Raw genomic sequence first — 113,524 nt, forward strand, 5'->3', positions numbered from 1 at the left:
TGAACATTTAGGGCACGACCTGTCGGCACAGAAACACCGCTTCAGACTTTTGCCCTCAACCGCTACAATAGCCCGCGATCCTTTATCACCACTCATTGCGCAGGGCAAAACTATGGCAGACGACAAAACCACCCACTTTGGCTTTCGCAATGTTAATGCCGCTGAAAAGGCCGGTATGGTCGCCGGGGTTTTTCATTCTGTGGCAGCAAAATACGATGTCATGAACGACCTGATGTCGGGTGGCGTTCACCGTATCTGGAAGCGCTTCACCATCGAGCTATCCGGCGTGCGCAGCGGCAACCGCGTATTGGATATTGCCGGCGGTACTGGCGATTTGGCCGCCAAGTTCTGTCGTCTTGTCGGTGACGAAGGCAAGGTCGTGCTGGCCGATATCAACGAGTCCATGCTCAAGGTCGGCCGCGAAAAACTGACCAATAACGGCGTGGTTGGCAATATCGAATACGTACAGGCCAATGCCGAGACACTCCCCTTTCCAGACAACTATTTTGACTGCATCACCATCGCCTTTGGATTGCGCAACGTCACCGATAAAGATGCCGCCCTGCGCTCCATGCTCAGGGTGTTAAAACCCGGCGGTCGACTCCTGGTGCTGGAATTCTCCAAACCTGTAAACCCGGTGGTAGAAAAAATTTACGACCGTTACTCCTTCGACATTCTGCCTAAAATGGGTCAGCTAGTCGCCAATGACGCCGAGAGCTATCGCTACTTGGCGGAGAGCATTCGCATGCACCCAGACCAAGAAACCTTAAAAGGCATGATGGAAGACGCTGGCTTCACTCCGGTTCGTTACCACAATATGACCGCCGGGGTTGTCGCCCTGCACCGGGGCGTCAAGCCGTGAAGCACTTGTTCCAGGGACTGGCAATGTCCAGCCTCGAAAACCTGGTCAACCGGGCACTTAACCTGGACCCCGCCACCGCCAACAAGTTAAGCGCCTTGGAAGGCAATCGCTTTGCGCTCTCACTAAAAGAACCAAACCTGGACTTGGTGCTCGGTATTGCTGGCCAACGAGTGCAAATTCTGCACGGTGAGGCCGAAGATGCGACCAGCCGACTAAGCGGACGCTGGCAGGAATTTGCCGCCATTGCCACCGCGGAAGACCCTGGCGCGGCCCTCATTAATGGCGATGTCACATTAACGGGCGATACCGGCGCATTGCTGGAATTTCGTAAAATTCTTGCCGAACTGGACCTGGACTGGGAGCGCCCTTTGGCCGACGCATTTGGAGATGTCGCTGGGCATCAAATGGCAAGAGGCATTCGCTCAGGACGATCGTGGTTGGCCAGCAGCAGTCACAAACTGAACCGCCAGCTGGAAGAATTTGTCCGAGAAGAAAGCCAACTCATTCCTCACCCGGTAGAAACTCAGCAATATTTTGACGATATCGATGCAGTACGCAGCCACAGCGAACGCCTTGAGGCAAAAATTCGCCGCTTGCAACAACGCGCTAACGCATTAAAAAACCAATAAGGACCCGACTCGATGGGCCTGCGACGCCTTTTTATTATTTGCTGGATTCTCTGTCGATACCGACTCGATCTATTGATTCCGCTAGATCGACTGCCACTCCACTTACGGTTGTTTTTCCGTTTTGGCCCTTGGCGATTACTCCCCGCCAACAATCGAAGTCGAGGCGAACGACTGCGCCTGGCGCTGGAAGCACTCGGGCCCGTCTTTATCAAATTCGGCCAATTACTATCCACCCGCCGGGATCTACTCCCAGATGATGTCGCACTGGAACTAGCGCACCTGCAAGACCGCGTACCGCCCTTTCCCAGTAAACAAGCTGTCGACGTTATCGAGAAAGGCCTGGGCGACTCAGTCGCCGTTCTATTTGCCGAATTTGACGACCAACCCCTTGCCTCGGCCTCTATTGCCCAAGTCCACGCGGCCACCCTGAAAAATGGCAAACAGGTCGTAGTTAAAGTGACCCGCCCCGGCATAGAACGGGTGATCGCCAAAGACGTTAACCTGCTACAGACCATCGCCAAGCTCATGCAGCGTTACTTGCCAGATGGTCGTCGCCTCCGCCCATTAGAAGTGGTTGAAGACTACCGTCTCACCATTTTTGATGAGCTTGATTTACAACGCGAAGGCGCTAACACCTCTCAACTGCGGCGCAATTTTCAAGATTCCGACTTGCTTTATGTACCCGAGGTTCATTGGGATTACACCCGTCGCAACATTTTGGTGATTGAGCGCATTCACGGCATTCCGGTTACAGACCTGGATCAGCTCAAAACCCAAGGCACCGACATGAAAAAGCTCGCCGAAAGAGGCGTAGAAATCTTTTTTACTCAGGTGTTTCGAGACAGCTTCTTTCACGCCGACATGCACCCCGGCAATATTTTTGTGGCCGAAGGTCGCCCCCAGTCACCGCAATATATCGCCATTGATTGCGCCATTATTGGCAGCCTCAGCGACTTCGACCAGTACTACTTAGCGCGCAATTTACTGGCCATATTCCAACGCAATTACCGCGAGGTCGCCGAGCTGTATGTCGAGTGCGGCTGGGTGCCACCCGAGACCCGAGTTCATGAATTTGAAGCGGCCATTCGCAGTGTTAGCGAACCCATCTTTGAAAAACCACTGGCAGAAATCTCCTTCGGCCAGCTGCTGGTGTATCTTTTTCAAACCGCTCGACGCTTCGATATGGAAGTACAGCCGTCGCTAGTGTTGCTACAAAAAACCTTGCTCAATATAGAAGGGCTGGGCCGTCAGCTCTACCCCCAGCTAGACCTCTGGTCTACAGCAATGCCATTTCTTGAGCGCTGGGTACGCGACCGCTATTCACCCCAAAGCATGCTTCGCAAAGTCAGCCACCGTTTACCCGGCTGGCTGGAACAGCTGCCGCAATTGCCCGAAGCGCTTATGCAAAATACCCAGTACCAAGGCGGGGGCGATAACGCAGAACTAAAAAGGCAAATCCAATTACTGGAAGATGATTCCGCAAGGCAAAAGCGCGCCCACCGCCGCCGTGTGCTGGGCATTATCAGCGGCCTCGCCGCCTTGTTGGTCGCCAAGCCCGAAGTAAGCCAAGGACTTGAGAATCTGCCCACCATCAGCCTCGGCCTATTAGTCCTGTGCGTTTATTTCTTTCTCAGTGCCCGCTGAGGTAAAGTAGGCCGCTCAGCGATGATTCACCATTTCGTAATAAATGCAGGCTAGTATGACAGCGGATTTTCTAGAGCAGATTAAGTGGAATAGCGATGGCCTTATAGCCGCTATCGCCCAAGACGTTGACAGCGGCCGAGTGCTGATGATGGCATGGATGAACGCTGAATCCTTGCAGCTCAGTATCGCGGAGCAACGCGCAGTGTATTGGTCCAGATCTCGTCAACAGCTTTGGCGCAAAGGTGAAAGCTCTGGCAATGTGCAGCTTTTAAAGAGCGTGTCACTCGATTGCGACGGTGATGCCTTGCTACTGCAAGTTGAGCAGCTGGGCGGCATCGCCTGTCACACTGGCAGACAAAGTTGTTTTTACCGCGAGCTTATCGACGGGCAATGGCAAAACACCGAAGCGGTTCTAAAAGATCCCGGAGAGATGTATGACAAATAACACCGCCATGTCGGACAGTGCTGCCGTATTGGACCAGCTCAGCGACGTGCTCGACCAACGCCGCCAAGCCAGTCCAGACAGCTCTTATGTCGCCAGCCTCCACCATAAAGGTCTGAATAAAATATTGGAAAAGCTCGGCGAAGAAGCCGTAGAAACCGTGCTTGCCGCTAAAGATGCACAACAAAGCGGCAACACAAGCGACTTGGTATACGAAACCGCAGACTTGTGGTTTCACAGCTTGGTTATGCTCTCCCATCTGGGGGAAGATCATCACGCCGTATTAAGCGAATTGGCCAGACGATTTGGTCTTTCAGGTTTAGACGAAAAAGCCGCACGCGGCAAAAACTAATAGAGAGGGTTTAGCAAATGGGAATCGGTGGCATCAGTATTTGGCAATTGTTAATCATTTTGGCCATTGTGGTACTGCTCTTTGGCACCAAGCGATTGAAGTCGCTGGGTACCGATTTGGGCAGCGCGATTAAAGGCTTCAAAAACAGTATTCAGGACGAAGACGAGGATAAGAAAAACCTCGAAAAAAATGAATCGGCAGACATGAAAGCAGAACAAGCTGAAACAGAAGAGACCAAGAAGTAAGCTATGTTTGATATTGGCTTCGCAGAGTTACTGATTATCGCTGTGCTTGGCCTATTGGTATTGGGCCCCGAACGCCTGCCCGGCGCTATTAGAACCGTGTCGCTATGGATTGGACGTTTAAAACGCAGCTTCGCTGACATCCGCAGAGAAATAGAACGAGAAGTAGGCGCTGACGAAATTCGGCAGCAGTTGCACAATGAGTCGGTCATGTCCTCACTGAAAGAAAGCGAGCAAAAATTGCGCAGCTCCGTCGACAATGCCAAGCAAGAATTCAAAACATTGGAACACAAGGCCAACGACAGCCTAAAAGAAAATACCGTCGCGCCACCTCAGTACGACCCACTAGAAGAAAACACCGTTGCACCGCCCCCCAAACCCGCTTCAAAAGACGAGACTCCATGAGCGCCGCCCAGCACCACCAACCAGAAGATAACGGCCAACCCCTCGTCGCCCACCTGACCGAGCTTCGCAACTGCATACTGTACTGTGTGCTGGCCGTGTTGATCTGCGCCCTCGCGCTAATGCCGTTCTCGGCCGAGATTTATACCTTTGTCGCCGAGCCACTGCGCCGCTACTTACCGGAAGGCAGCAGCATGATTGCCACCGAAGTGGCATCGACCTTTCTTACGCCTTTCAAGCTCGTTTTAGTCGCCGCGTTTTGTCTGGCGATTCCGGTAGTCCTGCATCAGGCATGGCGCTTCGTGGGCCCGGGCATGTACCGCCATGAAAAAAAACTCGCGGCACCACTGCTTATCTCCAGCGTATTGCTGTTCTACGCAGGCATGGCCTTCGCCTACTACGTGGTATTTCCGTTGGTGTTCGGATTTTTTAGTGGCATTACCCCAGAAGGCGTGGCGTATACACCCGATATCGCCCGCTTTCTAGACACCGCACTCAAGCTGTTTTTAGCTTTTGGGGTCGCCTTTGAGATCCCCATTGCGACGGTGCTACTGATTAGCGCTGGCGTTATCAGCGCCAAAGATCTTGCCGCCAAACGGCCTTACGTGATTGTAGGGTGTTTTGTATTTGGCATGCTGCTGACCCCGCCGGATGTAATCTCGCAAGCGCTACTGGCCGTACCGATGTGGTTATTATTTGAAACGGGCATTATCTTTGGCCGCTTTATCAAACCCCGGGTCGCGGCCGCCGAAGAACAGGATGATTAATCGTCGTCAGGGCCGCCAAAGCCAAACGCAAGATTTTCGAAGCGGGTATACTTGCCAATAAAGCTTAATCGCGCCGTACCAATAGGGCCGTTACGCTGTTTGCCGATAATAATCTCGGCCGTGCCTTTATCCGCAGATTCTTCGTTGTAGACCTCATCGCGATAAATAAACATGATCACATCGGCGTCCTGCTCGATGGCACCCGACTCCCTAAGGTCAGAGTTAACCGGCCGTTTATTGGGTCGCTGCTCCAAGGCTCGGTTTAGCTGAGACAGCGCCACCACTGGACAATTAAACTCTTTCGCGATCCCCTTCAAGGAGCGAGATATTTCTGAAATTTCTGCGGTACGTCCCTCTCCACCTCGGCCCGCTACCTGCATCAACTGCAAATAGTCGATCATCATCATGCCGATGCTGCCATGCTCCCTCAAAATTTTGCGGGCACGTGAGCGTAGTTCCGTGGGCGTGAGTGCTGGCGTATCATCAATATACAGCGGCCGGTCTTTGAGCTTGGATACCGCCCCGGTCAACTTCGGCCAATCATCTTCTTCCAAGCGCCCGGTTCGCACCCGGCCTTGATCAATTCGTCCCACCGACGACAGCATCCGCATCATCAGCTGATTGGCGGGCATTTCCATGCTGAAGACCAACATTGGTTTTTCTGATTTAAGCAGAGCATTTTCCACCAAGTTCATCGCAAAGGTGGTTTTACCCATAGAGGGCCGGGCAGCCACAATAACCAAATCAGAATTTTGCAGCCCCGAAGTCATTTCATCGAGCTTTTCAAACCCCGTGGTCAGACCGGTGATGGCGTCTTCGTTATTAAACAGCTCATCAATTTTTTCTACTGCATCTTTTAGCAGCGGATTAATGGGCTCCAAGCCACCCATTTTCGGACGGTCTTCAGCGATCTGCATGATCCGCCGCTCGGCCTCGTCCAAGACCTCTTCGCTACTGCGCCCCTCAGGGTTAAAGCTGCTGTCCGCAATCTCGTTGGCAACACTGATCAAGGAGCGAAACGTTGCCCGCTCCCTCACTGCCTGAGCATAGGCGCGAATATTGGCGACAGAGGGTGTGTTACTGGCAATTTCGGCCAGATATGCCGCGCCACCCACTTCATCCAAATGTCCCGCGCCAGCGAGTGCTTCGGCCAGGGTCACCACATCAATAGGCTGCTGCAGCTCTACCAAGCGGGCCATTTGCGCAAATAGTTTGCGATGTTCAGGCCGAAAAAAGTCGCCCTCGCCAAGCACATCCGCAACGGCATCCCACGACTCATTGGCAATCATCAGGCCGCCCAGCACCGACTGCTCTGCCTCTAATGAATACGGGGGCAGCTTCAGATTAGCGAAAGCCTCATCTTCATCGGCAAAAGGGGGTTGCTCTGGGTAGGACTCAGTTTGCACAAGTATTCTTCATTATTGGAACGGGTATCGGCCGATCATTGTGTCAAAAAAGCAAAAAAAAACACAGAGGTTAATCCCCTGTGTTTTTTGATCTTCACTTAGCGTTGTGCCACGCGCAAACAAGCACCGAAGTTAGCCGACACGCGCTTAACCAGCAAGCCCGCCGTCGTCACACTCTCCCGCTAAGGAAAAATTTACTCAGCAACAATCTCAACAGCAACGTCTTGCATCACGTCGCTGTGAACTTGAACAGCGATAGTGAAGCTACCCGTTTCACGAATCGGACCTTCAGGCATCCGGATTTCGCTTTTGTCGACAGCTTGGCCAGCGGCAGTAATTGCCTCAGCAATATCGCGAGTACCGATAGAGCCAAACAACTTGCCACCTTCGCCAGAGTTCGCGGCGATAGTCACACTGACCTCAGCCAGTTTAGCTGCACGCGCATCGGCTTCAGCACGTTTAGCAGCAGCGGCTGCTTCCAGCTCAGCACGACGCGCCTCAAAGTTAGCGACGTTGTCATCATTGGCAGGTACTGCTTTGCCAAAAGGAATCAAAAAGTTACGGCCATAGCCGGACTTAACAGTGACTTGGTCACCCAAATTACCCAGCTTGCCAATTTTTTCAAGCAGAATCACTTGCATGGTTCTAACCCTCTTAAACGCGTTGTCAGCTACCCGTTGGTGGCGACATCCGCTTTCTAAAATCAATCCAACTATCCAGAATTGCGACTATTACCAGCAGCGCCCACAAGGGACTGAGCAACAACAGCGCAACATAAAATCCTACCAACCAGAAGCGTCCCATTTGGCGCTTCCCAATCACCCCATGAATCAGGGCTAAACCGGAAATAACGAAGGGCAGCAAACAAATCACCCCCCAAAACCGATAATCTTCACCGCTGTAGCGCAATAACAGCATCACGGCAACAAGCACCAAACTGATACTGGATGGCAGCCGTAAACTCCACATTTCCTCCTGAAAACCACCAGGATTGTAGAGCATTGCCTGCCACCAACGCGCCAACATTACTGCCAGCACACTCCAAAGCATAGTACTACCGCCAATCGCAGCAGCGACATCGCCGCGCTGCATCGCAGGTAACTGCCCCTGAGACTGCTGCGTCAACTGGTCCATCATCGGCTTTAGCAAATCAACAATTTCTTGCAGATATGCACTGCCAAAATGAAGCAGCATCAACGCGGTTACCAAACCCATTGCCACCGCAGCTGCGATGGCCGTAGACCAAGTGCCACTTTGACGTAACAAGTGTGCGGTAACAGCCGTGCCCAGTAACATTGTTAACGGGCCAACATCATTGCCAATATAGGCTACAGCGATAGCTGGCAGCAGTGCCCAAAAAACAACATAGGCGCCTTCTGCCAGCCCTTTTCTTAACATGACCAGCGCCGCAGCTGCGGCACCAATCCAGGCAAAAAACAGGGTTCCAATTCCCAGGCCCGCTACTGCGACAGCCTGGAAGCGCCCTTTCATAATAAACTCTGCTAAGGCGCGCATAAAAAACCTGTTCGATTTATTACTGGTGGCTGTCCGTGAAGGGCAGCAACGCCAAGAAGCGAGCGCGTTTGATAGCGGTCGACAACTGACGCTGATAACGGGCATTAGTACCGGTGATACGACTAGGTACGATTTTGCCAGTTTCAGAAACATAGGCTTTCAGCGTGTCCAGATCTTTATAATCGATCTGCTTTACACCTTCAGCGGTGAAACGACAAAACTTACGACGACGGAAAAAACGTGCCATTTTTAAATCTCCTCACTAGTTCGCTGAATTAAGCGTTTTCTGCTTCTGGGGCCGAAGGCTTCTCGGACTCTTCGGTTTTTTCAGCGCTGCTGTTGTCTTCGCTGTCACGGCTTGGGCGCTCTGTGCGCTCAGGACGATCGCTGCGGCTACGGCGCTCACGGCTCTCTTTCTCAGCTTTCATGATGGGAGATTCTTCGGTCACAGCTTCGTCGCAACGAATTACCAGATTACGCAGAACCGCATCGTTATAGCGGAAGTTAGTGGTCAGCTCGTCAACCGCTTCAGCAGAAGCTTCAACGTTCATCAGCACGTAGTGGGCTTTATGAATTTTGTCGATAGGGTAAGCCAGTTGACGGCGACCCCAATCTTCTAGGCGGTGTACTTTACCGCCGTCTTTTTCGATGGTCTGGGTATAACGTTCAACCATACCCTGAACTTGCTCGCTCTGGTCTGGATGGACCAAGAACACGATCTCGTAGTGACGCATTTATATGCTCCTTACGGGTTTAGCCACCCTTTTGGTGTGGCAAGGAGAACAGGCCTCGGCACGGGCAGAGGTCTGTCATGAAATCAAGAGCGCGGATTTTAGGCAAGGGCCGCCCAGGATGCAAGCAATTTGGGTGTTTTTCAGCCAATTAGCGCAGATTGACGTTGACGCACCGCTTCAAACAGACAAATACCGCTCGCGACAGATACATTTAAGCTACTCACCGAACCCGCCATGGGCAGCTTGGCAAGATAGTCGCAACGCTCCCGCGTCAGGCGTCGAAGACCATCGCCCTCCGCACCCATCACTAACGCAATAGGACCGCGCAAATCCCGCTCATACAAGGATTCGTCGGCCTCCCCCGCCAGCCCCACAATCCACAAGCCATTATCTTGGAGCTGCTTCATGCAGCGGGCCAAATTGGTGACTGCAATAAACGGCACCACTTCAGCAGCGCCACAGGCCACTTTCATGACGGTGGCATTCAGGCCAACCGACTTATCCTTTGGTGCGACAACCGCCGTCACCCCAGCGGCATCAGCACTGCGTAAACAAGCACCGAGATTATGAGGATCTGTCACCCCATCCAGAATCAAAACCAGCGCCTGGCTCCCTGCCGCATCAATCAATGCGGACAAATCCTTCTCGCTATACTGGCTGGAAGTGTCGGCTTCGGCGATCACCCCTTGGTGACGACCCTCCGCCATTTCATCCAGTTTTTTTCTGGCGATTTCGGCAACCGATATTCCCTGCGCCGCAGCTAAGGCCAACACCTCTTGTAAGCGTTGATCGTCTCGACCGCTTTGCACATACAAGGCTTTAACCCGCTGCGGACTGCGCTGCAAAAGACTTTGCACAGCGTGCAAGCCAAATATTTTTTCCATACAACTTCCCTAACGACGCCGACGCTTTTTGTTGGCACCTTGGCGCTTTGCGCCGCTGTTTTTATCACTATCCCCAGCGCCCTTTTTACCACCGCTGGCTTTTTTCTTATTGCGCCCACCGCTGGGAATCTCTCCCCGCGCCAATGCATCTCGCACTGACGGTTTCTTTTTGCGGCCAGGACCGGCATCAACCATACCCAGGTCAATTTTGCGTTCATCCATATCCACAGCCAAAATTTGCACGCGGACAGTATCGCCCAACTGAAAGCTGCGACGAGTACGCTCACCAATTAAGCGCTGATGAGCCGGGTCAAACTGATAATAATCCTGGGGTAGCGCAGAGATATGCACCAAGCCTTCTATATAAAAGTCCTGCAGCTCGACGAACATACCAAAGCCCGTTACCGCCGCGATCACCCCGTCGTATTCGCCGCCAACATGCTCCTGCAAAAACTCGCATTTGAGAAACGCCATCACATCACGGCTGGCATCATCTGCTCGTCGCTCAGCCATCGAGCAATGCTCGCCGAGCCCGATCAAGCGCTCCATATCATAGGGGTAGATTTTTTGGCGACCGAGTTTAGCGGCATCCGGCTCGCAGTGGAAACAGTTCTTCGCCTCTCCGCCACCATTGCGGACCAGATAGCGTAATGCCCGGTGGACGAGCAAATCCGGGTAGCGGCGTATCGGCGACGTAAAATGCGTATAACCTTTATAGTGCAGACCAAAGTGGCCTTGATTTTCGGGTTGATACACCGCCTGGCTTAACGACCGCAGCAGCATGGTCTGAATCATCTGCGCATCGGGCCGCTCGCCCAGAGCACCCAACAACGTCTGATAATCCTTGGGCGTAGGTGTTTCACCACCCCGTAAACCCAAACCAATTTCACCAAGAAAAGTCCGCAAGCTTTCCAGTTTCTTTTCAGAGGGGCCATTATGCACACGGTACAGTGCTTCTAAGCCTGAACGTTCAAGCGCTTTGGCAGTGGCGACGTTAGCGCAAAGCATGCACTCTTCAATCAGTTTATGAGCATCATGACGATGCACCGGCACAATGGCCTCAATGCGCTTATCCTTATCAAAGACCACGCGGGTTTCAACGGTTTCAAAATCAATCGCCCCCCGCTCAGAGCGCGCCGCCCGCAGAGCCTTGTATAAATCGTGCAAACATTGCAATTGCGGCACTAAGTGACCATGACGGCCAGAATCGTAGCTGGAATCCACTTCTGGCAGCCCCAGCAACGCGCCAACTTCGTTATAGGTCAAACGGCCATGGGAGCGAATAACCCCTTCGTAAAACTGAAAGCCGCTTAAATTACCCCTAGCGCTAATGGTCATTTCACAGACCATGGTCAGCCTATCGACATCTGGCTTTAATGAGCACAAACCGTTGGACAGCGCCTCGGGCAACATGGGCACAACGCGATCGGGAAAGTAGACCGACGTTGAGCGTTTTTGTGCCTCTTGGTCTAGCGGTGAACCAACTTGTACATAATGGGAAACATCGGCGATAGCGACCCATAAGCGCCAGCCGCCGCCTTTTTTGACCTCGCAATACACCGCGTCATCAAAATCTCTTGCATCCTCGCCATCAATGGTGACTAACGGCAGCTCTCGCAAATCGACTCGCGCCTTTTTGTCCTTTTCATGGGGTTCAGTACCAAAACCTCGCGCCTCTTCCTCAACCTCATCGGGCCATTCAAACGGGATCTCATGGCTACGAATGGCCAGCTCAGTGGCAACACCCGCTGTTTTCCGGTCGCCCAACACATCCACAATACGGCCCCGTGGCTGCCGTCTTGGCCCCGGCTGCTGACTGATATCAACCATGACGTAGTCACCTTCAACGGCACCCGCACAGTCATCATCCTCCAGACCAATCCAGTTTTGAATCCGACTGTTATCCGGTACAACCTGGGGCTTACCCCGGTGGTCAATCAACTTACCCACCAACTGCTTGGTGCGCCGTTCCAGCACCTCAACAATTACCCCCTCTCGGCGGCCGCGCTGGTCCAGGCCGGTGACTTGCACGCTGACCAAATCGCCATCAAAGATTTGCTGCATCTGGCGATTGGCCAAATAAACATCGTCTTCTTCATCTACCAGCAAAAATCCAAAGCCATCGCGATGCCCCTGAACCCGGCCCGTGACCAGATCACTGGCATCTAAGGCACTATAGCGGCCACGTCGACCTTCATTAATTTGCCCGTCTCGCAACATCGCTTTAACACGACGGCGCAAACCTTCCTCTTGGTCTTCGCCCTCAATACTGAGGGCAGCCTTAAGCTGGCCCATATTAAGACCGCGCTCAGAGCCCTGAAGCTTGTCAAGAATAAACTCCCGACTGGGAATGGGGTTGTCGTAGCGTTCAGCCTCTCGGGCTGCGTGGGGGTCTGCTTGGATGCGGCGTTTTGCCATGCAGTAGAACGTCCTCTTTTAATAAATGTTAAAACTCTGACAACAGTGTAACGCAAGCGTTGACAAAATAGCTTTCAATAAGTAAATTGCGCGCCTCAGTATTATGCTGACGCTCATCTCCTTGCCCAGGTGGTGAAATTGGTAGACACGCTAGCTTCAGGTGCTAGTCCTCGCAAGGGGGTGGAGGTTCAAGTCCTCTCCTGGGCACCATTTTGAATTCCAGAGACTTCCAACAAAATCTCTAAGTCATTGAAAAAGCCCGCGAAAGCGGGCTTTTTCGTTCCAGCATGCGCTACCGGGTTCCACTGAAAGCCATGTGCAAATGAGTACATTTTTGAGTACACTAAAAGTTCGAGAGAAAAAGTGTACTCACCATGCCCCTTACCGCACGAGAAGTCCAGGCTGCCAAGCCTAAAGACAAGCCTTATGGCCTCGCCGATGGCGGAGGCCTCTCCCTGTGGGTGACCCCCGTGGGGCAGAGGTACTGGCACTTCCGCTATCGCATCGACGGCAAACAACCTCGTATTTCCTTGGGTGTCTACCCCACTATTTCACTCCAACTTGCTCGCGAGAAGGCGGCTGAAATGCGTGCACTTGTGGCACGCGGTATCGACCCGAGCCAGAAACGCAAAGTTGATAAACAAGCATCTACCGAATCAAAGACCAATCTGTTCAGGGTAGCCGCAGAGGACTGGTACCAAAGCAAGGTCAAAGCTGGTCGCTCGGCGTCAACCTTGGATAAAATGCGGACCTACCTCGACAAGGACATTCTCCCCGTACTGGGGGACAAACACCTTCCCAGCGTATCGAGGGCAGACTGTGCTTCCGTACAAACCCGCATCGAGAAACGTGGCGCACTGAACGTCTCCAAGAAAGTCCGCGGCTGGCTGCGCGAAATCTTCAGCCGGGCGATCGCCAAAGGGCTATGCGACAACAACCCGGCATCGGAGCTGCGCTATATCGCCAAGGAAGCCCCGAGAGCCGAGCACTACCCACATTTACTCGAACCTGAGTTACCGGATTTTCTCCGCAAGCTGGACAACTCGACCAGTCGCCTCATCAACCGCACCGCAGCCTGGATGGCAATCCTCACCGCCTCCCGCCCTGGTATGGTTCGCTTCGCCCAATGGCACGAAGTCGACCTGGATGATGCGATCTGGCGTATCGACGCGGAGAAGATGAAGATGCGCCGTATGCACGTAACGCCGCTTCCGACCCAACTCGTTGCAATGCTCAAAGAGCTCCGGGAAATTACCGGAAGGCAACAGTATCTTTTCCCCGGCATCGGCACCAAAAACGCCATGATCAGCGAAAACACGGTCAACAAGGTATTTCGCCTCATAGGCTACAAGGGTCGCATGGTGAGCCACGGCACTCGACACACCGCCAGCACGCTGCTCCGGGAACATGGCTGGCCCAAGCAGTTCGTGGATGCGCAACTGTCCCACAAGGAAACCGGAATTGCCGGCGACTACAACCACGCCATCTATCTTCCCCAGCGCCGACTGATGATGCAGTGGTATGCAGACTATCTGGATGCGTTAAGGGTGGGTTTGACTTCGAAACAGTCGCAAGCATTTGCAAGACGAGTGAATACTAATGCACGTCTTGAAACAGCGTCAGCCGAGAGTTGACCGGAATAGTCAGTGAGCACGGCCCAGCTCCACAAGCTTAACATCGCTGTCGTCGAGTGAGTTTGTAAATATCCACCCGCCAATCAGCATCATCGATTTCTTCAAACTTTTCGATTTCCTCCGCAATCAGCGTCAGAAAATCATTCAGATACAACTTCCTGTCCGGTTCAATTTCGTATTCATCCACCAGACCAGAATCGGCTTCCACACGGACACGTCCCAGCCAACGCAAACGGGCATTTTCGTATTCCTTGGGTAGAGGCTGCTTGGCACGACAACCACTTCCGTAGGATCGGACCAGTTTCCGTTTTACCGCCATGTTTAGGCCAATACTTCTTGGTTTCGCATTGGATTGATCAACGCAATGACACTGTTTCTATTTTGATCTGCTGTGAGACCTGTTGCGCAACTATTCGAACTGCAAATATGAACAAAGTATGACAAGACTCTCACTGCAACCCTATTTACCTGTGACCTAATCAGCAACAGCTGAAGCCCGCAAAGACACAGAAATCCACACTGACCCAATCGGTCTTGGCTTTCCCGAATTCAGTCACAACACTTCTATGCCCGATGTATCCACCGCCAGTAGAAAATCAATTGCAATCCAGCGGGGATAAAAGATTCAGGTTTTCGGCGTTTGCGCCTCTAAGGAGTGTACGTGTTAAGCAATCTATAGCCCAAACGCCGCAAAACCATCACAACCGGTTCGCGGCCGACTCCATCGTGTATACACCTCGAAAACCGTCATAGGTAACACCCCTCCAGGGTGAATAACAATCGATGAGGGTATCGGTATGCCCGGCAGCGCGCCTGAAAAAATCTTCTATCGCCCCATTGAGGCGGCCATCCGTTGGAGCGATCTGTTCGACCACGAGCATCATATCATTCAGGTGCTCGGGGCTCATCAAGTCCCCGCTCCAACCGATTTCCCGCAATGGCCCAGGCTCCATTTGAACACCGCACGAATACTGGATGCCCTGACCAACAGAGATCTTCCCTATGGAAAGAATGGTGTCACCTGTGAAGACCCGCTGCTCCTGGATGATCCTGACCTGACGGTCCGCCATGTGGATCTGAAAGCCTGGATGGCCTCTACCTACCCGGAAGAAAAACCCGGATTCCTGTTCGGAGCAATCGAACAACACCTATTCACTGGTCTCAGTACTGAAGCTATTCAAATCTTACTGGCCGACCGGGAAGCCCTGAAAATACAGCTTGCAGACCAAGAACACATCTGCCAGGCACTCCAGATCAAATACGACGCACTCAGAGAGGATTATGAGCATCAACAGCTGAGCATACGCCGGGGAAAGTCACCCGGCGCTCGTAGCGAATCAACCTACCTCAACATTGTCGCCGGGCTGTTGAGTCTGTTACTGGGACACTCACCGTCGGGCCAGCCTTATTCGTCCTTCAAATCCCAAGACGCTGTTATCAGCGCCATGATTGCCCATTCCCCCAACACCATGGGTATCACTGAGCGTACCCTCCAGGCCAAGTTCGCCGAAGCCAAACGCCACTTGGCATCGAACTGAGGCATCAAGTCTATAACAGCGGTCCGGGATGCCGCATTTGCGGTGTCGTTTTCCGGCGAGCTGTATTTAATACCGACCATGTCCCAACAAACGCCAAGGAGCGTCCAGGAGTGGTCCCTATGTCTCAGCAACCTTTAGCAGCGATGAATCCCAGTGAACGCCGCATCCTCCGCCGCGCCGAGGTGGAAGCCAAGACGGGCTTCAAACGCGCCCACATCTACAATCTGATGAAAGCGGGCAAGTTTCCCAAAGCCATTCGCCTGGGTGTCCGTGCCGTGGGCTGGGATTCGGTCGAAATCGACCAGTGGATCGCCGAACGCCGCAAAGACCGCACCCTCTGACACCGGGATTTGGAGGGTCAGCACTATGCAAGTGATCTCCGTGATATCAACCAAAGGCGGTATGGGGAAAACCACCATCGCGGCCAACCTTGGCGGCTTCGCCGCCGACGCCGGGCTGCGGGTGCTACTGGTAGACCTCGACGTTCAACCAACCCTGTCCAGCTACTTTTCTCTGAATCAACAGGCCGTCGGCGGGATCTACGAACTGCTGGCATTCAATGAACAAGTGCCAGAACAGGTTATCTCCCGCACGGCGGTTCACGGACTTGACCTCATCCTATCCAATGACGACAAGGGGCAGTTGAACACGCTATTGCTGCATGCGCCGGATGGCCGCCTTCGCTTACGCCATCTCCTGCCGTCCTTCGCTCCCCACTACGATCTGATGCTGATCGATACCCAGGGCGCGCGCAGTGTGATGCTGGAGATGGCAGTGCTCGCCTCGGACTTGGCGTTGTCCCCGGTTACCCCAGAAATCTTGGCGGCGCGGGAGTTGCGGCGGGGAACCCTGCAGTTACTCGATGACATCACGCCCTATCGCCATCTTGGTATTGCGCCACCGCCGCTGCATTTGCTGATCAACCGTGTGCACTCTGTTTCCTCTAATGCGCGCGCTATTCAGCAGGCGTTGCATCAGCTGTTCCGCAGACAAGTGGGAGTTTCACTACTGGCGACCAGTATCCCGGCTATCGAAGCCTATCCCCGGGCGGCCACCCTGAGCCAACCGGTCCACCGGGTTGAGCATCGCCGCCCCCATGGGCGCGTGGCACCAGCGGCCCTGGAAACGATCAAGACATTGGCGCGGGAACTGCTGCCGCAATGGGAAGACCGCTTTGATGGCGTAACGCCCGCAACCTGTCGGAGGGCGGCCCATGTCGAATATCGTTGAACCGGCGAACCGGACATGCCCGAAACGGCGCAGGCTGATGACCTTCGCACAAGCACACGGGTGGCATGTCGCCTACCGCGCTGCCAATCAGTTCGTACTCACCAAGCCGGACATGCCGGCCATCGGCACCGCAGCGTTGCTCCTGCCCACTCGGCGTCCCGCGACCAGGAATCCCCGCCATGGCTGAGCAGGATCCCAACGCCATCGCCGGCAAGTTACTGGCCGAGGGGTTTGCCCGCTCCGGCCCGAAGGCCGAGCAGTTGAGCGACCCCATCGAGGACACCCCCATGGTGGTCACATTGGACCAGTTGCGTCCCTACGACCTGAACCCGCGCGTGACCCGCAATCCCCGCTATGATGACCTCAAAGCCTCAATTCGCGAGCGGGGGCTCGACGCTCCTCCGGCTATCACCCGGCGGCCGGGTGAGTCCACCTATACCATCCGCAATGGCGGCAACACCCGTTTGGCCATACTCAATGAACTTTGGCGTGACACCAAAGAAGAGCGCTATTTTCGTATCACCTGCCTGTTTCGCCCATGGTCGGCGCGCGGTGAGATCATCGCGCTGACCGGCCACCTGACCGAGAATGAACTGCACGGCGGGCTTTCATTTATCGAACGCGCGCTGGGCATCGAAAAGGCGCGGGAACTGTATGAAGCCGAAGGCGGGCAGTCACTGTCACAATCCGAACTCTCCCGTCGCCTCACCGCGGATGGCTACCCCGTTTCTCAGTCCCATATCAGCCGGATGCAGGACACCATCCGCTATCTGCTGCCCGCGATTCCCACCCTCCTGTACGCTGGCCTTGGGCGTCCACAGACCGAGCGGCTCACCACCTTGCGCAAAGCCGGGGAGCGAGTTTGGAGCACCTACACCGCCAAGGACACTGGCGTGGACTTCACCACACTGTTCCAGGAAGTCCTCACCCTCTTCGATCATGCCGGCGATGAATTTCCTCTGCAACGCATCCAGGATGAATTGATCGGGCAAATGGGGCACGTCCTCAATGTGGACTACGATACTCTGGCGTTGGCGATTGACAGTTCCGCACATCGGCAACGGACGCTCGAAGCGCCGCCACCCGATACGTCCGGATTACCTCATAATTCGGATCAACCCGTAGTCCCAAAAACGCCGGTATCGCCGGATATCAATCACCTATCTCAGCCGGTGGCCAACCCGCACATTGACGAAGATGATCCCCGTTCGACCAAGCCATCCGGGCAATCGAAGGCGGCGGATACTCCGGCTGCCAGTGCGAACCCCGCTGAATACACACCCGACGAAGCACGGGCTGCCGACAACGAAATTCCCGAGGAATCCCTACCCTCGACAACAGACCGCTTACAATCGATTCAACGCCTGGTGGCCGAACAAACCGGTGAGAGGCTGCCCGAACCAATCAACGCTGGGGCAGACACGTATTCTCCCCTGACGGAAACAGGGGCTACTGAATCCTCACTGGGTTCACCGGACCAGCTTCGCATCACCATCGGCGAGCTGGCCGCCACCATCGCCAACGAGATTGGCGAAAGCGGCCGGGTGAATCCCGTCAGTACGGGCATCGGTTTCACCTGTCGGCGCGACGGTACGGCTCCGGATGATGTACTGCCGGATACCCCCTCACATCCGTTGTTTTCCTTGTTGTCGGCGATGGAAACCTGTGCCTGCGCAGATAGCCCGACAGTACAGCCTGCGTCTATCGCCGATATCGTGCGATCACTGGTTGGGGATTGGTTCCATACCGACCAGGAATCTATCCCCCATCTCAGCGATAGCGGCCTGGACCGTTTATTCCAGCTGTTCCGTCTGGCGCGCCAGCTGCGGGAATGGCAGTGGAGCGACGCACCCGAGCCCGTCGGCAAACCCGATCGTCGGTGAGGATTAAACTGTGTCAGGTCCCCACCCACTCAACCAGGCCGTTATCGCACAAGCGCTGCATGATTTGCGCAACGGTCAGCTGCGACGCTGCAAGGCCATGGGATTTGGGGAAGAGGAACTCGATGCCCTCAAACACCCCGCACTGGTGAGTGTCCTGATCAATGCCTCGGTCTCCTGGTGCAAGGTACAGGTCAATCGCGAGGTACTGAAGCATCTGCTCCGCCAGGTCGAGGATGTCGAGCAGGAAATCCTGACGATAGACCGAATGCTCCGGCTGGGGGCCAGTACCGATATGATCAGTAGATTTTACGGACTGACTCACCAGGAAGTGGCGCTTCGCCGCGATGTACTGGGCCTGCCAAAACGCAAGGGGCGACACCCGGTATTGAGCGAAGAGCAGGAAATGGCGCTGTGGCAACGATGGCAACCCGCCATCAAGGCGAGAGAAATCGATTTCGATGACGACGCGGCCATGCTGGATCTCGCCATGGAGTTGGCCGAGGCGTTGAGCCTGCCCATGTCGGTGATCTGGGCCACTATCCGGAGCTGGATTGACCAGGGACTGGCGTAGTCATGGCTGCCGATGACCCGAAGGGTTCCCTGGATGCCCTGAGCGCAATATTGGAAGCCGCCTCCCGACAGAGCGGCAAGACCGCAGCTCAGGACGCGATTCTGTTCAGCGGCAACCGCCACGAGAGCGTCCCCCGCACGCTCTTCTTCGACCGACGCCTTACACCGCTGGAGCGCAATGCCTGGCAAGTACTCCGTCTCCTGCTGAACCCCGACGAGATCACGGTCTTTCCCACCTACGAACGGTTGCGCCCCTTTCTCGCCGCCATGCCCTGTACCGGCAAAGCCTCTCACGAAACCGTCGCCCGGGCACTGACACTGTTGCGGCTCACCCGCTGGCTGAGCCTGGTCAGGCGTCGGCGCAACGCCCGAACCGGTCGTATCGAAGGGAACCTGTACGTGCTTCATGACACGTCACTCACCCCGTTTGAAGCCATACACCTGGATACCGACTATCTACACCTGATCAGCCAGTCACTCACCCATGCCAGCAAGGCGATACAACGCGTTGCCTCGGAAACCCTGCGGGAACTGGCGGACGATCCGCAGGTGAGCCAACGCGCACTGCCGACACGTCTGCAGGCCATCACCGAGCAGTTACTTACCCCTTCATCGGAAAAAGCGGCAGGTTATCCACAGCCCGGCACTGGCCACCAATCCGAAGAAGGGAATATGGCCCCGCTTCGGAATGACGAGGAACAGCCTTCGGATTCCGAATCGGGTCGGCAAGCCAGTGGTAACAACGGTCTTCGGAATCCGAAGGCAGACCGTACAGTAAGTAGTAGTAATCAAAGTATTCATAAAGTACTTACTGGACGCGAGCTCGCCAAAAATCTGCATTTGCCGGACTATTTTTTCAAGCTGCGGGAAGAACAACAGAAAGGCGCACTGGCCGCGTTGCGCCAGGTGGATGAAAAGCTGCAACAGGCTGTGCTGGATGAATGGACCGTGCGCTGCCTGTCCGGCGATGTACGCAATCCCGCCGGCTACCTGTTCGGCATTATCCAGAAAGCCATCCGCGGTGAATTCAATACCTGGGTCGGGGATCTGCTGGCCGACGCGCGTCCATCATCCGGGCACATCCCCGATGACGAGCGAACGGTGCATGAACATATGGCGCAGCTGCGGTCGCTATTCAAACCCTGAACGGTGTTTGCAGCGGAACCCATTTCCGGCGCTATGCGAGTCGCATAGCTCATCCTGCCAACGATCCGCCCCTTAAGGTTATGCCACTCGCATAGCGCCATCTGTTGCAGCACCCTCACCCTGACAATCCGGCTCCCACCGGCTTCGACTTGTTGACTGACAGCCTTCCGCTGGCGCAGGACACTCATCCCCAAACTGACGACGAGAGTGATCCTATGGCCAATGACATGAAGATGAACCTCGGCTCCCTGCGCAGCACCATGACGCTGACGCTGCACACCCATCACGCCTCGCGAATCTGGCATGGCCGGGCCCCCGCGGAAGGCCGCCCAGGCATCATCGGTCTTAACGGTTTTCTGGCCATCATGAATAAAATGAAACGCGGGTCAGAGCAGGATGACCCCTACTCCGACTGGTGGATGCTCCGCGTCGAGGAGAAGTTGGCCGACACCAAGGACCGGTTACAGGCGCTACGGGAGCAGGTTGATCAGGCACTCGCCGATGTCCCCTCCGCCCTCAGCCTGGGGGACAACCTCAATGTCCAGCCGGTGACGCTGCCGCTGTTTGTGAACGCCCAACTGGGATTTATGGCCGTGTACCTGCTCGCGGATTTTGACGCACTGGCACGGCATCTCATTCTCGCCCATCACACTGCCCTGATTGATCGCAGCACCCTGGAACGGTGGCTGAACGACGGCGCCCACGCCCTGCGCAGCCTATTCTCACTGGCCCAGCAGTACAAATATTCCGGGACAAAACGGGACGACTATGCCGCCAGAAATGCCGCCGCCCGTGCAGCACTTGAAAAGTACGGCCCGCTGCCGCAAGACGTGCTCGAAGGCACCCGCCGGTCCCGCTTCGCACCACCACTGGCACGCGACTCATCTACAGCCGATAGCGATGACGTCGACAGTACCGAATCGACCCTGGCAGCGGACAAACCCACGCCGGTGGATACGACGGCTCCTCAATCCGCCGAGAGCGATTCGTTATGAGTGACCCTCACCCACAAGGCAATCGCTATTTCGTGCCTCTGGTACAGACTGACTTCCAACGCCTGGAACACGCCGCCTACCTAAAAGGCCTTTTAAAACCTTTTAAAGGTAAGGGGGAACTGGAGGACTGGGCCGACCAATGCCGAGCGCTCCGGGATGACCTGATCGAACTCGCTGAGCGGCGGGTGCTCGGGCAGGTGCGTGGGTACCCCTTCACCCTGCTGGGGGTACATCTGGCCCAGCAAGCCACCAGCGCGGGCACCACTTTTCTGCGCTGGCGCAATCTCGATCGCTCCAGTATGGGAGTCCCGCTCTGGGAACAGGCAATGCTCAGTTCAGCAACTCCCGACACACTCGTCGACGACCTTTACGCTCAGGAGCTACAGCGCATCGCCCTGAATATGCAGATCAGCCTGACTCACAGCATCGCCCGCCAGGCTTTTGAATGCGCCGAGAAGATGGCCCGGGCCGAGATGATTTACCTGCAACGTGCCGATCGGCAACGTTTAACCACCGAGGAGGAATCCCCATGAGCACACATTTTTTTGGCGAAGGCAACATCGGCTCGAAGCCCGAGTACCGCGAATTTGCCAATGGCAACGACGAACCCCGGCGACTGCTGCGGCTGAATGTCTACTTCGACAATCCGGTACCGGTGCAGGAAGGGTACGAAGATCGCGGGGGCTTCTGGGCTCCGGTGGAGCTGTGGCATCGCGACGCCGAACGCTGGCACCTGCTGTATCAAAAAGGGATGCGGGTTCTGGTGGACGGGCGCACAGTGCGTGACGAGTGGGAGGACGCAGAGGAAAACGAACGCGTCACCTTCAAGATCGAGGCACGACGTGTGGGTATCTTGCCGTACCGGCTTGACGATGTGGTACTCAGCGCCAAATCCACCAGCGAAGAGTCACCTGCGGACGACAGGTGAATTGATCGGAACGCTGGCCGGCCATGAGCGGCTGTAGCAACCTTTGGCCGCTCATCCTGCGCCAGCCACTACCTGCCCGCCAATACCCTGCACCGGGATGCAGATCCGACGCTGGCAACCCGGTAAAGCGGAACGTGATGGAGCCTCCTGTTCTTCCACTGTGTTCCATTCGCGCCACAGTGCGAAGCTTTGGTAGCGCTATCTCTCGCCACACTAATGCAAATGTTCGGATGAAAGCCGGAACACCCGGTGCCGGTTTCATCGCGGTGGCCGGCGCTGCCGGAGGCGACAATAACCGGGTGTTCTGTCACCACCTTGCCGGAGTCATCACATGCGCCTGTTCCTGTGCGAAAAACCCTCCCAGGGAAAAGACATCGCACGGGTATTGGGTGCAACACGGCAAGGAACCGGCTGCTACAGCGGTACCGGCATTACCGTAACCTGGTGCATCGGTCACCTGATCGAAGCGGCAGCCCCGGAAGTTTATGGTGACGAGTACAAACGCTGGTCCCTCGATCAGCTCCCAATTATTCCCAAGGTCTGGCGCAGCGACATCAAAGCATCGACCGCAGCCCAGTACAAGATTGTCAAACAATTGCTCAAGCAAGCCACTGAGCTGGTTATCGCCACCGACGCAGACCGTGAAGGTGAAATGATTGCCAGGGAGGTGATCGAACTGTGCGGCTACAACGGTCCCATTCAGCGATTGTGGCTTTCCGCACTCAACGACGCCTCTATTCGCAAAGCGCTGGGCGCTCTGAAACCCGGGAGCGAGACCCTGCCGCTGTACTACTCTGCGTTGGCGCGGTCGCGGGCGGACTGGTTGATCGGTATGAACCTGAGCCGGTTGTTTACCCTGCTCGGTCGCCGCAGTGGTTTCGAGGGCGTGTTATCCGTTGGACGTGTGCAAACCCCTACCTTGCGTCTGGTGGTAGACCGCGACAGGGAAATCTTTGCGTTCACCCCAACCCCCTACTGGTCAATTGCGGTCAGGCTCATCTCGTCCGAAAGTCACTTTCTTGCGGAGTGGATACCACCAACGGACACCGCCGACGAGGCGGGACGCTGCGTACAGGAGCAGGTGGCGCAGCACGCCGTTCAATCCATCCGGACCGCCCGAACGGCGCGAGTCTTGTCAGCCGATACAGAGCGTGTCCGGGAGGCGCCGCCACTGCCTTTTGATCTGGGAACCCTGCAGGAGGTCTGCTCACGACAGCTGGGGCTGGATGTCGCGGAAACCCTTCGGATTGCCCAGTCCCTGTATGAAACCCACAAGGCGACGACGTATCCCCGTTCAGACACCGGGTACTTGCCGGAAAACATGCGGCGTGAGGCTCCCGTAGTGATCAAAGCCTTGCTTGCGGCGGACCCCGCGTTGGCCTCTCTTATTGAGACACTGGATCTCAATCTACAGTCCCGCGCGTGGAACGATGCCAAGGTCACGGCGCACCACGGCATTATCCCGACACAGGCGCCCTGCCAGCTGTCCGCCCTATCGGATAAAGAGCAGGCGGTCTACGCCATCATCCGTGCCCACTATCTGTGTCAGTTTCTCCCCCACCATACGTTTGATCGAACGACGGTGCTGCTGGAAGCCGGGGAACAGCCGTTGAAGGCCACCGGCAAGCGGGTCATCGATCCCGGTTGGCACCGGGCACTGAGAAGTGATGCACAGGACAATCAGGAGGAACCGGGAGCGCAGCCTAGCCAGCAACTGCCCTCCCTCGCCACCGGCACAGACTGCAGCATTACCGGCACCGAACTAAAGGCACTGCACACCAAGCCGCCCAAACCCTATACACAGGGCGAATTGATCAAGGCCATGAAAACCGTCGCCCGCCTGGTAAATGACCCGCGCCTGAAGCAGATTCTCAAGGAGACAACCGGTATCGGCACCGAAGCGACACGCGCCGGCATCATCAGTGGTTTGCTTGATCGCGGTTATCTGCAAAAACGTGGTCGAGCCCTTCGTGCCACGGAGGCAGCCTATACCTTGATCGACGTGGTCCCGGAGGCCATCGCCGATCCGGGCACGACGGCGATCTGGGAACAAACCCTGGATTTGATCGAAGCGGGAGACATGACCCTCGGCGCCTTCCTCGACAAGCAAAGCGCCTGGGTGACACAACTGGTCCAGCAGTACGGCACCCTCTCCCTGGACATCAAACTGCCACCCTCACCCACCTGCCCGGATTGCAGCTCACCCATGCAACGGAAAGGCGGTCACAAAGGCGCGTTTTGGTCCTGCGTACGCTATCCGGACTGTAAAGGGACGCGCCCCATCGCGAAGCCTCTGCGTGGGAAAACACCCAGGCAGCGGCGACGGTCCACACCTCACAGCTAAGGCGTCATACGACCCCCGGCAATTGAGGCGCACTGGCCCGAAATCGGGCAGCCCAGGCACGCGACCCCTTCTGTCACGGCGTGCGCACCCTGTCGGTTTTCACTCACCACGGGTGAGAAGGTTTCTCCTCCGACAACTATTGAGAGTAGTTGCCAGTCATCAGCCTGCTTCCGTTGCTCCCGAAGGGTCTCCTGGGCGCTTGCCGCGCGAGCGCCCAGGAGACCCTTCGGGGTTGACGGTACTCATTCCCGGTGCCCGCCGGTGAAACACTGGGCTCCCTTTGTGCGCGGATGTGTGCCACAACATTCCGGCTCCAACCACGACACGGGTCGGGTGAATCGCCAAGAGAAACGGCTTTGATGACGGCCAGATTATCATGTGATTCACGGGTGGTGATTTCTCGTTGCCGAAGGTAATCGCCTTCGGCTGCCTTCTCTTTCTTCGCTTTGTCTCAGCGCCTCTGCCCCCACAGCGTGCCAATCCGGTCGCCGCGGAAACCCCATAGACCCTCGCTCACACACCACCCTCTCGACACGATACCCCCACATATTGCTGACCCGGTCAGCACTGTGCCCCGGCAGCAGCGGTCTTCAATGCTGCATCGCGGATATTCCGCGCCGACCGCGCCAGCCCGTTCCGCATCGTATCGCGGGCGTCCGCCTTCACCGGTGGCGATGCCTTGTTGTTCCAAGAGCCCTTTTCACTCTGTAGCAAACCGCAGGAGATCAAACCATGTCTACCCGTAATCATCCTCCACCCGGCACAACGTGTCAGGAAACACCGATAACCACCGGTCGATTGGCCAAGACGTTCGCCGACCGGAGTCTGCCTCTGCAAGTTCTGCGCAGTGGCCGCGGCTACTACCTCGGCACCTCAGATCAGGACGGCCCGGTTTCCCGGGAATCTGTCGAATATTTTTCCCAACTCCCCGACGCACAACACGCACTGGATACCGGCAACTGGACCCAGCGCGAAGCGCCATAACACGTTTCATAACTTCAGGAGATTTTTTATGACCTTATCCACCCACCAGGAAGCGTTTGCCTGGATTGCCCGGGAGCAGGATCATTTTGAGCAGGCCCCCAACGCATTTCTAAACGCATGGCGACAAGGTGTTGCCCTCGCCGGCATTGAGCTTTTTGGCGATGGCACGCAAGACACCTGGGAACAGGCGACCGACAAATGGGACTTGCGCCCCAACCTGTTGCTGATCAACGACACCGTCGATGTCATGAGTTCCGGCCAGAAAAGGTTCCTTGCCGCATTGGTGAGTTTTTATAACTCCCAGGAAGGCGGCGCACTGTTTCGCCGTGTTGGCATTGAAGGCCTGGCCGATCTCAGCGGCCTGGACCTGACACGTCGCGAAGTGATCGCAGCGCTGATTCTGAACTACTGCGGCTGGTAGTCGCGACCACATTGATCCACTTGAAATCATTCACCCACCGGGGCTCACTTCCCGGTAGGGGTGGGCTCTGCCCTACCTCTACAGGAGATCCACCATGAGCGCTATCATCAACCCCTTTATCCGTGGCTTTAACCATCTCACCACGCAACGGCAGTTAGTCATTACCTACGAGGATGATTGTCCGCCGGCCTTTCGTCCCCTGCATGAATCTCAAGCCCATTTACGGGACGACGAGATTCGGCAGCATCCCTGCATCTTTTGCGACAGCTTTGCACTGATCACCGAGGGACAAACCGTTCCGGATGTCATTGAGGCCCAATGCACTGGCATTGGAATCGTACGCACAGTGGTCTATGCCGTGATGGCCAACGATACTGGGCATCCCATGCATGTTGGCGACACCTATTCAGCGGAGTCCGCCGCGACGCTCATTCACCGTCTGCATTTTATGACGGGGCACTACAGCCGGTGTTGGGAGATCAGTTCGGCCCACATCAGTCGGCAGGCATTGGCTGGATTGGGTGCAATGGCTGATATCGCAACGCCGAGTGGCTTGCTGTTTGAAGCGTTCAGGCTGCCGTACAGCCACGCTGTCGGAGTCAAGCTTATCGCCACACCCTGGACCAGTGAGAACCTTCGGCACATCACCGACCAAAACGCGACACAACTGCGCCAGGAGCATATGGCGGCAGGACTGCCCGGATCGCTGGTGAATGTGTTGCACCTGGCCGCGCTTGCCGATACGCGGATTCTGATATTTGATCCCGATGCGCCAGCGCTGGAAGGTTTACCACTTCACGACCATGGGTAGTATACAAGAGCCCCACCACGGGGCTCATTTTTTAGCTCAGCTTATGTTTACCCATTAATGTTGAAGGTGTTCATCAAAGCTGTGATACCGCTTTTGCCCCGCGCTTTTTCGGATACGTCCCACCTTCGAATTATCAATCTTTCCCTGCAGGAATTGAACGAGCTCATCGAAGCGCGCCGAGGGGATCAATTGCCACTTGCAACCAAACTGGCGTTTCACCGCATTATAGATCGCCATGTACTTGTATTTGTCCTGCTTGGATGTGTCCTGCTTTTGGTAATCTTTATATTTCCCAATCAAATACTCGATGTAGGCGCACTGATTCAAGTCACTGGACACACTTCCCTCCGGGGGCGCTATGGTGACTTTCTGCTTGGTTGATTTCAGATTTAAGGTACCGGCCTGAATGGCTCCGGGGCTATTGATGGCGACCTGTCCCGAGTTGTTTTCCACCCTTATATTTTGGTAATTATTGATGAGCACTTCGGCCACGGAAGTGGTACGAGGTGTTATTTCGACCAGGCCTTTTTGCCCCCAACGACTCTTGTAACTGATCAACAACTCAACGGGATGGTTCTCCACCTCCGAGTCAATAATTCTGTGGTGACGACCACAAAAAAGCAGCAGGTTCTCAAACCCATGCCGTTCGTCGTCGGATTGGCTGGGATCATACCTCGGCCCCCCTTTGCTTGCTGCCCTGATATGGGCAATTTCACCCGTCACCGTGCCAGAGGATTCTACCAGTGGCACTTGGCACGTCGGGTATGCGCACTGATTGTCGGACATCGCGAACAGTCACTTTATCGTCGGTAGCTTTGGCGATCCCACTCTCCCTCCCTATCACTCAACGTTACTGATGATCCCTCGTGGATTATATGACAGCGAGACATCCATCCCCACCGATACCCTCTGTTTCCAGCCCCCAAATCCAAGCACCGACGATCAATGGGGTTCAACACGTAACCCATTGCAGATGGCAACGCTGCCCGACAAGCGACATCGTCGTGCCATGTTCCGCTGCTTCGCCAGCGACATGCCCAGGTAGCCTCGACCTTCAAGGCTACGATGCGATCCGTCGCATTGGTTGTTTTTGTACCTGATGCCATCGCGCGTCTTTTACCTCAACCCTCAAGGGACATCCCTCCCTTGCAGGGCGGAAGTCCCTTGGCTTTCCCACAAGGAGTCTTTCATGGACATTCAAGTCATCCGTGCACAGCTGCCGACGCTGGTCAGCGGCCATATGCCGCGCAACGCCCGCAAATTCAAGTTCAACATCTTCGACGGACAACCCAAGGTTTCGACGCTGGGCTTCCACATCGATCCCCAACCGTTCGAAGGCAAGGTGATCGCGAAGACCGATGAGGCCATCGTCGTCAAGACCGGTCGCACCGAGTTCGCGGTGCTCGATCGCACACTGATCACCGACGTGCCCGACGAGGGCGTCAAAGTGCAGGTTACACCTTATGCTCGACGCCGCTTCGACAGGCTGCGCGCGGACACCCCGGAACAGCGAACCGAGTACGCCGATGGGGTTCCGTACACGGTGAACACCCTGGTGCTCGGCTCGGCACCGGCCAGATTGCCGATTCCGCTACCGCGTTGCCAGGAATTGCAGGATCTCGTCGATCAACTGGAGCAGTTGCCCGCGCCCGATGGCTTTCGGCGCATTACCCACCTGCTGGTGGACGCCGGGGCACGGGACTTCACCTGTGTCAATCCGCTACCCGGCGACATTCTCAGGACGCCACCGGCGATCGGTTTCACCGTTGCCACGGCAAAGTTCCAGGGCCAGGTCACCGTTCTCTACGAGCGTGGCCTTGATCTCTACGCGGTGGAACTGCGCCGTGAGGGGGATCTGGTCGAGCGGGTCGATACCCTGTGCTTCGATTCGCTCGGCGACACACTGGAACGCCTGATCGATGATGGCAGTTGGCGGCGCATCCAGGTGGTGACTCTGTCGGGACGCAGACCGACCCGCCACTGATCCGGCCACCTGCCGTTTTCCTCTCAATCCACGGTGCCGCTGCTCGGCACCGTGCCCTGGCATCCGCATTGATGCCTCTTTTCTTTCGTTCTTTGGAGATTACAACCATGTTGCGATTCAAAGGCGCTGAACTGCGCCCCGTACTGACCGAAGCGATAACCAACCAATGCCGCATCATCCTAGCCAAGGATCAGGGCGTCTATTTCCTGCCCGAACAAGGCGAGCGAACGCCGGAAGGACGCTACCAGCGGCTGGCCTACGCCGTCGGCTGCAACCCCGACATCGATCCGTTCGATGACTGGTGGACGCTGGCTTACACCGAGCTGGGCGGTGACGATTTCGGCGAATTTTTCGATCCCCTGGAGGCCGTGTTCGCACACATTCTGAACAGCGAGGACGATCTCGAACTCTCCGCCACCCCGACGCACCTGTCGTTTCAAGCCGTGCCGCCCAAACCGGGCAACGGCTGAAAAGCGGCCTATCCTCAGCCCCCATCGGGGGCTTTTTTCAGGGATCCGGAACGCGTGGTTACTGGATCTTCTTAGCCTCATCAATCTGATATCATTTCCTGATTGATTATAAATCGACTCCGTAGTTGAGTTCGTCTGCAAAGTTCGACGAGTGTGATCCGCTTGCCGTGGGTAGGCAGATTGCGATAGGGAACATTAAGTTCGCCGAACCGCACCAATTCACTCTGCACGCCGCATTACTCGCAGGCAACGAGATCGGTCGCATTCACTTGGAAGTGGAGCCAGCCGTCCATCTCCTTAACATGTTTTACGCGATATACGGGAAGATGAAAAATATTGTCGGGTAGCGTCGGCATTCGGAGATCGACGTTATGTCCTGTTAATGTTTAGTACCGGATTTTTTCTGGCCATTCAATGCGGAACGAATCCCCCGTGCCAGTACTTCAGGATCGCCATTGCCCCAGTAGTGCAGGAAATAATAGGGTGGCGTCTCGCCCACCATGTGGTTATGCAGGGCGACGATATGGATGCCGGCACGGCGCAGGGCATGCATCACCGGCTGAACCTCTTCAGCGGTCATGGCGAAATCCCCGTCGACGACCGCATGGTCCTCATTCCCGGAGAAGGCTGCCCAGGTCGATAGCCCCATTGATGCGCCAAATTCAGTGTCGTGCATGGTGGCGCTGCGTCCAAAAGTAAATTTCAGTACCTGACCATTAAGACTGCCTTCAGCACCTAAAATGGTTTCCAGTGACTCCGTGTCATACTTCCCCATGATTTGGGGCGCACTTCCGGGAAAACGCTTCGCCGGGGTAGGGTGCTCCTTGCGCACCGCCTTGATGGCGTCCCACATGGCTTTGACGCCTTGAGCAAGCTTTTCGGTACTCTGCCCGTGGCCACCGATGTGCATAAAATAAACGGGCGGGCGGTCGAACACGAAATGGTTGTGCAGGGCGGTGATTTCGAGGCCGTGGGCGAAAGCAGCATCCATCGCCGGGGTAATTTCATCCTCAAACACCACCGTGTCTCCCATCAGCATCACGCCGCCGTCCGGCATTGCCTTGAAGGCGGCCCAACTGCCCAAACCTGCTGGCGTCGGGAGCCTCACCCCGTCTACCATGACCGGCACATCGTCGCGTTGCCAACCGACGCGTACGACACCGTCCGGTTTAACCGTCGCCGGTGTATCCATAGCCTTACCAATAACATCAGAATTGAGACCGCTGGGCGCATCTGCGATGACCATTGGCGTCTGCACGAGTAGGGCGTATGCGATGATGAGTATCTTAAATGGTTGGGTTTTCATGGCTATCCTCCATTGTTGAATTTCAATTTGGCGGGCGTCCAAATTGTTCGTGGTTCATAGTGACGAGCCGGATACTGACCTCCTCGACTAGCCTCTCACAGTACCGGAGCTCCTCCGAATAGCAGGTAGTAAGCAATACCCAGCAGTGCGCTGACGAAAATCACCGGCAACATGCCCACCTTGAAACGCAGTATGGCGATAAAGGCGCCCAGCGCCAACACGACACTGGCAATCTGAATGCTGCCCCAAGTCGGCACCAGCCACTGCATGCCAAAGGCCCGGATAGTGTCCACCTCGCCAAAGGCGACGTGCACTGCGAACCAGATGGCGAGATTCAACATGGCGCCCACGACGGCGGCAGTCACCGCAGACAAGGCCGCGCTTACCGCCTGATTCCCGCGCAGCGTTTCCACGTAAGGCGCCCCCAGGAAGATCCATAAAAAGCAGGGAACGAAAGTGACCCAGGTCGCCAGAACCGATGCAAGAATACCCGCCGTGAAGGGATCAAGCGATCCGGAATCCCGGAAGGCGCCCATAAAACCCACGTATTGCACCACCTGGATCAGCGGGCCGGGCGTGGTTTCCGCCATGCCCAGGCCATCCAGCATTTCGCCTGGCGCCAGCCAGCCGTAATTCTGCACTGCCTCCTGAGCCATGTAAGCCAATACTGAGTAAGCACCACCGAAGGTGACGACCGCCAGCTTGCTGAAGAAAAGCCCGATTTGGGTGAAGACATTGTCATAGCCCAGCGCCATAGCCAGAACGACGAGTGGTGTGAACCACAGCGGCAGCCAGATGGCGAGTACCTTGAATGCCCGTTTGCGTGTTGCTTGGGTATGGTGTGCCGCGCCGCCATTCATCATGGCGTCGATTGCCCGTCCGGCGTCCTCGGGCGTATCGTGCCCCTTGATGACCACGAAACGATCCGGGTCCAGATGCCGTCCCAGCAGACCGATGAGCCCTGCAGTCAGGATCACCACCGGAAACGGTACGGCAAAAAAGAAGATCGCGATAAAAGCGGTGGCGGCCAGTGCGTACATATAGGCATTTTTGAGGGCGCGTTTGCCGATACGGATGACCGCCTGAATCACGATCGCCAGCACAGCCGCCTTGATCCCAAAAAACAGCGCCTGCACCAGGGTCGCGTCCTGGAAGCCGGCATAGAGCACACTCAACACCAGGATGCTCAAAAAGCCCGGCAGCACAAATAGACCGCCCGCCACGAGTCCACCCTTGACGCCATGCAGCAGCCAGCCGATGTAGGTGGCCAGTTGCTGGGCTTCCGGACCGGGCAGCACCATGCAGTAATTCAGAGCGTGCAGGAACCGGTTTTCACTGACCCAGCGCTTTTCGTCCACCAGGATGCGGTGCATCACCGCGATCTGACCGGCGGGACCGCCGAAACTCAGGATCGCGATCCGCAGCCAGACGCGCACGGCCTCCCCGAACGAAATATGGTGGCCGAATTCGTTGATTGTTCCGCCTGCCGTTTGCTCGTTGATTTGGTGGGTTCCATTGCCCGGAGGCGATTTCGGGTATGAAGGCTCCTGCATGCTTTATTTCCCCTTTGTGTACGTTGCGTGCAGGCTGTCGAAAACCTGATTGGCGGCCAGCAATAGTTGGTCATCATCGGTGTGGGTTTCACGCAGGCCCATCAAGACGCACTCAACCCCGGAGGCCTCCGGTGGCTGATGGCCGCCCACATCAAGGTAGTGCACCATTTCTCCTATCCGTTGCAGAGCAGGTTGGTGTAGATCGAAGCTTGCCAGCAGGGTCTCGAAGGTGACTTTTTCAGCCACGTGGGTGAAGGTTGCCCCATCGAAATCGAATCCCAGCGCCTCATCGGGGCAGTCGTCCGGCGAAGCCAGCCACAGAAAGCGCGCGGACAAATCGATAAAACGGCCAATCAGCCAGGCGCTGGCCAGGCGATCCACCCAGGGACGGCGACGGGTCGCCCAAACCCGGCCCTGATAATCGGTACGCTTGAGGCGACGGATAATGCCTGGGGCAGGTAGCGGCTCATCGGGCGATAGGGCTCGGTTGGCGTCGGTTTCCAGCTGCTGCAGGGCCGTATCGGTCCGATCAACTGCAGCTCCGGGAAAAAAGTCTATCTGTGACAATCGTGTAAAGCGTTTGCGCAGTTTGCGCGTCTCCTTCATGACCTCCAATGCGGATTCTGGCGAAAGCCTGCCCCGTAGTTCTGTAATTGCCGAGAGCAACACCTCATAGTCTTCCGAACGATCGAACAGTGCAGAGAACTCACCGGCTTCCGGGCAGTCAGTGGGCAGCACGTGTGCGACTCCCCCGGCCTCACGGACATCGCTGGCAATTACCCCCAACTTCTCGAAATGATCAGGTTGGGCAGGCAGCAGATAGACGCCATCGCGGAGCGAAGCCGCCCCCAACGCCTTGATGGAGCGCCAAGCCCGCATGCGCACCGTTGCGTTTTCGGTAGGGAGAGAAAGAATCAATAGCAACCACAACATTATGTAGATATTACTACTATATTGTAGGTATAACTACTAATTTATTAGCACTGTCCAGATCCATCGGCGAGAGCTTTATCTTGTCGCTTAACCCCCTTGATAAAATCAACCCGTAACTCCAGATCCCCTTTTGCTTTCTCCACAACCCCAGCCACGGAAACCATCTACCCCCTCAAACACCGCCAACCATAATGGGGCTCGGGCAATGTCCCTTAGATACGCGCGCGCCACACACACTGACGTAACACTATCAGCATGTTCCGCTGCTCCGCCAGCGACATGCCCAGGTAGCCACGATCCTTAAGGCTACGGCGCGGTTCCGACCGCGTTGATCGTCCCAGTTCGCCCAGGCATCCCGCGCGCGAACGCTCATCGTTTCGATGATGGATGCACCCTTCTCTTCCCGGATCTTTCGATCCGTCATCCCGTGCGGGGGTATTCCTCCCGCCAGGGCAGGTTTATCTCCGTTATTTTCTATTCTTATTGTGGAGATTAACCATGCCTACATCGTCTGAAAAAACTTTCTTCAACCTGCATATCACCGGCTTGGGGTATCTGAATCGTGTTCGCGAGGTCACCCCCCGCAAAGGCGAGTCTTTCCTGGCCTGCGATATCGCAGCTCTCAATGGTCCCAGCGATGCGCCTGAGTATCGCCGTTTCGATGTCCGGGTTTCCGGCACTGAAGCGCAACACCTGATTCGCCGTTGTTCCGAAGCCGTTGAAGCGGACAAAAAGGTGCTGATCGGCTTTCGCCTTGGCGACCTGTGGACCGACACCTTTACCTACACCAAAGGCGAGCGGGCCGGGCAACAGGGCATCAGCCTGAAAGCACGTCTGCTCTTTGTCCAGTGGATCAAGGTTGATGGAGAAATGGTCTACAAGGCCGAACCAAAATCAACCGAGAGTTCTGGCGAGGCGGCATCACCCGACGCTTCGGATGCTTCCGCTGAACCAGCGCCTGACATCCCTGACGACGCTGAAACAACCGTATCAGCCTAGTCATCCTCCCAAGGCCCCCACCGGGGCCTTGTTGTCATTTTCTTCCGATCCTTCAGGCGCTTCGCCGTGCCTTTCCGATCACGTCCCATTCAAGGAGACCTTCCATGATTAATCTTTCCGGCCAATTGGCCATACGCACCATCCACGGTCGCAACGGTGATTTCAATGTCGGCCGATTAACCACTTCCATCGGTGAGTTCGTTATCAAGAACGCCGAGCTGGACCAGTACAACGAAGGCAAATACGACGGTGATTTCATCATCACCGAGATTCGACCTTCCACGTACAACACCAGCGGACGCATGGTCATTGAGATTCGCGCCCATTTGGGCGGCATGACCTTATCCAGTATTGATCCTCTCAGCAGTGACGAAGCCAACCGGCTAAGCCCGCAGGAAGTCGATCCTATTGATGAAGAAGCTCAGGCACCGGTACCCATCGCCGCGGCTCCGATCGAGGCAACGGAACAAGTGTCCGGTGATCCGCTGGTCGATACCACGCCATTCGGCGCCTCTGCTTCGACCATGACAGACACACCGATACCGGAGGACACGGATGCCACGCTGTTCGGCACCCTCTGGCCTTTGGGCGAGAGCATCAAACTCGACGCCACTGTCGATCGCCGGGTGTTGCGTCAGCAGCGCGACCGTCTCGGTGTTCTGGGTTACGAGTTCGCACCTCTGACCCAGGACTGGCACCGGGTTTCCGCCTGATCCTCATCGCATCCCGCGATTTTCATCCACCCCAAAGGGGCACCTGTCGCCCCTGAGGCATGGGCGCCCCTCTTTTCTCAAGAGGACATCACTATGCCCACACCTTTATCCCCACAACCGCTGTACCGCCTTGATGAATGCCCGGACCTGATGGCCGATAGCTGCATCACTGACGAGAGCGGCAATCTGGTCTTTCTGTCCGTCTGGGCGCGGGATACCGCTGTCCAGGAATTTTTGGCTCGGCTGACCCTCGGTCGCGCCGAAGACGGACTGGATCAATTCCATCTTATCCCCGAACAGGGATCGTCCATCCCGGTGTTTATCGGCAATGCTGATCTGCTGGAAAAGCGCATCACGCGCGCCTTCAGGCGCACGCTGTTTGGATCCATGGTCCATCTGTGGCTGTTCGACAGGCACTGCATTACCCCGGACAAGGCGAACACCCGTGCACTGGCGGTATTGCCCAAGGGCAACTGCCAATACGAGCGCCTCTGGGTGCTGGTACGAGAGACCTGCCCGCTGCCGCTGCTGGATCACTGGCGCGAGCCGGTACTGGCCTTGCTGCAATCACGAAACATGCTGATCCAACTTCCCGTCGCTCTCGGGCCTCTGGAAGGTCATCGCTTGGTTCTGGATGTACCGGCCCTGACTGACGCATTGGGCGACATGATTCGCAACGGTGTCTTGACGGTCTCACCGACCGAGTCGGTCCCGAACAAATCCGTTCAACGGGTCGCCTGACGCTTTACCACCGAGCCCGTTCTTCCGGGCTCTTTTCTTACCACTGCTACCAGGAGAGAGTTATGGCTCTTATGTTTCCGCGGCTGGCCCGCAACTTTATCAAAAACGGTTACTTCCCCACGGATGAATCGACGCTGGAGCGGACACTGTCCGCACTGGCCCCATCGTCGGGCACCATGTGCATTCTCGACCCTTGTGCTGGCGAAGGCGTAGCGATTGCCGAAGCCGCTCATGCCCTTGGGCGGGAGCAGGTCAAGGTCTACGCCGTCGAGTACGACACCGAGCGTGCCACCCATGCGCGCAATCTCGTTGACCACTGTCTGCAGGGTGACCTGATGGACACACTGATCTCCCGCCAGTCCTTCGGACTGCTGTGGCTCAATCCGCCCTACGGCGATCTGAACCGCGGTGCCGATGGCAATATCGGTTATCCAGGTAAAGGCCGTCCACGGCTGGAGAAGCTGTTTTACCAGCGCACCCTGCCACTGTTGCAGTACGACGGCGTGCTGGTGCTGATCATCCCGATCTACGTCCTCGACGCCGAATTCGTAGGCTGGCTGACACGTCACTTTGCCGACCTGCGACTCTACCGTGCGGTGGACACCCAGTTCAAACAGGTGGTGATCTTCGGTCGACGGGTACGTCAGCGGGAGCTGGCTGGAAGCGACACCAAGGCTGTTCGACAGCAATTGCTCCAAGCCGGTCAGGACGACATTGATGTAGACGTGTTGCCGGATGACGGATCTTGCCCGACATATACGGTGCCCTCGTCCCAAGCGAACCCGGAGCATTTTTATCGCATCACGCTCGAACCGGAGCAATTCGCTGCCGAAGTACACCGCCTGCAAGGCATGTGGCCGGCCATCGAAACCTACCTGGGCGCCGCACAGCGAATACCGCGGCCTCCGGCACGTGCCCTTTCCCACTGGCATCTCGCTTTGGCCCTGGCGGCTGGCGCGATCTCAGGGGTTGTCACTGCCAAAACCGGCAAGGTCTTGGTCGTCAAGGGCGATACCCACAAGGAGAAATCCTTGACCACGGAGTACCGGGAACGGGATGACGGCTCGGTTGCCGAGACCCGCATCCTGACCGATCGCTTCGTACCGATCATCCGCGCGTGGGATATGACACCCGACTCCCCCACCCGGGGGCAGGTGTTGACCATTCGCTGATCGTCCCCGACGGCACGCCGTCATTGCTTCACTTTGTTTCATCCACCCACCGGGGTCCAGTCGCCCTGTGGGGTGCCGTGGCCCCCTTATCAACCTGAGAGGTTAATACCATGGCACTCGTAACACTGTCTCAACCGCGCTTCCAAGCCGGCAAAGTACTCATGACCCAAGGCGTGAACGATCTTATTCAACGGGGAGTTATCAATCCCGTGCCTTATCTCCAGCGCCATCTCAATGGCGACTGGGGCGATTTGTGCGGCGACGACAAGCAGCTCAATGATGAGGCGCTGACATCGGAAGGACGATTGATGTCGTCCTACGACGTCGGGCCGGATCTCAAGCTTTGGATCATCACTGAATGGGATCGTAGCGTCACGACGTTGCTGTTGCCCAGCGAGTACTGATTCCTTTATTACCGCGACGCCAGCCGTCGTTTCATTTCCCAACCCTGGGGCATGCCTTCGCCCTGCTGGGGGGGAGATGCATGCCCCGTTTTTTTATGGAGCATCATCATGTCCCTCAATACCTTTACTGGTAACACTGCTGATAACACCTGTTCTGAATCCGTCGGCCAATGCGACTTGCTCGAACAAGATTCTTCCTCCCTCGACATCAGTCTGCCGGACTTTGTGTCCGAATTCGGTGACGAACTGCTGGATTCACTCAACCGCGCCAATCCCCCGGTGTATACCGGACAGGCACGGGCATACCGTGAAACCATTCTTGGCGGCCTGAAGCGGCAACTGTTTCCCGCTCAGGCCGACGTGGTTCATGCCGTCACCGAGTTGCTGATCAATCGTGGTGAACGGGCCGCCATCGTCAATGGCGAAATGGGCTGTGGCAAGACGACCGTTGGCATTGCCACGGCCGCCGTCCTCAATGCCGAAGGCTACCGCCGCACCCTGGTGCTCTCACCTCCCCACCTGGTCTACAAGTGGCGACGGGAAATCCAGGAGACGGTCGCCGACGCCAAGGTCTGGGTTCTCAACGGCCCGGACACTCTGGTCAAACTTCTCAAGCTGCGCGAGCGGTTGGGCGTGCCCTCCCAGGGACTAGAATTCTTTGTCCTGGGCCGTGTGCGCATGCGCATGGGTTTTCACTGGAAGCCGGTGTTTGTACGACGGCGTACCCACCATGGCGAAGTGGGTACCTGTCCCGATTGTGGTCAGGTCATCACCGATCTGGACGGCGAGCCCATCAATCCAGTTGAGCTGGAAGCGGAGGACTCCCGTCGTAGCTGTGGCCACTGTGCCTCGGCGCTGTGGACCCTGATGCGGCCCCGGCGGCTGTCGGTCAACGACCAGTCTCAGGCTGTGCTGAAGGCATTGAAACGTATTCCCACCATCGGCGAGGTCACGGCCCAGAAACTGATGAAAACCTTCGGTGAGTCGTTCCTGGCCTCCATGCTGGGCGACAATCTGTACGAGTTCATCAACTTGATGGACAGTGATGGTGAACTGGTATTTTCTGATCGACAGGCCCAGCGGATGGAGCGGGCCATGGCCAACATGGAGTTCGGCTTTGGTGAAGGGGGCTATCAACCCTCGGAATTCGTCAAACGCTACCTACCGCAGGGCACGTTCGATCTGCTCATCGCCGACGAGGCGCACGAGTACAAGAACGCTGGCTCCGCACAGGGGCAGGCCATGGGCGTACTGGCGGCCAAGGCGCGCAAGACACTATTGCTCACCGGTACCCTGATGGGCGGCTACGGCGATGATATCTTTTATCTGCTGTTCCGCGCCTTGCCCGGACGAATGATCGAAGACGGCTACCGGCCCAGTAAACAAGGTAGTCTGACGCCAGCCGCGATGGCGTTTATGCGCGATCACGGTGTGCTTAAGGATATTTATTCTGAGAGCAACGGCTCAGCCCACAAGACCGCCAAGGGCAGCAAGATCACGGTGCGAACCGTGAAGGCCCCCGGATTTGGTCCCAAGGGTGTGTTGCGCTGTGTACTGCCGTTCACGGTATTCCTCAAGTTGAAGGACATTGGTGGCAATGTGCTACCGCCCTATGACGAGGAATTTCGCGAGGTAGCTATGGATAATGAGCAAGCACAGGCCTACTCCCGCCTGGCGGGGCAATTGACCGCTGAGTTGAAGCAGGCCCTGGCGCGCCGCGACACGACGCTGCTGGGCGTGGTGCTCAATGTTCTCCTGGCCTGGCCAGACACCTGCTTTCGGGCAGAGACGGTCAAACATCCTCGCACCCGTGATTTGCTGGCGTTTACGCCGTCGTTGTTCACCGAGCTGGATGTCATGCCCAAGGAACGGGAGCTGATTGACATCTGCCGGGAAGAGAAAGCTGCCGATCGCAAGGTGCTGGTCTACAGCGTCTATACCGGGACACGGGACACCACGTCTCGGCTGAAGGTGCTGCTCGAGCAGGAAGGCTTCAAGGTGGCGGTACTGCGCGCCAGCGTGGATGCCTCCAGCCGGGAAGACTGGATCGCCGACAAGCTCGACCGCAGTATCGATGTGCTCATCACCAACCCGGAACTGGTCAAGACCGGGCTGGATCTGCTGGAGTTCCCGACCATTGCATTCATGCAATCCGGGTACAACGTCTACAGTCTGCAGCAGGCCGCCCGGCGCTCTTGGCGCATCGGCCAGAAGCAACCGGTCAAAGTGATCTACCTCGGCTACGCAGCCACCTCGCAGATGACTTGCCTGGGACTGATGGCGAAAAAAATCGCTGTCTCCCAAAGCACCTCAGGCGATGTGCCGGAATCCGGGCTTGATGCCCTTAATCAGGACGGTGATTCGGTGGAAGTGGCGCTGGCGCGGCAGTTGGTGAATTGATCTGAGTTAAATCTTTTGCGGCCCCTTCGGGGGCCTTTGTTTACGATATAGCTCGGATGGTGACTACGCCGGAAACGGCTGGAGCTTTTAGCTATACTATGGTATCGCTGCTGCAAGGATAGGACGGACTTACCGTCTGAGTCAGATTGGCCGCCAATTCAATGGAGACCCATGCGAAGGGCATCATCGCTGGGCCACTACCATGCACAGGCTGGGTCACGAAGTGTAACACTTAACTTAAGTTTCAGCTTAATTCCTATTGAGATATGCTGCGGTACCATTTTCAAGTTGAAGCACAGAAATCGTAAAATCATAAAACTCTGAGAACACAACCATTTCATCACAGCTTTCTTCAAACCATACATTAGGTGGCAGTTTTATTCCCTGCCTTTGATTTTCAGGAGTGATTAACCCTGAAGCCAATGCACCTTGGGGAATCGGAATTGGTGGACGGTTTGACGTCTTAAAATATATTCCAGAGCGAAATGCGGCTTTACTGGATCTTGCCCATAATATGAAACCATCACGAGATACCACTAATACAGCTCTACGTTCAGTGTATTCTATCCAACGCAAGATCGCTGCCACTAGTGAAACTTCATATCTATCGGCACAGTGTCCAATCATATCCAAATCAATAATGGCCTTTGGATCAATTTGTTGGCGGTAATCGTCTAGTGGCATTAACAAATTTGCAGCAAAGACGTTAGCCTCATGTTCTATCCGCCCATACGCAGAATCCCATCGAACCATATCTTGCTCACCACATTCGATACCATTTGGATAATCCAGTCTATGTAGCAGATAGTGTCCAAACTCATGGGCTAAAGTGTAATTAATCCGACCCTTTGATCTCATTGAATCGTTGTAAATGATTCCCCATTCGCTTCTGCCACCCGGAGCCTTAAAAAGTCCGCCATCGAAGCGAGGAAGTGATGCGCCTTTTATTTTAGTAATTGGATCGTCTGGATATTTATGGTGGGAAAAATCTTTCGCTAAGGAAGGTCTGCACAACCTCCCTCGTTCATAAAAATACCGCTAAAAATACGCGTTAGTTTCTTGGGCCGCGGTGATTCTCAGCTTTTCCCGGCCTGTAACCAGCCATTTGGCTGATTACAGGCGCACCTTCCCTACGAAGGCAGATATTTCTCCGCTCTCAGCAGGTTGGTAAACGCCGAGAGGACATACAGGCGATTGGTGTTTTTCGCCAGTCCACGGTAGCGAACCTTCCCATAACCAAACTGCTGTTTGATCGTCCGGAACGGATGCTCGACTTTCGCACGCACGCTGGCCTTTATTCCCTCCAGCATTTCCTGTAGCTGGTCAGCCAGCTTGCGCCGGGTGCCGGGGCGTAGCGCGATACGCCAATCGACATCCCGATCTTTAAACTCATCTCGCTTATGGATGCCGGTATAACCCGCATCACCCCAGACCCGCTGCTCTTCTCCGTGAAGAAGCTGATCTGCCGCAGTGAGATCATGCACATTCGCGGCTGTGGTCTCGATGCTGTGAATCAAGCCGTCCCGGTCATCCACGCCAATATGCATCTTCATGCCAAAGTGCCATTCATTGCCTTTCTTTGTCTGGTGCATCTCCGGATCCCGCTCCCCGTCCTGATTCTTGGTTGAGCTGGGCGCGGCGATAATCGTGGCATCAACAATGGTGCCTTCACGCATCATCAGACCCTGCTGGCGCAGCTGGGCGCTCACGGTATCGAAGATCACTTTGCCCAATTTGTAGCGTTCTAAAAAATGACGGAAGCGGAGAATGGTGCTTTCATCCGGTAGCCGATCAGACAAACGGAGCCCGGCAAAGCGGCGCATCGACTCGATCTCGTACAGGGCATCCTCCATCGCCGGATCACTGAGGTTGTAGAACAGCTGCAGGCAGTGAACCCGAAGCATTATCGCCAGCGGGTACGGCGGATTCCCGTTCTCACCCTTGGGATAGTGCTTGCGGAGCTTCTTCTCCAGCTTGGCCCAGGGAATCAAGCCATCCATTTTCTCGAGGAACAGCTCCCGCCGCGTCTTGCGCTTCTTGTTTTGGTATTCGGCTTCGGCGAAAGTCAGTTGGCTCATGCTATATTCCGGTTGAAATGGGTCATCACGAAATTATCTCAAATTTTCGAGGTTGTGCAGAGGTTCCCTAAAGCCTTCACATCAACGGGGAAACGTTCTTGATCTGTTGTATAAGCATTCAAGATGTGGGTCAGCTGGAACGCCCATTTTTGAGGAGTCATCCTAGCCGTCGTCATCATCATCCCATAAGTCTACAAATGATCGAATCTTGGCTTTTGTCTTGTCATCCATTTGCTGATACTTCCGGTAAAAGCGGGCATCAGCGGCATTTTCAACGGTTATGCTTGCTTGGTCATCCAATAAGTATTCAATTGTAACGCCTAATTGCTCGGCGATTTTGGATATCTTCTCGGCAGATGGGCGAGGAGGTGCTTTATTCTCCAGCTCCCAGATATAGCTTTTACTAGATCCGGTCAAATCCGCAAGTTTTTCAAGGGTATATTCCTTCTTATCTCTAAGCTCTCTTATCTTCGCCCCTAAAGCGGTCTTTGTCATACAGCCTCCAACTGACAATAAAAGTTCAGAGTTGACTTACATAATAGCCTTGACTTCTGGAAACGTCCATGTTTTTATGTTGTTCAGAGTTCCGAACTTTACGTATTTCTATAGGGGTATATTAATGTCGCGCACCCATGTTGACCACAGAGACATAGCGAGCTTCGCCCAGAACAAGGTGAATTTACCGCAAGATAAAGCGAACAAATACCGTGCTCAAGCTCGCCAATTACGTGAAAAACTCGAAAATTACCTCAACGATCACCCAGATTTCACCCTAAAGAAAATGATGGTTTCTGGTAGTCTGGCAAAGGGTACTGCTCTCCGTACACTCAATGATATTGATGTAGCCTGTTACGTAAGCGGAGCAGATGCACCTTCTGATATCCCGAAACTACTGGATTACATTGCCGAAAAGCTACGAAAAGCGTTCCCGAATTTTACACCCGATCAAGTTAAACCTCAGACTTATTGCATAACTGTTTCATTTAAGGGAACAGGTCTGGACGTTGATATTGTTCCAATACTCTATTACGGAGACGATAACTGGTACGGAAACCTTGTAAGTCAGGACGACGGCTCGCTTTTAAAGACCAGCATACCGTTACACCTAGATTTTATAAAAAAAAGGAAACAAAAACACGATCAGCATTACAGTCAAGTTGTAAGGCTTATTAAATTCTGGGCACGAAAAGAAAAACGTGAGCGAGATGGTTTCAGATTCAAGTCTTTCATGATCGAATTGATTCTTGCAAAACTGAGCGACAACGGCACTAATTTTTCTGATTACCCGGAAGCTCTACAGAGTTTTTTCACCTATATAGCTACAACTGATATGCGCGAATTAATAGTGTTCGATGATTATTACTCGAAAGACAAAGTAGGCCCAGTGACTACACCAGTAAAAATCATTGATCCTGTGAATGAAGTGAACAATGTTAGTGAGCTATATACTGCAGCTCAGGCAGATATGATAGTGGATGCAGCTCTAGAAGCTGGTGACGCAATCGACTCAGCACTTTCGGCCACAACAAAACAAGATACTGTTTATTACTGGCAAAAGATATTCGGACCATCCTTTCAGGCGTGAGGTGAAAAATGAGTTATAGCTATACAACAACAGAAACAAAGACATTTACTCTTACCCATGCCAATTATTTAGCATCAAAACTGGCAACTGACCTAAAACGAATACAGCGCTTTTACAACAGCCCCAGTGATCTTATGATTGAAAAGTACGAAAAGGAAATTGCACAGTACTTAAAAAACGGCTATTTAAAAAGAGTGACCTATGGGTTTGAAAAGGATGGAAACTGGATAGAGCCAACTCTGATATATACCGCCAGCGATATCGAAACAGAAACTAATGACGACCCGGGAAAAGTAAAGCCGGGAAAAGATGTTAACGGTGCTTCATTTTATAGTTTTCTTGAATACTCGGAAAAATGGTATTCCCTCTCAGAATCTGAAAAAGAAAAATTCAATGAAGCACTCCCAATTCAACGAACGACAGCAAGCACCCCCGGAATAAATGGATATCTTGAAGATGACCGCATGTATTCTTCTGGTGGTAAAGCATTGTCACGAGCAAGCGTAAGGAGTTATGGATGAATACATCACCTGCTATGAATGGTCTTTTTGAAACGGCGATTTCATACCCTGATTTCGATGCCCAAGATCGCTTAAATCGGCTGGTAGGATTAGACGATCACAAAAGACGATTAACTAAAATGCTGTCTTTACTGGTTAACCCACAAGGGATAAAACGATGGGCAGAGACACATCATTCTGGTGCCGATCAATTGGTCAACATGATTCTCCGACGACCACCACTGATTGTTCTTGAAGGTGATGTAGGTTCAGGAAAATCAGAGCTGGCAGAAACCATTGGTGATGCAGTAGCTCGCCAGGCAGATGTAGATATAACCTTACTGTCTTTAAGTTTATCTAGTCGTGGGCAAGGACGAGTTGGAGAAATGACGCAACTTATTTCCAGCGCGTTTGAATATACGGTTAGTGAAGCGAAGAAACTCAAATCGGAAAGTGGTATAGCTCGTGGCGGTATAATCTTACTCGTTGATGAAGCTGACGCTCTAGCCCAATCCAGAGAAGCTGCACAAATGCACCATGAGGATAAAGCTGGCGTAAACGCATTTATACGTGGCATTGATCGAATTTCGAACGGACAACTTCCAGCTGCAGTAATCATGTGTACTAACCGTATTAACGCCCTTGATCCAGCGATTAAAAGACGTGCGGCCGATATACTAAAATTTACACGACCAAATACAGAACAACGATTTTTCGTTCTGAATAATACTTTGTCTCAGCTTGGTTTCAATCAGCCACAAATTGATTCTCTCGTAGAGGTAACGGGAGAAATCTCTGACAGACCATACGGTTTTACCTTTTCAGACCTAACTCAGAGACTAATTCCTGCAATTGTATTAGATGCCTACCCTAATCAGGCTATAACTCCTGATCAAGCATTGCGAGTAGCACAAACAATTGAGCCTACACCGCCTTTTAAGGAGCAGCAATGATGAGCGAATGGTCTCTCCCCGAACTGCTTAAAAACCTACACAAAGATATTGAGGGTAAATTATCAATTGTCCGCACCTCATTTGCTCACCCTGGAGCAAAAGGTGATGGCAGTGAAAATGTATGGTTAGAACTGCTAAATACCTATCTTCCGAAAAGATACCAAGCTGCTAACGCTTTTGTTGTAGATAGCAATGGTATCTTTAGCGATCAGATTGATGTGGTGGTCTTTGACCGCCAATACTCTCCTTTTGTCTTCCATTATCAAGATCAAACTATCATTCCGGCTGAAAGTGTCTATGCCGTTTTCGAAGCTAAACAAGCGCTAAACATTAGTATGGTTAAATATGCACAAGAAAAAGTAGCAAGCGTACGAAGACTTCACCGAACCTCTTTGCCTATACCTCATGCTGGAGGCGTCTACCCACCGAAGCCATTAATACCAATAATGGGCGGAGTTCTGACTCTTGAGAGCGAATGGAAACCGGCATTAGGTGAATCTTTGCTAAAGCAGCTTGAAGCTGAAAAGGGTAATTCCAAATTAGATATTGGATGTGTTGCTAGTCATGGGTACTTTTTTTATGCCAACGAGAATGCAAAGTATGACTTGAAACCAGAAGCTAAAGCGGCAACAGCGTTTTTATTTAAATTGATTTCTGAATTGCAGTTTAGTGGAACAGTTCCGATGATTAATATACAAGCATACGGTGATTGGTTGCTTGAAGAAGAGTAATCTGAATCTAAATTATCAAAACTGAGCTGTAGTAATCCAAACCTGATCTGAACAGATATTTTCTGTGTTACGGGTTCACAGGCTCAACCGCTAGCAGATGGTTGGAAAACGAGCTCTTGGTTTCACACCGCCAAGTTGCCCAAAGCTTTGAACCACCTTGGTTAGGCGTCCCTATATCGAGCTCGACTGCCAACCAGTTTCTTGACGCCATAACGTAGCGATTTGAACCTGGAAAAAGCATCATTTCTGCTTCCAGATTAACGTCCATTACCTGTTTTTTCTTCGCCACCGAATTAAGCACATGGAAGAACAGCCTCTCCATTACGGAAACCAATGAAGGATGGACAACAGCTGTTGAGGTTAGTTGCTGTATCTGAGCCCAATTAGCCTTCGGTTCAACATCCTTTCTAGAGGTGACCCCCCAAGCCGCAACATGAACATCGCCCGAAATGATCGTCACCTTGAGCGCCTTGTCCTCAGCCACATTCAACAGAGTTTCAATTAGCCTCTTTCGCTCACCTTCATGATCGTCATTAGTCCAATGATCCTTCAGGTCGTCAGCACTACTATCCAGTACATGATCCGAACCAAAGCTGTCCATAAAAGCTTCTGCCAATGAGAGCTTAGGATGTACGACCGGGACAGACGACATGAAAAGAAGATGCTGACAACCAGCACCAGGATGCTTTCTCTCGTTAGCAGGCACCTGCTTAAGCCAATACTTTAATGCATCCCAAGTATCTGGACCCAATACTTGCTCATGGGAGCGTTCGGTCCGCAAATCCGCAACAACTAACTGAGTTGGACCAACGGAATGAACAAAGGTAAATCCAGGTTGCTTATCCAAGAGCGGCAATGCCAACCTGTCCGTCTTGAGAATTTGTTTCCAATGCAACGGCTCAAATATGGGATCATCGGTTCTTACATCCAGATTGCTTCGGGTGGTTAGCTCTGGCAACTTATCAATCGCATGCTGCATCTGGAAAACCCAAAATGCTCGGCGCGCATGATAGAACAACCTTTGAAACAATGGACTGCGTTGCATCTCAGTGCTGTACGAACCCCAGCCATCAAATATATCGTGGTCGTCCCACATCATTACAGTTGGCATTCTAGACATTGCCTGTGCAGCATCGAGAGTTTTCTGCTGGCGCCCCCACGACAATCGCTCATTTGGCAACCAACGGATGCTGTACTGCTTAAAATAGTAGTCTTCAATCTTTCTATCTAAAGCCGCATTAACTGTGTATTTCAACTGTTCTTCGCGAGACAGCCCTATCCACTCTTTCAGGGGCTTTATATCTTCCCAGATTGAATCAAAGTAGATCTGGTCTCCCCCCATCAGCAACAAATGAAACCTCTGATTGCCCTTATCATGGCATCGGCTCTCATGCCATAACTGCTCCTTATCTAGACGGTACTCATCGGGACGAACTTCCTTGTCATGACTACAGAGTAAATCTTCCCATACCGCGTTTTCAGATTTAATAAGTTTACGGATACCATTTGGGTCAGAGAATCCATTACACGAAACGTACGCGGTTCGAGGCGCGTACCCTTTACCAGGAACAGTAAAACTCCAAGCCTCATCTACACCTGCTATTCGATATTCAACTCGGCGCTCATTGACTTTTTGCTTGCAAGACAGATCGTAACGCAAATACCTACAGCGACCATGTTCTAGCAAGGTTGTTGGCGTTTTCGCCTTTTTACCCTCAATGGTGATCTGTGGTTCGGCGTCTTTCTCATGGGTTCCAATTAAAACACTAACCTTCCAATCACCGCCTTCAGAACAACCTCGAAACGATAATACTGGCCCAATCACGAGTTTAGTCATATTTATCTCCCCACTACCCTGCCCCTAGTTTTGCTCTTTAGCTATAATTTTTACAATCCTAGACCGAGCTGATGCTCGTTCTGCGAGCAAATCACTCTCGCCCGACTGCTCCAACCAGTCCCAAAAACGCTGAACAGCTAGCCTTGTTTGCACTGGATCGCGACAATTAGCCAAGAAAACAAATTGCATTTTTTGTACGTTATCCGCGACATACACTCCGAAAGGACTATTGATTATCGTTGCATCGGGAAAGCCCAGCAGATTGGTTGCTTGATTCTCTGTGACGGTACGGTGACAGGCGATGATATGTAGAGGCCCGCACACGACCCCCAACTCAGATACCAATAAATGATCCTGAAGATGAGGCCTACCAACTGGTTCCCTGGCTGCAGCCACGCTAAAAGCAGCGGGAACAGCATGCACCTTTACCAGGACCTTCTTATCGCCAATTCGAATTGTGGCGGAATTTATCGTCTTGTTTTTCTTAGCGTCCGGCCTTGCGGAAAGGGCCTCAAGTAGCTCCTTCTCCATAACTGCCCTGCGACCGGCGAAATCGAGCCGACTCCATTCAAGCGCGGCCCCTAGATCGTACCTACCTGCCTTAGCCCCTTCGCCGCCTCGCCTGGTCTGAGTAAGAACAGCATCGAAAATGGCTTTGTTAACCTCTTTATTAAGATCTGCGACGGTTTTAATTTGACCACCCCGAAATGCAGACATAGAATTCTTGTACGCTGCGAATCGCTGATCTCGTTTCTTCTGATCCGTATCTGTTGAGGCCTCGAATCGAGGAAGCTCTACGAAGCGCACCTTGCCAGGAGAGGTTTTTAGAGCTTCGGCATACTCAGCATGACATATACCAACATCCTCCCCAGTCTTTGCCCAACCGGCATTACCGTTATACAGAACAATGAGAATGTCGCAGTCGCGAACTTGCTGTAGGCACGAATCCCAGCTATCTGCCGAATGATCCAATGCTTCTGAATCTTCATTGATCCACACTTTGAACGGCTGGAAGCCAAACAGTATTTGACTTTCTATCTCTCTCTTTAGGTCTCGACGAATATCCGTCAATGATACTTTCTCATCGGAAGAGAAAATATCATTGCATCGACTTGACAACATGATCTTGATCTTTCTACTCGTCGCCATAAAATCTTCCGTTATGATTTTCTAAAAAAGCTCATCAGTAGTGATCCAATGGCTTAATGAGTTTTCCACTCCATTCGATCAGTTTATGAGGAACACCGGAAGTGACCTCTTTAAAGACGGTTTCCATTTCATCAAATGACGCGGCGACGATGCTCTGAAGTGAAGATTCGCTCGCCAGTTGTTGCAAAAGCGCGCGCTGACTCTCAGCTCTCATTGAGTGCTGCCCTGGTTCATCAAACAAGATCATGCCAGGGTGATTACCAGGGATCGACGGCTGCGCCGAAGTTTGGTAAAGCGCGAGCAGGTAGCTCCAGATGAGGCGCACGAAGTCACTCGCACTAGAATCCGCTTTAATATCTGTTCGCCGGATTTCTCGAAGCTCCAATTGGGACAAGCAAGGTACTAGATTGTCTCGACTGATCTCAATATCTCGAACGGGTGCACTTTCGTATCCGAATGAGCCCGCATTTGCACGAAACTGCTTTTCAAAAATGGAAATTCGTTCCTCATCTTTACTGGAATAAGCTTTATCCGGCAAATTCCTTCTCTTCTTTTGATTCTCTAAAAGTCTGAGCGCAAGCCCCGTGAATTTATCAACAGCAGAAAGAGTGGAGCTTGCAAGTTTCTCCAGGGACTCCATCTCAACTTCGATCTTCACTTGCCTTCGATACACAGCTTTAGATTCAGTCTCTCCAGAGCTCATATCTTTCCTCAATGAAGTAAGGTAATCGTACTTAGCCGCGACTTGAGCTGACAGATCACTTTTACGAGCGTTCGAATCTCTAAGCGCCTCTTTTAGCCCAGTGATTTGTCTACTCAACATTCTTACCTGACTCTTCAGATACTGAATGTTTACTTCCAAGTCCATTTGAGGCCCAGCAATAGCTTCAGCCAGAAGGCTATCTTCTACCGACTGATGACACGTTGGGCACTGACCAGAAGCCAGCGCTACATCTAGTGAAGCACCCAATGTCTGTAATTTAGATGCAGCCTTGTTCCGCTCAAGGTCTTCTTGCGCCTCTTCAAGTAACTTCTCATATTCCGCCAAAGAGCTTTGGTGTAACGTATGTGATGCTGTCGATCGCTCATAAAAAACATTCAGCCTCTGTAGTTCAGCAGTGACACTATCGATTTCTGATATCGCATCATCACCTGTGGCTCTGCTGGTTTCTCTATCTTTATCAGACAGGGCTTGGTATTCCTCTCGAAGCTGGACCATATAGTCATCTAAAGAGGGGGCCGGAGAACCACCTGCTCGCACTACGGCAATTTCTTCGCCACTGAAGTTAACAGTTGGACCGGCTGGACACCCAACAATACTCATCCCTCTGTTCTGCGCCTGAACACGTAGATCTTTCAGAGTACTTCGCCATTCCGCATCAATTTCGACAGATTCTGCATTGAGCTTATTGCGCTCAGTGTTTGTCTCAAATACGTCTAAGTTGAGAAGAAACTCGATGACTCTTGTTCTAGCATCGCGTATACCAAAGAACGGGATTGTCGCAATATAATCAGTCCATCCCCGCTTTTGCTCAACTGCAAGAGCCGCGAACACAGTCTGAAGATAAAGCTTGGTCTCGCCTGATCCAGTAGTCGGCACTTGGGGTAACGATAAACCCAGAAAATCCTCAAGATATTTATGAAATCCTTCCTGCCGCTTAGCACTACCTGCATCGTGAATATAGGTTGAAACCGCTTCGCCCAGCTCTTCCTCATCAGTAATATGAGCAGCGGTAAACACTTCAATTAACTTTTCGGACCGACGCTCATCCCGAATTGACCTTCGAAAAGTGACTACTTCCCCGGCACCATTCTCGACCTCGACCCAGACGGCCGATGCGGAGATAGATATTTTACTACCTTCGTGTTCTATATAATCTTTGACAGCATATGGCAGAGATTTTGTGCCCTTCCCTCCAAGAAGCTCTTCCATCCCAATACCATATAGGAGCGTATTAACCAGCGTACTCTTTCCACATGAATTTCCTGCACGAACAATGGTTAACTTGCGATCAAAAGTAAACAGAAAACCAAAATCTTGGCCATCGGTAATCAGCTGAAGCTTGACCCCTCGAATTATCATTCCGCCTCCCATCCGCTAGACGCGTCATCGACCATACGCTCAGTAATATTTTTTCCTATTTCAAACAGGAACGACCTTTCGCTAGCGAGCAGACCTTCATTTTTTAACAGTTCTTGCAAAAAAACCTCTCCCAATTCCGATATTCTATATGCAGCAGAATCCTCATAAAGGAGACCTTCAGCTAAGGCAAATCGAATTGCTATCGCTAACGACGGATCAAACCCCCACGCCGAGACATTCAAATTTTTGCTTTTGGCAGCAACCACAAGCTGCTGTCTTCTTTCATTACTTTTAAGCGCCCAATTCAGCAAGTGGAGGCGAGGAAGTTTGGACCGACCTCCCCTCGAAGCTAGATAAAGAATCAGCAGCACCTGAGAAATTTTGTATAATGGCCGGTGCTCCGGGAAGACCGGCAATGGCCTACGATTGAAACGCAGTCGCGTAGATTTATTAATCATAATCAAGCTCACAGATTGCCAACCAACGAGCAACCATCAACCTGGCGACTTTACTTGCACTCGTTTCGTCAAACTCTGGCCCCAAATCAGAAACAACACGCTTTTCAAGTGCTCCCCGCACTTTCTCTGTTAAATCTTCAGGTGAGCCTGACCACGTCGCAGATGTTTCAACGACATAATTTTCAAATTCATTGATCAGTCGTACCAGCCGAACGTAGATCACAGGGGCAGAAGATTCAATCTTACGGAAGTAACCATCAGCGGAGAGGAACTGCTCTAGAGTGCGCTGATGAAACGCTTGTACACGAACATCATAGTTGGCCGAATCTTGCTTTTCAGACAAACGCATTTCGCATTTTCGACGAACATTCTTCTCATACTCTTCCTGGCTTCCGTTCAGCTCTGCCAGCTCTGGCGCAACCTCATCGAACACTAAAGATTGGCCTATCGCAGATCGGACTTCATTAATCTCAACAATGTAATTATCACCATCGTAGATCAACACACGGAAATCGTCGCCAATAAAAGACAACCCCCAGCTTCTCACCAAGGCCTCTTTGTTTCTAGCATGTGCTATTAAATTATTCTTATCGAATTCTGGTGTGACAAAAACCCAGCAAATTAATTTTGTCTCTCCCAGTCGCTTTTTCAGCTCAGCCTGGTAGATCTTGAGTTTCCCTAAGTCTTCAGTGATCTTGTCACGTTGTTTACTGTAAAGTTCACCACGCGCATAATGTTTATCTGGGCAATAACATTGGAAGGCCCAACCAGTTTTTAGTGTAAATCCTTCAATCCCGAAATCACCCGGAGATGCGGGCATTGGTTGGTAATTATCGTCGTGATATTTCCGCTTGAATATCTGTTGGCAAAGCCCTTCCCAGGAACTGCCATTGAAGGGGCCAAATTTGCTCCTGAACATCAGCTAGCCCCTTCAAGGAAAATGCAAGCCGACTCCCACCACGAACGACTTACTACATATATGTCCAAAATCAGAATCCACCCCTGTTTGTATTTGACTACGTCAAACAATCAATACCTAATGCCCAGTCTGATCAAATATCAACCAACTTCAATTTACTTGACAATCAGTATTCGATACATTCTACAGATTGTAAAGACGTTGTGAAGGCATTGAAAACCCTATGAACGAGCGTAAGACCGAATCAATCAATCTTCGGATGTCGCCAGGGATGAAAAGGCTGTTGCGTCGAGCGGCAGAGAAGGAACATCGGACACTTTCCAATATGCTGGAAATGCTGATCCTCAATTATTGTAAGAAGAACGGAATTACAGGGCCTGACATCGACAGAAATCCTTCGCATGATGAAGGAAAGCCCGACTAGGGAGCTTGTGTATATCTAAGAGGTAAAGACGTCGCCACATTGTCACCGCCGTATTCGTGGCTTTTCAGGCGTCACCTCTCCTCCGCCGAAACCCGCGATTCTGCACCATAAACGACTACTGCATATGCGGGGTTAGCGTCACCGCATCCATTGGCTCACCGTAGGTCTGGCTATACAACTCGGGATAGCGCTCTAGGTCCGCCTTTAGGAGGTCGGTCTGTTTGTTGACGGTTTCGGCTCTGGGCAGTGGGCCCAATCGCAGCTTGCTGGTAGTCATGCGCTGCCCCTCGCCGGTAGATCAGTGATTGGTAAGGCCGCAACACCAAATCGCAGTTAACGACGAGGTGTACCGGCAGGTCGCCCCGCCGGCGATGATGACACAATTAACGTCTTGGCCGCTCTCAGGCGCCGGCGAAGGGGCGGTCCCAGTGCCAACCGACGCCATCCTCCAGGTCCGTTTCCACCGTGATGTGAGGCCCTGCGCGGACCTGGCCAGCTCCCAGTTGCGCAGTATCGCCAATTCCCCATGACTGCCGACATCTCTCAGTAAATACCAAGTGCTCACGGATAGCGCGCAAAACGCGAGACCCATGGCCAATCCGGTACCGAGCCATTCCCGTTTGTCCGGGGATTTTCAACTCATACCCTGCGAGGGTAACGACATGCATCTGAGAGGATTTAGTGTATGTCAGCCCTCCCCCTCCGAACCTCCGCGAAATTTCTTATCCTGTTCACAGGTTTATTCCCGATCATATTCGCCACTGGGTGCACAACCGCATCGATACCACCGACCGCCACTGAAACACCCGCTGCCAAAACACTACCTTCCATCCCCAATGACTGGATTCCCGTAGCCCGATATGGACGGTATACGCTGATGGCGCTAACCCCTCGCGCCGCCCAGCACAATCTGCTGCTGCAAACTGTTCAGGTTTCCATTCCAACTGATAAGGTCGCTACGGTCGGCGAGGCACTGGATCAGGTGCTGCGGCATTCCGGTTACTCCCTCTGCGACAGTAGCGCTGAGGTATCTGTGCTCCATGATCTTTCGCTGCCCGCCTCCCATCGGCATTTGGGCCCGCTCCTTCTATACGATGCACTACGCACCCTTGCCGGGCCGGCATGGGTTCTGGCGGTTAATAACACTACACGGCAGGTCTGCTTCACACGGACAGGAGCACCAAAACCATGACCGGGTTGCTCCGCTCCAGGGTGGCACTGCAGGCCAGTCCATCTCCTCGGTTTTGGCTTGCTGCCCTGTTGATTGTGCCGGTCCTTACCTTGGCGCAGGGTACGCGGACTACGGAATCCGAGGCCTCCCATAGCCAACCGCAAAGTCTGGGCAACTCGTCCCCTGCTCAGGACTGGGGCCTGAACCCGGCTGAATGGGCACGTTACCAGCGATTGATGAAGGGGCCATTGGGCGTCTATTCGACAAACCTGGACCCTCTCACGGCATTGGGTATTGAAGCCCGAACTGAGATAGAACGGCGTCGTTATGCCGAATTGCAGGTTCTGGCAGAGGCGCGACGAGTTGAGAAGCTATTGGTGTACCAGCGCGCCTATGACGCGGCCTGGCAACGGCTCTTCCCTGGCCTTCAGCCAGTTATGAGTCCCGCCGCCATCACAACCACTCCGATCACCAACTCACCACAACGTCTGGCCGTTTTCGTCAGGGACGATTGTCCGCCCTGTGAAAAGCGAGTCCAACAGTTACAGGATGGCGGTACGGGCTTTGACCTCTACATGGTCGGCAGCGGGCAGGATGACTCGCAACTCCGGCAATGGGCGACACAGGCAGGCGTTGATCCGAACAAGGTACGCTCAGGTGCTATCACCCTCAACCACGATGGCGGACGTTGGCAAAGCCTGAACCTGGCTGGCGACCTGCCCGCGGTCATCCAAAAGGTGAATGGCCAATGGCAGCGTCAGTGAACCCCGGCATCTTCCTCTGCCTGCTGTGGATCATATTCCAGTCCGGGTTCGCCCGCGCTGAACCCGCAATTCCGCCGGCCTATCAGGAGGCGGGGCTGCAGGCTGGTGTACCGCCGGTAATACTGTTCGCAATCGCCCTTCAGGAAAGCGGTATCAACTTCCGGGGGCGGCATGTTCCCTGGCCATGGTCGCTGAATATCGCCGGTCGTGCCTATCGCTTTTCATCACGCAGGGAGAGTTGCCGGCAACTGCAGGACGCGCTTCGCACGCTACCCGCGACCCGTGTCGACGCCGGCCTGGGACAGATCAATTTCGGTTATCACGGGCATCGTGTGAAGCATCCCTGCCATCTGTTTGATCCCTATAAAAACCTTCGGATTGCCGCAACTATACTGCGGGAACAGCACACGCCGGGGCAACCCTGGATACAGGCCGTGGGCCGCTATCACCGACCGGCCGGTGGAGCGCCGGCGGCGCGCTATCGGCACCGGGTGTCACAGCATCTGTCACAACTGAATAAGGGGCAGCATTACGTCACGGTGAGCAGGGAGCCATCCCCATGAAGAGGTTGCATCCTCCCCTGCTGTTGATGGTCCTACTCTCAAGCGCCCTGTGTCTCGCCGATCAGCCGTTGATCGTGGTTGAAGACCGTGGCGGCACACCCGCTCTGCCCTACTATCAGGCTCTAAACCTTGGCCACAACATCTCCCGTAGCAAGCAGCAAACACCCCTCGCCAGGCAAAAATATAAATCCGGCCCGTACAGCGAAGCGGACATGCTCCCGGTGCGGACGCCGTCATTGACGCTGGGCAAGGTCACGCCTCGGGCGATTCGGTCACCGGGCATGACACCGTTCTTCCTGGTCGGCATCGACCCACACTCCCGCGTCTGGTTGCGCCAGCAGGCGGACGTATTGCGTAACCTTGGTGCCATGGGGTTGGTGGTGAATGTGGATACGCTGGACGCGCTGGAACAGCTGCGTGATTCCGTGCCGGGGCTGACCCTGTCGCCCGTCCCCGCCGACGAACTGGCCGGACGACTGGGTTTGAAACACTACCCCGTGCTGATCACGGCCACGGAAATCCGGCAATAATGTCCCAGGCGCAGGCCATGGAGGTGCTGTTACGCCCTGCCGTGGAGCTTTATACGGTGGCGGCCTGCGTCGGCGCTGCTTTTCTCTGTATCGCCGCACCTTGGTCTCTGGCACTCAGTCCGTTACTGGGCATTGGCAGCGCATTGGCGTTTCTGACCTTTGGCGCGGTACGACTGCGGCAGGCATGGGCCATATTGCGCTACCGCCGCAACCTGCGCCGATTGCCCCGCTATGTCATAAACAGCCGGCGCGTGCCCACCAGCCGACAACGGTTGTTTATCGGCCGGGGATTCCGCTGGGACCAGCGCCATACCCATCGGCTGTACCAAACCTACCGCCCGGAATTTCGCCGCTATGTCGAACCCACCCTGGCTTACCGTCTCGCTCGGCACTGGGAGACCCGACTCCAGTTGTCGAGACTGCCGCTGGCGCCACTCGCCCGCCTCACCACCTGGGACCACCCCCTCAACCCGGTGCGCCCGCTGCCACCGGTGGGGGGCATGCCGCGCCTACACGGTATCGAACCCCGTGAATACGATGTCACCCTGCCACTCGACGAACGCGTCGGCCATACTCTGGTGCTGGGAACCACCCGGGTGGGCAAGACCCGTCTCGCGGAACTGCTAATCACCCAGGATATCCGTCGCGGCGAGGTCTGCATTGTGTTCGACCCGAAGGGCGATGCCGACCTGTTGAAACGGATGTATGTGGAAGCGAGGCGGTCGGGGCGTGACGGTGAATTCTACGTGTTTCATCTGGGATGGCCCGATATCTCCGCCCGCTACAATGCGGTCGGGCGGTTCGGGCGGATTTCCGAAGTGGCCACCCGTATCGCCGGCCAGTTATCGGGGGAAGGGGACAGCGCAGCCTTCCGGGAATTTGCCTGGCGGTTCGTCAATATCATTGCCCGTGCCCTGGTGGAGCTCGGCCAGCGGCCCGATTACCTGTTGATCCAGCGACATGTGATCAATATCGACGCCCTGTTTATCGAGTACGCGGCGCACTTCTTCGCGCGGCATGACCCTAAAGCCTGGGAGAGTATTGTTCAGCTGGAATCCAGGCTCAATGACAAAACCATACCCCGCAATATGGTGGGTCGCGAAAAGCGCGTGGTCGCCATCGAGCAATACCTGTCCCAGGCGCGGGTATACGATTCCGTGCTGGACGGCCTGCGCAGCGCCGTGCGCTACGACCGCACCTACTTCGATAAAATCGTCGCGTCACTCCTGCCGTTACTGGAAAAGCTCACCACTGGCAAAATTGCCCAATTGTTGGCGCCCAACTACTCCGACCTCAACGATCCCCGCCCCATCTTCGACTGGCTGCAGATCATCCGCAAACGGGCGGTGGTGTATGTTGGACTGGATGCCCTGTCCGATCCGGAAGTGGCCGCAGCGGTGGGTAACAGCATGTTCTCCGACCTGACTTCGGTGGCGGGCCATCTGTATAAGCACGGCGTGGACGATGGTCTGCCGTCTACCCATTCCCACGACAAACCGGCCATCAATGTCCATGCCGACGAGTTCAACGAGCTGATGGGGGATGAGTTTATCCCGATGATCAACAAAGGGGGTGGCGCGGGCATTCAGGTCACCGCCTATACACAGACGCTCAGCGATATCGAGGCTCGGATTGGCAGCCGCGCCAAAGCCGGCCAGGTCATCGGCAACTTCAACAACCTGTTTATGCTACGGGTGCGGGAGACCGCCACCGCGGAATTGTTGACCAAGCAGTTGCCCAAGGTGGAGGTCTACTCCACCGCAGTCGTCAGCGGTGCGACGGACAGCTCCGACATTCACGGGCCCACGGATTTCACTTCCAATACCCAGGACAGGCTCACACCCACCGAAGTCCCTTTGATCGAACCGGCCCATATCCTCGGTCTGCCCAAGGGGCAAGCCTTCGGCCTTATCGAAGGCGGGAACCTGTGGAAAATCCGCATGCCACTGCCCGCACCGGATCGCGACGAAGCGATGCCCGAGAGTCTCCAGGCTCTCGCCGGTTATATGCGGCAGCAGTATGCAGATTCCGGTAACGCATGGTGGAGCAGCACCCAAGCTATAGGCGAACCGATTCTGTCTCCGGATCTCTTTGAAACAACAGATCCATCTTCGGGTAGTGGTTAGAGAGGTGCACGATGGCAGATCCGGCCAACGTGGCCGCGCGGCAACAAACCCGGCAACAGGGCCTGCTCCTCAGGCTAATCACATTGCCGTTCCGGTTTCTGGGGGTTCTGTGTGGCTCCCTACTCCTGTTCATTCTGATTGAGTGTGCAGGTATGTACCTGTTCTGGGAGAACCAGAGTTGGCACCACACCCGGGATATGCTGCATCGCGAACTCGACAATCTCGACCGCCGGTTTACCCGCAGCATCGTGGTTCAGGAGCCGGGGCGGACAATCACCCGGTGGGTGAATACTGCCCAGGATTTCCTCTTCGTGAGAACCGGCCTGTTGCAAACGGCAAAGCAGTCCGCGCAGTCGTCCCACGACACCAAAAACCACTCGGCACGGGATTTTCGCTATTATCTGACGCAACCATATATCCACATGCAGCGCTGCCTGATCGCAGCCGCGTACGCCACACTCGTGTTTGGGGTCCGGTTATGTGTGCTGAGCCTGATGATTCCGCTACTGCTTATGGCGATGTTTGTCGGCCTGGTGGACGGCCTGGTCCGCCGCGACCTCCGACGCTTCGAATCCGGGCGCGAATCCGGGTTCGTTTATCATAGGGCAAAGGCGACCCTAATACCGTTGCTCGTATTACCCTGGGTGATTTATCTAACACTACCCGTCAGCGTGAACCCGCTGTTTGTGCTTCCGCCCAGCGCAGTGCTTCTCGGGGTGGCCGTTGATGTTGTGGCGGGGAGTTTCAAGAAGTACCTGTAACTCATCAGCCTAAGCCGTAGCCTTTGGCCACACGGCATTGCCTCGGCCGATTCTCACTGCATCGACCACCGTGCAACCAGCCTCTAACTTACCCATCCAGAGGCTGGGAGTGACATCTTGTATAGGCTTCTTAAAGCGAGCGATTCTTAGATAGTCCGGCGTGACCAGCCAAGTTGCCAGATCGTCCTCGTCGATCTCTATCCGATAGATGCCAGGCGGTGGTGCGGCCACTTCGTTGGGCAACTCAAGCGCCCGCTTCCATTCATTAATCGCCCAGGCCTGAACACTCTCGGTCAACATGCTCACCCGAAAACGTTGCCACAACGCCGCCGTCTCGACGGTTGGCCAGTCACCCTGGGCGGTCAATATCTCCATATCGTCGCTGGCCAGCCACTGTCTCATTTCCGCAGGTGTCAAAAAAATAGGTTGCGTCTCCTCAATGGCAGCCATGGCGGCAATTCGAGACGGGAGACCGGCTCGAATGAGCATAGACATCATGAGTTGCGGAACCCCCGTCTCCAAAGCGGCCGCTCCGCCACCTGCAACGACCTCCGGCTCCCAACCTTGGCTGAGCCTACGCGTACGAATAGCTTCCAACGCCCATACCAGACGGTACATGAAAGCATCCTCGACAATACGCATGTTTGCCGTACTTATCTCGTCCACATCGGTACCCGAGACCCATTTCACCAACAGGTCTCGCCAGTTCGCAGGAAGTGCGTTCTTCTTGTCCGGGACGAATGGTCGTATGACCAGCAACCGCTGGGCGAGCTCCGCCAATGCTTCGGATAACGGAGCCACATCGCCTGCAAGTGCCGCCAAGTCGGCACAATCAATCAATTCTTCGAGTTCCTCTGCCATGGCGTCTATTTGCAAGCCCGCCTCAAGGCCGACTCCCATCGCGAAGTGCCCTTTCCGCGCTCTCACGTTAGTGTGCTGCCAGATCAGTTTCGCACGTGCCTGGATGATTGCTTTGTGTTCCACCTCAGTGCCTTCTTCCTCCCTTTGGATTTGGCGCGCCCACAGTGATCCCATCAGCGCTTCGTCAAGCAAGCGGGGCAAGTCATCGCTGTCAGCATCAAGAGCTTCCACCAGGCCGAACACGGTCGCGTCAAGTCTTTCCACCAGTTGAGACAGTGGTTCTTCCTCAATCTTGTCCTCCTCATCGTCTTCGTCAGTGCCTTCGGCAGCCAATGCAGCCACCTCTTCTGCCTGGGATTTCCATCCATCGCGTGAATTGGCCAGGTATTCAAGGGCATCGGCGCGCGCCCATACACCTTCACGTGCAAGACGTTGCATGATCTCGTCAACAATCTGGATCAGCCCACTTTTTAACGATCGTGCTTTGATTGATTCGACAAGCCGCCGCCAGTTGCGAAGTCGTTGCGGGTGCTTGTCGAACATCAGATGGACGATCAAACCCTCTGTATCCACGAATGCCCGGCCTGCGCGCCCGGCGACATTGGCGAATTCTTCGCCTGAAACTAACATACCGGCGCGAACCAGATATGGCACCAGTAGTACCGCAGCATTTAGATTAAGTCCCTGGGATAGGGTTGGTGACGCGACAATGACTTTCAGCGTCCCTTCGGCGAGAAGGCTTTCAAGCTCGCGCAGAAACGGGCTGGGTAAACGGCCATGATGAATCGCGACACCAACCCGTAGAGACGCCACCGCCGGATGATCCGAGCCAAGCCATTCGCGACCGACTTCAAGTGCTCGCTCTATAGCACCTTGATCGTCAAGCAGCGTCGGCAAATAACCTTTTTCCACAAACCGGACGATTTTCTTGCCGTATCCTTCAACCCAATTTGCCTGGGTTGAGAAGATAAGAGTGCGCTTGCCTTGACCTGCAAACTCCCAAGCAGCCTGAATTGCAAAGTCCCCGACATCTCTCGGAAATGGGTTTCGATCCCGACCTCGCGGCTCCATTGCGGAGACAAACCCCGTCAGAAACGGACCATCATTGTTGAGGTCGTAGTTCAGTCGGGCCGAACCTCGTGTCCATGCCAATGTCCCGAACCGCTGACGTGTGGGTCGCCAATCCGAACGAACCGCTTCTCCAGGCTCGTCGCCCCGAATCCAAGCGGTGAGATCATCCAGTTCTTCACCACCGGGCAGAATTGCGGAAAGACAGACAATCCTTCTTTCCGCGGCGTCACCACGTCGTAGCAGTCGTTGTACCAAGGTCTCGTAGCGGATCTCCCTCTCGGTCGGGCCGATCATGTGTCCTTCGTCCAGCACGATCAGCCCCACATCGTTGATCAGATCGACATCGTTGCGAAGAGCGAAATCAAGTTTCTCGGGTGTGGCAATCACGATGTGGTGGCTGCGTAGCGCGTCTTCATCCCCAGACGAAATGCCACTCGCGCCGTAAAGCGACGAAACCGTGAAGCCTAGCGGCGCGAAAGTCTTTCGAAACGAGCGCTCGGTTTGCGCTGAGAGTGCCCGCAATGGTGTGACGATGAGAACACGCTTTTCTGTTGCTAACGTCATGAGTGCGGCGATCTCCGCAACACGGGTCTTTCCAGCACTCGTAGGCAGAGAAACAACGAGGTCGTCAGCAAGATCGGTGGCGCGAGCTGCTGCCTCAAGTTGCGACGGCCATAATTCCACTTCGGACGTTTTTCTTGCGTACAAGGAAGTAATGAACATTCTCCGCAGTCGCGGGTAGTTTTCATCACCGCCCCCAGGCCCGTCGCGCGGCATTCGCTCATGTAGAGAATGCCCCCATAGATCATCTATCAGCGATTGGCTGATTCGACAAACCCACCATAATGGAACGTTGTTAGCATTACCTGCTAGCCTGACTGCCGTCGCAAGCAACGCTTTGGCTTGCTCTTGGAGAACACTCTCACCGGTTTGCAGCGCGAAGTCGAAATACGCCAATGCACGGAAAATAGTGGTATTCAGCACCGTCGCAATAGCCTCGTCAGGCTCAATTTCATCTGCCACCAACGCCTGTGATAGTTCCTCATCACTGTGTTTGTTATCCCTGAGCCAGTTGCGGACATACTCACGCAGTCGGTCCATATCTCGAAGGATCAGCAGCGCGATAGCGATTTCAGCAGGGCTACTGTTTAAATCTCTGTCATGCTCGTTGAATAGAGAGAAGGCGACCGCCGAGAAGCTCGCCAAGTGGTAAGAAGCCGCAGCCAGCGCCCGATAGAACCCGCGCTCTACTGCATCCGACGGCCCATTTCGGACCAATGATTCGAAGGCGTTCGCTGCTCGCTCAAAGCCTTTTGTAGTCAGCGGAGTGGGGCCTACCTCATCACGCAGGTTGAGCGCAGCTCGCAGAAGAGCGAATCCATGTTCCGCCAAATCGACATCTATGGTGTCACCAAATGGCGGGGCATCGTCCGGAAGTTTGCCGTCAACACGCATGAGAGCCCACGCCGCCCCCCGGTCCAAGAGCCGTCCCCAAACTGCATCTTCAGTTGCTGAGGTCAAAAAGTCCCGAAGTTCATCAATCGCTTCCAAGATCTTTCACCTCGTCGTAGATCGTTTTTATAAACTCCCCGTGATCTTCTACGTGAAGGTTGGCGACATAGTGGTTCCGATTGGTACTCGCAGCTTCCAGGTCCTTCATCATGGCACTCGGCACACCATTCCCGGACAGAGTAAAGAACATATGGTCGATCCGATTCGGTCTTAGCGTCGCTCTCCCAACCTCATCACGAATGGTTCTACCCAATTTCCGCTCTTCATCGTCATCGCTATCAAGTAGCCTGTCGGCCACAAACAGCAGGGAGTCTGGCGTGCAACGGCCATGGTTTCGATTGAGCGCCTCACGAGCTTCAGTGATAGTTGTTTTCCCAAGCTTTTTTCGACTCTTAGATTCCCCCTTCAGCAGCCATAGTCGTTCTTCGTCGTCGTAGGCAATACCGATGAAATCGTCGCCGCGTAGTGCCATATCCCTACCATCTTTATAGCGAAGCCTGCGAATAGGCACGTTGAACCCAGTTGTCTCATCGACAAGTTCAGTGGCCAGAATCTCGCCTATGTCACCAGATCGAGATTTCGGGTTCTGTGGCAATACAGCCCCAAGAATGTTGGCAGCATCCGAGTAACCAAGCCTGGCAATATCTTCGGCAATGCGCTCTAACCGCTGATAATGAGAGCGAATAATTTGAACAAGTTCTCCGTGTATTTCATCGCGCCCACCGTCCCTCTCCGTAAGCTTCCACAGGCGCTTACGCTTGTCCTTTTCTTTCTTTAATGTGCACCAAGCGTCAAACAGCGCCATGCTTCCTCCAAACTCGGTTCGTTGCAGATCAATACCAATTCCTTTTTAACGCCTCTCTCACCATCCAGCTATGGGCTACTGTTTCAACAACGCAACCGCTATATCCATCTGTTCATGCTCAAAGGCCGACGCAAAATCTTCCAAATCCTCCCGCCGCATGCCCACTTCCGGGCCGACAGCAATGTCCCGCCAGTTCGCTACCACCGCCCGTACTTCCGCCAAAACGGCCAGAGCCTTGTCTTTATCCAGTGAAAAATAGGCACTCCGAGCCAACAGCATCTCCAGGTCGGTGATGGGCCCGTCTTGTTCCGACAGCCAGGTCTTGGATTCTCGCTCCTTGTCCGGGAAGGGGTTGATGTCGAAGGCCGGCGACAAGCGCCAGAGTCCGCGTTCTACGTGCAGGAAGCCATGATTCTGCAGGTGGTCGTCCACGTTGGTGATCAACAGGTTGAATACCAGGCGGCGCCAGAGCTGCTGCAAGTCTTGCGTAGGTGCGTGGCCATAACTGCGGATGGCGTCGGCGATTTCGGTGTAGCTGCGCTCCTCCTCGCGTGAGGCCTGCAACAGAGAGGCCGCCGACTGGTAGGGAATCCGACCATCAGTGCCGCTACGGTCAAAACGGCGGATCATCGCCACCGGTATGCCCTCCAATTGAACGATACGCGCGATGGCGGCCTCAATGCCGGCGCACCGCGCCAGCTGCAGGGCCAACACTTCCCCTCGGGTGACGCTTCGGGTGTCACCCACACTTGGAAACTTGCCGATAGCGAGCCAGCCGTCTTCGTCAATCACCGTGCATTTGGGGCGCAGACCGCCCAACGACGTTCCTTTGCCCTGCAGGTAACGCAGATCCTCCAGGGTTTCCTGGCCGCGCTCCAGTGCCTGGCTGGCATGAAAAATTTTCCCGAGTTCGATCAATGGTGGTGTGCTGCGTCGCCCCTCCTCCACTGACCGGTGGTAGCGCCCGTCCCCGTCACGCAGGCGCAAGGCGCCTACCCGGCTGAAGTCATCGACCGCCAGTAGGTAATCCATTTCAGTGAGCGCGGGAAGACGCGGGTTCTCCTTCCGACGCTTGGCATGATCGCGGGCGATGACCCGTCGCCCCCAGACATCCGGTGCCGTATCCGCAATGGCACCATGGAAGACCGAATCGTGAGGAGAGGCCGCTTTGTGTGGCTGATATCCCGTCCCCAGGCGCAAGTCGGCGGAAACGTTGAACCGTTCCGGGTTGGACAACCACGATTCATCATAGGCGATGGCGCTGTTCTCACGTCGCCCCTGCTTTACGTACACGAGCTGGCCCACCGGTGTTCCGGCCTTGCCGATGCATAACTGAACCTGCTTGCGTATCGATGTGGTGGCAGTTCTCATGCGATGCGCCCTTTGTTTTTAGGATTTTTCATGACGCATTCATTCTCATAGTGCTTTGGGCGTGCCGCGCTTACTGCGCACGCGCTTGGGCAGGTTCTCATCCATCAGGGTCAGGCCAATCTCGTCGCTCGCGGTGTCCAGCAGCTGTTCCAGAGCCTGTATTTCTCCAAATACATGCAGGGCGCGGGCAAAGAAGTGGATCGGTATGCGGGCATCACCCTTCTCCATACGCTGAACCGTGGAGATCGATGCACCCATACGCTCGGCCAGCGAGGCCTGGGTGATATGGCGCCGCCTGCGTGCCAGGGATATATCGCTACCCAGCTTGCGGATAGCTCGCTCGACAGGCAGGGGAATCGGAGATTCCATTTAAAACTCCCAACAGATAGCAAATCTGTTTTTACACTTCTGATAGGAACGATTATATAGAACTTTAGGTCAAAATCAACTATCGGTCCAACCAGAACCATTATTCAAAATAAAACATCCAATGAGATGCATTATGTTCCATCGTCACTTACTGCCTGTTGTCATCTTGTTTACCCAGGCTAGCCCTAATGTTGAGAATGCCTCAGCCTCAATACAAAATCGCCACCTTCCCCGGTGTGCTCTCCCAGTGGCAACTACCAAAGCAGCTCTCCTGCGGATTAAATGTTTTCGCTTCCGAAGAAATCACCCTGAGCTCTCAACCTTCGCTGGCATTGTGCTCGGCTTACTGTGAAAGAGATAACCCATCAAGAATATCTTCATGGCCATGTCGAATACCGGGCGGCCTGTTCGACTATCAGGTGTTACAGCACTCGGTGACAATCAACACTCCGTAAAGGTAGTCTTCCGGCGTGTTCGTGAATATCGTTTTACAGCCAACTCAGAACCACTATGATGATTTGACAAGGAGAAAACCATGCAAAAAATCATTCCCCATCTATGGTTTGACAAGGAAGCCAAAGAAGCCGCTGAATTCTATACAGAGATATTTGAAGATTCAGAAGTTACCGATGTAACAACCCTGCACGATACCCCCTCTGGCGACTGTGAGGTTGTGTCATTCAATCTGCTGGGCTGTCCTTTCATGGCAATCAGCGCAGGTCCGTTGTTTACGCCTAACCCGTCGATTTCATTTTTCATCAACTTTGATCCGTCCCGCGTTCCGGACGCGGCAAAAAAGATTGATAACGTCTGGGAGAAACTTGCCATAAACGGCACAACACTTATGCCGCTTGATCAATATCCGTTTAGTGAGCGCTATGGCTGGATTCAGGACCGGTACGGAATATCGTGGCAGTTAATTCTGACCGACCCTGATGGAAACTCCAGACCGCCCATTGTGCCGTGCCTCATGTTCGTCGGCGAGAACTGCGGCAAGGCCGAAGACGCCATCAAGCATTACACGTCCGTTTTCAAGGATTCGAAACAGGGTTTAATGGCCCGCTACCCCGCAGGCATGGAACCCGACAGGGAAGGAACAGTGATGTTTGCCGACTTTATGATTGGCGGCACCTGGATGGCAGCCATGGACTCCGCACATGAACACGGGTTTTCCTTCAATGAGGCAATATCCCTCATGATCAATTGTGATACGCAGGAAGAGATTGATTATTTCTGGGAAAAGCTCTCCGCCATGCCCGAAGCCGAACAATGCGGATGGGTAAAAGACCAATACGGTTTATCATGGCAAATCTCTCCCACCATTATGGGCGACCTTTTGGGTGGCAGTGACCGGGAGAAAATAGCGCGGGTCACGCAAGTGATGCTGCAAATGAAAAAACTGGATATCGAAAAACTCATAAGCGCATAGGTTCACCCCATGAGAATGTACAGTCTTATCGCTATTATAGTGCTGTGTATCACCTTTCCGGTACAGGCAGAAAACACAACCGATCTTCCTTCAGGCACTTACACGCTGGATAAGAGTCATGCGAGCCTGGTGTTCAGTGTCAGTCATCTCGGCTTCACCGACTACACCATGACTTTCGATTCATTTGACGCCACACTTGAGCTTGATTCGGCACAATTGGAGAAGTCATCCCTAAGAGCGACGATCAACCCTCTTTCCCTTGACCTTCCGAGCCCACCGGAAGGATTTACCGATACTATCGTGAATGATGAGCATTGGCTGAATGCCAAGGTGTTTCCCGAGATCACTTTCACATCCCGCCGGGTAGAGTTAACCAACGAGAAAACCGTCAACGTCCACGGTGATCTGGAGATATTAGGCATCAGGAAACCTGTCGTTCTTGAAGCGGTTTTCAACGGAGGCTACAAAGGGCATCCCATGGACCCGAACGCCCGTATCGGATTTTCGGCAAGCGGCACGTTCAAACGATCCGATTTCGGGATGACATACGGTCTCCCGGAACCTGGCACGACGATGGGCGTCGGCGATGACATCAACGTGATGATCGAAGCGGAGTTCACCGGTCCGCCGCTACAGGAAGCTGAGTAGTCACGTCCAGACTACGGATCATGCTCCACCGATCGACTTCTCCGTTCGGATGTCTTTACGAACAAAGAGTACCAAGCGATAGTCCACTAATTCATAGCCTTGTTCCTTGGCGATGCGTTCCTGTTGTTCAATGATTTTTTGATCCCTGAATTCGATGATCTCGCCACTGTCCATACAGACCATATGGTCGTGACGGTCATCGCCCGTCAACTCGTACCGCGCCTGACCCGTATCGAAGTTGTGTCGAACGACCAGTCCGGCCATTTCCAATTGCGCGAGTACACGATAAATCGTCCCCACTGACATGCTGTTACCGGTCGACATCAGGCATTTGTAAATTTCTTCGGCCCGGAGGTGACGGCTCTCGGTTTGCGCGGAAGCCAAAATGTCCAATACTTTGATGCGGGACATGGTGACCGTCAGTCCGACTTTTCTCAGCTCTCGTTTTGGTGAAACCATCCTGGAATAAACCCTACCCATACCCAGGGACCGGCAAGCGCCGGACCTGAATAAACATTGTTTCCATTACAGGTAACGAACGAGGCCGATAAAAATTCAAGAAAACTGCAGGATCTCGCTGACTCTCATATCGCCAATACGGTTAACAACCAATCCTCTTTGTTTACGGCGCGCCCCTGGGGAATAACGCAGCATCCCACCCGTACCGACTGATAGCGGACAAGTGTGATGACCTCGTGTTCCAAGACAGTATTCTCGACTTATTGCGTTGTGCTGGCGATTGGCATTGCCTCAAGCCATGCCGTGGCCAATGAACAAACGCCAGCCAGCACTGATGAACGCGCCCGCCTGGCGGCCATACTACGCCAGCTAAATACTGTTGAACGTCTGGTAGCCCGGCGTAGCGAGTCCGTGCGACCTGATGCGGCGCGCTACTACTTTGATTACCCCCGACTACTTGAGGATATCGACAGCATTCGTCGGGGTATTGACGCGTATCTGGTACCAGAACGGGCACAACCCCGGGAACCAGCACGTTTGATCGGCGATTACCAACGCGAATCGGTGCCGATGCCATGAGCCTGTCCGCCGACCAAGTCGCGGCCTTTCAGGCCAATGCCGGTTACTCACCCGACACCATGGCCACCGTGCTTATCAGCGCGGTCTTTGCCGTTTTGCTGCTGTGGGGAGCCTGGGCACTGCGCACCGCGTATGTGGGCTGGGCCGAACACAGCATCAACCAACGTCAGTTCCTCGCCGTGGCGATACGGTTTGTCGCCATGTATGTGGTGCTGACGTTCCTTTTACTTTCCTGACCGTTTGAAAGGTGTTGCCATGACACAACGAGCTTTCTCTTTCCTTTCCCTCTCGGTCGGCAGTCTGCTGGCCGCCATGCTACCGCTGCCGGTATTCGCGCAGTTGCCTACCATGGAAGATCCGTCCCGTGGTGCCGGCAGTGGCATCATGGAAACCCTTCAGAATTACGGCTACGACATCGTGATGCTGATCGCCCTGCTGGTGGTGGCCTCCATGTTTGTCGGGGTTTGCTACCACGCCTACACCCGCTATGCGGAAATTCATACCGGCCGTGCCACTTGGGGACAGTTCGGATTGACCGTGGCGGTGGGAGCGATTCTGCTGGTTGTGGGTATCTGGCTGCTCACCGAAGCCACCGGCATTCTGTAGAGCAGAACGATGTCCCCCGACCTGGCCAACAAGGAGGATGGCACCATCCTTTTTCTGCCTCATCGCCTGAATCGCCAGCCGGTGGTGGTTCGCGGCCTGACCGCCGATGAGCTTTGGCTTTGCGCGGGTGGCTCGGCAGCCATCGGCCTGACATTGGGCCTGCCGCTGGCCTGGCTGCTCGGCAGTATCGCCGTGGTTCCCAGTTTGATAGTCGGTACCAGCGCCATTGGAATCTTTTCCTGTGGCGGTGTGTTGCGACGACTGAAACGGGGCCGGCCCGAAACCTGGCTGTACCGTCAACTGCAGTGGCATCTGGCCCTGCGCTACCCACTGCTGGGCGATCACTTGGGAGCCAGAGACCTGATAACCCGCACCGGTTACTGGGCCACACGCCGCACCCCGAGACGGAGTACGCCATGAGCCGGTTCAAAAACGAAGTGACCCACCTCCGCGCCCATGTCAACACCTTGCGCCTTGGGCTCGCCGCCCTGTTCGTCCTCGCCGTGGGCCTGGGTGTTGGCTGGTGGAGCGCGCCGCGCGACCTGACTATCCATATTCCCCCGGACCTGCGTTCGGGCAGCGTGCGCAAATGGTGGGAGGTGCCGCCCGCCTCGGTGTATGCCTTCACTTTTTATGTCTTTCAGCAGCTCAATCGTTGGCCCAGCAACGGCGAGAAGGATTACCTCCGAAATATACACACCTTGTCCGCCTACCTAACCCCCAACTGTCGAGTGTTCTTGCAACAGGACTACGAGGAACGCCGTCAGGCTGGCGAACTTCGGCAACGGGTACGCGGCCTCTACGAAATCCCCGGTCGTGGCTATGGCGACAACCCCGGCGCCCGCGTCGAAGCCATCTCGAACCGGGATTGGATCGTCACGCTGGATATCGCCATCGATGAGTACTACGGCTCGGAACAGGTCAAGCGCGCCCTGGTGCGCTTCCCCCTGAAAGTGCTGCGCAGCGATGTCGATCCGGAGCAAAACCCCTTTGGCCTGGTACTGGACTGCTATAGCGAAACACCCCAGCGGATTATGCCGTCGGACACCGGTTCCCAAGCCAATCCAGATACGCACTCTCTGCCGGGGGGCACACCATGAGCCGCTCGAATCGCCTGGTGTCAGGCTGCTTCTGGCTGATCCTGTCACTCGCTGGCAACAGCCACGCCGTAGAAATCCTGCATTGGCAGCGCCTGCCCCTTACTGTTCCTCTGCACGTTGATGAAGAGCGGGTGATTTTCGTCAACCGCGATGTGCGGGTGGGAGTACCCGCCTCACTGGCGTCACGCCTGCGGGTACAAAGTGCGGGCGGCGCGATCTACCTGCGAGCGAATGAAACCCTGGAAGCCACCCGGCTGCAATTACAGGATACCAACACGGGCGACCTGATTCTGCTGGATGTGGCGGCCACCCCGGCCGATGACAACGAGGCCCCACTCGAGCCCGTTCGCATCGTGACCGACTCTGCCGAAGGCAGCGATTCCGCCTCCCCTGCCGATGCGGGTGATATCCAGAACAAACGCCGCAATACTCCGATCCCCGTGGCCTTGACCCGTTATGCCGCACAAAGTCTGTATGCCCCGCTGCGCACGGTGGAACCCGTGCCAGGACTATCCCGGGTCACTCTCAGCAACTCACTGAAGTTGGACAACCTGGCACCCGTCCTGCCCCTGCGCGCCAGAGCCCTGGCAGCCTGGCGATTGGATGACTACTGGCTCACCACGGTCCTGCTGACCAATACCACCGATCACTGGCTGGCGTTAGATCCCCGTATATTGCAGGGTGATTTCGTGGCGGCGACGTTTCAGCATACGACGCTGGGTCCCCGCGGCGAGCCCACCGATACCACCGTCCTGTACCTGGTGACCCGGGGACACGGCCTGGCGGACGCCCTGTTGCCGATGATCAGCCCGGTGGATGCGGCCACCAACCTGCCCGGAGGACAGGGAGCCGACAATGCGGAGTAATGGCCTGCTCAAATGGTTGATGATCCCGCTGGTGTGCCTGCTGGTCTTTGTCGGCCTGCGGCTGTCGTCCGACCAACAGCCGTCGCCAGCAACCGCGGATCGGCCCGGTAACCAGCTGACCCCCGAGGAAATGCAGGCCCTTGGCATCGAGGGGGACACCCCGCGGGACACCGTCGCCACACTGGTGGCTCAGGTCAAACAGCTGCGCGGTGAGCTGCAAACCGCGCTGAATGACAACGAGCGCCAGGCCGAGGAAAACCGCCGCCTGCGCCAACGGGAAAGCACCATTGATCAACGGGTTCAGAGGGCGCTGGCGGAGGAGCGAAGCCGCTTTCAGCAAACCCGCAATGAAGTTGCCTCCGACACTCGGCAAACCCGAAGCCTGCTCAACGACCTTGAGCGTCGGCTCGACGATTTGGGCGGTGCGGAGCTGCCGGTCGGGTTGGGGCTGGAGGGTGGCGATATACCGGCAGTGGGCGGTATTCGCTGGATTGAACCGGACGATAAACCACCCTCGGAGAGCGCGGAAGAAACCACCGGAGGCAACCGCCTGGGCATCACCAGCCCCTTCGCCTCGGCACCATCGGCTTCAAGGACAGCGTCTGGGCCAACCGATACGGAATCAAAAACGCCGGTTATCAATGTTGCCGAACCTGTCTATACCGTACCCGCCAACGCCACCTTGATGGGATCGATTTCGATGACCGCGTTGATCGGTCGCATTCCCATCGACGGTACGGTCAACGACCCCTACCCTTTCAAAGTCCTGATCGGCCCGGACAACCTGACCGCCAACGGTATTGATCTGCCGGAGGTGACCGGCGCAGTGGTCAGTGGTACTGCCTCGGGGGACTGGACTCTCTCCTGCGTGCGCGGCCAGATTCAGTCCATTACCTTTGTCTTCCAGGACGGCTCCATCCGTACCGTCCCGGAGATCACGACGGATGAGAACCGCACGGCAGGCAATCGCAATACCCTGGGCTGGATCAGCGATCCCTACGGGATTCCTTGCGTCAGTGGTGACCGGCGCAGTAATGCCCAGCAATACCTGAGCTCCCGCGCGTTGATCACCGCTGCGGGCGCTGGGGCCGCCTCGTTTATCGACTCGGACAGCGGCAATGTCGCCTACGTCAGCAACAGCAACGGGACGCTGGGCACGGTCGGCATCTCGGGGGATGAAGCCATGGGCCGTATTCTTGCCGGCGGGGTGCAGGATATGTCCGCCTGGGTCAACAAGCTGTATGGCGAAGCTTTTGCCGCGGTCTATGTCCCGCCCGGTGCCGATGTCGCTGTGCATATTGAAAAACCCCTTGAGATCGACTTCGACCCCAACGGTCGCCGTGTCAACCATCGCCTGGGAGGTGCCGACCATGTGTCACCGCTGGACTAACACTGCCATCTGCCTGGTCGCCACCGCGCTCCTGGCCGGCTGTGCCACCCACAAGGAAGCGCTGCTGCCGCACAACGGCGAATCCATGTTGGACATCTGGCAGCGGGGAACCGGTGGCAGCCCTGGCCAAAGCCAATTAACGCAGCAACTGCTGGAAGCCCGGCTGGTGTTGCGCCGGCCGTTGAGGGGCACAGAACTGGAAAATCCATCGGTGCATGCGCTCTATACCCGCACCGCGGAGAACGAGATCAAAAGCCAGTTTCACCGCCTCCCCAATCCCGACCTGGTGATGTATGTCTTTCCCCACCTGGCCGGTTCGGAGCCGGTACCTGTGCCCGGCTACAGCACGGTCTTCCCGTTTTACCGGCAGGTGCAGTACGCCCTACCGGGAGAACGGGTAGAGGATTACTGATGGACTGGCGGTTACCCTGGCAACAGAGGGCGGCACCCGCCGAAGCTGGCCATTCCGGGAGCGATGCCTGGCAGCGTCATGTGGGCCGCCTGGCCGCTGCGGGAATACCCGAACCCGGTACCGGCGAGGCGGCAACAGATCGCACAGCCACCCGAGCCGACGAAGCCACCCTGTACCACGTCAACCCCTCCTTTGCCGATCTCCTGCCCTGGGCGGAATACCTGCCCGATGCCCGCTGTATGCTGCTGGAGGACGGACGGTCCGTGGCGGCATTCTACGAACTCACCCCCATCGGTACCGAAGGACGGGATAACGCCTGGTTGTGGCAGGCCCGTGACGCCTTGGAAAATGCCCTGCAAGACAGTTTCGACGAACTCGACGACAACCCCTGGGTGGTGCAACTGTACGCCCAGGACGAAACCCACTGGGATCGCTACCTGACGTCACTGCGGCGTTATTTCCACCCCCGCGCGCAGGGCACCGCGTTCAGCGATTTCTATCTCCGTTTTTTCACCCACCACTTGGAAGCCATCGCCAAGCCCGGCGGACTGTTTACCGATGAGACCGTGACCCGGTTGCCCTGGCGCGGCCAGACCCGTCGGGTTCGGCTGGTGGTCTACCGGCGCGCCGGCGCCGCCCGGCGGACACTGTCACCGGAACAGGCCCTGACGATCACCTGCAACCGGCTGGAGGGAGGCCTGCACAATGCCGGGGTTCGTGCGCACCGCCAGTCCGCCGCCGACATCCACGATTGGCTACTGCGCTGGTTCAACCCGCAACCGGATTTTTTGGGGGACTCCCTCGCCGACCGCGAGCGTTTTTACCAGCTCGCGGGCTATCCCGAAGAGGGAGAGAGCGATGAGATCGAATTGGCCAGTGGTCGGGATTTCGCACAACGACTGTTCTTCGAACAACCCCGATCGGATATCGACAACGGTTTGTGGTGGTTCAACAGGATGCCCCACCGGGTCGTTACCCTGGATCGCTTGCGTATGCCCCCCGCAACGGGTCATCTAACCGGGGAGACCCGCAAAGGCGGCGATGCGATCAATGCGCTGTTCGACCAGATGCCGGAGGACACCATCCTCTGCCTGACCCTGGTGGCCACACCGCAAGACAGCCTGGAATCCCGCCTCAATCATCTGGGCCGCAAGGCCGTGGGCGATACCCTGTCTTCGGAGCATACCCGGCAGGATGTGCAGCAGGCGCGGACCATTATTGGCCGGGCCCACAAACTCTACCAGGGGGCGATGGCTTTCTATCTCCGCGGACGGGACCAAGCCGAACTCGAGGCCCGTGGAGTGCAGCTCAACAACGTCATGCTCAATGCGGGACTGCAGCCGGTGCGGGAGGAGGACGAGGTCGCCCCCCTCAACAGTTATCTGCGCTGGCTGCCCGCGGTGTTCAACCCCGCCCAGGACAAACGCCAGTGGTATACCCAACTGATGTTTGCCCAGCACGCCGCCAATCTGGTGCCGCTCTGGGGCCGCGGCCAGGGTACCGGCCACCCCGGCATCACTTTCTTCAATCGCGGCGGCGAAACCGTCACCTTCGACCCACTGAACCGGCTGGATCGACAGATGAACGCCCACCTGTTTCTTTTCGGCCCCACCGGTTCGGGTAAAAGTGCGACGCTGAACAATATCCTGAACCAGGTGACCGCCATTTACCGGCCACGGCTGTTTATCGTCGAGGCCGGCAATTCCTTCGGACTGTTTGGCGACTTCGCCCAACGCCTGGGACTTTCCGTCCACCGGGTCAAACTCGCGCCCGGCGCCGGCGTGAGTCTGGCGCCCTTTGTAGATGCCAAGCGCCTGGTCGACACGCCCAGCCAGGTCTGGACCCTGGACGCGGATGCCATTGACGACAACCGGAACACCGATAACGACCAGGGTGATGAACAGCGGGATGTACTGGGCGAATTGGAAATCACCGCCCGGCTGATGATTACCGGGGGCGAGGACAAGGAGGAGGCGCGAATGACCCGCGCCGACCGCAGCCTGATCCGCCAGTGCATTCTGGATGCCGCCCACCGTTGCGCCACTGATGGGCGACCCGTGCTGACGGAGGATGTACGCGATGCCCTGCGGGAACGCAGCCGGGGCACCGCATTACCCGAAATCCGGCAGGCTCGCTTACTGGAAATGGCCGACGCGCTGGAACTGTTTTGCCAGGGCATCGATGGCCAGATGTTCAACCGCCCCGGCACCCCCTGGCCCGAGGCGGACATCACCATTGTGGATCTGGCCACCTTCGCCCGCGAAGGCTACAACGCCCAGCTCTCCATCGCCTATATCTCACTAATCAATACCGTCAACAACATCGCCGAGCGGGATCAGTTTCTGGGGCGTCCCATCATCAACGTGACCGACGAAGGCCATATCATTACCAAGAACCCGCTCCTCGCACCCTATGTGGTAAAGATCACCAAGATGTGGCGGAAGCTGGGCGCCTGGTTCTGGCTGGCGACCCAAAATCTGGACGACCTGCCGAAAGAAGCCGAAACCATGCTCAACATGATCGAGTGGTGGATCTGCCTGTCGATGCCCCCGGACGAGGTCGAGAAAATCGCCCGCTTCCGCGAACTCACCCCCTCCCAGAAAGCGCTGATGCTGTCCGCCCGCAAGGAAGCTGGCAAGTTTTCGGAAGGCGTGATCCTGTCCAAATCCATGGAGCTCCTGTTTCGGGCGGTGCCACCCAGCCTGTACCTGGCCATGGCCATGGCGATGACCGAACCGGAGGAGAAGGCCGAACGCTACCAACTGATGCAGGCACACGGCATCAGTGAACTGGACGCCGCCCTGCGGGTGGCGAAAAAAATTGACGAGGCTCGGGGCATCGCCCCATTGCCCCTGGATGACCTGACACCGAATGCCGGCTGACTCTGGTCAGCGACATGCCAAACAGCCGCGATCTGCAAGGCTGTGATGCGGACACACCGCATTGATCAACCCCGCTCGCACCGCATCCGATCCAGCGAGCGACTACTGCTCAAGCGGTAGTGGATGCCATTGATCCCATGTCCCGGAGGGCCCAGCCCTTTGGGAGGGAACCCTCCATCACTTTTCCGGAGGTTCCCATGACCACATCCTTAGCAATCACTGATCCCATTGACGCAACACCCCATTGTTTATCCGACACCCGTCGGCGGGAAGAGCGCATCATTGAGCAAGCCATTGCCCTACTGGAACAACGCCTGTTCCAACGGGAGACCGCACTGCAGAATCCCAACGCGGTGCGGGAGTACCTGCGCCTTAAACTGGCCGGCAAGCCCCACGAGGTCTTTGCCGCCATCTTCCTCGACACGCAACATCGGGTGATCGCCTTTGAATGCCTGTTCACCGGCACCCTCGACGGGGCTTCCGTGTATCCTCGCGAGGTACTCAAGCGCACACTTCTGTTGAACGCCGGTGCGTTGATCCTGGCCCACAATCATCCGTCGGGAGTCTGCGAGCCCAGCAGTGCCGACAGAGCCATCACCACACGACTGAAGGAAGCCCTGGCTTACATTGATGTGCGGGTGCTGGATCATTTTATCATTGGTGACGGTGTGCCCTTCTCGTTTGCCGAGTCGGGTTTGCTTTGACATCGACTATTCAATACTCGTTGATTAATCCAACGTCTACCATTCTCGGAACCGGGGCAACCTGTTATTCAAGTTGCCCAGGTATAGAATGTCCGGTTGCGTATGGACTACGAAATCACCAGACGCCAAGGTTGCCCATCAATTACAGTAACAGCCTTATCGATTATTTGAGAATACGCGGTTTTTCTCATTACTTCCTGAATGATTCATCTACCTGAGCCGAAAACCACCGGATCAGAAAAACGACCCGCATTAAGGAACGCTTAACTTCGCTCGCAACTTCCAATCAGCGAAAAGATACCCAATCTCCAAAGCTCATTACATCCTGATACTACGCAGACCATCTCAAGCGCTTTCATTGCGCACCAATGATACTATCGTGCCCTCGAAAAACAGCAGGAACAGCTTTAAATGCGCGAACAACTGGAGCGATATCAGGTCTGGATTTATCTGGTTGCCATCCTGGCCGGCATGGCCATCGGCTGGGTATCACCAAAACAGACCCGTCATTGGGAGATGTTGTTTTGGCCAGCCCTGGGTGTTCTTCTGTATACCACTTTCACTCAGGTACCACTGATACATCTCAGGTCGGCATTTCGTGATCGCCGCTTTCTGGCCGCTTTGCTGACGGGCAATTTTATTCTGATACCGGTGCTCGTTGGTCTTCTGTTGTGGCTGTTACCGGATGATCCCGCTATTCGTCTCGGCGTGCTGCTGGTACTGCTGGTGCCCTGTACGGACTGGTTTATCAGTTTTACCCATCTTGGCGGCGGGGACGGGGCCCGGGCCATCGCGGCCGCACCTATTCTTTTGCTGGTCCAGCTCATTTTGCTACCCATTTATATCTGGCTCTTCATGGGCAATATCGCCATTGAGCTGGCGGTTGGCAGCCACTTGCTGCCAGCCTTCTTCGGATTGATTGTCACCCCGCTGATCCTGGCCTGGTTAACCGAACGGTTGACGGAAAAACACCCGCGCGCGCAAACACTGGTGGACTGGCTTGGGTGGCTGCCCGTGCCGTTGCTGGCATTGGTGGTGTTTCTAATTGCCGGCTCCCAGGTCAGCCTGGTGATCGACAATGGCGCCCTGCTGTGGTCGGCGCTTGTGGTTTTTGTACTTTATCTGGTTGCCGCCGCTACCATCGGCAAGGGGCTCAGTGAGCTATTCGGGTTCACGCCCACTATCGGCCGCACCCTCACCTTCAGCCTCGGTACCCGCAACTCCTTCGTCATGCTGCCGCTGGCGCTGTCACTGCCGGAGCCCTGGCGTGCCGCCATCGTTGTCATCGTCTTCCAATCCCTGGTCGAGTTGTTTGGCATGGTGGCGTATCTGCGTTGGCTGCCGCGCCTGATCAGGAATGCCGACTGAGCCGGGAACGCAGCCTTACCCGGCGCAACAGGACAATTGAGTCACATCCGTGGTAAAAGTCTGGGCGCAGAGCTTGAGCCCTTCCACCGTGGTCAGGTAGGGAAACAGCTCTTCAGCCAATTCCTGCACGGTCATATTGGCCCGCATCGCCATTACTGCCGTCTGGATCAGTTCTCCAGCCTCGGCGGCAACTGCCTGCACTCCCAGCAAGCGGCCTGAATCCTGTTCGGCCACCATTTTGATAAAGCCATGGGTGTCGAAATTCACCAAGGCGCGCGGCACGCTGTCCAAACTGAGCACGCGAGTATCGACCTGCAACCCCTGCGTGGTCGCCCGCTCTTCCGTCAGGCCAACAGTCGCCACCTGCGGATCGGTAAAAATCACCGCAGGCATGGCACTGAGATCGAGCATGGCCTCGCCACCGGTCATGTTGACCCCGGCCCGGCTGCCTCCGGCGGCGGCCACATAGACGAACTGCGGTTGGTCGGTGCAATCGCCCGCCGCATAGATATCCGGCACGTTGGTTTGCATTCGCTCATCCACCTGAATCGCGCCACGCACTGTCTTTACGCCGATCTGTTCTAGGTTCAGCTGTTCGGTATTGGGTGTGCGCCCGGTGGCGATCAACAACTGCTCTGCTCGCAGTTCACCCGCGTTGGTGTCCAGTATGAACTCGCCATCGGAGTAATCGACCCGGCTGGTCTGAGTCCGCAGCAATACCCGAATGCCTTCCCGCTCAAACGCCTTCCGAATGGCATCGCCAACAGCCGGATCGTCACGGGAAAGCAGTCGGCTGCGCACCAGGATGGTTACCTCACTGCCCAGCCGCGCAAAGGCCTGGGCAAGCTCCAATGCCACCGCTGATCCCCCGATCACCAACAGATGCTTCGGAATGACGGGAAGCGACAAGGCGGAGGTGGAAGTCAGATACGGCGTATCGGCCAACCCTGGAATGGGTGGGATCGCCGGTCGCGCACCCACCCCAATAAAGGCCCGATCAAATTCGATCCGCCGCACTTCGCCCTCCGGGGTGGTGACGGCGAGCGCATTGGCCGCCACGAATTGCGCTGTTCCCTGGATCAGGGTAATGGCCGGGTTGTCACGTAGAATACGGGCATATTTAGCCTCGCGCAGCGCTTCTACCAATCCCTGTTGTTGCTCCAGCAGTCTGGCACGATCTACGAGCGGTGCCCCGGCGCCGAGTCCATCGTCAAAGGGGCTATTTCGTCGAAGGTGAGCGATATGCGCCGCTCGGATCATGGTCTTCGACGGTACGCATCCGGTATTCACGCAGGTGCCACCAAGGGTGGCTCGCTCGATCACGGTTATCCGGGCGCCGCGCTCCGCCGCCTTCAGCGCGGCGGCCATGGCGGCACCACCGGTACCGATGACAGCAATGTGAATCGCTTGCGCTTCACTCATGACAGTTTCCTCTCCGAAAATTACCCTACAATCTCATTACTTCTGATCTGCCGAGCTTTGTTTGAGGATAGAGGGATAACCGGCATTGGCCGTGGCCTCCGTCAACTCTGTAACGGAGGTTTGCGTGTCCTCGAAGGTGACCCTGGCTTCGCGCCGCGCGAAGCTGACATTGACATCCCTGACACCATCAATCCGCTTGAGCGCAGTCTTGACGGTGATCGGACAGGCGGCGCAGGTCATACCGGGCACATCCAGCGTGACGGTCTGCTCCGCGCCCCAGAGGGGCAGACTGAACAGGGCAAACAGTGAACTTACAAGCAAGAACTTTTTCATTTCTGGTCTCTCAATAAAACAGGGGTAGGACATAGGGGAACACCGCGGCGATGGCGATCAGCAACGCTACGAACCAGAAGGCGGCTTTGTAAGCGCCATGCACCCTGGGTGCAGCGCACACATCGCCGGGTTCACAAGCCCTGGCGGGCCGGTATAGCTGGCGCCAGGCAAACACCATGGCCACCAAGGCGGCCGCCAGAAACCAGGGACGGTAGGGTTCCAATGCGGTTAAATTACCGATCCAGGCGCCGGAAAACCCCAGCACCACCAACACCAACGGTCCCAGGCAACAGGCAGAGGCCAGCAAGGCTGCAACACCCCCGGCAAGCAACGAACCGCGTCCCGGTTTGGATTCAGGCATGGGCAAATCTCCTGTTGTTTTATTCACCACTGTGGCAAGCTTACCTCCGTAGTTGACTACGGAGTCAAGCATCGTGTCCGGTTCTAAATCCACCTCCATGACCATCGGCAGTCTGGCCAAGGCCGCAGAGATAAACGTCGAAACCATTCGTTACTACCAACGGCTGGGGCTGATGACAGAGCCTGATAAGCCCTTAGGTGGAATCCGCCGCTACGACGAGGACGCGCTGGCACGGCTTCGATTCATCCGCAGGGCGCGATGGCTGGGATTCAGCTTGGAGGAGATCGGAGAACTGCTGAAACTCGAAGACGGCACCCATTGCGACGAGGCCAAAGCACTGGGCGAGCGCAAGCTGGGCAACGTGCGAGACAAGATCCGCAGTCTTCAGCAAATTGAAGGCGTGCTCGACCAACTCGTCGAGGAGTGCTGTACCCAGAAGGACAGTGTCACCTGCCCGCTGATCGCATCCCTCCACGAGGGGTTTGAAACAGTTGCTCAATGATGGAGATGCCGGGCAATCGATTACCAAAACTACTGGAATGGCATGTGCCAAGTCCAAAGACAGTAAAAATGCGCTAGCCACCCAGTAAACGGAGCAAGTATATTTGCGCCTGGGCGATTCAGCTCATCAGACTCTATGCCCGTAGCAGTTCACTCAAATTCTGGGAGGAACGCTGATCCCATGGCGGTCCATCCAGAACCTGACAACCACAAGGCTCCCCAGCATCGTGACAACCAGTCCGACCAGGGTCATTGCTAACTGATAGACAATGCCGCCGACCTTGGCGGCGTGGACCGGGTAGACGAGATTATTCACCCGGACCCCCAGGGGCATTGTAAGCGCGTCCTTCGACTCGACGAGATCGCCGGTCTGCGGATCAAACCAGAGTAGCGTCCGTCCATTGGGCAGCCACTCTTCCGGCTGCTTCATTCTCAGCCCTACGAGATCACCGGTAGCCTGCGGTATCGAAATCAGGCGCAGGCTCGCGTCTGGAAACGCTTGTTGTGCCCGGGTGATAATGTTTGCCCAGTCAATGTCTGCGAAATCACTCCCGGAAACAGCTGGAGGCGCGACGGCGGCCTGCATCTCGTCAACGGAAGAAAACGGCGATAACAGCCACAGCGCCACCGGGCGCCAGGCCATCATCATGCCAGTAAGCATTACCACTATCAGTAACGGAGCAAACAGCGCGCCAAGGTTGCGATGGTGTTTGGTGAGATCCCGCCGGGAAAACGACGTTGGCCACAGCCTCCACGAAAAGTGCCGCCGCGTTCGCCACCAAAGGAAAAGTCCACTCAAGGTAAAAAACAGGCCCAGTAAGGCCAGCAACCCACCCAGGGTTGTTCCGTTGGGCCCCAGCAAAAGATCGTGGTGTAAATCAAACAGCCACAACTCCAGTCGCTCCAGTCGGGATGCCCAGTGGGTTATGACATTGCCCAGGTTATCACTGTAAAAGCCGGTCTGCCGTCCGGTGGAAACCAGATTGACAGCAAGCTCAGGACTGGAAAACACAACATACCTGGCTTCGCCGTCGCTCTCCTGCAACGCCCGTTCCACAATTCGGGTGAGACTCTCAACTCCCGTTGCGGGAACCCCGGCTTCATCTGCCAGGGTCCAGCGCAACCACTGGTTTTTCCAAACCAGTAGTGCGCCGGAAAGCCCGAAGAGGGAGAGAGCCAGCCCGAATACAGCTCCAACCCATCGATGAAGGGTCAGCAACGTTCTCACTTAGAATGTTTTCTGCCACCCCAGACTGACGGCCCGCCCACGGCCGGCGAAATAGGTGCTGTTATTCACGTAGGTCAGGGTTTGCGAATAGTAGGTGATGTAATCCTCGTCGAGGAGGTTTTCGATGCCGAGGGTAAAGTTCCCCAGGCTTGCATCCCGGTATGAAACTACTGCATCCACTACGCTGTAACCGTCGAACTCGTACTGAGGCAGGCCGCCGTCGAAATCCCGATCCAACAGTTTTGAGTATTGCAAACGGCCGTGCCAGTTGGCAGCGAGGGGGGCTTCAACATAGATATTGATACGATCCGGCGCGATATTGCGGCCATCCAGATCCTTGTCCACTGAACCGTCGCCGTCGCTGTCGAAACGGCCTTCCAACTGGCTGTAGGCGATTCCAGTGCTGACGCCTGAGTCGAAGTGGTAAGCGGCTGATACTTCGAGTCCCTCAATTTCGGTTTTTTGCCGGGTGATTTGACCGACACCGTCTACCACCAGGATGCGAGACCCCAGGTCTGAATCCGACCAGAAATAACTGGCCGCTATGTCCAACCCACCCCGGCGGTAATTGATGCCGGTTTCCAGGTTATCAGCCACGACGGGTTGTAGGTCGACCAGTTCGTCAATGGTTTGCCCCGGGATATTTACACCCCGTAGGATCAACCCGGCGTCGGGCATGGTAAAACCTTCCGCGTAGGAGGCAAAAACCGTCAGGTCTTCCGTTACGTCAAAAACGATGCCCGCATTGCCCAGCAGCTCTTCAAAGCTCGGCTCGCCACCCTCGACAAAGGTGTTGTTGGCCCCGGCAACGGTGGTGAAATCCGGTACTTCCAGTTCAACATTTTCGAAGCGACCGCCGAATGACAGACGCAGGCGGTCATCCACCAGGCGCTGCTCCAGCTGCACAAAGGGCGCCCAACCCTTGTAGATCATTTCCGGCACCCACAAACGGTCCGTTTGAGCCAGTTCCTGATAGGTCTTGTCGCGCAGATAATCGACACCCGCCGCCACTTGCAGTCCATCCCAGAAGGTGTTGTCGCGAACAAAGGTCAGCTTGGTGCCGTATTTCTCCGAACTGAGGGCGGACTGGTCAAACAGGGTACCCGCCGGAGCGATGGCCGGGTCCTGGAACGCGGGGAACGTGCCACCGCCGTACAGGGCATAGAAGTCATAGTAGAAACCCCGCAGGGTCAATTCGCCCCCAAACAGGTTGGCGTGACTGTAGGCCACAGACAGGTTCAGGGCCTCGTTGTAGGTGGGATCACCCTCACCCTTTCCGCTCTCGGAGGTGGCTGGAATACCGGCAAGTGCATCTCCATCAACCACGCGGTAATCACCATCACCGTCCAGGTCGAAATAATTGCCCGTCACCTCAATGCGCTGGTATTCATCCAGATCCAGCCCGGCCTTGGTGAAAATGTTCCAGGTTCGGCTATCCATGGTGTCACCCTGGATAGGGTCGACTGCTATGGGATCACCGTTGCCGTCGTAGTACAGGTCCTGGACATCGTGAGCGACGCCAAAAACCACATCCGTATTGTCGAATTTCTTGCCCAATAACCCGGATAGCTTGTAATGAAAGCCATCGCCTTCGAAGTTATCACTGGTCACTCTCGTTGCTACCTTTTGAAGCAAATCACCACTTTCCGGCGCATCAACAGTCACGTAGTTGATGACACCACCGGTGGCGCCCACTCCCTGAATGGCATTGGCGCCGTATATGACTTCGACGCGGTCGATAAAGGCAGGATCAATCGTAAAACCACTGCGCTTGCCGTTGCGCAGCGGTGTCGACTGCGGGATACCGTCGGCCATGTAAAGGGGTGTTCTGCCCCGCAACGTGACGCCATTACTGGTCATTTTCTGGTGTGCGGGCGTCAGGCTCGGGACAGCAAAGCTAAGCCCGTCGAGCAGACTGGTACTGGTGGCCAGCTGTGCCTCCAGGGCTTCCCGGTCAATCACTTTTACCGTGTTGGGTATGGCCGTAATCGGTTTATTGGTTCTGCTGGCGGATACGATCACTTCTTCCACTTTATTGACGTCGGCAAAGACGCCGCTCGCAGCCAGGGTGTTGCATGCCGTAACAATATAGGCGGCAGGTTTTCTCCAATTCATGCGTGTTCCCGTTTTTCAAAGTCAGAATGTGTTGAGTCGACAGCCCAGGGAGTGACCGGGACGGATCGGCGCCATAATAAATGATATTAATTCTTATTTGCAATATGAATAAGAATTAATATCATTTGATCAGATGACTTGTCGGATAAAGGGAATAGAGTGAAATGGGAAATAGAAGTGCGAATTTGAGGTTGCAGAAGCACAAGGTGATACTTAACAGATCAGCTGCTAAAAGCAGCTTAACCCTCTACTTATCGGGCCCGTTATAAGTGGGGAGATTACCGCTAGATTTGTCTCAGATGTATTGAATCTGCACGACTAAGTTGACCGAACCTTGATTTATGGTAGACTTCTGCCCTCTTCACACAGGGGTCACTTGATAACCGAATGGCAAAAAACTGGACGCTAATACTGTTTGCGGTCTTGATGGTAGTGCAATCACTATCCATCGCCGCTGATGTATTGCCCATCCATTCGGATCACCAACCCCATGAGTTGGCGGATATGTCCGGGGGAGACGGTTCAACCCAAGCGACAGACCCGTCACCGGGATCAGACCACAACACACCGCCCGGCCATTGCCACTCCTGCCATTGCCATGGCTCTCATATGCTGCTGTCCATGCCGCTGCCCACGCTGCCGACTGCCTCATCTAACCAGGTCACACTACGCTATACCGTCGACCACCCCTCTCCCTCCATCGCTGCGATCCTCCGTCCGCCCATAGCCTAACCTCACTTTCCGGTCCTCGACCGGCACCAGGATTTTTCAAAAATCTTTACGTGAGGTAATTCATGTCCATGCTATTCCGTTTGCGTCCGGATTCAGGCCGAAGCCTGATAATCCGGACAACGCGCCTGCTGATTTGCGGCGCGCTGCTAAGCCTGTCCGGGCTTATCCAGGCCGCTGACCGCGACCCGGTAACACTGACGCTAGCCGAGGCGTTCGCCCGGGTCCTCAGTGATAACCCCGAATTGGCGATGTATCCCTACGATATTCGCGCGGCCGAGGCGCGGGCCCTCCAGGCCGGGTTCCGACCCAATCCACAGGTCTCCCTCGATGTCGAAAATATCGCCGGTAACGGCGAGTTCTCGGGCACCGACGCCATGGAAACCACCCTGGCGCTTAGCCAGGTCATTGAGATGGGCGGCAAGCGCCCTCTGCGCCGGGATGTCGGCCAGTGGCGTCGCCAAACCCTCGAGCGCGATTACGAACTGGCCCGCCTCGACGCACTGTCGGCGGCGGCCAGCCGTTACCTGGAAGTGGCGCAAACCCAGCGCCTGCTGGCTTTTGCCCGGCAAGTCGTGGACTTTACCAGCGCCGCAGAAAACGTCGCCCAAAGGCGGTTTGACGCTGGCAGCGCCAGCCGGGCCGAACTGAGCCGTGCCCGCACGGATCTGATGCAGGCCAAGCTGGCGGTGAGCAATCTCACCGTGCGCCTTGGCAATGCCAAGCGGCGCCTGGCGAGCCTGTGGGGCGAAACCTCGGCGGATTTTGGTGATGTAGAGGCCGAACTCTTCGCGTTAGCGCCGACGCCTGAGTTTGCCAGCGTCCAACTCCAACTGGAGCGGGCCCCGCAGCTGCAACAGTTTATAACCCTGGAAAGACTGCGCCAGGCCGAACTGGACCTGGCCATTGCCCGGGGCCGGCAGGACATCGAAGTCGGCGCGGGCATCAGACGGGTCGAGGGAACCGGCGATACGGGTGTGGTTTTTTCGTTTTCCATGCCTCTTGGCGTCTCTAACCGCAACCAGGGCGACATCAGGGCCGCGCGGGAGGATCTGGCGAAACTGGATCTCGAAGAGAAGGCTACCCGGGTAAAGGTTTTTACGGAACTGCGCAATGCCTTCGCCCAACTGGAACAGGCTCGCGAGCGGGTTACCCTGTTACGTGAGCAGATACTGCCCGAGGCACAGCAGGCACTGGCGCTGATTCAGGAAGGCTACGGCGACGGGCGTTTTTCCTATCTGGAACTGGTGGAAGCCCGGCGCCAGTTGCTGTCCTTCGAAACCGAGGCGGTTGCCGCCGCCACCGATTTTCACCAAACCCTTATCACCCTGGAGACCTTGACCGGCCAGCCGCTTACCGGGGAGCGCCTATCACTCTACCCCACCGACGGGGCCAATGATTTCCGGTCCAATCTGCGTCTGCCCACACTGGACAGCATCGATGATGAAGGGTCTCTTTCGCCACAGGATGAATCACAATGAACAAGTTACTGAATTATTTAATGAGCGGCTTGCTGCTTGCTGCCATGGCATCTCAAAGCGCAATCGCCGCCCCATCGGATCAAGCCGCTCACACCGAAGAAGGGGCTCAGCACTCAGATGAAAAGCACCACTCGGAAGAGGAACATGCCGGGGAAGATCACGCTGAAGATGAAGGCGACCATGCCGAAGAAGCCGGTCATGAAGGCCATGAAGACGAAGAGCCCGAGCTGACTTTTAGCGCCGACCTGCTACGGGACTTTGGTGGTGAAATCGCCACTGCTGAAGCCGGTGTGATTCGCCAACAGGTCTCGCTGCCCGGCGAGGTGAAACTCAACGAGGAGGCCGTGGCTCATATCACGCCCCGCTTTGCGGCAAAGATCGTCGAGGTACAGGCAAAAACCGGTGACCGGGTCAAGGCTGGCGATGTACTCGCCGTGGCCGAGAGCTCCGAGACCCTGTCTCGCTTTCAGCTGAAATCCCTGATCGACGGCGTGGTTATCAAACGCCACGTCACCCTGGGGGAACACCTGGCGCCCGACGATACCGCTTTTGTCGTCGCGAACCTGTCCACCCTGTGGGTGGATATCGCCCTCTACCCCAAGCAGGTGCCGCTGGTAAAAACAGGGCAGCCGGTGCGAATCACCACCAGCCATGGCCCCGCACCCGTGGAGACCAGCTTGGACTATGTGGCGCCGCTGGTAGACGAGGCCACCCGCACAGGCTTGGCGCGGGTTTTCCTGGCCAATCCTGACAATGACTGGAAGCCGGGCATGTTCATTGAAGGCCAGATTACCCTGGGTGAATTTCCTGCCGCGGTGGTGGCACCCAGGACCGCCGTTATCGACGTTGAAGGCCAGTCAACCCTATTCGTTCAACACGACGGCAGCTGGGAACCTCGCCCGGTCAAGCTCGGTCGCGGGGACAGTGACTCGGTGGAGATTCTGACGGGCCTCGACGCGGGTGAACGCTATGTCGCCAAGGGTGGCTTCGTGCTCAAGGCACAGCTACAGAAAAGCGAATTCGAATCCGGTCACAACCACTAATCGCGGGAGCACAGTATGCAAACTCTTATTCGTTTTGCGCTGGAGAACCGACTGTTAGTGGTCGTGATCTCTCTGGCGATGCTTATCGGCGGTTACTTCGCCTATCGAACCCTGCCGGTGGATGCCTACCCGGATATTTCACCAGCGTTGGTGCAGGTCTTTGTGGAAACCGAAGGTCTGGCGCCGGAGGAAGTGGAAAAATACGTTACCTACCCCATTGAAAGTGCCATGAACGGCCTGCCGCAACTGGATCATGTGCGGTCGATCTCCAACTTCGGCTTGTCGGTGGTCAATATCTACTTCGAGGACGGCACCGATATTTACTTCGCCCGCCAGCTGGTGGGGGAACGGTTGCAGGTGGCCCGGGAGGCTATTCCCGACGGCTTTGGCGAGCCGGTGATGGGCCCCATCACTACAGGACTCGGCCAGATTCTGTTCTACGTGCTGGAGGACACCAGCGGACAATACAGCAATACCGAGCTGCGGGAGATCCAGGACTGGATCGTCAAGTTCAACCTGCAGACGGTAAAGGGCGTTACCGAAGTTCTTTCCATCGGCGGTGAGGTCAAGCAGTTCCAGGTGCGTATCGACCCCGACGCGCTGATCCGCTACGACGTGTCGCTGCCCGACATCAAGGAGCGCATCGAGGCCAACAATGCCAACGCCGGGGCCCAGTTCATCGTCAAAAACGATGAGCAGTACATCGTGCGATCGGTGGGTCTGGCCACGGATCTTGAAGCCCTGCGCAACATTGTGGTGAAAACCATCGACGGTACACCCGTCTACCTGCACCAGTTGGGCGAACTGGACATCGGCGGTGAAATCCGCCGCGGGCTCACCAGCAAGGACGGCGAAGGTGAAGTGGTCGTGGGCATGGTATTGAAGCTCATTGGCAGCAATACCTCCCAGGTGATCGGCGCCGTCAAGGAGGAGCTGGCCACCATCAATGCCAACCTGCCGGAAGGTATCGAGGTGCAGCCCTATTATGACCAGGCGACCCTGGTCAAGGCGGCTGTCAGTACCGTTATCAATGCACTACTGCAAGGCATTATTCTGGTGGCGCTGGTGCTGTTGGCGTTTATGGGCGGGTTCAGACCTAGCCTGGTGGTGGCGCTGTCGATTCCGTTCTCCGTCGGCTTCACCTTTCTCGCCATGAAATTCTTCGACATCTCCGCCAACCTGATGTCGCTGGGCGGGATTGCCATCGCCATCGGCATGATGGTGGATGGTGCGGTGGTCGTGGTGGAGAATATCGACCGGATGTTGCGCGAATCCTCCCCGGACGAATCGCGCCTGCACCTGGTGGCGCGGGCCTGCCAGTCAGTGGCGCGCCCGATTCTGTTTGCCATCAGCATCATCATCATTGTGTTCCTGCCGCTGTTCACCTTGCAGGGGGTGGAAGGGGCGACCTTCCGGCCACTGGCCTATACCGTAGCGGTGGCCATGCTCGGATCCCTGTTCTTTGCCCTGATCGTGGCACCGGTGGCCTCCTCCCTGCTGATGAAGCGCCCCGAGACAGACCCCGACAAACCTCGCAAGGACATTGTCAGTTTGCTGCTAAAAGGCTACCAACCTCTGGTGGAGGCCATGGTGGCACGCCGCTGGATTGCCGTGACCCTGGCGGCAGTGGTCCTGCTCATCGGCGTTGCTGTCGCCCCGCGGCTGGGCTCGGAATTTGTGCCCCGCTTTAATGAAGGGGATTTGCTGATCCGCGCCACCATGGCGCCGTCCATTTCGCTGGAAAAAGCCGAGACGACGATTGGCGTATTCGAGCGGCAATTGATGGCAGCGTTTCCGGAGGTCACCCAGGTGGTGTCGCGCATTGGTCGGGGTGAAGTCGGCGCCCACGCCGATCCGGTGAACAACGCGGAGATTTTTGTCGCTCTCAAGCCCCAGGACCAATGGCAAAGCGCGGAGACGCTGGATGGCTTGTATGCGGCCATGAGCGAGAAATTCGCGGATTTCCCCGGCGCGCAATTCAACTTCACCCAGCCCATTGCTGCCGCTGTGGATGAACTGCTCACCGGCACCAAGGCCGAACTGGCCGCCAAGCTGTTTGGCGATGACCTGGATGTGCTGGTCGAGAAAGCACAGGCTATAGAAAAGGTGATGCGCACCGTGCAGGGCGCTCAGGATGTTCAACGCGACCAAATCGGCGGTACGCCGCAATTGCGCATTTCGTTGAACCGGGAGGCTATTGCCCGTTATGGCCTCAATGTCAGCGACGTGCAGCGCACCCTGAGCGTCGCCGTGGGCGGCAGCGAAGCCGGACAGGTGTTCGAGGGTATCCGCCGCTTTGACATCTATGTGCGGCTTAAGGAGCCCGCACGCAATCGAGTCGATGTCATCGGGCAGCTCATTATCGAAAATGCCACCGGGCAGCGTATTCCCCTGGAGGAACTGGCAACCATTGAGGAAGTAGTCGGGCCGCGCCAGATCACCCGAGAAAACAACCAGCGCTTTATCACCATCCAGACCAATGTCCGCGACCGGGATATTGGCTCCTTCGTGGCTGAAGCCGATGCCGCAATTGCCAAACAGGTGGATTTGCCGCCGGGCTATTTTCTCAAATGGGGCGGACAATTCGAACTCCAGCAGCAAGCCAACAAACGCTTGATGATCGTGGTGCCCATTACCCTGGCACTGGTGTTCCTGATGCTGTTCGTCAACTTCAGGTCCCTGCGAAACGCCTTGTTGATCATGCTCAATATCCCGCTGGCGCTGGTGGGCGGTATCGTCGGTCTATGGCTAAGTGGCCAGAGCCTCTCGGTGCCGGCCTCGGTAGGGTTTATCGCCCTGTTTGGTATCGCCCTGGAAAATGGGCTGGTGTTGGTGAGTTACCTGAATGAGCTGGTCAGGGACGGCGTGTCTATTGCGGAAGCCAGTGTGCGGGCGGCCTGCGCCAGGCTGCGCGCGGTGATCATGACCGCCGTGACCACCGCTCTAGGGCTTTTTCCGTTGCTGTTCGCCACCGGCACCGGCAGCGAAGTGCAGCGGCCATTGGCGACCGTCGTGGTCGGTGGACTGGTGACGGCCACCATACTGACCCTACTGGTTCTTCCCGCACTGTATCACTGGTTTGCCGACAAGCCCGCTGATATGAGCGAATCCCATTAACCTGGAGCGATTGTCATGCAAGAGATCAAAGCCTATATCAAACACCGCAAACTAGAAGCCGTGACCCTGGCCCTGCACCGAGTGCAGGGCGTCACCGGCATGAGTGTCGCCCACGTTGTCGGCTTCGGCCGCAGCAAAGTCAATACCAGCGCCGCCAACCCGATCGATGGCGCGGGGGATTTTGTCAAGCACGTGAAAGTGGAAATCGTGTGTCACGATCAGTACGTGGACGAAGTCGTCCGCGTACTGAAAACCGTGGCGCACACCGGACTGCGAGGAGACGGCCGTATTTTTGTCAGCGACGTCAATCGTGCGATCCGGATCGAGGACGGTGCCGAGGACGATACGGTTGTCTGAGAAAAGAACCCGCCCTCTTCAAGCGGGCGGGTTCCATTTCAGCTGTCGCTCCCTCTGCGCCTGATGATTTATCTTCAACAGGAGCTGTGACTCATGACCTTGTACAGTCCGTTCAAGCCGTTTTGGATGGCTTTACCGTGCAGGGTTATGACGACAGGACAAGATTATGAGTGATTCACCCAAGCATCGAAAAACTGACCCGAAGAATGCTCCCTCCTTTCGAACACATCGTATCCACGCCATCAACAGTGAATGGTATTTTTTAACCCGTGAAGGTCAAAATATCGGGCCATTCCCGAACAAAAAAGCGGCAGAAGAAGGCCTCGCAGAATTCCTGAAAGCTGTCAAGAAGGATGAGTAAACACTGGCCCAAAATCCACAAAGTTATCGATACAAAAGTCCGTTACCGTGAGCCGGAAGAAATCAGGTAAATCCATGACCCAGTCAGTAGAAAGAAACAGCATTGATCTAGCCTATAAAGCAACTGGCCGTAAGTTTTTGGACAGGGAAACCGCCGGAGGGCTGCTTCTGATTGGAGCCACCGTCATCGCTCTGGTGTTGGGTAATTCTCCCTGGGCAGACGCTTATCACCACTACCTTAAAGATGAACTTCTTTTTGAGCTGTCCGAGCATTTTACTTTCCGTCTGACACTCGAAGAGTGGATCAACGACGGCCTTATGGCCATATTCTTTCTGGTGGCTTCTCTGGAACTGAAGCGGGAAATTCTGGTAGGCGAATTGTCATCCCTAAAGAAAGCCTCCATGCCACTTTTGGGAGCGCTTGGCGGGATGGTCGTCCCGGCCCTGATTTTTGTCGCCCTGAATGTTGACACAGAAAATATAGCCGGCTGGGGTATTCCGATGGCGACTGATATTGCTTACTCCTTAGGCATTATCGGATTACTGGGAAAACGCGTGCCTTTGCAACTTAAAATCTTTTTGGTTGCACTGGCTATAGTCGATGATTTGGGAGCCATACTCGTCATTGCTTTGTTTTATAGCAATGACCTGAGTTGGTTATATTTAGGGGCAGGAGCAGGCACTTTCACTCTATTGATACTATGCAATCGCCTTGGCGTAAAAAATCTTTTTTGGTACCTATCGGGAGGCGTCGCTTTGTGGTACTGCTTTCTGAATTCAGGCGTTCACCCCACCATTGCCGGCGTACTGATTGCCATCACCATACCCGTAAAACCCAAATTGGACAGTAAAACCCTGAAAGAACGCACCGCCAGAAATGTTGCGGCACTGGAAGAGACGGACATAGAAAACCGTGACCCATTCCAGGATAGTCGTCAACGAAAAATTCTAGAAGCCATAAAAAAAGACACTGAAAACTCAAGCCCACCACTACTGAAACTGGAAAATGCGCTAATTGATTTTAACGTCTTTTTCATTATCCCTGTCTTCGCTATTGCTAATGCGGGCGTTAAATTGGATGTCAGTTTATTGGAGGTGGTATCGGGTTCCCTGGGCCTGGGTATATTGTTAGGTCTCGCGCTTGGAAAGGCATTAGGAATAAGCCTCTTCGCGTTAATCGGTGAAAAGCTGGGCATAGCAGAATTGCACAGTTCACTGAGATGGCGGCATGTGGTTGGCATGGGCATGATAGCCGGCATTGGATTTACCATGTCGCTGTTCATCACCAACCTGGCATTTAGCGACCCTGAATTGGTCAAGATATCCAAGATCAGCATCCTGTTGGCGTCGCTGATTGCCGCCGTTGTCGGTGTTGCCACGTTGTTGATCGGCACTGCGCGAGATAGCCACGAAAACAGGAAGAAATAAACGATGTCCGATGGTATTCGTGTTCAATTCGCGGCTTTTCTCGCCGCGGGAGGCCAGGCTACCGCCATTCACTGGGCGCTCATGGCATCTCTGATCGCCGTGACAGTTCAACCGGTCACGGCCACAGCTGCCGGAAGTGTGGCTGGCGCTGTCGCCAACTACGGCCTGCAGCGGCGACTCGCTTTTCGCAACGCGCGTGGCCACGGTCGAACACTTTGGCGATACCTGGGCTCCTGCGTGTTCGCATGGTTCGCCAACTTCGCCCTCTTTACGTTGCTGAACCACGGTATGAATCTACCCGTTATCGCGGCACAGGCAACTACCACGGCGCTGGTGGCAGTACTGAATTTTGTAATTTATAGGAGTTTGATATTCCATGAGCCTACAATCTGATCCACAGCAAGCAACACGCCGTGAACTGCTATTATCGATAGTCGTTCCGGTCTTTAACGAACGCACGATGTTGCCCGTTTTTCTTGAAAACCTACTGCCAATTCTCCAATCGCTAGCCCTGAAATCGGAGGTTGTTTTCGTCGATGACGGCAGTCAAGACGGCAGTGCTGAATATCTGAGACAGATGATATCCAAAATGCCGGGCATCAAATTGCTAAAGCTGAGCCGTAACTTTGGCAAGGAGGCGGCGGTAACCGCTGGCCTGGAGCACTGTGGCGGAGACGCCGTCATCGTGATGGACGCGGATCTACAGGATCCACCGAAATATATTCCGGCCATGGTCGATGCATGGCAATCCGGTTCCGAGGTGGTACTGATGCAGCGGCGTTGCCGTAACGGCGATTCCCGGCTCAAGCGCTTGAGCGCCCACCTGTTCTATCGGCTGCTCAATGTCTCAAGCCGTACCGAAATTCCTGTGGATACCGGTGATTTCAGGCTGATGAGCCGAAAAGCAATTGACGCTTTACTCAGCCTCAATGAGCGCAATCGATATATGAAAGGGCTATATGCATGGATTGGCATGCCTACCCACACCCTACAGTATGAGCGGGAGCCTCGCGTAGCTGGCGAGACCAAGTGGAGCTATCCGGCGCTTGTCGGACTCGCCTTTGAGGGGTTGACGTCGTTTTCAGTATCGCCATTGCGATGGGCGATCGGCTTGGGAATTTTATCCGCCACTTCAGGGCTCGCCTGGGGGCTTTGGATTTTTATTAAAGCGCTATTGGTTGGAGATCCAACCAGCGGCTATCCATCCCTGGTGTCCATCATCACTTTACTGGGCGGAGTTCAGTTGTTCAGCATCGGCATAGTCGGTGAATACATCGGCAAGATTTACCTGGAGACCAAGCAGAGACCCATCTATATCGCCGAGGAAATTATCGAAAACCAGCAAGCAAAATACTGCATCCGATCAGTCCAGCAGGAGCCGTTTAACAATGTTGCCGAAATATAACTATTGGCTGCTGGCTCTGGCAGCGATTCTTTTAAGTCGTTTTGTCGGTATGGCGATATTTCCTTTCTCCGATACCACGGAGCCGAGATATGCGGAAATTGCACGATTGATGGTAGAAACGGGGGACTGGATCACCCCCTGGTTCGAACCGGGCGTACCATTCTGGGGAAAACCTCCCCTGTCATTCTGGTCACAGGCTGCGGCAATCAAATTATTTGGACTGTCAGAGTTCGCCCTGCGCTTGCCGTCGTGGCTAGCCACTATCGGCATGGTCTATCTCACATGGCGGCTCGCCTTGCAGCTTTGGGGCAGTCACGTAGCCCGCTGGTCGGCACTGATCTTTTCCAGTATGGCCCTGACCTATGTAAGCGCCGGCGCTGTGATGACGGATGCCTTCTTGGCGCTTGGGACAACACTCTCGCTCGTGAGTTTCTGCCTGGCGACGCAGGAACAGGGCTTTGCCTGGCGCTGGTTATTTTTTTTGGGCCTGACCATCGGACTGTTGTCCAAAGGACCACTGGCAGCCGTGCTGGTGGGAATTCCGATTGTGTTGTGGTTATTGTTTCGAGGCGGGAAACTCAGCGATTTGAAAGCGCTGCCGTGGCTGCGGGGAGGCTTGATAACCGCCGTTCTGGTACTGCCCTGGTATGTTTTGGCGGAACTCCAGACCCCGGGATTTCTGGATTATTTCCTCGTCGGCGAGCACTTCCGCCGGTTTGTCGTGCCCGGCTGGGCGGGGGATCTCTATGGCCGTGCGCATCAATATCCGCGGGGCACCATCTGGGTTTTCTGGCTCATGGCCAGCTTCCCGTGGGGGATACTGGCCCTGTTTATGCTCATTGCTGCCACGGTGAGAAGGCGATTGGCGGCAAAACGCATTTTGAATGACCGGATGACGCTGCTGTTACTGCTTTATGCCCTGGGGCCGCTGCTACTTTTTACTCTCGCGGGCAATATTCTGTGGACGTATGCGCTGCCTTCGTTACCCTTTGCGGCGATACTGATCGCAAGACCGGTTTCGGCGCTGAGTGCGCAGTCGTGGCCCGGGCGCCTGCGCGCACCTGCTGCCGCTATCACCCCGCTGCTGTTGACTAGTGTCGTTATCACTGTCGGCAACAGCTTAACCCTCGTCAAGTCGGAGAAGAGCCTGGCCAACTACTACAGTCGCCAGAGCAGGCCCGCCGACAGCCCCTTACTATATTTGGATAAATTGCCATTCTCCGCGCGCTTTTACTCTCAGGGGCGGGCTCGAGCGGTAACAGCGGAACAGTTTGAAAACATGCGCGAGCGGCGGGAGTATCGGCGGTATTTTGCAGTGATCCCTGCGCGCTGGCCAAATGAGCGCATAACCGCATTGTTTGGCGACGCCAGTACCGAATTCACAGACCGCCGACATCGGCTATTGTCAATCCAAGAGCGGGCCGTGGATCTTGTGCCTTCGGCCAAAGGCCGATAATTGACCGGGATTAATTTCCACACTGCCATGGCCGCGCGCCACGCAGCCGGGATGTTACTGGAGACGATAATCCAGCTCCTTGACCTCATGGAAAGTTACGGACACCGCCGATGCATTGCAACTATTATCCAAAACCGCGCCTAACTAACCGAAAACTGACACATGGAGTACTAAGTAACTATCATGAAGAGCAGACCACCAAAGCAAATCTCTCCATTTATTCGCAGATTAGCATTCCATGGTGTGCTAGGAGCTATCCTCGGCGTTTTACTGTTACATCCGCTGGTCACTGCAGTTTTCTTTCTGGAATTCAAGAGTCAGTTCGATATTCCGTCAGAAAGTATCTGGGATTTTGCCATAACTAGATTACAAACAAATGCTTGGTTTGAACTGGTCCCCATGAGTGCCATTTTTGCGTTGATTGGTGCCTCATTCGCCATCGTGGTCAGCATCTACTCTCGCGCACTCGAAACACAGCATAGGCGTGCTTTGTGGTTGGAAAAAGAACTGGATATGAATCTCTTGTATCTCGTGGATGCAGGTGAGAGCGAGCGTCTTGAATTCAAATCCTCGCTTCGGTGGGACCAGCGTAAGCATGAATCCAACAAGTCTCTGGAAATGGTGGTCGCCAAATCCATAGTGGGATTAATGAACCATCGCGGGGGCAGCCTAATAATCGGAATAGACGATGACGGTCAAATTATCGGGATCGAGGCGGACTGCCAAACCTTGAGGCACAAGAATACGGACGGTTTTGAGCGAGCAATCATGGACCTGGTACGCACAACGCTTGGTGCGCACGCCTGCACGCTCGTTCACTGTCAGTTTCCGTTGATAGACGACCGCCAAGTTTGCCGCATCGTAGTTGAAAAAGCGTATGCTCCGATCTACCTCCAAGATGGAAAAGTAGCACGGTATTTCGTTCGTACAGGAAACTCGACTAGGGAACTGGATGCCCGTGAGGCCCAAGAACACATCACACAGGGATATCATGTAGAAAATCAGTAGAGGAGGCAATAACGCGTCAGCTCGCATTGCGCTTGCAATAAGCCCCATGTACTCCATGTCGATTGGTGTCGCGTATTGTCAACCTGACGCACACACCGGGCAGAAGCGACAAGCAGTGAATTCGGTGCAGAATATATCATCTACGCCTACTTGAACGGATAAAGACAAAAACACTGGAGAAAGAAGTTGGCTTGGAAATTTCAGTTGCAGCTTGCGAGCAAAACAATCGCCAGCGCGGCAGCAGCGTTGTGTGCCTGCGGCTTTGGGTTAGTCTCGCAGCATATTCCAGGTACCGATCCCAGTCGCGTTTTGGTTTCAACAAAAGATAGGATGTGCAACCATGGAAAAAACACTTCGCCTTGACCTCCCGCTCCTCCTTCCCGACACGCCGGATGCGCATGGGGCTTGTGCACAGCGGCTAGCCGAGAGCCTGGAAACTCGTGAAGGTGTCTCTATCGCCCACCTTCGCAGTACAGAAAGCGGTGGGGGCATGGAGCTATGTATTCATTACGACCCCGCATTGCTTTCGCTCGAACGAGTCCGCGAAGTCGCCAAGGCGTTCGGGGCAGAGATTACCTCTCAGTTCGGGCACCTCGTGTGGCAGGTTGAAGGTATTCCGGATCAACGTCGGGCAAGAGCGGTCAGCGCGCAGCTGCGCAGTCTCCCAGGGGTTGTAGAGGCCGAGGCCAATGCCAAGGGGCCGCTGCGGATTGAATTTGATCGAAGGCAAACGGATGAAAACACTCTGCGTAATGCCCTTCAGAACATGAGACTGTCGCTGGTACAAGACGAATCCGGCCCCCATGAGCCGACTGGCGAAGCACACGATCATGAGCATGGCGGCATATTTGGTGCGCAAACGGAACTTTTTTTTGTGGCCTTGTGCGGTGCGCTTTTGCTGATTGGCTGGCTTTTGCCGAAGTTCGTGGCGACGCCGCCATGGGCGCCCCTGTTCGTCCTCGTGCCCGCCTATTTTTTTGGCGGCTACTACGCCCTGCGCGAAGCTATTGACAGTGTGCGTAATGGCCGGTTCGAGATTGATTTTCTGATGCTGGTGGCGGCGGCGGGCGCGGCAGCTCTTGGCGAATGGGCCGAAGGTGCATTGCTGCTGTTCCTTTTCAGTCTTGGTCATGCGCTGGAAGGCTATGCCATGGGTCGCGCCAAGCGGGCCATCGAAGCGCTTGGTGCCCTGGCGCCCAAAACCGCCACCGTACGCCGCGACGGCAAGGTCGAAGAGATCGCCGTCGATGCCTTGCGGGTCGGTGACATTGTGCTGGTGAAGCCGAATGAGCGTCTGGCCGCGGACGGGTTCGTCATCAAGGGTGAAAGCAGCGTCAATCAAGCACCGATCACAGGCGAGAGCGTGCCGGTGGACAAATCACCCGTCGGGGATGCGACCGTTGCCGCGGAAAAACCCGACCTCGTGGATGCCGAAAACCGTGTCTTTGCCGGTACGATCAACGGCGGCGGTGCCTTAGAAATTCAAGTCACGCGCACGTCGGCGGATTCGACCCTCGCCCGTGTCGTCAAGATGGTGAACGAGGCCGAAACCAACCAATCGCCCACCCAGCGCCTGACCGACCGGTTCGAACGCATCTTTGTACCGGCGGTTCTGGTTCTTGCCGTTGCGCTTTTGTTTGCGGGCTTCGTCGTCGACGAACCTTTCAGCGACACCTTCTATCGCGCCATGGCTGTACTGGTAGCGGCAAGCCCCTGTGCGCTTGCGATCGCGACGCCAAGCGCGGTTCTCAGCGGGGTCGCACGCGCCGCCCGTGGCGGTGTTCTGATCAAAGGCGGTGCCCCGCTTGAAAATCTGGGGCGGCTGACGGCCATCGCCTTCGACAAGACCGGCACACTGACAGAAGGCAAGCCGAAGCTCGTCGATGTGGTGACGGCCGATGACGTAGCGGAAGAGGAGCTTCTGCGGGTGGCGGTTGGGGTCGAGATGTTGAGCGACCATCCCCTCGCCGCTTCCGTTGTCAGGGGTGGACGCGAACGCCTGGGCGATACGCCTGCCGCCGAGTCATTGAACCTGCGCAGCATTACGGGCCGCGGGGTCGTGGCAGACGTCGAGGGCGAGACAACCTACATCGGTAAGGATGACCTGTTCGCGGAGATTGGCGGCCCTGCCATTCCTCCTTCTCTGAAGACCCAAATAGAAGCATTGGAAGCGAACGGCCGCACCACGATGGTTGTTCGCCAAGGCGACCGATATCTTGGCGTGATTGGGCTGATGGATACGCCGCGCGAAGCGGCACCGGCGGTGATAGAGACGCTGCGCACGATCGGCATTCGCCGGATGATCATGATCTCTGGCGACAATCAGCAGGTCGCGGACGCTGTCGCGCGGGCTGTCGGCCTTGACGAGGCACGCGGTGATCTGATGCCCAATGATAAGATGGAGACGATCAAAAAACTGCGCGCAGAGGCTAAAGTAGCGATGGTTGGCGACGGCGTCAACGACGCTCCCGCGATGGCGAACGCCACAGTCGGCATTGCCATGGGCGCGGCGGGCTCGGATGTCGCGCTGGAAACCGCCGATGTGGCTCTGATGGCGGATAACCTGAACCATTTGCCCTTCGCCGTGGCGTTGAGCCGGTCGACGAGCTCAATCATTCGACAGAACCTGTGGTTCAGCCTGGGCGTTGTTGCCTTGCTGGTTCCCGCGACGATTCTCGGTCTTGGGATTGGACCTGCGGTGGCGGTTCACGAAGGGTCGACTATTGTCGTCGTGTTCAACGCACTGCGCTTGCTCGCATGTCGTTTTGCTCCACCTGTTACACCCGTGGGTAGGGTATCCAATGCGGAAATGTCGGTGTAATCAACCAGACAACAGGAAGCCGTTGCAGGAAGCTCCCAATGAAGTGGATCGAACAAACTCTCGGACCACTCTTCCTGGATGGGGATACAAGGCGTGTTCATTTGTTCGAGCTTCTGCTTGACGTGAACGACGGATTGAAAAAGGCAGGTAATAACACACAATTTACAGGTCATTGGTGCTGGATCATCGGCTGCGCAAACTCCGACGACCGCGCTAGCGGCCTTACATACATGTGTGAAGATTATTATCACAGAATAAGGGGCGGTGTTATCCCGCTCTCTTCCAGAGCCCAACGGGCGCGCCATATATCTGAACTCCGCTCAAGCACCAGATAGTTGCGTTCCGCAATATAGCGCGACTTCTGACCGGGGATACATGGGATTCGGATCGGACACGCCTTGAGCGGCGATTCACCAAATTGTGCAAGGGCCCCCAGAATTCGTGCCCACACCCTTGGCGGGGCGCGATGCGCAATGCCCGAGGCAACCAGCTGGTGTAACCAGCGACCGGCGCCGAGCTTCATCGTGGCACGCGTCGCCAGGTGGATTTCCCCCGAAAGCACCGTGACATCATGGCCGTTGGCAAGCGCCATGTCCCGGATCACCCGAAGCATATCGCACCATTCGTCACGGTGAGCGCGGCTTTGCCACTGATCGCGCAGATCGTCCTCGTATTTCTGCATTTTGGGGATGGCGACCATCAGAGCCTCAAACACCGACAGGCGTGGACCCAGCAACGGCACGCTGGACATCAGGAACGTGTGACCCTGCACCGGGGTCGAGGCCTCAGCTCGAATCATCTTCCAGCCGCCGTCCCCCATTACCTCGTGGCGCGTACGCTCCGACCTCATATCAGGTGCAAGGAGGCGCAGACCGGCTGTGCGAACACTCCAGCCCAGATGCAGCCCGGCAGGATCGTGGAACCGTTCAGGCAGATCACCATCTACTGCGGCATGCTGAAAGGTCAAAAAACTCTCGCGGGCAACATCAAACAGGATTTGGCCGACCGGTGTGTCGGTCTTCGACCCCGGTAGCGATCCCCAGCCATCGCAAATATCGTGGTCGTCCCACTGCATGAGAGACGGCACGCGCGCGGCGATCCAGACAAATTCCGGCGCACGATAAAGCGCCACGTAGCGCTCCAGGAAGCGTTCGCGCAAATAATGGCGCAAATCGGCAAGATCGGCGCGCGAAGGATCCTTGGGGATATGTTCGGGCCAGTCCTCGCTCAGGGGGTGACCCTCGGTGACTTGGTCAGCATAGACCTGATCGCCACCGTGCAGCAGCAGGGAAAACGGCGCGTTCCGGTGATCTTCTGTCAGGCGTGCCCACATCGCATTGCGCTCGGACCCTTCGCGCTCCAGATCGCCGATTTGCTCGCCGTTGCAGGACACATAGGCGATCCGTATATCGCCTCGAAAATCACTTGCCAAGGAGTAACTTTGGCCGTTCCAGGCATAACAGGACGAGCGGTTTGCGGGCAGGTCGAAGCGTGCTCGCCAAACGGTCATATGATCGTATTCCGCGAGGATTTCCGCTGTATGTACGCCGTGGACCGTTTCGATTGGCTCCGGGCACTCGCCATTGTCCGCAATGAAAAGGACAGAGAGCCGTAACACATATTTCTCGACATGGTCGAGAAAGAGAAGCGGTCCGGTCATGACCGGAGGTTCGGATGTCATGCGCAAGGTGGTTCCGATCAGTCTTCGGGCACTACTGTCGCCGTTGTCCTCGTCGCAGGACAGCGGGTATTGCAATCAGCGCGATCAGCCCTGCAACCCAAACCAGCAGAACGACCGTCTTGACAAGAAAATGAATCGATCCACCCGCCCAGCCGAGCAGCCCCTCAATATTGGCCGCATCACGTAAAGCCGTGGCTTCCTCCCCAAGGCCAAACCACTTCGCAAGCCCCGCTCCGGTATCGGCCAGTGGCCCGGCTGCACCGGAGATCCAGGAGAGGACCGGATCGACCAGCCACCAAGCGCCGAGCGAAAGCGCAGACCATATGACCAGCCCGGCCACGATGACCGAGGTCGGAATATTCAGCACCGGCAGGGCTCTGCGTTCGCGATAGCCGGAATGGTCATCGCCCTCATAATACCCACCCATGTCGCGATACCGTCTGTGTTTGGGTCGCCGGAAAAGATGATGTCCCATGATTTGCTTCCTCTAAGGGTGACGTTCACCTCCGCCAACACAACGTATCGCATCCTTGACCACCAGATGACCGCGGTGCGCGTCAAGGCCCCAGGTCAAAGTCCAGACGTAAGGATCCTGCGCCGCGGTGACACCAGGCAGGCCCATGTCCACCCGAGTTGCGCCGCCTGAACAAACCTGTCTAATCAAAAATTTCCGACAACCAGGACTTGCGGCGATACCCATGTTTGCCATGGCCTCCATGCTTGCCGTAACCGCCGTGCTTGTCATAGCCTCGGGGTTCTGGCTCGCGACGTGGTGGCGGCGCCAGTTCTACGGCACTACGCTCGATGATCTTGTCCAGCTCCCCCCGGTCCAGCCACACGCCCCGGCATTTGGGGCAATAATCAATTTCCACACCTTGTCGATCGGCCATCGTCAGATCAACACTCTCGCATACTGGACATTTCATGAGCTTCTCCTTTAGGTCAATCATCAGGGAAATCATAGTAGCACCATACTCACACCCCTTCACACTTGGGGCAACTAATCAAAATATTCTCCAGCATGTTATCGGCACCAACCATGATTAATTGGTGTGCCCAGAAGCCCCCTGCCCCCATTGAGCAGGTGATCTATTATCTGTTGTGAATCAAGGGGCAGTCTAGGTATCCTGTATTTTCGATCAATACCGATAATTCGACGCGGATTATTCCCACACGGATGAGGTCGCGCCCCATGCAGCCACGCTGTTGCCGGAAACCACGATCCAGCTCTTTGACTTCATGTAAAATTGTGCACCTGCCATTAATTTAAGTCTGGTGTTGCACCACAAATAGAATTCCGAGGGCGAGAGACCAAGCATAGAGTAAGCTGAATACAGCAGATACACCTTTATACATAGACACCAAACGAGGTCGATCCAATGAGTCATGATCATGTGCATATGCGCCCAGAGACCAAGGATAAACGCGTTGCTATAGCCATCTGGGCGAACGGCTTTCTTACCCTCGCCCAGATCGGGGGAGGTATCTTCGCCGGCAGTCTCGCCCTTATCGCGGACGCCTTGCATAACTTCTCTGACATGGCATCACTCGTCATCGCGTTCGCCGCGCAAAAAATTGCGCGCCGCCCCGCTGATGCAAAGATGACCTTTGGCTACGGACGAATTGAAATCGTTGCAGCCCTCATCAACTACACTACCTTGATCATTATCGGGATCTACCTGATCTACGAAGGTGGTATACGAATCATCGATCCTCCTCAAGTCAAGGGCTGGTGGGTCGTCTGGCTTGGTGGTATCGCCCTGGTCGTAGATGCATTGACGGCGTTGCTCACGTATTCGATGCAGAAAGGCAGTGTCAATATCCGTGCACTGTTTCTTCACAATCTGTCGGATGCACTCGCGTCGGTCGCCGTGGTCATTGGCGGGGCCCTTATTTTACTCTACGACATGCGCTGGGTTGATCCTGCCATCACCATCGGCATTGCCCTCTATATTCTCTACCTGGGTCTGACAGAAATCGGCGGCACCATCAGAACCCTCATGCTGGGCAGCCCGGTGGATATCGATACCGATGCTGTCATTGTTGCCCTGGCCAATGTCGAAGGCGTTATCGATCTTCACCACGTACATTTTTGGCAGATGGGCGAACACGAGGCATCGCTGGAGGCCCATGTAATTATCGAGGTAAGTGCATGGGATCAGCTTGAGAGTATCAAGTACAGGATAAAACAGGCTCTGGAGCAGGAATTCAATATCAGTCATTCGACACTGGAATTCGAACACCCGGACCACATGCACAAGAATGCCCACACCTATGGGCATGGTTGACAGAAAAATCTCTATAAGCACCGGTAAGAACGGAGACTATTTCAACAGGCCGCCAAGGCGCATAATCAGGTTCGGAGCACACTGCCGAACAGTGACGACAACAGGTGCTTTCGCCCGTCAACGGGAAGTGTTGCTCTGACCGGCCTTGGGCTTTCTCCTGTACACCAACCCTTCCAGTCCCTGGTTGAGTTATTCGGAATGGTCGCGTACTCGCGCTGTCCGCCGCCTCTGATCAGGAGTGCCAACTGACCGCAGCCCGGTTCCATCTGTCGAAATACGATGCATGACCTTGGTTAGCTTCTTCCTGGTGGTTGCAATGTACTTGCCCTCCGACTAAACTCGCGATCGAACTTTGGGATGATCTGTATGGTTAAACGCTGTTTCATAGTGGTATTCACGCTCATGATTGCTTTGCAGTCAGTGCTGGCTATTGCCGATATGAAGCAGTTTTTCCAGCCGGGGGCGTGGCATCAAAATACTGGGCACCTCGCCGACTTTCCGGATATTGAAGACGACAACTCAACAAGCAGCCAATCTCCTGAGGCACCGGACATTCCCATCGAACAGTGTGAGCTGTGCCATGGACACTGCCATGTGTTGTCGATGAGTTACCTGCCAGGCACTTTGAGCTTTCTGCCTGGCAAAAGCCTGACGAACTATCAGGCCAATATTTCCTCTGTCGCTCCCTCCTCTCCTTTTCGCCCTCCTATCGTCTGATCCTGCGAACCCCTTCTCCCCTTCGGGGATAGCTGTCATTTAGATTTTCGTAGGAGCAGTCTCATGCTTTTTGTAACGCCCATAAAAAGTGAGCGGTGCGCTGTGCTGCGCCACTTTTTTATCCATGTGTTTTGCCTTCTTGCACTGGCATTGAGTGCATCCCTTGCCTACGCCGGGAATAAGCCGCTAACCCTGTCCGAGGCTCTCTCGCGGGCCATGGCGCAGAACCCCACCCTGCAGGTTTTCGATTTTCGCCTTCAGGGCCTTGAAGGCCGTCGTTTCTCGGCGGATCAAAATCCCGCCCTGGAAGCCGGCCTGGAGGTGGAAAACGTCCTCGGCAACGGCAACCGCCAGGGGAGCGACGCGGCAGAGTACACACTGTCCTTGTCATCGGTTCTCGAACTTGGCGGCAAGCGTCAGGCCCGCGTCAGCGTCGTCGACTCACGATACGGTCTGGTCGAGGCCGAGCGCCGGGCCGAAACCCTGGATGTGCTGGGACAGGTGGCCCAGCGCTTTGTCGCCACCCTGGCGCTGCAAGAAAAACTCGAACTGGCCGCTGAAGCTGTGGCGCTGGCCGAGGCCACCCACGAGATCGTCACCCGTCGCGTCGACAGGGGCGCGTCGCCCCAGGCCGAAGTCATGCGGGCCAAGGCTGCGCTCACCCGGAGTCGTATCGAGCAGTCCCGCGCGCTAAGCGAATACGAGAGCCGGAAGATAGCCCTGGCTTCGCTCTGGGGTGATACCCGCTTGGACTTCCAGAGTCTGGAGGGCGACCTGTTCCAGTTCGGTTCCTCCGACAGTTTCGAGATCCTGTACCAGCGCGTCAGTGAGAGCCCTGCCATTCAAATCTATGCCAGCGAGCGGCGCGTTCGTGAGGCTGAAGTCCAATTGTCGCGGAGTCAGTCCGAGAGCGACATCCGTTGGCAGGTCGGCATCCGGCGTTTCGAGGAGACGGATGATACCGCCTTGACCGCTGGGCTATCGGTACCGCTCTTTTCCGGACGGCGCAATCGCGGCGAAGTGCAAGCCGCCCTGGCGGCGCGGGATGAAGTCCAGTACCGCAGGGAGGACACCCTGCTTCGCCTCCACTCGCGCCTGTTCGAGGCTTACCGACAGCGGCAGCAAAACATCGAGGCTGTAGAGCAAATCCGCGGCCAAATGCTTCCCGATCTGAGCGATGCACTCAGCCAGACCCGCGAGGCCTACCAGAAAGGTCGCTACAGCTATGTGGAGTGGACCGCCGCGCAGCGGGAATTGCTCTCCGCCCGGCAAGCGCTGGTCGATGCCGCCACTATGGCGCTGCTCAACCAGGCGCTGATCGAACAACTGACGGCTCAGCCTCTGGCCGGCCGCTGAACTACAGGATTACTACCATGAAAGTCGTTAATTATTTACTCATATTCGCCAGTGTATATGTGCTGACGATCGGACCAACTCATGCCGCGGAAGATGATCACAGCGATGATTCGCATGCGCATGATCACGTCAACGAAGCGCGCGAGGATCACGAGGAGTCGGAGAGCACTCACGCGGAAATCTCTGCCGGGATGGCGGAGCAAGCCGGTATCCGAAGCAAGGCCTCAGGCGCCGGCATCCTGGAGCGCACCATCAGCAGTTATGGCCGCCTTGTTCCCAATCCCGACGGAATTGCCCTGATCAGGGCGCGCTTCCCAGGTCAGGTTACGAAAATCAATGCCAGTCTCGGTGACTCGGTCAAGGCTGGCGACCCACTGGCCAGCATCGAATCCAATGACAGTCTCCAACCCTACACCTTGCGTGCGCCTTTTGCCGGTACCGTTATCCAGCGCAATATCAACGTCGGCGAGCTGGCCGGGGAACAAGCACTGTTCACCATCGCCAAGCTCGACCCGCTATGGGTGGAATTGAAAATCTTTCCAGGGCAGCGCCGCGAAATCGCGCCCGGACAGCTGGTTCGAATTGACACCGGAGATGCCCAACCTGAGTCCAGGATCAGTCATATCGTGCCCCAGAACGACAACTCGCCCTACGTCATTGCCCGGGCAGAAATTGCCAACACAGAGGAACTGCTTTCACCGGGTCGGCTGGTTTCGGCACGCATCCTGGTGGAGCGTATCGAAGCGCCGCTGGTGGTAGAAAATCGGGCCCTGCAGTCACTTGATGAATCCCGAGTCGTGTTTGTGCAGGAGGGCAATAGCTTTGAGCCCCGGCCTGTCGAGTTGGGCCGCACGGATGGCCAGTTCACCGAAATACTTTCCGGCCTGAAACCCGGCGAACGCTACGTGGTGGAGAACAGCTATCTCATCAAGGCTGATATCGAAAAATCCAGCGTGTCAGACGACGATTAACAGGAGGCCACTATGATCGACGCTATCGTGCGCCTCTCTGTAGAGCGGCGCTATCTCATGCTTTCGCTGATTCTGGTGCTGATCGGTATCGGTGTCTGGAGTTTCCAGCGCCTGCCCATCGACGCGGTACCGGATATCACCAATGTCCAGGTGCAGATCAACACCGAGGCACCCGGTTATTCACCCCTGGAGACAGAGCAGCGCATCACCTTCCCGGTGGAGACGGCACTGTACGGCCTGCCCAGTCTGTCCTACACCCGATCCCTGTCCCGTTACGGCCTGTCCCAGGTGACCGTGGTGTTCGAAGAAGGCACGGACATCTATTTCGCCCGCAACTTGATCAACGAGCGCCTTGGCGCCATCAAAAGCGTCCTTCCGCCTGGGCTGGAGCCGGAGATGGGCCCCATCGCCACCGGATTGGGCGAGATTTTCATGTACACCGTGGATGCGGCGCCCGGCGCCACCCGGGAAAATGGTGAGCCCTGGGATGCCACTGCCCTGCGGGAAGTGCAGGACTGGATCATCAAACCTCAACTGGCCCAGGTGCCCGGGGTGATCGAAATCAATTCCATCGGCGGCTACGACAAGCAGTATCACGTCACGCCCTCCCCGAAAAAATTATTGGAGCTCGACGTCAGCCTCGAGGACTTGGTGGCGACGCTGAGGGCCAACAACGCCAACCGTGGCGCTGGCTATATCGAACGCAATGGCCAGCAGCTGCTGGTGCGCTCCCCCGGCCAGTTGAAGACCATAGGCGACATCGAACAGGTGGTGATCGCCAACCGCGATGGCGTGCCCGTCCGGGTGAAGGATGTCGCGGAAGTGGCCATTGGCAAGGAGCTGCGCACCGGGGCTGCCACCCGCGACGGCGTGGAAACGGTAATCGGCACCGCAATGATGTTGATGGGAGAAAATTCCCGTAGTGTCGCCCGGGCCGTTAGCGAGCGGCTGGAGGATATCCGCCCATCCCTGCCCGAGGGCATTCGCGTGGAAGCCGTCTATGACCGCACCACTCTGGTGGACAAGGCCATCGCCACGGTGGAGAAGAATCTGCTTGAGGGTGCGCTGCTGGTGATCGTGGTGCTGTTCCTGCTGCTGGGCAACCTGCGGGCCGCCCTTATTACCGCGGCGGTGATCCCTCTGTCGATGCTCGCCACCATCACTGGCATGGTGAGGACCGGCGTTTCCGCCAACCTGATGAGCCTGGGGGCACTCGACTTCGGGCTGATTGTCGATGGCGCGGTGATTATCGTGGAGAACTGCATCCGGCGCCTGGCCGGGTCTCAGCAGGTTACGGGTACGCGCCTGCCACTGAAGGAACGCCTGCAGGTCGTCTATGAAGCCACGACCGAGGTGATACGTCCGAGCCTGTTTGGGGTGGCGATCATTACCGTAGTTTACATCCCCATCTTCTCCCTCACAGGGGTAGAGGGCAAGATGTTCCATCCCATGGCCGCCACGGTGGTCATGGCCCTGGTGTCAGCCATGGTGTTTTCGCTTACCATCGTCCCCGCCGCCGTTGCGGTGTTCCTCACAGGCAGGATCCGCGAAAAGGAAAGTGCCGCCATCAGTGCGGCCAAAGGGATTTATCGCCCGGCGCTGGAGCTGGCCCTGAAATTCTGCTGGCCGGTACTGGGGGGCGCCGGCGCCTTGCTGGCGGTCTGTATCTGGCTAGCAACCACCCTGGGGTCGGAATTCATACCCCAGCTCAGCGAGGGTGATATGACTGTGCAAGCTCTGCGCATTCCCGGGACCGGTCTGGAGCAATCCATTGCGATGCAGAAACCTTTGGAACGGCGCATCAAGGCCTTACCCGAAGTAGACATGGTATTCTCGCGAATCGGGACACCGGAGGTGGCCACCGACCCCATGCCACCAAATATCGCGGACAGTTTCGTGATTCTTAAGCCCCAGGAACAGTGGCCCGATCCGGATAAATCTCGAGATGAACTGATTGCGGAGCTCCAGGCGGCGGTCAAGGATTTGCCCGGCAACAACTATGAGTTCACCCAACCCATCGAGATGCGCTTCAACGAACTGATCTCCGGAGTGCGGGCGGACCTGGGCATCAAAGTATTCGGAGACGACCTGGAGCAGCTGCTCAATGCCGCCAATGCGGTGCTCGAAGTCGTGGAATCAGTGGAAGGGGCCACCGATACCCGAGTGGAGCAGATCACCGGGTTGCCCATGCTGTCGGTGCACCCCAAACGCATGGCGCTATCCCGCTACGGCCTAACCGTGGATGATCTTCAGGATCTGGTGGCAGCGGGGGTGGGTGGCGAAAATGCCGGCCTGATCTACGAAGGGGATCGCCGTTTCCAGCTGGTAGTGCGCCTGCCCGAGGCCATCCGACGGGACGTGGACAGCCTGGCGGATCTGCCGGTGCCCCTGCCGGGAGGCGACTATGTGCCCCTGTCAGAAGTCGCGGCGCTGGAGCTGGCCCCGGCCCCCAACCAGATCAGCCGGGAGAACGGCAAGCGGCGGGTGGTGGTCACCGCCAATGTCCGGGATCGCGACCTGGGCGGTTTTGTGCAGGAAATCAAAAACAGAGTGCGACAGGAAGTGGATCTGCCCGCCGGCTACTGGCTGGATTACGGCGGCACCTTCGAGCAACTGGAATCCGCCAGCCAACGCCTTGCCATTGTTGTGCCCGTGACCCTGGCGATCATCATTGCTCTGCTGGTAATGGCATTCGGATCGCTGAAAGATGCGCTGATCATCTTCAGCGGCGTCCCCCTGGCTCTGACCGGTGGCGTACTGCTGCTGTGGCTGCGGGACATGCCGCTGTCGATCTCCGCCGGTGTGGGCTTTATCGCCCTGTCGGGGGTGGCAGTACTCAACGGTCTGGTGATGGTGGCGTTTATTCGGGATCTTTGGCACAACCAGGGTGATCTGGTTTCCGCCGTGGTGGAAGGCGCCCTGATACGCCTGCGTCCGGTCCTGATGACGGCACTGGTCGCAAGTCTTGGCTTCGTGCCCATGGCCCTCAATACGGGTACCGGCGCTGAGGTTCAAAGGCCGCTGGCCACGGTGGTGATTGGCGGGATTATCTCATCGACGCTACTGACGCTGTTTGTACTGCCAATTCTGTACACATTGTTGCACCGCCAGGATGAAAAGGTGTAATTGCATCCCGGTAGCCCGCTCTTGGCCGCCATTTGGCCGGGAGTGGGTCGTTTTCGAGAAACAATTTCGGTTTTGATTGTCGGCCAGGAAGCGCAGCCTTACCGACTGACAAGCACGGTCAAACCGAGCAAATTTTTAAGGCTTTTTTCCGCTAAGGTTTCAGGAAGATCCATCCAACTCGGCATTGGGATTTTCTTTTCGCAGCAAGCCTACGAAAATAAGAAGCAATGCACCGAGGACAATTGCAATATCGGCAAGATTGAAGGCTGGCCAATGCCAGTCTCGCCAATAGAAATCGAAGGCATCTACAACATAGCCGCGAAAGATCCGGTCAATCAGATTGCCCATGGCGCCACCGAGGATAAGACTGTAAGCAACGGCGTCTCCCTTATGACGTTTTTCACGGATCAGCTTGATCAGCACGATCGAAACCACCATCGCGATTCCGATTAAAAAGTAGCGCTGCCAGCCTCCGGCATTCGCGAACAGACTGAATGCCGCACCGGTGTTCCATACGTGCACCCAGTTAAAGAACGGGGTCACCGCGATCGACTCGCCATAAGCCATTGTTTGTTGAACCAGCCATTTTACAGTTTGGTCCGATGCTGCTATCAGGCCGGATATGGAAAACAGGACGTACGGCGAGAGGTTGTTGCCAATAATGGGCATGCTTTAACCCTTGAGCGCCAGAATGCGCCTGGCACCGTTAAGCACGACGAGCCCCGCGATGGTACCGATAATCAGATCCGGATAATTGGAGCCGGTCCACGCGACCAGAGCGCCGGCGGTGATGACCCCCAGGTTGATCACCACGTCGTTGGCCGAGAATATCCAGCTGGCCTTCATGTGCGCTCCGCCCTCCCGATGTTTGGCTATCAGCAGCAGACAACTGGTATTGGCAATCAACGCGACGAATGCGATAGCCATCATCACCAGCGATTCAGGCTCACTACCGAATACAAAGCGTCTCACCACCTCTATGAGTACGCCAACAGCCAATATCAGTTGCAGCACACCCGCAAGATGCGCGGCACGTAGCTGCATTTTCACGCTGTGGCCAACCGCATAAAGGGCGAGCCCGTACACGGCCGCATCGGCAAAATTATCCAGGGACTCTCCAATCAGGCCGGTAGACTGGGCGATCAGGCCGGCTGTCATTTCCACCACGAACAGGACTGCATTGATGCCGAGCAACCAGCGCAGGGCCCCGGATTCTTGCTTAGCAGAGGCTGCCGAGAACTCGGCGGCCTTGATGGTCTCGGGATCGGCAGAGACGCATTCCTGAAGCGAAGCACCTAGCTCCAAGGTCTTCAGTTTCGCGGTGACGGGTTCGACGGCGCCGTCATGCACGACCTTCAACCGGCGGTTCGACAAGTCGAAGGACAGCGCCCGAATACCCTCAACGCTGTTCAGGGCCAGGCGAATCATGCGCTCTTCTGATGGACAGTCCATCTTCGGCACGGAATAAACGCTGACCCATTCCCCCGACGCATCGGAGGAGGCCTGCATATCGGTATCCGCCGCAGGCTTTACATCGTCGCCACAGGGGCCTCCGCAGTTTTTGCTCATGATATGACTCCACTTGAATGTGATCGGGCTTTCATTTAAAACTATATATCTGCTATAAGGTCAATAGAGTAGAGAATCCGTTGCGGAGGAACCCGATGCGTATTGGTCAATTGGCACAGTCGGTAGGGGTCGATACACAGACGATCCGTTTCTATGAACGGCAGGGCTTGTTGCCGCCCCCTGATCGGCAGGAGAACGGTTACCGTATTTATAACGAGAAGCATGGTGAGCGGCTGGCTTTTATTCGTCGCTGCCGGATCCTGGACCTGTCGCTCGCAGAGATTCACGAACTGCAGCGCTATCAGGACGACCCTCATCAGTCCTGTGCCGTCGTCAATGCCTTGCTCGATGATCACATCTCTCATGTGCGCTCGCAGATAGCCGCTCTACAGGCGCTTGAAAAACAGCTCGTTTCACTGAGAGCGAGCTGCAACGATGACCGTGAAGTTGCGGCTTGCGGGGTTCTTGCCGGCATCAGCGAAGGAAGCATGCACCCGCAGCAGGCTGAATCATCGGCTTGATAATGCTGGGGGCTACGCTATGCGCAAAGCCGGCCGCCTCTCACTGGCTGGGGCGGAACGGCTCGGCCAGCTGGGCCCAATAGTTTACAGGGTAAGGCTGTTCGCCCGCGATGCCGATCTGCCGACTCTCCCGGGGCGCCGCGTCGGGCTCATACCGGAAGGTTCCCATCAAACGGTCGTACAGGACTGTGAACAGCCCGAAGTTGACGTCGCCGTCCGCCGAGTTGGCATGGTGGAAGCGATGCACCTCGGCATTGGCGAAGACGTACTTGAACCCGCCCGTGCGGTAATCGGCGTTGCTGTGCTGGCACAACAGCGCAATGACCACCAGGAACGGCAGAGTGATGGCTACCTCGAAGGGGATGCCCAGTAACAGGAGCGGCAGCACGCCCGAGCCAGTCTCAATCGCCTGGTGGACGGGGTGCTTCATCAAACCATTGAAGCCATACAGACGCCTGGGACTGTGGTGCACCGCGTGAAAGCGCCACAAGGGAGCGAAGCGATGACTTGCGTGATGTGCCATTGCGATACCGAGGTCGAGGATCAGCGCGGCGAACACGACCTGCAAGGCGAATGGCCAGGTGTGCGGCCAGAAGTCCCCACCGAGCGCCGTCCAGGTGAGCCACGGCAGTAACCACAGTGCCGCCCGATTGAGGCTCGTGTTGATCAGGGCGTGAAGCCAGTCGCGCGCCACATCGTCGTGGGTGCGGTTCCAGTCGGGCTGGTAGGGAATCACCCGCTCGGCGAGGAAGGAAAAAGCAACGGCGCCGGCAAGCACGGCGAACATCGGCCAGACTCCGACGTTCGCTGACGCCAGCCAGACGACTACGCCGCCGAAGCCAAAAAACAGCACGGGCCACGTCCCGTAGCGAAACAGTACTTTTGTGAAACTCATGGCAGCGCATTCTCCTTTCCGTAATGACAGCCTTTGTGAAGACACGGATAGAATGCGCTTGGCGGGCTCCCGAAGCTTGAATAAACTGGCAGCCATGTACTCACCGACCTTTCATCTGTTCCTCTGGCCCCATCGGCTGCTTTTCCTGGGCCCGGCCTTCGATGCCCAACCCCATCGCCATCACGCGGCGCAACTCGCCCTGGGCCTGCACGACCGCTTGCGGGTCCGTGGCGGGCAGGACCAGCCGTGGCAGGAGGCGGCGGCTTTTTATGTGCCGCCGGATGTACCGCACGAGTTCGACGCCGGCGATACGCCCTGCGCGCTGCTGTACCTGGACCCAGAAGGCCGGGAGTGCGAGGACGCATGCCACCGATTCGGCGGTGGCCGAATCCGGCTGCTCGACAATCACGAGCTACCCCTTGCGACGCTGCAACGCCTTGCCAGCGGCGATGGCAATTCTCCCGATGCCGAACAGGCCTGCCGCGAGCTGCTGGGTCAGGGGGTATCCACGCTGCGGCGCAACCTGGACCCGCGCCTGCAGCGCGCGCTGACGTGGCTGGACGAACATCTCGACGACGAGCTGGGAAATCGCGCGGTGGCTCACGCTGCCGGTGTATCCGAAAGCTGGCTGTCACACCATTTCGGAGATCGGGTCGGCGTGCCCATTCGCCGCTATGTGCTCTGGCGCCGATTGCGCCTGGCCATTGAGGCGGCCTTGGGTGGCGCCTCGCTGACAGACGCCGCGCATGCCGCCGGTTTCTCGGATTCGGCCCACCTGACCCGAACATTCCGCGATACCTTTGGAGTCGCCCCCTCGTTCTTGTTCGGAGACCGTCAGGCAATCCGAGTCCACTTTATAAGCTAAATAAGCTAACCCAAAACTTCTGTCGACTGGTGAAATTTACGGGCCAGCCCATGACATTGCAAATGGAGGCCGGGGAGCAATACAAGGCGCGGTTACAGGGCTGGTGAACAGTGCATATCAGCTTGAGTAACACACTTTTGATGTCACGCGTGCGCGGCTTTTGCAATGCTACCCGTTTTCACCGGACCTGCCCTCGAGTCGCGGCTCGTGCCGCCACGCCCCAGCGGCATCGCGCAGTACCTGGTAGGCGGTGTGCAGGAACACGGCAGCCACGGCGCAGGCGACGACGATATCCGGCCAGAAGGAATCGAGCGCGATGACCAGTCCCCCGGCGACTATGACCCCCAGGTTGCCGATCACATCGTTGCGTGAGCACAGCCAGACCGAGCGCATATTCACATCTTCGCCCCGGTGCTTCATTAGCAGGGCGAAACAGATCAGATTGCCGATAAGAGCCGCGCCGGCGACCGCCATCATCGCCGGGCCGATGGGCTGCGGTTCCCCCATCAGGCTGGCGACGATGGAGGCCACAATGCCGATGCCGAAGGCCAGCTGAATCAGTCCCTTCGCGAACGCGGCGCCGGCCCTCCAGCGTAGGCTGCGGGCGACAACAAACAGGCTTATGGCGTACACCAACGTGTCGCCGAGATTGTCGGCGGAGTCTGCGATCAGCGCCTTGGAATCCGCCAATACCCCGGCCGTCAGTTCCCCGGCGAACATCAGGGCATTGATCCACAGAACGGCGTACAGGGTTTTTCGCCGCTCGCCAGCGGCCAGGTTATTCGCGGTTTCGTCGTCACAGCAGCCGCTGCTCATCGTTTTACCTCCTGATCATCCTTGTGGCGGCTTTCGAGCGTGGAGGATAACGCTGAAGTCCGCAGTGATTTCAGTCAAGAAGCTTGAGCCAGGTTGAGTTAGCCTGGATGGTCAAGTCCAGTCAATCGCGAATAGCGAAAATGGAAGCTGACGATTCAGGTGTACCGATTGATACGTTGATAAGATCCTTGCTTGCATTGCTAACCATACTCTCTGATCAAGCGCCGGGGTACCCAGCGCAGATATATCACCATGCCGAACAATTCGATCAGGGACTGGAAAACAATAACGACAGCGGCGGCCCGCCAGGCGTCCGGTAGAGAAAGTGCCAGCGGCAGCATGACGAAGGAATTGCGGGTACCAAGACTGAACGTCAGCGTGCGGCCAACCGGTGGCGCAAGACGGAATATCCGGCTGAGAAGTTTGCCGACGACAGCAGCTGCCGCCAGGTACAGGATGAAGACCACCAGCACCGGCCACAACAGGGTGCCTTTTGCGACCACGAGGCTAACCTGCGATCCGGCAATCAGGAAGACCACCAGTGCCACCAACGGTACGGGCAGCCAACCGAGCCGATCGACAAGGTTCAGGGTCGGCTGGTGTCTTTCAGCCAATCGCTCGGTCAACCATGCCAGAATCAGGGGCACGATAATCAATCCAAAAAAACGGGCAGCAAATAGCTGCCGACGGCCAGCTCGATAGCCAGATCACCCATAAACAGCCAGATATACACGGGTAGTAGAACGAACTGGAAGATCAAAAGCACGGGTGCGGCCGCAATGGCTCGGGCACCATTCCCACCGCCCAGATAGGTAAAGCTGATAAACCAGTCCGTACACGGCACCAGCAGAACCAGCAGCACACCGAGGCGGATGGCGGGATCATCCGGTAGCAGTAGCACCAGGGCGCCAACGATCAGCGGCACCAGAATAAAGTTGCCCGTGAGTAGCGCGATCAGAAAACGGCGGTCGCGAAACGCCGGCGCCAGATGTGTCAGCGGCACCTGCGTGAAGGTGGTATACAGGAGCACACCC

General features: G+C 55.8%; 115 protein-coding genes and 1 tRNA gene (2 of these 116 cut by a window edge). 76 read left to right on the plus strand and 40 right to left on the minus strand.

The genetic code is table 11. The features are described from left to right. The 9 genes from IMCC21906_RS14115 to tatC form a co-directional block, all read left to right on the plus strand. On the plus strand, nt 1-11 hold the 3' portion of the coding sequence (locus tag IMCC21906_RS14115) for a replication protein P (protein WP_231580277.1). Its footprint begins 541 nt before the window's first position; 11 of the gene's 552 nt are visible here — the last part of the coding sequence; its start codon lies beyond the left edge, outside the window; its stop codon occupies nt 9-11. A 101-nt stretch (nt 12-112) separates the two neighbouring features. Continuing rightward, a complete protein-coding gene (gene ubiE / locus IMCC21906_RS14120; RefSeq protein WP_047012708.1) occupies nt 113-862 on the plus strand; it encodes a bifunctional demethylmenaquinone methyltransferase/2-methoxy-6-polyprenyl-1,4-benzoquinol methylase UbiE in 750 nt (249 codons plus the stop codon). A gap of 23 nt (nt 863-885) precedes the next feature. Then, a complete protein-coding gene (locus tag IMCC21906_RS14125; RefSeq protein ID WP_047012709.1) occupies nt 886-1,491 on the plus strand; it encodes an SCP2 domain-containing protein in 606 nt (201 codons plus the stop codon). Between the two features lie 12 nt (nt 1,492-1,503). Further along, entirely contained in the window at nt 1,504-3,135 is a 1,632-nt protein-coding gene (gene ubiB / locus IMCC21906_RS14130; RefSeq protein ID WP_047012710.1) for a ubiquinone biosynthesis regulatory protein kinase UbiB, read from the plus strand. A gap of 55 nt (nt 3,136-3,190) precedes the next feature. Beyond that, a complete protein-coding gene (hisI, locus tag IMCC21906_RS14135; protein ID WP_156166056.1) occupies nt 3,191-3,580 on the plus strand; it encodes a phosphoribosyl-AMP cyclohydrolase in 390 nt (129 codons plus the stop codon). Between the two features lie 7 nt (nt 3,581-3,587). After that, nucleotides 3,588-3,929 (plus strand): phosphoribosyl-ATP diphosphatase, encoded by a 342-nt coding sequence (locus tag IMCC21906_RS14140; RefSeq protein ID WP_047013454.1) that lies wholly within the window; start codon nt 3,588-3,590, stop codon nt 3,927-3,929. A gap of 17 nt (nt 3,930-3,946) precedes the next feature. Next, on the plus strand, nt 3,947-4,174 hold the full coding sequence (gene tatA, locus IMCC21906_RS14145; protein WP_047012712.1) for a twin-arginine translocase TatA/TatE family subunit: 228 nt from the start codon (nt 3,947-3,949) through the stop codon (nt 4,172-4,174). Nucleotides 4,175-4,177: 3 nt separating this feature from the next. Continuing rightward, on the plus strand, nt 4,178-4,576 hold the full coding sequence (gene tatB / locus IMCC21906_RS14150) for a Sec-independent protein translocase protein TatB (RefSeq protein ID WP_047012713.1): 399 nt from the start codon (nt 4,178-4,180) through the stop codon (nt 4,574-4,576). After that, a complete protein-coding gene (gene tatC, locus IMCC21906_RS14155) occupies nt 4,573-5,340 on the plus strand; it encodes a twin-arginine translocase subunit TatC (protein ID WP_047012714.1) in 768 nt (255 codons plus the stop codon). Before tatB ends, tatC begins: the two co-directional genes overlap by 4 nt. On the opposite strand, the gene dnaB is transcribed toward tatC, so the two are convergent. From dnaB to rnr, 7 genes are all read right to left on the minus strand, one after another. Continuing rightward, nucleotides 5,337-6,746 carry a replicative DNA helicase gene (gene dnaB, locus IMCC21906_RS14160; protein WP_047012715.1) on the minus strand — a complete coding sequence of 470 codons (1,410 nt, stop codon included), beginning with the start codon at nt 6,744-6,746 and terminating at the stop codon, nt 5,337-5,339. The two genes, tatC and dnaB, sit on opposite strands and share 4 nt — an antisense overlap. A 194-nt stretch (nt 6,747-6,940) precedes the next feature. After that, the gene (rplI, locus tag IMCC21906_RS14165; RefSeq protein ID WP_047012716.1) at nt 6,941-7,387 is read right to left on the minus strand and encodes a 50S ribosomal protein L9; all 447 of its coding nucleotides are present in this window, start codon (nt 7,385-7,387) and stop codon (nt 6,941-6,943) included. Between the two features lie 25 nt (nt 7,388-7,412). Continuing rightward, on the minus strand, nt 7,413-8,237 hold the full coding sequence (locus tag IMCC21906_RS14170) for a hypothetical protein (protein WP_156166058.1): 825 nt from the start codon (nt 8,235-8,237) through the stop codon (nt 7,413-7,415). A 43-nt stretch (nt 8,238-8,280) separates the two neighbouring features. Beyond that, entirely contained in the window at nt 8,281-8,508 is a 228-nt protein-coding gene (gene rpsR / locus IMCC21906_RS14175; RefSeq protein WP_047012718.1) for a 30S ribosomal protein S18, read from the minus strand. 28 nt (nt 8,509-8,536) lie between these two features. After that, nucleotides 8,537-8,995, minus strand: a complete 459-nt coding sequence (rpsF, locus tag IMCC21906_RS14180) for a 30S ribosomal protein S6 (RefSeq protein ID WP_047012719.1) — start codon at nt 8,993-8,995, stop codon at nt 8,537-8,539. A 140-nt stretch (nt 8,996-9,135) separates the two neighbouring features. Beyond that, the gene (gene rlmB, locus IMCC21906_RS14185) at nt 9,136-9,879 is read right to left on the minus strand and encodes a 23S rRNA (guanosine(2251)-2'-O)-methyltransferase RlmB (protein ID WP_047012720.1); all 744 of its coding nucleotides are present in this window, start codon (nt 9,877-9,879) and stop codon (nt 9,136-9,138) included. A gap of 9 nt (nt 9,880-9,888) precedes the next feature. Continuing rightward, on the minus strand, nt 9,889-12,297 hold the full coding sequence (rnr, locus tag IMCC21906_RS14190; RefSeq protein ID WP_047012721.1) for a ribonuclease R: 2,409 nt from the start codon (nt 12,295-12,297) through the stop codon (nt 9,889-9,891). Between the two features lie 123 nt (nt 12,298-12,420). Here rnr and IMCC21906_RS14195 point away from each other — a divergent pair. After that, nucleotides 12,421-12,507 (plus strand) — tRNA-Leu (locus IMCC21906_RS14195). Between the two features lie 164 nt (nt 12,508-12,671). Further along, on the plus strand, nt 12,672-13,931 hold the full coding sequence (locus IMCC21906_RS14200) for an integrase arm-type DNA-binding domain-containing protein (RefSeq protein ID WP_047012722.1): 1,260 nt from the start codon (nt 12,672-12,674) through the stop codon (nt 13,929-13,931). Between the two features lie 37 nt (nt 13,932-13,968). Here the strand turns inward: IMCC21906_RS14200 and IMCC21906_RS14205 are convergent, their stop codons facing one another. After that, nucleotides 13,969-14,250, minus strand: a complete 282-nt coding sequence (locus IMCC21906_RS14205) for a hypothetical protein (RefSeq protein WP_047012723.1) — start codon at nt 14,248-14,250, stop codon at nt 13,969-13,971. A gap of 478 nt (nt 14,251-14,728) precedes the next feature. Here IMCC21906_RS14205 and IMCC21906_RS14210 point away from each other — a divergent pair, with 478 nt between their 5' ends. The 13 genes from IMCC21906_RS14210 to IMCC21906_RS14275 all read left to right on the plus strand — a co-directional run bounded on the left by IMCC21906_RS14210 (nt 14,729) and on the right by IMCC21906_RS14275 (nt 26,781). Continuing rightward, a complete protein-coding gene (locus tag IMCC21906_RS14210; protein ID WP_047012724.1) occupies nt 14,729-15,469 on the plus strand; it encodes a hypothetical protein in 741 nt (246 codons plus the stop codon). Between the two features lie 119 nt (nt 15,470-15,588). Next, entirely contained in the window at nt 15,589-15,810 is a 222-nt protein-coding gene (locus IMCC21906_RS14215) for an AlpA family transcriptional regulator (protein ID WP_047012725.1), read from the plus strand. 25 nt (nt 15,811-15,835) lie between these two features. Continuing rightward, entirely contained in the window at nt 15,836-16,699 is an 864-nt protein-coding gene (locus tag IMCC21906_RS14220; RefSeq protein WP_047012726.1) for a ParA family protein, read from the plus strand. A gap of 179 nt (nt 16,700-16,878) precedes the next feature. Continuing rightward, complete coding sequence (locus tag IMCC21906_RS14230; RefSeq protein ID WP_047012728.1) at nt 16,879-18,582, plus strand: ParB family protein; 1,704 nt, start codon at nt 16,879-16,881, stop codon at nt 18,580-18,582. A 10-nt stretch (nt 18,583-18,592) separates the two neighbouring features. Further along, the gene (locus IMCC21906_RS14235) at nt 18,593-19,153 is read left to right on the plus strand and encodes a DUF2857 domain-containing protein (RefSeq protein ID WP_047012729.1); all 561 of its coding nucleotides are present in this window, start codon (nt 18,593-18,595) and stop codon (nt 19,151-19,153) included. Nucleotides 19,154-19,155: 2 nt separating this feature from the next. Then, entirely contained in the window at nt 19,156-20,298 is a 1,143-nt protein-coding gene (locus tag IMCC21906_RS14240) for an STY4528 family pathogenicity island replication protein (protein WP_052763550.1), read from the plus strand. 215 nt (nt 20,299-20,513) lie between these two features. Further along, a complete protein-coding gene (locus tag IMCC21906_RS14245; protein ID WP_047013456.1) occupies nt 20,514-21,293 on the plus strand; it encodes a PFL_4669 family integrating conjugative element protein in 780 nt (259 codons plus the stop codon). After that, nucleotides 21,290-21,826 (plus strand): DUF3158 family protein, encoded by a 537-nt coding sequence (locus IMCC21906_RS14250; RefSeq protein WP_047012730.1) that lies wholly within the window; start codon nt 21,290-21,292, stop codon nt 21,824-21,826. The genes IMCC21906_RS14245 and IMCC21906_RS14250 overlap by 4 nt, the downstream gene beginning before the upstream one ends. Beyond that, nucleotides 21,823-22,221: a single-stranded DNA-binding protein gene (locus tag IMCC21906_RS14255; RefSeq protein WP_047012731.1), complete on the plus strand. Its 399-nt coding sequence runs from the start codon at nt 21,823-21,825 to the stop codon at nt 22,219-22,221. Before IMCC21906_RS14250 ends, IMCC21906_RS14255 begins: the two co-directional genes overlap by 4 nt. 331 nt (nt 22,222-22,552) lie before the next feature. Beyond that, nucleotides 22,553-24,565: a DNA topoisomerase III gene (locus tag IMCC21906_RS14260; RefSeq protein ID WP_047012732.1), complete on the plus strand. Its 2,013-nt coding sequence runs from the start codon at nt 22,553-22,555 to the stop codon at nt 24,563-24,565. A 732-nt stretch (nt 24,566-25,297) separates the two neighbouring features. Then, nucleotides 25,298-25,549 carry a hypothetical protein gene (locus IMCC21906_RS14265; protein ID WP_047012733.1) on the plus strand — a complete coding sequence of 84 codons (252 nt, stop codon included), beginning with the start codon at nt 25,298-25,300 and terminating at the stop codon, nt 25,547-25,549. A 28-nt stretch (nt 25,550-25,577) separates the two neighbouring features. After that, on the plus strand, nt 25,578-25,970 hold the full coding sequence (locus IMCC21906_RS14270; RefSeq protein ID WP_047012734.1) for a hypothetical protein: 393 nt from the start codon (nt 25,578-25,580) through the stop codon (nt 25,968-25,970). A gap of 94 nt (nt 25,971-26,064) precedes the next feature. Further along, complete coding sequence (locus IMCC21906_RS14275) at nt 26,065-26,781, plus strand: hypothetical protein (RefSeq protein ID WP_047012735.1); 717 nt, start codon at nt 26,065-26,067, stop codon at nt 26,779-26,781. A 54-nt stretch (nt 26,782-26,835) separates the two neighbouring features. Here the strand turns inward: IMCC21906_RS14275 and IMCC21906_RS14280 are convergent, their stop codons facing one another. Next, complete coding sequence (locus IMCC21906_RS14280) at nt 26,836-27,531, minus strand: hypothetical protein (RefSeq protein ID WP_156166059.1); 696 nt, start codon at nt 27,529-27,531, stop codon at nt 26,836-26,838. A gap of 439 nt (nt 27,532-27,970) precedes the next feature. Here IMCC21906_RS14280 and IMCC21906_RS14285 point away from each other — a divergent pair, with 439 nt between their 5' ends. Together IMCC21906_RS14285 and IMCC21906_RS14290 are read left to right on the plus strand one after the other, a co-directional pair. Continuing rightward, entirely contained in the window at nt 27,971-28,765 is a 795-nt protein-coding gene (locus IMCC21906_RS14285) for a hypothetical protein (RefSeq protein WP_047012737.1), read from the plus strand. Nucleotides 28,766-28,872: 107 nt separating this feature from the next. After that, complete coding sequence (locus IMCC21906_RS14290; RefSeq protein ID WP_047012738.1) at nt 28,873-29,235, plus strand: DUF3085 domain-containing protein; 363 nt, start codon at nt 28,873-28,875, stop codon at nt 29,233-29,235. Between the two features lie 379 nt (nt 29,236-29,614). Here IMCC21906_RS14290 and IMCC21906_RS14300 read toward each other — a convergent pair whose 3' ends face one another. From IMCC21906_RS14300 to IMCC21906_RS14310, 3 genes are all read right to left on the minus strand, one after another. Next, a complete protein-coding gene (locus IMCC21906_RS14300) occupies nt 29,615-30,541 on the minus strand; it encodes a DUF1259 domain-containing protein (protein WP_197085907.1) in 927 nt (308 codons plus the stop codon). A 95-nt stretch (nt 30,542-30,636) separates the two neighbouring features. Next, a complete protein-coding gene (gene chrA, locus IMCC21906_RS14305; RefSeq protein ID WP_082117489.1) occupies nt 30,637-32,094 on the minus strand; it encodes a chromate efflux transporter in 1,458 nt (485 codons plus the stop codon). Between the two features lie 3 nt (nt 32,095-32,097). Beyond that, nucleotides 32,098-33,027 carry a chromate resistance protein ChrB domain-containing protein gene (locus IMCC21906_RS14310; RefSeq protein ID WP_047012740.1) on the minus strand — a complete coding sequence of 310 codons (930 nt, stop codon included), beginning with the start codon at nt 33,025-33,027 and terminating at the stop codon, nt 32,098-32,100. A 498-nt stretch (nt 33,028-33,525) separates the two neighbouring features. Between IMCC21906_RS14310 and IMCC21906_RS14315 the strand changes: the two genes are divergently transcribed. The 6 genes from IMCC21906_RS14315 to IMCC21906_RS14340 all read left to right on the plus strand — a co-directional run bounded on the left by IMCC21906_RS14315 (nt 33,526) and on the right by IMCC21906_RS14340 (nt 39,456). Continuing rightward, on the plus strand, nt 33,526-34,026 hold the full coding sequence (locus IMCC21906_RS14315; protein WP_047012741.1) for an STY4534 family ICE replication protein: 501 nt from the start codon (nt 33,526-33,528) through the stop codon (nt 34,024-34,026). Between the two features lie 104 nt (nt 34,027-34,130). Beyond that, nucleotides 34,131-34,739, plus strand: a complete 609-nt coding sequence (locus tag IMCC21906_RS14320; RefSeq protein WP_047012742.1) for a DUF3275 family protein — start codon at nt 34,131-34,133, stop codon at nt 34,737-34,739. Between the two features lie 93 nt (nt 34,740-34,832). Next, nucleotides 34,833-35,480, plus strand: coding sequence for a hypothetical protein (locus tag IMCC21906_RS14325; RefSeq protein ID WP_047012743.1), 648 nt, complete (start codon nt 34,833-34,835; stop codon nt 35,478-35,480). Nucleotides 35,481-35,542: 62 nt separating this feature from the next. After that, nucleotides 35,543-36,652 carry a DUF6094 domain-containing protein gene (locus IMCC21906_RS14330; RefSeq protein WP_047012744.1) on the plus strand — a complete coding sequence of 370 codons (1,110 nt, stop codon included), beginning with the start codon at nt 35,543-35,545 and terminating at the stop codon, nt 36,650-36,652. 110 nt (nt 36,653-36,762) lie between these two features. After that, nucleotides 36,763-37,056, plus strand: coding sequence for a hypothetical protein (locus IMCC21906_RS14335; protein ID WP_047012745.1), 294 nt, complete (start codon nt 36,763-36,765; stop codon nt 37,054-37,056). Nucleotides 37,057-37,164: 108 nt separating this feature from the next. Continuing rightward, entirely contained in the window at nt 37,165-39,456 is a 2,292-nt protein-coding gene (locus tag IMCC21906_RS14340) for a DEAD/DEAH box helicase (RefSeq protein WP_047012746.1), read from the plus strand. A gap of 249 nt (nt 39,457-39,705) precedes the next feature. Here IMCC21906_RS14340 and IMCC21906_RS14345 read toward each other — a convergent pair whose 3' ends face one another. The 3 genes from IMCC21906_RS14345 to IMCC21906_RS14355 all read right to left on the minus strand — a co-directional run bounded on the left by IMCC21906_RS14345 (nt 39,706) and on the right by IMCC21906_RS14355 (nt 42,029). Then, entirely contained in the window at nt 39,706-40,470 is a 765-nt protein-coding gene (locus tag IMCC21906_RS14345) for an ImmA/IrrE family metallo-endopeptidase (RefSeq protein ID WP_082117490.1), read from the minus strand. Between the two features lie 116 nt (nt 40,471-40,586). Beyond that, nucleotides 40,587-41,534 (minus strand): IS5 family transposase, encoded by a 948-nt coding sequence (locus IMCC21906_RS14350; RefSeq protein WP_047011319.1) that lies wholly within the window; start codon nt 41,532-41,534, stop codon nt 40,587-40,589. A 162-nt stretch (nt 41,535-41,696) separates the two neighbouring features. Beyond that, entirely contained in the window at nt 41,697-42,029 is a 333-nt protein-coding gene (locus IMCC21906_RS14355; protein WP_047012747.1) for a helix-turn-helix domain-containing protein, read from the minus strand. Between the two features lie 124 nt (nt 42,030-42,153). Between IMCC21906_RS14355 and IMCC21906_RS14360 the strand changes: the two genes are divergently transcribed. Genes IMCC21906_RS14360 through IMCC21906_RS14375 form a run of 4 tightly spaced genes read left to right on the plus strand, consistent with a single transcriptional unit; the run spans nt 42,154 to nt 45,303 of the window. Next, on the plus strand, nt 42,154-43,119 hold the full coding sequence (locus IMCC21906_RS14360) for a CBASS oligonucleotide cyclase (RefSeq protein WP_047012748.1): 966 nt from the start codon (nt 42,154-42,156) through the stop codon (nt 43,117-43,119). 8 nt (nt 43,120-43,127) lie between these two features. Next, the gene (locus tag IMCC21906_RS14365) at nt 43,128-43,640 is read left to right on the plus strand and encodes a hypothetical protein (RefSeq protein WP_047012749.1); all 513 of its coding nucleotides are present in this window, start codon (nt 43,128-43,130) and stop codon (nt 43,638-43,640) included. Continuing rightward, a complete protein-coding gene (locus IMCC21906_RS14370) occupies nt 43,637-44,572 on the plus strand; it encodes an AAA family ATPase (RefSeq protein WP_047012750.1) in 936 nt (311 codons plus the stop codon). Before IMCC21906_RS14365 ends, IMCC21906_RS14370 begins: the two co-directional genes overlap by 4 nt. Beyond that, the gene (locus tag IMCC21906_RS14375) at nt 44,572-45,303 is read left to right on the plus strand and encodes a DUF6602 domain-containing protein (RefSeq protein WP_047012751.1); all 732 of its coding nucleotides are present in this window, start codon (nt 44,572-44,574) and stop codon (nt 45,301-45,303) included. The genes IMCC21906_RS14370 and IMCC21906_RS14375 overlap by 1 nt, the downstream gene beginning before the upstream one ends. Before the next feature lie 67 nt (nt 45,304-45,370). Here the strand turns inward: IMCC21906_RS14375 and IMCC21906_RS14380 are convergent, their stop codons facing one another. From IMCC21906_RS14380 to IMCC21906_RS14400, 5 genes are read right to left on the minus strand one after another with little or no spacing between them, the layout of a single operon-like run. Then, entirely contained in the window at nt 45,371-47,140 is a 1,770-nt protein-coding gene (locus IMCC21906_RS14380) for a hypothetical protein (protein WP_047012752.1), read from the minus strand. A gap of 24 nt (nt 47,141-47,164) precedes the next feature. Beyond that, the gene (locus tag IMCC21906_RS14385; protein WP_047012753.1) at nt 47,165-48,289 is read right to left on the minus strand and encodes a DUF4062 domain-containing protein; all 1,125 of its coding nucleotides are present in this window, start codon (nt 48,287-48,289) and stop codon (nt 47,165-47,167) included. Nucleotides 48,290-48,323: 34 nt separating this feature from the next. Further along, the gene (locus tag IMCC21906_RS14390) at nt 48,324-50,372 is read right to left on the minus strand and encodes a hypothetical protein (RefSeq protein ID WP_047012754.1); all 2,049 of its coding nucleotides are present in this window, start codon (nt 50,370-50,372) and stop codon (nt 48,324-48,326) included. Beyond that, nucleotides 50,369-50,830: a hypothetical protein gene (locus IMCC21906_RS14395; protein WP_052763552.1), complete on the minus strand. Its 462-nt coding sequence runs from the start codon at nt 50,828-50,830 to the stop codon at nt 50,369-50,371. Before IMCC21906_RS14395 ends, IMCC21906_RS14390 begins: the two co-directional genes overlap by 4 nt. Next, nucleotides 50,823-51,749: a hypothetical protein gene (locus tag IMCC21906_RS14400; protein ID WP_047012755.1), complete on the minus strand. Its 927-nt coding sequence runs from the start codon at nt 51,747-51,749 to the stop codon at nt 50,823-50,825. The genes IMCC21906_RS14395 and IMCC21906_RS14400 overlap by 8 nt, the downstream gene beginning before the upstream one ends. Before the next feature lie 223 nt (nt 51,750-51,972). On the opposite strand from IMCC21906_RS14400, the gene IMCC21906_RS14405 reads away from it, so the two are divergent. Next, entirely contained in the window at nt 51,973-52,173 is a 201-nt protein-coding gene (locus tag IMCC21906_RS14405; protein ID WP_047012756.1) for a hypothetical protein, read from the plus strand. A 115-nt stretch (nt 52,174-52,288) separates the two neighbouring features. Here IMCC21906_RS14405 and IMCC21906_RS16700 read toward each other — a convergent pair whose 3' ends face one another. Then, the gene (locus IMCC21906_RS16700; protein WP_082117491.1) at nt 52,289-52,450 is read right to left on the minus strand and encodes a DUF2274 domain-containing protein; all 162 of its coding nucleotides are present in this window, start codon (nt 52,448-52,450) and stop codon (nt 52,289-52,291) included. A gap of 408 nt (nt 52,451-52,858) precedes the next feature. Between IMCC21906_RS16700 and IMCC21906_RS17255 the strand changes: the two genes are divergently transcribed. From IMCC21906_RS17255 to IMCC21906_RS14440, 6 genes are read left to right on the plus strand one after another with little or no spacing between them, the layout of a single operon-like run. Next, the gene (locus tag IMCC21906_RS17255) at nt 52,859-53,365 is read left to right on the plus strand and encodes a hypothetical protein (RefSeq protein ID WP_082117492.1); all 507 of its coding nucleotides are present in this window, start codon (nt 52,859-52,861) and stop codon (nt 53,363-53,365) included. After that, nucleotides 53,362-54,108, plus strand: a complete 747-nt coding sequence (locus tag IMCC21906_RS14420; RefSeq protein WP_047012759.1) for a TIGR03759 family integrating conjugative element protein — start codon at nt 53,362-53,364, stop codon at nt 54,106-54,108. Before IMCC21906_RS17255 ends, IMCC21906_RS14420 begins: the two co-directional genes overlap by 4 nt. Beyond that, nucleotides 54,093-54,671, plus strand: a complete 579-nt coding sequence (locus tag IMCC21906_RS14425; RefSeq protein WP_047012760.1) for a transglycosylase SLT domain-containing protein — start codon at nt 54,093-54,095, stop codon at nt 54,669-54,671. The genes IMCC21906_RS14420 and IMCC21906_RS14425 overlap by 16 nt, the downstream gene beginning before the upstream one ends. Further along, nucleotides 54,668-55,201, plus strand: a complete 534-nt coding sequence (locus IMCC21906_RS14430; protein ID WP_047012761.1) for an integrating conjugative element protein — start codon at nt 54,668-54,670, stop codon at nt 55,199-55,201. Before IMCC21906_RS14425 ends, IMCC21906_RS14430 begins: the two co-directional genes overlap by 4 nt. Beyond that, nucleotides 55,201-57,327, plus strand: a complete 2,127-nt coding sequence (gene traD / locus IMCC21906_RS14435; RefSeq protein WP_047012762.1) for a type IV conjugative transfer system coupling protein TraD — start codon at nt 55,201-55,203, stop codon at nt 57,325-57,327. Before IMCC21906_RS14430 ends, traD begins: the two co-directional genes overlap by 1 nt. Nucleotides 57,328-57,338: 11 nt before the next feature. Beyond that, nucleotides 57,339-58,088 carry a TIGR03747 family integrating conjugative element membrane protein gene (locus IMCC21906_RS14440; RefSeq protein ID WP_047012763.1) on the plus strand — a complete coding sequence of 250 codons (750 nt, stop codon included), beginning with the start codon at nt 57,339-57,341 and terminating at the stop codon, nt 58,086-58,088. Nucleotides 58,089-58,097: 9 nt separating this feature from the next. On the opposite strand, the gene IMCC21906_RS14445 is transcribed toward IMCC21906_RS14440, so the two are convergent. The 4 genes from IMCC21906_RS14445 to IMCC21906_RS14460 all read right to left on the minus strand — a co-directional run bounded on the left by IMCC21906_RS14445 (nt 58,098) and on the right by IMCC21906_RS14460 (nt 64,077). Further along, on the minus strand, nt 58,098-61,571 hold the full coding sequence (locus IMCC21906_RS14445) for a DEAD/DEAH box helicase (protein WP_047012764.1): 3,474 nt from the start codon (nt 61,569-61,571) through the stop codon (nt 58,098-58,100). After that, a complete protein-coding gene (locus IMCC21906_RS14450; RefSeq protein WP_047012765.1) occupies nt 61,558-62,337 on the minus strand; it encodes a Hachiman antiphage defense system protein HamA in 780 nt (259 codons plus the stop codon). Before IMCC21906_RS14450 ends, IMCC21906_RS14445 begins: the two co-directional genes overlap by 14 nt. A gap of 75 nt (nt 62,338-62,412) precedes the next feature. Then, nucleotides 62,413-63,708 carry a type II toxin-antitoxin system HipA family toxin gene (locus IMCC21906_RS14455; protein ID WP_047012766.1) on the minus strand — a complete coding sequence of 432 codons (1,296 nt, stop codon included), beginning with the start codon at nt 63,706-63,708 and terminating at the stop codon, nt 62,413-62,415. A 45-nt stretch (nt 63,709-63,753) separates the two neighbouring features. Then, on the minus strand, nt 63,754-64,077 hold the full coding sequence (locus IMCC21906_RS14460; protein WP_047012767.1) for a helix-turn-helix transcriptional regulator: 324 nt from the start codon (nt 64,075-64,077) through the stop codon (nt 63,754-63,756). A 535-nt stretch (nt 64,078-64,612) separates the two neighbouring features. Here IMCC21906_RS14460 and IMCC21906_RS14465 point away from each other — a divergent pair. After that, nucleotides 64,613-65,506, plus strand: a complete 894-nt coding sequence (locus IMCC21906_RS14465) for a VOC family protein (protein ID WP_047012768.1) — start codon at nt 64,613-64,615, stop codon at nt 65,504-65,506. A gap of 9 nt (nt 65,507-65,515) precedes the next feature. Then, nucleotides 65,516-66,154: a YceI family protein gene (locus tag IMCC21906_RS14470; protein WP_052763554.1), complete on the plus strand. Its 639-nt coding sequence runs from the start codon at nt 65,516-65,518 to the stop codon at nt 66,152-66,154. A gap of 18 nt (nt 66,155-66,172) precedes the next feature. Here the strand turns inward: IMCC21906_RS14470 and IMCC21906_RS14475 are convergent, their stop codons facing one another. Next, the gene (locus IMCC21906_RS14475; protein ID WP_369795795.1) at nt 66,173-66,634 is read right to left on the minus strand and encodes a transcriptional repressor; all 462 of its coding nucleotides are present in this window, start codon (nt 66,632-66,634) and stop codon (nt 66,173-66,175) included. A gap of 207 nt (nt 66,635-66,841) precedes the next feature. Between IMCC21906_RS14475 and IMCC21906_RS14480 the strand changes: the two genes are divergently transcribed. The 11 genes from IMCC21906_RS14480 to IMCC21906_RS14530 all read left to right on the plus strand — a co-directional run bounded on the left by IMCC21906_RS14480 (nt 66,842) and on the right by IMCC21906_RS14530 (nt 76,520). Next, nucleotides 66,842-67,192, plus strand: a complete 351-nt coding sequence (locus tag IMCC21906_RS14480) for an RAQPRD family integrative conjugative element protein (protein ID WP_047012769.1) — start codon at nt 66,842-66,844, stop codon at nt 67,190-67,192. Next, nucleotides 67,189-67,428: a TIGR03758 family integrating conjugative element protein gene (locus IMCC21906_RS14485; RefSeq protein WP_047012770.1), complete on the plus strand. Its 240-nt coding sequence runs from the start codon at nt 67,189-67,191 to the stop codon at nt 67,426-67,428. Before IMCC21906_RS14480 ends, IMCC21906_RS14485 begins: the two co-directional genes overlap by 4 nt. Nucleotides 67,429-67,447: 19 nt before the next feature. Beyond that, nucleotides 67,448-67,798: a TIGR03745 family integrating conjugative element membrane protein gene (locus IMCC21906_RS14490; RefSeq protein ID WP_047012771.1), complete on the plus strand. Its 351-nt coding sequence runs from the start codon at nt 67,448-67,450 to the stop codon at nt 67,796-67,798. A gap of 9 nt (nt 67,799-67,807) precedes the next feature. Next, nucleotides 67,808-68,218, plus strand: coding sequence for a TIGR03750 family conjugal transfer protein (locus IMCC21906_RS14495; RefSeq protein ID WP_047012772.1), 411 nt, complete (start codon nt 67,808-67,810; stop codon nt 68,216-68,218). Further along, nucleotides 68,215-68,898 carry a PFL_4703 family integrating conjugative element protein gene (locus tag IMCC21906_RS14500; protein ID WP_047012773.1) on the plus strand — a complete coding sequence of 228 codons (684 nt, stop codon included), beginning with the start codon at nt 68,215-68,217 and terminating at the stop codon, nt 68,896-68,898. The genes IMCC21906_RS14495 and IMCC21906_RS14500 overlap by 4 nt, the downstream gene beginning before the upstream one ends. Beyond that, complete coding sequence (locus IMCC21906_RS14505; protein WP_052763555.1) at nt 68,895-69,764, plus strand: TIGR03749 family integrating conjugative element protein; 870 nt, start codon at nt 68,895-68,897, stop codon at nt 69,762-69,764. Before IMCC21906_RS14500 ends, IMCC21906_RS14505 begins: the two co-directional genes overlap by 4 nt. Further along, a complete protein-coding gene (locus IMCC21906_RS14510; RefSeq protein WP_047012774.1) occupies nt 69,754-71,154 on the plus strand; it encodes a TIGR03752 family integrating conjugative element protein in 1,401 nt (466 codons plus the stop codon). The genes IMCC21906_RS14505 and IMCC21906_RS14510 overlap by 11 nt, the downstream gene beginning before the upstream one ends. Beyond that, entirely contained in the window at nt 71,135-71,566 is a 432-nt protein-coding gene (locus IMCC21906_RS14515) for a TIGR03751 family conjugal transfer lipoprotein (protein WP_047012775.1), read from the plus strand. The genes IMCC21906_RS14510 and IMCC21906_RS14515 overlap by 20 nt, the downstream gene beginning before the upstream one ends. Further along, complete coding sequence (locus tag IMCC21906_RS14520) at nt 71,566-74,448, plus strand: conjugative transfer ATPase (RefSeq protein ID WP_047012776.1); 2,883 nt, start codon at nt 71,566-71,568, stop codon at nt 74,446-74,448. The genes IMCC21906_RS14515 and IMCC21906_RS14520 overlap by 1 nt, the downstream gene beginning before the upstream one ends. A 197-nt stretch (nt 74,449-74,645) precedes the next feature. After that, complete coding sequence (radC, locus tag IMCC21906_RS14525) at nt 74,646-75,152, plus strand: DNA repair protein RadC (RefSeq protein WP_047012777.1); 507 nt, start codon at nt 74,646-74,648, stop codon at nt 75,150-75,152. Nucleotides 75,153-75,563: 411 nt separating this feature from the next. Beyond that, on the plus strand, nt 75,564-76,520 hold the full coding sequence (locus IMCC21906_RS14530; RefSeq protein WP_047012778.1) for an arsenic resistance protein: 957 nt from the start codon (nt 75,564-75,566) through the stop codon (nt 76,518-76,520). Between the two features lie 15 nt (nt 76,521-76,535). Here the strand turns inward: IMCC21906_RS14530 and merA are convergent, their stop codons facing one another. From merA to merT, 3 genes are read right to left on the minus strand one after another with little or no spacing between them, the layout of a single operon-like run. Next, nucleotides 76,536-77,963, minus strand: coding sequence for a mercury(II) reductase (gene merA / locus IMCC21906_RS14535; protein WP_369795844.1), 1,428 nt, complete (start codon nt 77,961-77,963; stop codon nt 76,536-76,538). Nucleotides 77,964-77,978: 15 nt separating this feature from the next. Next, entirely contained in the window at nt 77,979-78,275 is a 297-nt protein-coding gene (gene merP / locus IMCC21906_RS17110; protein ID WP_047012780.1) for a mercury resistance system periplasmic binding protein MerP, read from the minus strand. 10 nt (nt 78,276-78,285) lie between these two features. Next, complete coding sequence (merT, locus tag IMCC21906_RS14545; RefSeq protein ID WP_047013463.1) at nt 78,286-78,636, minus strand: mercuric ion transporter MerT; 351 nt, start codon at nt 78,634-78,636, stop codon at nt 78,286-78,288. A gap of 97 nt (nt 78,637-78,733) precedes the next feature. On the opposite strand from merT, the gene merR reads away from it, so the two are divergent. Continuing rightward, nucleotides 78,734-79,138 (plus strand): Hg(II)-responsive transcriptional regulator, encoded by a 405-nt coding sequence (merR, locus tag IMCC21906_RS14550; protein WP_047012781.1) that lies wholly within the window; start codon nt 78,734-78,736, stop codon nt 79,136-79,138. A 153-nt stretch (nt 79,139-79,291) separates the two neighbouring features. Here merR and IMCC21906_RS14555 read toward each other — a convergent pair whose 3' ends face one another. Next, a complete protein-coding gene (locus tag IMCC21906_RS14555) occupies nt 79,292-80,356 on the minus strand; it encodes a PepSY domain-containing protein (protein WP_197085908.1) in 1,065 nt (354 codons plus the stop codon). 9 nt (nt 80,357-80,365) lie between these two features. Beyond that, a complete protein-coding gene (locus IMCC21906_RS14560; protein WP_047012783.1) occupies nt 80,366-82,480 on the minus strand; it encodes a TonB-dependent receptor in 2,115 nt (704 codons plus the stop codon). A gap of 387 nt (nt 82,481-82,867) precedes the next feature. On the opposite strand from IMCC21906_RS14560, the gene IMCC21906_RS16905 reads away from it, so the two are divergent. The 12 genes from IMCC21906_RS16905 (at nt 82,868) to IMCC21906_RS14615 (ending at nt 97,685) form a co-directional block, all read left to right on the plus strand. After that, entirely contained in the window at nt 82,868-83,212 is a 345-nt protein-coding gene (locus IMCC21906_RS16905; RefSeq protein ID WP_156166060.1) for a DUF2946 family protein, read from the plus strand. A gap of 62 nt (nt 83,213-83,274) precedes the next feature. Next, nucleotides 83,275-84,690 carry a TolC family protein gene (locus tag IMCC21906_RS14565; RefSeq protein WP_082117493.1) on the plus strand — a complete coding sequence of 472 codons (1,416 nt, stop codon included), beginning with the start codon at nt 83,275-83,277 and terminating at the stop codon, nt 84,688-84,690. Continuing rightward, nucleotides 84,687-85,733 carry an efflux RND transporter periplasmic adaptor subunit gene (locus IMCC21906_RS14570; RefSeq protein WP_052763556.1) on the plus strand — a complete coding sequence of 349 codons (1,047 nt, stop codon included), beginning with the start codon at nt 84,687-84,689 and terminating at the stop codon, nt 85,731-85,733. Before IMCC21906_RS14565 ends, IMCC21906_RS14570 begins: the two co-directional genes overlap by 4 nt. 15 nt (nt 85,734-85,748) lie before the next feature. Beyond that, nucleotides 85,749-88,850 carry an efflux RND transporter permease subunit gene (locus IMCC21906_RS14575; protein WP_047012785.1) on the plus strand — a complete coding sequence of 1,034 codons (3,102 nt, stop codon included), beginning with the start codon at nt 85,749-85,751 and terminating at the stop codon, nt 88,848-88,850. Nucleotides 88,851-88,865: 15 nt separating this feature from the next. Next, the gene (locus IMCC21906_RS14580; protein WP_047012786.1) at nt 88,866-89,207 is read left to right on the plus strand and encodes a P-II family nitrogen regulator; all 342 of its coding nucleotides are present in this window, start codon (nt 88,866-88,868) and stop codon (nt 89,205-89,207) included. 166 nt (nt 89,208-89,373) lie between these two features. Next, on the plus strand, nt 89,374-89,568 hold the full coding sequence (locus IMCC21906_RS14585) for a DUF6316 family protein (protein WP_047012787.1): 195 nt from the start codon (nt 89,374-89,376) through the stop codon (nt 89,566-89,568). A 74-nt stretch (nt 89,569-89,642) separates the two neighbouring features. Continuing rightward, a complete protein-coding gene (nhaA, locus tag IMCC21906_RS14590; RefSeq protein WP_047012788.1) occupies nt 89,643-90,995 on the plus strand; it encodes a Na+/H+ antiporter NhaA in 1,353 nt (450 codons plus the stop codon). A gap of 3 nt (nt 90,996-90,998) precedes the next feature. Then, a complete protein-coding gene (locus tag IMCC21906_RS14595; RefSeq protein ID WP_047012789.1) occupies nt 90,999-91,388 on the plus strand; it encodes a GtrA family protein in 390 nt (129 codons plus the stop codon). Next, the gene (locus IMCC21906_RS14600) at nt 91,372-92,400 is read left to right on the plus strand and encodes a glycosyltransferase family 2 protein (RefSeq protein WP_047012790.1); all 1,029 of its coding nucleotides are present in this window, start codon (nt 91,372-91,374) and stop codon (nt 92,398-92,400) included. The genes IMCC21906_RS14595 and IMCC21906_RS14600 overlap by 17 nt, the downstream gene beginning before the upstream one ends. Continuing rightward, complete coding sequence (locus tag IMCC21906_RS14605) at nt 92,384-93,856, plus strand: glycosyltransferase family 39 protein (protein ID WP_047012791.1); 1,473 nt, start codon at nt 92,384-92,386, stop codon at nt 93,854-93,856. Before IMCC21906_RS14600 ends, IMCC21906_RS14605 begins: the two co-directional genes overlap by 17 nt. A gap of 183 nt (nt 93,857-94,039) precedes the next feature. After that, nucleotides 94,040-94,864: a helix-turn-helix domain-containing protein gene (locus tag IMCC21906_RS14610; protein ID WP_052763557.1), complete on the plus strand. Its 825-nt coding sequence runs from the start codon at nt 94,040-94,042 to the stop codon at nt 94,862-94,864. A gap of 340 nt (nt 94,865-95,204) precedes the next feature. Next, nucleotides 95,205-97,685 carry a heavy metal translocating P-type ATPase gene (locus IMCC21906_RS14615; protein WP_047012792.1) on the plus strand — a complete coding sequence of 827 codons (2,481 nt, stop codon included), beginning with the start codon at nt 95,205-95,207 and terminating at the stop codon, nt 97,683-97,685. 247 nt (nt 97,686-97,932) lie between these two features. Here the strand turns inward: IMCC21906_RS14615 and IMCC21906_RS14620 are convergent, their stop codons facing one another. From IMCC21906_RS14620 to IMCC21906_RS14630, 3 genes are all read right to left on the minus strand, one after another. Then, the gene (locus tag IMCC21906_RS14620; protein ID WP_047012793.1) at nt 97,933-99,366 is read right to left on the minus strand and encodes an alkaline phosphatase D family protein; all 1,434 of its coding nucleotides are present in this window, start codon (nt 99,364-99,366) and stop codon (nt 97,933-97,935) included. Between the two features lie 31 nt (nt 99,367-99,397). Continuing rightward, the gene (locus IMCC21906_RS14625) at nt 99,398-99,841 is read right to left on the minus strand and encodes a hypothetical protein (protein ID WP_039882014.1); all 444 of its coding nucleotides are present in this window, start codon (nt 99,839-99,841) and stop codon (nt 99,398-99,400) included. Between the two features lie 181 nt (nt 99,842-100,022). Beyond that, nucleotides 100,023-100,292: a zf-TFIIB domain-containing protein gene (locus IMCC21906_RS14630; protein WP_172515652.1), complete on the minus strand. Its 270-nt coding sequence runs from the start codon at nt 100,290-100,292 to the stop codon at nt 100,023-100,025. 453 nt (nt 100,293-100,745) lie between these two features. On the opposite strand from IMCC21906_RS14630, the gene IMCC21906_RS14635 reads away from it, so the two are divergent. The 5 genes from IMCC21906_RS14635 to IMCC21906_RS14655 all read left to right on the plus strand — a co-directional run bounded on the left by IMCC21906_RS14635 (nt 100,746) and on the right by IMCC21906_RS14655 (nt 107,824). Then, nucleotides 100,746-101,654, plus strand: a complete 909-nt coding sequence (locus tag IMCC21906_RS14635) for a cation diffusion facilitator family transporter (protein WP_047012794.1) — start codon at nt 100,746-100,748, stop codon at nt 101,652-101,654. A gap of 366 nt (nt 101,655-102,020) precedes the next feature. Further along, on the plus strand, nt 102,021-102,371 hold the full coding sequence (locus IMCC21906_RS16440; RefSeq protein WP_052763558.1) for a hypothetical protein: 351 nt from the start codon (nt 102,021-102,023) through the stop codon (nt 102,369-102,371). A 63-nt stretch (nt 102,372-102,434) separates the two neighbouring features. Continuing rightward, a complete protein-coding gene (locus tag IMCC21906_RS14645) occupies nt 102,435-103,727 on the plus strand; it encodes a TolC family protein (RefSeq protein ID WP_047012795.1) in 1,293 nt (430 codons plus the stop codon). A 17-nt stretch (nt 103,728-103,744) separates the two neighbouring features. Further along, entirely contained in the window at nt 103,745-104,698 is a 954-nt protein-coding gene (locus IMCC21906_RS14650; RefSeq protein ID WP_047012796.1) for an efflux RND transporter periplasmic adaptor subunit, read from the plus strand. Nucleotides 104,699-104,710: 12 nt separating this feature from the next. Then, nucleotides 104,711-107,824 (plus strand): efflux RND transporter permease subunit, encoded by a 3,114-nt coding sequence (locus tag IMCC21906_RS14655; protein WP_047012797.1) that lies wholly within the window; start codon nt 104,711-104,713, stop codon nt 107,822-107,824. Nucleotides 107,825-107,983: 159 nt separating this feature from the next. Here IMCC21906_RS14655 and lspA read toward each other — a convergent pair whose 3' ends face one another. Together lspA and IMCC21906_RS14665 are read right to left on the minus strand one after the other, a co-directional pair. After that, nucleotides 107,984-108,493 (minus strand): signal peptidase II, encoded by a 510-nt coding sequence (lspA, locus tag IMCC21906_RS14660; RefSeq protein ID WP_047012798.1) that lies wholly within the window; start codon nt 108,491-108,493, stop codon nt 107,984-107,986. Nucleotides 108,494-108,496: 3 nt separating this feature from the next. Continuing rightward, on the minus strand, nt 108,497-109,393 hold the full coding sequence (locus IMCC21906_RS14665; RefSeq protein WP_047012799.1) for a cation transporter: 897 nt from the start codon (nt 109,391-109,393) through the stop codon (nt 108,497-108,499). Between the two features lie 95 nt (nt 109,394-109,488). On the opposite strand from IMCC21906_RS14665, the gene cadR reads away from it, so the two are divergent. Then, nucleotides 109,489-109,914 carry a Cd(II)/Pb(II)-responsive transcriptional regulator gene (gene cadR / locus IMCC21906_RS14670; RefSeq protein WP_047012800.1) on the plus strand — a complete coding sequence of 142 codons (426 nt, stop codon included), beginning with the start codon at nt 109,489-109,491 and terminating at the stop codon, nt 109,912-109,914. Nucleotides 109,915-109,954: 40 nt separating this feature from the next. Here the strand turns inward: cadR and IMCC21906_RS14675 are convergent, their stop codons facing one another. Next, nucleotides 109,955-110,809 (minus strand): sterol desaturase family protein, encoded by an 855-nt coding sequence (locus IMCC21906_RS14675; protein WP_052763559.1) that lies wholly within the window; start codon nt 110,807-110,809, stop codon nt 109,955-109,957. Between the two features lie 76 nt (nt 110,810-110,885). Between IMCC21906_RS14675 and IMCC21906_RS14680 the strand changes: the two genes are divergently transcribed. Further along, nucleotides 110,886-111,674 carry an AraC family transcriptional regulator gene (locus IMCC21906_RS14680; protein ID WP_197085909.1) on the plus strand — a complete coding sequence of 263 codons (789 nt, stop codon included), beginning with the start codon at nt 110,886-110,888 and terminating at the stop codon, nt 111,672-111,674. A 168-nt stretch (nt 111,675-111,842) separates the two neighbouring features. On the opposite strand, the gene IMCC21906_RS14685 is transcribed toward IMCC21906_RS14680, so the two are convergent. From IMCC21906_RS14685 to IMCC21906_RS17120, 3 genes are all read right to left on the minus strand, one after another. After that, a complete protein-coding gene (locus IMCC21906_RS14685) occupies nt 111,843-112,490 on the minus strand; it encodes a cation transporter (RefSeq protein WP_047012802.1) in 648 nt (215 codons plus the stop codon). Between the two features lie 200 nt (nt 112,491-112,690). Beyond that, the gene (locus IMCC21906_RS17115) at nt 112,691-113,137 is read right to left on the minus strand and encodes a hypothetical protein (protein ID WP_231580279.1); all 447 of its coding nucleotides are present in this window, start codon (nt 113,135-113,137) and stop codon (nt 112,691-112,693) included. 5 nt (nt 113,138-113,142) lie between these two features. Beyond that, a protein-coding gene (locus tag IMCC21906_RS17120) for an arsenic resistance protein (protein ID WP_231580280.1) crosses the window boundary here: on the minus strand, nt 113,143-113,524 show its 3' portion. It continues 17 nt past the right edge of the window; the window shows 382 of its 399 coding nt (coding positions 18-399); its start codon lies off the right edge, out of view — the gene reads right to left on this strand; its stop codon occupies nt 113,143-113,145.

It is taken from the genome of Spongiibacter sp. IMCC21906 (genome assembly GCF_001010805.1).
Taxonomy (GTDB): Bacteria; Pseudomonadota; Gammaproteobacteria; order Pseudomonadales; family Spongiibacteraceae; genus Spongiibacter.

Bases quoted from the DNA above. Each gene is read 5' to 3' on its own strand.
- IMCC21906_RS14245 (WP_047013456.1), top strand. From the start codon at position 20,514: ATGGCCAATGACATGAAGATGAACCTCGGCTCCCTGCGCAGCACCATG.
- IMCC21906_RS14480 (WP_047012769.1), top strand. From the start codon at position 66,842: ATGACCTCGTGTTCCAAGACAGTATTCTCGACTTATTGCGTTGTGCTG.
- IMCC21906_RS14520 (WP_047012776.1), top strand. From the start codon at position 71,566: ATGGACTGGCGGTTACCCTGGCAACAGAGGGCGGCACCCGCCGAAGCT.
- IMCC21906_RS14635 (WP_047012794.1), top strand. From the start codon at position 100,746: ATGAGTCATGATCATGTGCATATGCGCCCAGAGACCAAGGATAAACGC.
- hisI (WP_156166056.1), top strand. From the start codon at position 3,191: ATGACAGCGGATTTTCTAGAGCAGATTAAGTGGAATAGCGATGGCCTT.
- IMCC21906_RS14505 (WP_052763555.1), top strand. From the start codon at position 68,895: ATGAGCCGCTCGAATCGCCTGGTGTCAGGCTGCTTCTGGCTGATCCTG.
- cadR (WP_047012800.1), top strand. From the start codon at position 109,489: ATGCGTATTGGTCAATTGGCACAGTCGGTAGGGGTCGATACACAGACG.
- radC (WP_047012777.1), top strand. From the start codon at position 74,646: ATGACCACATCCTTAGCAATCACTGATCCCATTGACGCAACACCCCAT.
- IMCC21906_RS14205 (WP_047012723.1), bottom strand. From the start codon at position 14,250: ATGGCGGTAAAACGGAAACTGGTCCGATCCTACGGAAGTGGTTGTCGT.
- IMCC21906_RS14460 (WP_047012767.1), bottom strand. From the start codon at position 64,077: ATGGAATCTCCGATTCCCCTGCCTGTCGAGCGAGCTATCCGCAAGCTG.
- IMCC21906_RS14595 (WP_047012789.1), top strand. From the start codon at position 90,999: ATGTCCGATGGTATTCGTGTTCAATTCGCGGCTTTTCTCGCCGCGGGA.
- IMCC21906_RS14375 (WP_047012751.1), top strand. From the start codon at position 44,572: ATGAGCGAATGGTCTCTCCCCGAACTGCTTAAAAACCTACACAAAGAT.
- IMCC21906_RS14470 (WP_052763554.1), top strand. From the start codon at position 65,516: ATGAGAATGTACAGTCTTATCGCTATTATAGTGCTGTGTATCACCTTT.
- IMCC21906_RS14475 (WP_369795795.1), bottom strand. From the start codon at position 66,634: ATGGGTAGGGTTTATTCCAGGATGGTTTCACCAAAACGAGAGCTGAGA.
- IMCC21906_RS14455 (WP_047012766.1), bottom strand. From the start codon at position 63,708: ATGAGAACTGCCACCACATCGATACGCAAGCAGGTTCAGTTATGCATC.
- IMCC21906_RS14270 (WP_047012734.1), top strand. From the start codon at position 25,578: ATGACCTTATCCACCCACCAGGAAGCGTTTGCCTGGATTGCCCGGGAG.
- IMCC21906_RS14230 (WP_047012728.1), top strand. From the start codon at position 16,879: ATGGCTGAGCAGGATCCCAACGCCATCGCCGGCAAGTTACTGGCCGAG.
- IMCC21906_RS14340 (WP_047012746.1), top strand. From the start codon at position 37,165: ATGTCCCTCAATACCTTTACTGGTAACACTGCTGATAACACCTGTTCT.
- IMCC21906_RS14370 (WP_047012750.1), top strand. From the start codon at position 43,637: ATGAATACATCACCTGCTATGAATGGTCTTTTTGAAACGGCGATTTCA.
- IMCC21906_RS14575 (WP_047012785.1), top strand. From the start codon at position 85,749: ATGCAAACTCTTATTCGTTTTGCGCTGGAGAACCGACTGTTAGTGGTC.
- IMCC21906_RS14200 (WP_047012722.1), top strand. From the start codon at position 12,672: ATGCCCCTTACCGCACGAGAAGTCCAGGCTGCCAAGCCTAAAGACAAG.
- IMCC21906_RS14530 (WP_047012778.1), top strand. From the start codon at position 75,564: ATGCGCGAACAACTGGAGCGATATCAGGTCTGGATTTATCTGGTTGCC.
- IMCC21906_RS14360 (WP_047012748.1), top strand. From the start codon at position 42,154: ATGTCGCGCACCCATGTTGACCACAGAGACATAGCGAGCTTCGCCCAG.
- ubiB (WP_047012710.1), top strand. From the start codon at position 1,504: ATGGGCCTGCGACGCCTTTTTATTATTTGCTGGATTCTCTGTCGATAC.
- IMCC21906_RS14515 (WP_047012775.1), top strand. From the start codon at position 71,135: ATGTGTCACCGCTGGACTAACACTGCCATCTGCCTGGTCGCCACCGCG.
- IMCC21906_RS14630 (WP_172515652.1), bottom strand. From the start codon at position 100,292: ATGAAATGTCCAGTATGCGAGAGTGTTGATCTGACGATGGCCGATCGA.
- IMCC21906_RS14330 (WP_047012744.1), top strand. From the start codon at position 35,543: ATGGCTCTTATGTTTCCGCGGCTGGCCCGCAACTTTATCAAAAACGGT.
- nhaA (WP_047012788.1), top strand. From the start codon at position 89,643: ATGACCCAGTCAGTAGAAAGAAACAGCATTGATCTAGCCTATAAAGCA.
- rlmB (WP_047012720.1), bottom strand. From the start codon at position 9,879: ATGGAAAAAATATTTGGCTTGCACGCTGTGCAAAGTCTTTTGCAGCGC.
- IMCC21906_RS14560 (WP_047012783.1), bottom strand. From the start codon at position 82,480: ATGAATTGGAGAAAACCTGCCGCCTATATTGTTACGGCATGCAACACC.
- IMCC21906_RS14645 (WP_047012795.1), top strand. From the start codon at position 102,435: ATGCTTTTTGTAACGCCCATAAAAAGTGAGCGGTGCGCTGTGCTGCGC.
- IMCC21906_RS14625 (WP_039882014.1), bottom strand. From the start codon at position 99,841: ATGGGACATCATCTTTTCCGGCGACCCAAACACAGACGGTATCGCGAC.
- IMCC21906_RS14300 (WP_197085907.1), bottom strand. From the start codon at position 30,541: ATGAAAACCCAACCATTTAAGATACTCATCATCGCATACGCCCTACTC.
- IMCC21906_RS14430 (WP_047012761.1), top strand. From the start codon at position 54,668: ATGAAGAGGTTGCATCCTCCCCTGCTGTTGATGGTCCTACTCTCAAGC.
- IMCC21906_RS14125 (WP_047012709.1), top strand. From the start codon at position 886: ATGTCCAGCCTCGAAAACCTGGTCAACCGGGCACTTAACCTGGACCCC.
- IMCC21906_RS14450 (WP_047012765.1), bottom strand. From the start codon at position 62,337: ATGGCGCTGTTTGACGCTTGGTGCACATTAAAGAAAGAAAAGGACAAG.
- IMCC21906_RS14240 (WP_052763550.1), top strand. From the start codon at position 19,156: ATGGCTGCCGATGACCCGAAGGGTTCCCTGGATGCCCTGAGCGCAATA.
- IMCC21906_RS14390 (WP_047012754.1), bottom strand. From the start codon at position 50,372: ATGATAATTCGAGGGGTCAAGCTTCAGCTGATTACCGATGGCCAAGAT.
- rpsR (WP_047012718.1), bottom strand. From the start codon at position 8,508: ATGGCACGTTTTTTCCGTCGTCGTAAGTTTTGTCGTTTCACCGCTGAA.
- IMCC21906_RS17255 (WP_082117492.1), top strand. From the start codon at position 52,859: ATGTCAGCCCTCCCCCTCCGAACCTCCGCGAAATTTCTTATCCTGTTC.
- IMCC21906_RS14220 (WP_047012726.1), top strand. From the start codon at position 15,836: ATGCAAGTGATCTCCGTGATATCAACCAAAGGCGGTATGGGGAAAACC.
- rplI (WP_047012716.1), bottom strand. From the start codon at position 7,387: ATGCAAGTGATTCTGCTTGAAAAAATTGGCAAGCTGGGTAATTTGGGT.
- IMCC21906_RS14500 (WP_047012773.1), top strand. From the start codon at position 68,215: ATGAGCCGGTTCAAAAACGAAGTGACCCACCTCCGCGCCCATGTCAAC.
- rpsF (WP_047012719.1), bottom strand. From the start codon at position 8,995: ATGCGTCACTACGAGATCGTGTTCTTGGTCCATCCAGACCAGAGCGAG.
- IMCC21906_RS14250 (WP_047012730.1), top strand. From the start codon at position 21,290: ATGAGTGACCCTCACCCACAAGGCAATCGCTATTTCGTGCCTCTGGTA.
- merT (WP_047013463.1), bottom strand. From the start codon at position 78,636: ATGCCTGAATCCAAACCGGGACGCGGTTCGTTGCTTGCCGGGGGTGTT.
- IMCC21906_RS14565 (WP_082117493.1), top strand. From the start codon at position 83,275: ATGTCCATGCTATTCCGTTTGCGTCCGGATTCAGGCCGAAGCCTGATA.
- IMCC21906_RS14255 (WP_047012731.1), top strand. From the start codon at position 21,823: ATGAGCACACATTTTTTTGGCGAAGGCAACATCGGCTCGAAGCCCGAG.
- merP (WP_047012780.1), bottom strand. From the start codon at position 78,275: ATGAAAAAGTTCTTGCTTGTAAGTTCACTGTTTGCCCTGTTCAGTCTG.
- IMCC21906_RS14405 (WP_047012756.1), top strand. From the start codon at position 51,973: ATGAACGAGCGTAAGACCGAATCAATCAATCTTCGGATGTCGCCAGGG.
- merR (WP_047012781.1), top strand. From the start codon at position 78,734: ATGACCATCGGCAGTCTGGCCAAGGCCGCAGAGATAAACGTCGAAACC.
- tatB (WP_047012713.1), top strand. From the start codon at position 4,178: ATGTTTGATATTGGCTTCGCAGAGTTACTGATTATCGCTGTGCTTGGC.
- IMCC21906_RS14615 (WP_047012792.1), top strand. From the start codon at position 95,205: ATGGAAAAAACACTTCGCCTTGACCTCCCGCTCCTCCTTCCCGACACG.
- IMCC21906_RS14495 (WP_047012772.1), top strand. From the start codon at position 67,808: ATGTCCCCCGACCTGGCCAACAAGGAGGATGGCACCATCCTTTTTCTG.
- IMCC21906_RS14400 (WP_047012755.1), bottom strand. From the start codon at position 51,749: ATGTTCAGGAGCAAATTTGGCCCCTTCAATGGCAGTTCCTGGGAAGGG.
- IMCC21906_RS14465 (WP_047012768.1), top strand. From the start codon at position 64,613: ATGCAAAAAATCATTCCCCATCTATGGTTTGACAAGGAAGCCAAAGAA.
- IMCC21906_RS14335 (WP_047012745.1), top strand. From the start codon at position 36,763: ATGGCACTCGTAACACTGTCTCAACCGCGCTTCCAAGCCGGCAAAGTA.
- IMCC21906_RS14385 (WP_047012753.1), bottom strand. From the start codon at position 48,289: ATGGCGACGAGTAGAAAGATCAAGATCATGTTGTCAAGTCGATGCAAT.
- IMCC21906_RS14355 (WP_047012747.1), bottom strand. From the start codon at position 42,029: ATGACAAAGACCGCTTTAGGGGCGAAGATAAGAGAGCTTAGAGATAAG.
- tatC (WP_047012714.1), top strand. From the start codon at position 4,573: ATGAGCGCCGCCCAGCACCACCAACCAGAAGATAACGGCCAACCCCTC.
- IMCC21906_RS14140 (WP_047013454.1), top strand. From the start codon at position 3,588: ATGTCGGACAGTGCTGCCGTATTGGACCAGCTCAGCGACGTGCTCGAC.
- IMCC21906_RS14665 (WP_047012799.1), bottom strand. From the start codon at position 109,393: ATGAGCAAAAACTGCGGAGGCCCCTGTGGCGACGATGTAAAGCCTGCG.
- IMCC21906_RS14425 (WP_047012760.1), top strand. From the start codon at position 54,093: ATGGCAGCGTCAGTGAACCCCGGCATCTTCCTCTGCCTGCTGTGGATC.
- IMCC21906_RS14215 (WP_047012725.1), top strand. From the start codon at position 15,589: ATGTCTCAGCAACCTTTAGCAGCGATGAATCCCAGTGAACGCCGCATC.
- IMCC21906_RS14285 (WP_047012737.1), top strand. From the start codon at position 27,971: ATGGACATTCAAGTCATCCGTGCACAGCTGCCGACGCTGGTCAGCGGC.
- IMCC21906_RS14290 (WP_047012738.1), top strand. From the start codon at position 28,873: ATGTTGCGATTCAAAGGCGCTGAACTGCGCCCCGTACTGACCGAAGCG.
- IMCC21906_RS14265 (WP_047012733.1), top strand. From the start codon at position 25,298: ATGTCTACCCGTAATCATCCTCCACCCGGCACAACGTGTCAGGAAACA.
- IMCC21906_RS14320 (WP_047012742.1), top strand. From the start codon at position 34,131: ATGATTAATCTTTCCGGCCAATTGGCCATACGCACCATCCACGGTCGC.
- IMCC21906_RS14350 (WP_047011319.1), bottom strand. From the start codon at position 41,534: ATGAGCCAACTGACTTTCGCCGAAGCCGAATACCAAAACAAGAAGCGC.
- IMCC21906_RS14655 (WP_047012797.1), top strand. From the start codon at position 104,711: ATGATCGACGCTATCGTGCGCCTCTCTGTAGAGCGGCGCTATCTCATG.
- IMCC21906_RS14210 (WP_047012724.1), top strand. From the start codon at position 14,729: ATGCCCGGCAGCGCGCCTGAAAAAATCTTCTATCGCCCCATTGAGGCG.
- IMCC21906_RS14380 (WP_047012752.1), bottom strand. From the start codon at position 47,140: ATGACTAAACTCGTGATTGGGCCAGTATTATCGTTTCGAGGTTGTTCT.
- IMCC21906_RS14395 (WP_052763552.1), bottom strand. From the start codon at position 50,830: ATGATTAATAAATCTACGCGACTGCGTTTCAATCGTAGGCCATTGCCG.
- tatA (WP_047012712.1), top strand. From the start codon at position 3,947: ATGGGAATCGGTGGCATCAGTATTTGGCAATTGTTAATCATTTTGGCC.
- IMCC21906_RS14420 (WP_047012759.1), top strand. From the start codon at position 53,362: ATGACCGGGTTGCTCCGCTCCAGGGTGGCACTGCAGGCCAGTCCATCT.
- lspA (WP_047012798.1), bottom strand. From the start codon at position 108,493: ATGCCCATTATTGGCAACAACCTCTCGCCGTACGTCCTGTTTTCCATA.
- IMCC21906_RS14580 (WP_047012786.1), top strand. From the start codon at position 88,866: ATGCAAGAGATCAAAGCCTATATCAAACACCGCAAACTAGAAGCCGTG.
- IMCC21906_RS14585 (WP_047012787.1), top strand. From the start codon at position 89,374: ATGAGTGATTCACCCAAGCATCGAAAAACTGACCCGAAGAATGCTCCC.
- IMCC21906_RS16700 (WP_082117491.1), bottom strand. From the start codon at position 52,450: ATGACTACCAGCAAGCTGCGATTGGGCCCACTGCCCAGAGCCGAAACC.
- IMCC21906_RS14600 (WP_047012790.1), top strand. From the start codon at position 91,372: ATGAGCCTACAATCTGATCCACAGCAAGCAACACGCCGTGAACTGCTA.
- ubiE (WP_047012708.1), top strand. From the start codon at position 113: ATGGCAGACGACAAAACCACCCACTTTGGCTTTCGCAATGTTAATGCC.
- IMCC21906_RS14605 (WP_047012791.1), top strand. From the start codon at position 92,384: ATGTTGCCGAAATATAACTATTGGCTGCTGGCTCTGGCAGCGATTCTT.
- IMCC21906_RS14170 (WP_156166058.1), bottom strand. From the start codon at position 8,237: ATGAAAGGGCGCTTCCAGGCTGTCGCAGTAGCGGGCCTGGGAATTGGA.
- IMCC21906_RS16440 (WP_052763558.1), top strand. From the start codon at position 102,021: ATGGTTAAACGCTGTTTCATAGTGGTATTCACGCTCATGATTGCTTTG.
- IMCC21906_RS14610 (WP_052763557.1), top strand. From the start codon at position 94,040: ATGAAGAGCAGACCACCAAAGCAAATCTCTCCATTTATTCGCAGATTA.
- IMCC21906_RS14620 (WP_047012793.1), bottom strand. From the start codon at position 99,366: ATGACATCCGAACCTCCGGTCATGACCGGACCGCTTCTCTTTCTCGAC.
- IMCC21906_RS14315 (WP_047012741.1), top strand. From the start codon at position 33,526: ATGCCTACATCGTCTGAAAAAACTTTCTTCAACCTGCATATCACCGGC.
- IMCC21906_RS14675 (WP_052763559.1), bottom strand. From the start codon at position 110,809: ATGAGTTTCACAAAAGTACTGTTTCGCTACGGGACGTGGCCCGTGCTG.
- IMCC21906_RS14440 (WP_047012763.1), top strand. From the start codon at position 57,339: ATGGCAGATCCGGCCAACGTGGCCGCGCGGCAACAAACCCGGCAACAG.
- traD (WP_047012762.1), top strand. From the start codon at position 55,201: ATGTCCCAGGCGCAGGCCATGGAGGTGCTGTTACGCCCTGCCGTGGAG.
- IMCC21906_RS14650 (WP_047012796.1), top strand. From the start codon at position 103,745: ATGAAAGTCGTTAATTATTTACTCATATTCGCCAGTGTATATGTGCTG.
- IMCC21906_RS14685 (WP_047012802.1), bottom strand. From the start codon at position 112,490: ATGAGCAGCGGCTGCTGTGACGACGAAACCGCGAATAACCTGGCCGCT.
- IMCC21906_RS14275 (WP_047012735.1), top strand. From the start codon at position 26,065: ATGAGCGCTATCATCAACCCCTTTATCCGTGGCTTTAACCATCTCACC.
- IMCC21906_RS14490 (WP_047012771.1), top strand. From the start codon at position 67,448: ATGACACAACGAGCTTTCTCTTTCCTTTCCCTCTCGGTCGGCAGTCTG.
- IMCC21906_RS14260 (WP_047012732.1), top strand. From the start codon at position 22,553: ATGCGCCTGTTCCTGTGCGAAAAACCCTCCCAGGGAAAAGACATCGCA.
- IMCC21906_RS16905 (WP_156166060.1), top strand. From the start codon at position 82,868: ATGGCAAAAAACTGGACGCTAATACTGTTTGCGGTCTTGATGGTAGTG.
- IMCC21906_RS14570 (WP_052763556.1), top strand. From the start codon at position 84,687: ATGAACAAGTTACTGAATTATTTAATGAGCGGCTTGCTGCTTGCTGCC.
- chrA (WP_082117489.1), bottom strand. From the start codon at position 32,094: ATGCAGGAGCCTTCATACCCGAAATCGCCTCCGGGCAATGGAACCCAC.
- IMCC21906_RS14325 (WP_047012743.1), top strand. From the start codon at position 34,833: ATGCCCACACCTTTATCCCCACAACCGCTGTACCGCCTTGATGAATGC.
- rnr (WP_047012721.1), bottom strand. From the start codon at position 12,297: ATGGCAAAACGCCGCATCCAAGCAGACCCCCACGCAGCCCGAGAGGCT.
- IMCC21906_RS14485 (WP_047012770.1), top strand. From the start codon at position 67,189: ATGAGCCTGTCCGCCGACCAAGTCGCGGCCTTTCAGGCCAATGCCGGT.
- IMCC21906_RS14510 (WP_047012774.1), top strand. From the start codon at position 69,754: ATGCGGAGTAATGGCCTGCTCAAATGGTTGATGATCCCGCTGGTGTGC.
- IMCC21906_RS14310 (WP_047012740.1), bottom strand. From the start codon at position 33,027: ATGTTGTGGTTGCTATTGATTCTTTCTCTCCCTACCGAAAACGCAACG.
- IMCC21906_RS14365 (WP_047012749.1), top strand. From the start codon at position 43,128: ATGAGTTATAGCTATACAACAACAGAAACAAAGACATTTACTCTTACC.